The 113,910-nt window shown below is 69.6% G+C and carries 95 protein-coding genes and 5 pseudogenes (1 of these 100 only partly in view); 45 read left to right on the top strand and 55 right to left on the bottom strand.

Annotated elements, in window-relative coordinates; all coding sequences use genetic code 11:
- The 12 genes from dpdD to ACFY3J_RS30715 form a co-directional block, all read right to left on the bottom strand.
- On the bottom strand, positions 1–1,884 hold the 5' portion of the coding sequence (dpdD, locus tag ACFY3J_RS30770; protein ID WP_390842183.1) for a protein DpdD. Its footprint begins 336 nt before the window's first position; the window shows 1,884 of its 2,220 coding nt (coding positions 1–1,884); its start codon is at positions 1,882–1,884; its stop codon lies beyond the left edge, outside the window.
- Positions 1,881–2,393 (bottom strand): phospholipase D-like domain-containing protein DpdK, encoded by a 513-nt coding sequence (dpdK, locus tag ACFY3J_RS30765; RefSeq protein WP_390842182.1) that lies wholly within the window; start codon positions 2,391–2,393, stop codon positions 1,881–1,883. The genes dpdD and dpdK overlap by 4 nt, the downstream gene beginning before the upstream one ends.
- On the bottom strand, positions 2,390–6,871 hold the full coding sequence (gene dpdJ / locus ACFY3J_RS30760; protein ID WP_390842181.1) for a protein DpdJ: 4,482 nt from the start codon (positions 6,869–6,871) through the stop codon (positions 2,390–2,392). Before dpdJ ends, dpdK begins: the two co-directional genes overlap by 4 nt.
- Positions 6,868–7,578, bottom strand: a complete 711-nt coding sequence (locus ACFY3J_RS30755; RefSeq protein WP_390842180.1) for a hypothetical protein — start codon at positions 7,576–7,578, stop codon at positions 6,868–6,870. The genes dpdJ and ACFY3J_RS30755 overlap by 4 nt, the downstream gene beginning before the upstream one ends.
- The gene (dpdH, locus tag ACFY3J_RS30750; RefSeq protein WP_390842179.1) at positions 7,575–10,616 is read right to left on the bottom strand and encodes a protein DpdH; all 3,042 of its coding nucleotides are present in this window, start codon (positions 10,614–10,616) and stop codon (positions 7,575–7,577) included. The genes ACFY3J_RS30755 and dpdH overlap by 4 nt, the downstream gene beginning before the upstream one ends.
- Complete coding sequence (gene dpdG, locus ACFY3J_RS30745) at positions 10,613–11,539, bottom strand: protein DpdG (protein ID WP_390842178.1); 927 nt, start codon at positions 11,537–11,539, stop codon at positions 10,613–10,615. Before dpdG ends, dpdH begins: the two co-directional genes overlap by 4 nt.
- Positions 11,539–14,145: a protein DpdF gene (dpdF, locus tag ACFY3J_RS30740; protein ID WP_390842177.1), complete on the bottom strand. Its 2,607-nt coding sequence runs from the start codon at positions 14,143–14,145 to the stop codon at positions 11,539–11,541. The genes dpdG and dpdF overlap by 1 nt, the downstream gene beginning before the upstream one ends.
- Positions 14,142–17,594: a protein DpdE gene (gene dpdE, locus ACFY3J_RS30735; protein WP_390842176.1), complete on the bottom strand. Its 3,453-nt coding sequence runs from the start codon at positions 17,592–17,594 to the stop codon at positions 14,142–14,144. The genes dpdF and dpdE overlap by 4 nt, the downstream gene beginning before the upstream one ends.
- Before the next feature lie 1,082 nt (positions 17,595–18,676).
- Positions 18,677–19,780, bottom strand: coding sequence for a DGQHR domain-containing protein DpdB (gene dbpB, locus ACFY3J_RS30730; RefSeq protein WP_390842175.1), 1,104 nt, complete (start codon positions 19,778–19,780; stop codon positions 18,677–18,679).
- A gap of 38 nt (positions 19,781–19,818) precedes the next feature.
- Positions 19,819–21,039 (bottom strand): tRNA-guanine transglycosylase DpdA, encoded by a 1,221-nt coding sequence (dpdA, locus tag ACFY3J_RS30725; RefSeq protein ID WP_390842174.1) that lies wholly within the window; start codon positions 21,037–21,039, stop codon positions 19,819–19,821.
- Complete coding sequence (gene dbpB, locus ACFY3J_RS30720; protein ID WP_390842173.1) at positions 21,036–22,169, bottom strand: DGQHR domain-containing protein DpdB; 1,134 nt, start codon at positions 22,167–22,169, stop codon at positions 21,036–21,038. The genes dpdA and dbpB (ACFY3J_RS30720) overlap by 4 nt, the downstream gene beginning before the upstream one ends.
- Complete coding sequence (locus ACFY3J_RS30715; RefSeq protein ID WP_390842172.1) at positions 22,166–23,008, bottom strand: hypothetical protein; 843 nt, start codon at positions 23,006–23,008, stop codon at positions 22,166–22,168. The genes dbpB (ACFY3J_RS30720) and ACFY3J_RS30715 overlap by 4 nt, the downstream gene beginning before the upstream one ends.
- Positions 23,009–23,185: 177 nt before the next feature.
- On the opposite strand from ACFY3J_RS30715, the gene queC reads away from it, so the two are divergent.
- From queC to ACFY3J_RS30685, 6 genes are all read left to right on the top strand, one after another.
- Positions 23,186–23,881, top strand: coding sequence for a 7-cyano-7-deazaguanine synthase QueC (gene queC / locus ACFY3J_RS30710; protein ID WP_390842171.1), 696 nt, complete (start codon positions 23,186–23,188; stop codon positions 23,879–23,881).
- Positions 23,881–24,516 carry a 7-carboxy-7-deazaguanine synthase gene (gene queE / locus ACFY3J_RS30705; RefSeq protein ID WP_390842170.1) on the top strand — a complete coding sequence of 212 codons (636 nt, stop codon included), beginning with the start codon at positions 23,881–23,883 and terminating at the stop codon, positions 24,514–24,516. Before queC ends, queE begins: the two co-directional genes overlap by 1 nt.
- The gene (queD, locus tag ACFY3J_RS30700; RefSeq protein ID WP_365292021.1) at positions 24,516–24,872 is read left to right on the top strand and encodes a 6-carboxytetrahydropterin synthase QueD; all 357 of its coding nucleotides are present in this window, start codon (positions 24,516–24,518) and stop codon (positions 24,870–24,872) included. Before queE ends, queD begins: the two co-directional genes overlap by 1 nt.
- 4 nt (positions 24,873–24,876) lie before the next feature.
- The gene (locus ACFY3J_RS30695) at positions 24,877–25,650 is read left to right on the top strand and encodes a GTP cyclohydrolase I FolE2 (RefSeq protein WP_390842169.1); all 774 of its coding nucleotides are present in this window, start codon (positions 24,877–24,879) and stop codon (positions 25,648–25,650) included.
- A gap of 393 nt (positions 25,651–26,043) precedes the next feature.
- Complete coding sequence (locus ACFY3J_RS30690; protein ID WP_390842168.1) at positions 26,044–26,559, top strand: VUT family protein; 516 nt, start codon at positions 26,044–26,046, stop codon at positions 26,557–26,559.
- 833 nt (positions 26,560–27,392) lie between these two features.
- Entirely contained in the window at positions 27,393–28,097 is a 705-nt protein-coding gene (locus ACFY3J_RS30685; protein WP_384171295.1) for a hypothetical protein, read from the top strand.
- Positions 28,098–28,269: 172 nt separating this feature from the next.
- On the opposite strand, the gene ACFY3J_RS30680 is transcribed toward ACFY3J_RS30685, so the two are convergent.
- Complete coding sequence (locus ACFY3J_RS30680) at positions 28,270–28,785, bottom strand: hypothetical protein (RefSeq protein WP_384171298.1); 516 nt, start codon at positions 28,783–28,785, stop codon at positions 28,270–28,272.
- A complete protein-coding gene (locus ACFY3J_RS30675) occupies positions 28,782–30,017 on the bottom strand; it encodes an IS701 family transposase (protein ID WP_390842190.1) in 1,236 nt (411 codons plus the stop codon). The genes ACFY3J_RS30680 and ACFY3J_RS30675 overlap by 4 nt, the downstream gene beginning before the upstream one ends.
- 297 nt (positions 30,018–30,314) lie before the next feature.
- On the opposite strand from ACFY3J_RS30675, the gene ACFY3J_RS30670 reads away from it, so the two are divergent.
- The 4 genes and pseudogenes from ACFY3J_RS30670 to ACFY3J_RS30655 all read left to right on the top strand — a co-directional run.
- Positions 30,315–30,845, top strand: coding sequence for a hypothetical protein (locus tag ACFY3J_RS30670; protein WP_384171301.1), 531 nt, complete (start codon positions 30,315–30,317; stop codon positions 30,843–30,845).
- Positions 30,846–30,957: 112 nt separating this feature from the next.
- A complete protein-coding gene (tcmP, locus tag ACFY3J_RS30665; protein ID WP_384172573.1) occupies positions 30,958–31,821 on the top strand; it encodes a three-Cys-motif partner protein TcmP in 864 nt (287 codons plus the stop codon).
- Between the two features lie 1,254 nt (positions 31,822–33,075).
- Positions 33,076–33,441, top strand: a pseudogene (locus ACFY3J_RS30660) (hypothetical protein); the annotation flags it as partial.
- Positions 33,442–33,619: 178 nt separating this feature from the next.
- A pseudogene (locus ACFY3J_RS30655) lies at positions 33,620–33,811 on the top strand (hypothetical protein); the annotation flags it as partial.
- Positions 33,812–34,030: 219 nt separating this feature from the next.
- Here the strand turns inward: ACFY3J_RS30655 and ACFY3J_RS30650 are convergent.
- From ACFY3J_RS30650 to ACFY3J_RS30635, 4 genes are all read right to left on the bottom strand, one after another.
- Positions 34,031–35,038 carry a tyrosinase family protein gene (locus tag ACFY3J_RS30650; RefSeq protein WP_390842167.1) on the bottom strand — a complete coding sequence of 336 codons (1,008 nt, stop codon included), beginning with the start codon at positions 35,036–35,038 and terminating at the stop codon, positions 34,031–34,033.
- Between the two features lies 1 nt (position 35,039).
- Positions 35,040–35,369 (bottom strand): hypothetical protein, encoded by a 330-nt coding sequence (locus ACFY3J_RS30645; RefSeq protein WP_390842166.1) that lies wholly within the window; start codon positions 35,367–35,369, stop codon positions 35,040–35,042.
- Between the two features lie 461 nt (positions 35,370–35,830).
- Positions 35,831–36,775: a hypothetical protein gene (locus ACFY3J_RS30640; protein WP_384171309.1), complete on the bottom strand. Its 945-nt coding sequence runs from the start codon at positions 36,773–36,775 to the stop codon at positions 35,831–35,833.
- Positions 36,772–37,320 carry a SigE family RNA polymerase sigma factor gene (locus ACFY3J_RS30635; protein WP_384171312.1) on the bottom strand — a complete coding sequence of 183 codons (549 nt, stop codon included), beginning with the start codon at positions 37,318–37,320 and terminating at the stop codon, positions 36,772–36,774. The genes ACFY3J_RS30640 and ACFY3J_RS30635 overlap by 4 nt, the downstream gene beginning before the upstream one ends.
- Before the next feature lie 203 nt (positions 37,321–37,523).
- On the opposite strand from ACFY3J_RS30635, the gene ACFY3J_RS30630 reads away from it, so the two are divergent.
- Positions 37,524–38,633 (top strand): hypothetical protein, encoded by a 1,110-nt coding sequence (locus ACFY3J_RS30630; protein WP_384172576.1) that lies wholly within the window; start codon positions 37,524–37,526, stop codon positions 38,631–38,633.
- A 172-nt stretch (positions 38,634–38,805) separates the two neighbouring features.
- Here ACFY3J_RS30630 and ACFY3J_RS30625 read toward each other — a convergent pair whose 3' ends face one another.
- The 12 genes from ACFY3J_RS30625 to ACFY3J_RS30570 form a co-directional block, all read right to left on the bottom strand.
- On the bottom strand, positions 38,806–39,057 hold the full coding sequence (locus tag ACFY3J_RS30625; RefSeq protein WP_384171314.1) for a hypothetical protein: 252 nt from the start codon (positions 39,055–39,057) through the stop codon (positions 38,806–38,808).
- A complete protein-coding gene (locus ACFY3J_RS30620; protein WP_384171317.1) occupies positions 39,054–39,440 on the bottom strand; it encodes a VOC family protein in 387 nt (128 codons plus the stop codon). The genes ACFY3J_RS30625 and ACFY3J_RS30620 overlap by 4 nt, the downstream gene beginning before the upstream one ends.
- Positions 39,441–39,966: 526 nt before the next feature.
- Complete coding sequence (locus tag ACFY3J_RS30615; protein ID WP_390842165.1) at positions 39,967–40,707, bottom strand: rhomboid family intramembrane serine protease; 741 nt, start codon at positions 40,705–40,707, stop codon at positions 39,967–39,969.
- Positions 40,708–40,912: 205 nt separating this feature from the next.
- The gene (locus ACFY3J_RS30610; protein ID WP_384171323.1) at positions 40,913–42,343 is read right to left on the bottom strand and encodes an amidase; all 1,431 of its coding nucleotides are present in this window, start codon (positions 42,341–42,343) and stop codon (positions 40,913–40,915) included.
- A 3-nt stretch (positions 42,344–42,346) separates the two neighbouring features.
- Positions 42,347–43,336, bottom strand: a complete 990-nt coding sequence (locus tag ACFY3J_RS30605) for a hypothetical protein (protein ID WP_390842164.1) — start codon at positions 43,334–43,336, stop codon at positions 42,347–42,349.
- Positions 43,333–44,550: an acyl-CoA dehydrogenase family protein gene (locus tag ACFY3J_RS30600; RefSeq protein WP_390842163.1), complete on the bottom strand. Its 1,218-nt coding sequence runs from the start codon at positions 44,548–44,550 to the stop codon at positions 43,333–43,335. Before ACFY3J_RS30600 ends, ACFY3J_RS30605 begins: the two co-directional genes overlap by 4 nt.
- Before the next feature lie 39 nt (positions 44,551–44,589).
- Entirely contained in the window at positions 44,590–44,982 is a 393-nt protein-coding gene (locus tag ACFY3J_RS30595) for an SCP2 sterol-binding domain-containing protein (RefSeq protein WP_384171332.1), read from the bottom strand.
- An 82-nt stretch (positions 44,983–45,064) separates the two neighbouring features.
- Positions 45,065–45,979: a HesA/MoeB/ThiF family protein gene (locus tag ACFY3J_RS30590; protein ID WP_384171335.1), complete on the bottom strand. Its 915-nt coding sequence runs from the start codon at positions 45,977–45,979 to the stop codon at positions 45,065–45,067.
- A gap of 61 nt (positions 45,980–46,040) precedes the next feature.
- The gene (locus ACFY3J_RS30585; RefSeq protein WP_390842162.1) at positions 46,041–47,648 is read right to left on the bottom strand and encodes an MFS transporter; all 1,608 of its coding nucleotides are present in this window, start codon (positions 47,646–47,648) and stop codon (positions 46,041–46,043) included.
- Positions 47,649–47,692: 44 nt separating this feature from the next.
- Positions 47,693–48,715, bottom strand: a complete 1,023-nt coding sequence (locus ACFY3J_RS30580; protein WP_390842161.1) for a TauD/TfdA family dioxygenase — start codon at positions 48,713–48,715, stop codon at positions 47,693–47,695.
- Positions 48,716–48,877: 162 nt separating this feature from the next.
- Positions 48,878–49,570 carry a LuxR C-terminal-related transcriptional regulator gene (locus ACFY3J_RS30575; protein WP_384171344.1) on the bottom strand — a complete coding sequence of 231 codons (693 nt, stop codon included), beginning with the start codon at positions 49,568–49,570 and terminating at the stop codon, positions 48,878–48,880.
- A gap of 558 nt (positions 49,571–50,128) precedes the next feature.
- Positions 50,129–52,399 carry an MMPL family transporter gene (locus tag ACFY3J_RS30570; RefSeq protein ID WP_390842160.1) on the bottom strand — a complete coding sequence of 757 codons (2,271 nt, stop codon included), beginning with the start codon at positions 52,397–52,399 and terminating at the stop codon, positions 50,129–50,131.
- 202 nt (positions 52,400–52,601) lie between these two features.
- Here ACFY3J_RS30570 and ACFY3J_RS30565 point away from each other — a divergent pair, with 202 nt between their 5' ends.
- Positions 52,602–53,186: a TetR/AcrR family transcriptional regulator gene (locus ACFY3J_RS30565; RefSeq protein WP_384171350.1), complete on the top strand. Its 585-nt coding sequence runs from the start codon at positions 52,602–52,604 to the stop codon at positions 53,184–53,186.
- A 16-nt stretch (positions 53,187–53,202) separates the two neighbouring features.
- On the opposite strand, the gene ACFY3J_RS30560 is transcribed toward ACFY3J_RS30565, so the two are convergent.
- Positions 53,203–54,471 (bottom strand): NAD(P)/FAD-dependent oxidoreductase, encoded by a 1,269-nt coding sequence (locus ACFY3J_RS30560; protein WP_390842159.1) that lies wholly within the window; start codon positions 54,469–54,471, stop codon positions 53,203–53,205.
- 196 nt (positions 54,472–54,667) lie between these two features.
- Between ACFY3J_RS30560 and ACFY3J_RS30555 the strand changes: the two genes are divergently transcribed.
- A complete protein-coding gene (locus ACFY3J_RS30555; RefSeq protein WP_390842158.1) occupies positions 54,668–56,332 on the top strand; it encodes a PucR family transcriptional regulator in 1,665 nt (554 codons plus the stop codon).
- 10 nt (positions 56,333–56,342) lie between these two features.
- Here the strand turns inward: ACFY3J_RS30555 and ACFY3J_RS30550 are convergent.
- Positions 56,343–56,564 (bottom strand): annotated as a pseudogene (locus tag ACFY3J_RS30550) (TerD family protein); the annotation flags it as partial.
- Between the two features lie 121 nt (positions 56,565–56,685).
- Here ACFY3J_RS30550 and ACFY3J_RS30545 point away from each other — a divergent pair.
- Positions 56,686–57,555, top strand: a complete 870-nt coding sequence (locus ACFY3J_RS30545; protein WP_390842157.1) for a class II glutamine amidotransferase — start codon at positions 56,686–56,688, stop codon at positions 57,553–57,555.
- A 32-nt stretch (positions 57,556–57,587) separates the two neighbouring features.
- Here ACFY3J_RS30545 and ACFY3J_RS30540 read toward each other — a convergent pair whose 3' ends face one another.
- The gene (locus ACFY3J_RS30540) at positions 57,588–57,884 is read right to left on the bottom strand and encodes a hypothetical protein (protein ID WP_384172579.1); all 297 of its coding nucleotides are present in this window, start codon (positions 57,882–57,884) and stop codon (positions 57,588–57,590) included.
- Positions 57,885–58,104: 220 nt separating this feature from the next.
- On the opposite strand from ACFY3J_RS30540, the gene ACFY3J_RS30535 reads away from it, so the two are divergent.
- Complete coding sequence (locus ACFY3J_RS30535; RefSeq protein WP_384171361.1) at positions 58,105–58,566, top strand: hypothetical protein; 462 nt, start codon at positions 58,105–58,107, stop codon at positions 58,564–58,566.
- Positions 58,567–59,052: 486 nt separating this feature from the next.
- On the opposite strand, the gene ACFY3J_RS30530 is transcribed toward ACFY3J_RS30535, so the two are convergent.
- On the bottom strand, positions 59,053–59,784 hold the full coding sequence (locus ACFY3J_RS30530; RefSeq protein ID WP_384171364.1) for a hypothetical protein: 732 nt from the start codon (positions 59,782–59,784) through the stop codon (positions 59,053–59,055).
- Here ACFY3J_RS30530 and ACFY3J_RS30525 point away from each other — a divergent pair.
- A pseudogene (locus ACFY3J_RS30525) lies at positions 59,695–60,883 on the top strand (beta-ketoacyl synthase N-terminal-like domain-containing protein). The gene ACFY3J_RS30530 and the pseudogene ACFY3J_RS30525 sit on opposite strands and share 90 nt — an antisense overlap.
- 58 nt (positions 60,884–60,941) lie before the next feature.
- Here ACFY3J_RS30525 and ACFY3J_RS30520 read toward each other — a convergent pair.
- Positions 60,942–62,012 carry a Ku protein gene (locus ACFY3J_RS30520; RefSeq protein ID WP_390842156.1) on the bottom strand — a complete coding sequence of 357 codons (1,071 nt, stop codon included), beginning with the start codon at positions 62,010–62,012 and terminating at the stop codon, positions 60,942–60,944.
- A gap of 111 nt (positions 62,013–62,123) precedes the next feature.
- Between ACFY3J_RS30520 and ligD the strand changes: the two genes are divergently transcribed.
- Positions 62,124–63,005: a non-homologous end-joining DNA ligase gene (ligD, locus tag ACFY3J_RS30515; protein ID WP_390842155.1), complete on the top strand. Its 882-nt coding sequence runs from the start codon at positions 62,124–62,126 to the stop codon at positions 63,003–63,005.
- A 160-nt stretch (positions 63,006–63,165) separates the two neighbouring features.
- Here the strand turns inward: ligD and ACFY3J_RS30510 are convergent, their stop codons facing one another.
- Positions 63,166–63,978, bottom strand: a complete 813-nt coding sequence (locus ACFY3J_RS30510) for a nuclease-related domain-containing protein (protein ID WP_390842154.1) — start codon at positions 63,976–63,978, stop codon at positions 63,166–63,168.
- Between the two features lie 156 nt (positions 63,979–64,134).
- Between ACFY3J_RS30510 and ACFY3J_RS30505 the strand changes: the two genes are divergently transcribed.
- The 7 genes from ACFY3J_RS30505 to ACFY3J_RS30475 all read left to right on the top strand — a co-directional run bounded on the left by ACFY3J_RS30505 (position 64,135) and on the right by ACFY3J_RS30475 (position 71,014).
- The gene (locus tag ACFY3J_RS30505) at positions 64,135–64,641 is read left to right on the top strand and encodes a protein phosphatase (protein WP_390842153.1); all 507 of its coding nucleotides are present in this window, start codon (positions 64,135–64,137) and stop codon (positions 64,639–64,641) included.
- A gap of 162 nt (positions 64,642–64,803) precedes the next feature.
- Complete coding sequence (locus tag ACFY3J_RS30500) at positions 64,804–65,601, top strand: hypothetical protein (RefSeq protein ID WP_384171384.1); 798 nt, start codon at positions 64,804–64,806, stop codon at positions 65,599–65,601.
- Entirely contained in the window at positions 65,598–66,938 is a 1,341-nt protein-coding gene (locus ACFY3J_RS30495; RefSeq protein WP_384171387.1) for an ATP-binding protein, read from the top strand. Before ACFY3J_RS30500 ends, ACFY3J_RS30495 begins: the two co-directional genes overlap by 4 nt.
- Positions 66,939–67,104: 166 nt before the next feature.
- Positions 67,105–67,557, top strand: a complete 453-nt coding sequence (locus ACFY3J_RS30490; RefSeq protein ID WP_384171390.1) for an SH3 domain-containing protein — start codon at positions 67,105–67,107, stop codon at positions 67,555–67,557.
- 43 nt (positions 67,558–67,600) lie between these two features.
- Positions 67,601–68,962, top strand: coding sequence for an FtsW/RodA/SpoVE family cell cycle protein (locus ACFY3J_RS30485; RefSeq protein ID WP_384171393.1), 1,362 nt, complete (start codon positions 67,601–67,603; stop codon positions 68,960–68,962).
- Positions 68,963–68,981: 19 nt separating this feature from the next.
- Positions 68,982–70,451: a penicillin-binding transpeptidase domain-containing protein gene (locus tag ACFY3J_RS30480; RefSeq protein WP_384171396.1), complete on the top strand. Its 1,470-nt coding sequence runs from the start codon at positions 68,982–68,984 to the stop codon at positions 70,449–70,451.
- 44 nt (positions 70,452–70,495) lie between these two features.
- On the top strand, positions 70,496–71,014 hold the full coding sequence (locus ACFY3J_RS30475) for a DUF3291 domain-containing protein (protein WP_390842152.1): 519 nt from the start codon (positions 70,496–70,498) through the stop codon (positions 71,012–71,014).
- On the opposite strand, the gene ACFY3J_RS30470 is transcribed toward ACFY3J_RS30475, so the two are convergent.
- Positions 70,996–72,108 (bottom strand): ferritin-like domain-containing protein, encoded by a 1,113-nt coding sequence (locus tag ACFY3J_RS30470; protein WP_390842189.1) that lies wholly within the window; start codon positions 72,106–72,108, stop codon positions 70,996–70,998. The genes ACFY3J_RS30475 and ACFY3J_RS30470 overlap by 19 nt on opposite strands.
- 152 nt (positions 72,109–72,260) lie before the next feature.
- Here ACFY3J_RS30470 and ACFY3J_RS30465 point away from each other — a divergent pair, with 152 nt between their 5' ends.
- From ACFY3J_RS30465 to ACFY3J_RS30450, 4 genes are all read left to right on the top strand, one after another.
- Positions 72,261–73,199 (top strand): diiron oxygenase, encoded by a 939-nt coding sequence (locus ACFY3J_RS30465; RefSeq protein ID WP_390842151.1) that lies wholly within the window; start codon positions 72,261–72,263, stop codon positions 73,197–73,199.
- A gap of 808 nt (positions 73,200–74,007) precedes the next feature.
- A complete protein-coding gene (locus tag ACFY3J_RS30460; RefSeq protein ID WP_384171407.1) occupies positions 74,008–74,667 on the top strand; it encodes a TetR/AcrR family transcriptional regulator in 660 nt (219 codons plus the stop codon).
- Positions 74,660–74,980 (top strand): hypothetical protein, encoded by a 321-nt coding sequence (locus ACFY3J_RS30455; protein WP_384171410.1) that lies wholly within the window; start codon positions 74,660–74,662, stop codon positions 74,978–74,980. Before ACFY3J_RS30460 ends, ACFY3J_RS30455 begins: the two co-directional genes overlap by 8 nt.
- 103 nt (positions 74,981–75,083) lie before the next feature.
- Positions 75,084–76,205 (top strand): NlpC/P60 family protein, encoded by a 1,122-nt coding sequence (locus tag ACFY3J_RS30450; protein WP_390842150.1) that lies wholly within the window; start codon positions 75,084–75,086, stop codon positions 76,203–76,205.
- Here the strand turns inward: ACFY3J_RS30450 and ACFY3J_RS30445 are convergent.
- The 5 genes from ACFY3J_RS30445 to ACFY3J_RS30425 are packed head-to-tail and all read right to left on the bottom strand — an operon-like array spanning position 76,202 to position 81,931.
- Complete coding sequence (locus ACFY3J_RS30445; protein ID WP_384171416.1) at positions 76,202–77,464, bottom strand: styrene monooxygenase/indole monooxygenase family protein; 1,263 nt, start codon at positions 77,462–77,464, stop codon at positions 76,202–76,204. The genes ACFY3J_RS30450 and ACFY3J_RS30445 overlap by 4 nt on opposite strands.
- A 58-nt stretch (positions 77,465–77,522) precedes the next feature.
- Positions 77,523–78,161 (bottom strand): ATP/GTP-binding protein, encoded by a 639-nt coding sequence (locus ACFY3J_RS30440; RefSeq protein ID WP_384171419.1) that lies wholly within the window; start codon positions 78,159–78,161, stop codon positions 77,523–77,525.
- Positions 78,142–78,555 (bottom strand): DUF742 domain-containing protein, encoded by a 414-nt coding sequence (locus ACFY3J_RS30435; protein ID WP_384171422.1) that lies wholly within the window; start codon positions 78,553–78,555, stop codon positions 78,142–78,144. Before ACFY3J_RS30435 ends, ACFY3J_RS30440 begins: the two co-directional genes overlap by 20 nt.
- Positions 78,552–79,058, bottom strand: coding sequence for a roadblock/LC7 domain-containing protein (locus ACFY3J_RS30430; RefSeq protein ID WP_384171425.1), 507 nt, complete (start codon positions 79,056–79,058; stop codon positions 78,552–78,554). The genes ACFY3J_RS30435 and ACFY3J_RS30430 overlap by 4 nt, the downstream gene beginning before the upstream one ends.
- The gene (locus tag ACFY3J_RS30425; RefSeq protein ID WP_384171428.1) at positions 79,055–81,931 is read right to left on the bottom strand and encodes a nitrate- and nitrite sensing domain-containing protein; all 2,877 of its coding nucleotides are present in this window, start codon (positions 81,929–81,931) and stop codon (positions 79,055–79,057) included. Before ACFY3J_RS30425 ends, ACFY3J_RS30430 begins: the two co-directional genes overlap by 4 nt.
- A gap of 459 nt (positions 81,932–82,390) precedes the next feature.
- On the opposite strand from ACFY3J_RS30425, the gene ACFY3J_RS30420 reads away from it, so the two are divergent.
- A complete protein-coding gene (locus tag ACFY3J_RS30420; RefSeq protein WP_384171431.1) occupies positions 82,391–83,179 on the top strand; it encodes a protein phosphatase 2C domain-containing protein in 789 nt (262 codons plus the stop codon).
- 18 nt (positions 83,180–83,197) lie between these two features.
- Here the strand turns inward: ACFY3J_RS30420 and ACFY3J_RS30415 are convergent, their stop codons facing one another.
- Positions 83,198–83,689, bottom strand: a complete 492-nt coding sequence (locus ACFY3J_RS30415; protein WP_384171434.1) for a MarR family winged helix-turn-helix transcriptional regulator — start codon at positions 83,687–83,689, stop codon at positions 83,198–83,200.
- A gap of 297 nt (positions 83,690–83,986) precedes the next feature.
- On the opposite strand from ACFY3J_RS30415, the gene ACFY3J_RS30410 reads away from it, so the two are divergent.
- Positions 83,987–84,805 carry a lysozyme gene (locus ACFY3J_RS30410; protein ID WP_384171437.1) on the top strand — a complete coding sequence of 273 codons (819 nt, stop codon included), beginning with the start codon at positions 83,987–83,989 and terminating at the stop codon, positions 84,803–84,805.
- A 399-nt stretch (positions 84,806–85,204) separates the two neighbouring features.
- On the opposite strand, the gene lon is transcribed toward ACFY3J_RS30410, so the two are convergent.
- Together lon and ACFY3J_RS30400 are read right to left on the bottom strand one after the other, a co-directional pair.
- Complete coding sequence (lon, locus tag ACFY3J_RS30405) at positions 85,205–87,637, bottom strand: endopeptidase La (RefSeq protein ID WP_384171440.1); 2,433 nt, start codon at positions 87,635–87,637, stop codon at positions 85,205–85,207.
- Between the two features lie 234 nt (positions 87,638–87,871).
- Positions 87,872–88,762, bottom strand: coding sequence for a rhomboid-like protein (locus ACFY3J_RS30400; protein ID WP_384171443.1), 891 nt, complete (start codon positions 88,760–88,762; stop codon positions 87,872–87,874).
- Between the two features lie 263 nt (positions 88,763–89,025).
- Here ACFY3J_RS30400 and ACFY3J_RS30395 point away from each other — a divergent pair, with 263 nt between their 5' ends.
- The 7 genes from ACFY3J_RS30395 (at position 89,026) to ACFY3J_RS30365 (ending at position 98,126) form a co-directional block, all read left to right on the top strand.
- Positions 89,026–89,703: a spermidine synthase gene (locus tag ACFY3J_RS30395; protein ID WP_390842149.1), complete on the top strand. Its 678-nt coding sequence runs from the start codon at positions 89,026–89,028 to the stop codon at positions 89,701–89,703.
- Between the two features lie 122 nt (positions 89,704–89,825).
- Positions 89,826–90,563 carry a response regulator transcription factor gene (locus ACFY3J_RS30390; protein WP_384171449.1) on the top strand — a complete coding sequence of 246 codons (738 nt, stop codon included), beginning with the start codon at positions 89,826–89,828 and terminating at the stop codon, positions 90,561–90,563.
- Positions 90,560–91,666 (top strand): ATP-binding protein, encoded by a 1,107-nt coding sequence (locus ACFY3J_RS30385; RefSeq protein WP_384171452.1) that lies wholly within the window; start codon positions 90,560–90,562, stop codon positions 91,664–91,666. The genes ACFY3J_RS30390 and ACFY3J_RS30385 overlap by 4 nt, the downstream gene beginning before the upstream one ends.
- A 282-nt stretch (positions 91,667–91,948) precedes the next feature.
- A complete protein-coding gene (locus ACFY3J_RS30380) occupies positions 91,949–95,761 on the top strand; it encodes a multifunctional oxoglutarate decarboxylase/oxoglutarate dehydrogenase thiamine pyrophosphate-binding subunit/dihydrolipoyllysine-residue succinyltransferase subunit (RefSeq protein ID WP_384171455.1) in 3,813 nt (1,270 codons plus the stop codon).
- A gap of 86 nt (positions 95,762–95,847) precedes the next feature.
- On the top strand, positions 95,848–96,027 hold the full coding sequence (locus ACFY3J_RS30375; protein WP_003992906.1) for a DUF6104 family protein: 180 nt from the start codon (positions 95,848–95,850) through the stop codon (positions 96,025–96,027).
- A 172-nt stretch (positions 96,028–96,199) separates the two neighbouring features.
- Complete coding sequence (locus tag ACFY3J_RS30370; protein WP_384171458.1) at positions 96,200–97,126, top strand: DUF4097 domain-containing protein; 927 nt, start codon at positions 96,200–96,202, stop codon at positions 97,124–97,126.
- Between the two features lies 1 nt (position 97,127).
- Positions 97,128–98,126 carry a helix-turn-helix transcriptional regulator gene (locus ACFY3J_RS30365; protein ID WP_384171461.1) on the top strand — a complete coding sequence of 333 codons (999 nt, stop codon included), beginning with the start codon at positions 97,128–97,130 and terminating at the stop codon, positions 98,124–98,126.
- A 39-nt stretch (positions 98,127–98,165) separates the two neighbouring features.
- Here ACFY3J_RS30365 and ACFY3J_RS30360 read toward each other — a convergent pair whose 3' ends face one another.
- The 4 genes from ACFY3J_RS30360 to ACFY3J_RS30345 form a co-directional block, all read right to left on the bottom strand.
- Positions 98,166–98,732, bottom strand: a complete 567-nt coding sequence (locus ACFY3J_RS30360) for a Clp protease N-terminal domain-containing protein (protein ID WP_384171464.1) — start codon at positions 98,730–98,732, stop codon at positions 98,166–98,168.
- The gene (locus ACFY3J_RS30355) at positions 98,732–98,941 is read right to left on the bottom strand and encodes a helix-turn-helix domain-containing protein (protein ID WP_018571396.1); all 210 of its coding nucleotides are present in this window, start codon (positions 98,939–98,941) and stop codon (positions 98,732–98,734) included. Before ACFY3J_RS30355 ends, ACFY3J_RS30360 begins: the two co-directional genes overlap by 1 nt.
- Before the next feature lie 140 nt (positions 98,942–99,081).
- Positions 99,082–100,047 carry a zinc-binding dehydrogenase gene (locus tag ACFY3J_RS30350; RefSeq protein ID WP_384171467.1) on the bottom strand — a complete coding sequence of 322 codons (966 nt, stop codon included), beginning with the start codon at positions 100,045–100,047 and terminating at the stop codon, positions 99,082–99,084.
- Between the two features lie 142 nt (positions 100,048–100,189).
- Positions 100,190–101,413, bottom strand: coding sequence for an NADP-dependent malic enzyme (locus ACFY3J_RS30345; protein ID WP_390842148.1), 1,224 nt, complete (start codon positions 101,411–101,413; stop codon positions 100,190–100,192).
- Between the two features lie 548 nt (positions 101,414–101,961).
- Here ACFY3J_RS30345 and ACFY3J_RS30340 point away from each other — a divergent pair.
- Genes ACFY3J_RS30340 through ACFY3J_RS30330 form a run of 3 tightly spaced genes read left to right on the top strand, consistent with a single transcriptional unit; the run spans position 101,962 to position 104,693 of the window.
- Positions 101,962–102,921, top strand: a complete 960-nt coding sequence (locus ACFY3J_RS30340; RefSeq protein WP_390842147.1) for an ABC transporter substrate-binding protein — start codon at positions 101,962–101,964, stop codon at positions 102,919–102,921.
- 33 nt (positions 102,922–102,954) lie between these two features.
- A complete protein-coding gene (locus tag ACFY3J_RS30335; RefSeq protein ID WP_384171476.1) occupies positions 102,955–103,890 on the top strand; it encodes an amino acid ABC transporter permease in 936 nt (311 codons plus the stop codon).
- Between the two features lie 50 nt (positions 103,891–103,940).
- Positions 103,941–104,693: an amino acid ABC transporter ATP-binding protein gene (locus tag ACFY3J_RS30330; protein WP_384172585.1), complete on the top strand. Its 753-nt coding sequence runs from the start codon at positions 103,941–103,943 to the stop codon at positions 104,691–104,693.
- Between the two features lie 90 nt (positions 104,694–104,783).
- Here the strand turns inward: ACFY3J_RS30330 and ACFY3J_RS30325 are convergent, their stop codons facing one another.
- Positions 104,784–105,560, bottom strand: coding sequence for a class I SAM-dependent methyltransferase (locus tag ACFY3J_RS30325; protein WP_390842146.1), 777 nt, complete (start codon positions 105,558–105,560; stop codon positions 104,784–104,786).
- A gap of 98 nt (positions 105,561–105,658) precedes the next feature.
- Between ACFY3J_RS30325 and ACFY3J_RS30320 the strand changes: the two genes are divergently transcribed.
- Positions 105,659–106,288 (top strand): ABATE domain-containing protein, encoded by a 630-nt coding sequence (locus ACFY3J_RS30320; protein ID WP_225075525.1) that lies wholly within the window; start codon positions 105,659–105,661, stop codon positions 106,286–106,288.
- On the opposite strand, the gene sodX is transcribed toward ACFY3J_RS30320, so the two are convergent.
- A complete protein-coding gene (sodX, locus tag ACFY3J_RS30315; protein WP_384172587.1) occupies positions 106,192–106,626 on the bottom strand; it encodes a nickel-type superoxide dismutase maturation protease in 435 nt (144 codons plus the stop codon). The genes ACFY3J_RS30320 and sodX overlap by 97 nt on opposite strands.
- 146 nt (positions 106,627–106,772) lie before the next feature.
- Between sodX and sodN the strand changes: the two genes are divergently transcribed.
- The 3 genes from sodN (at position 106,773) to ACFY3J_RS30300 (ending at position 108,171) form a co-directional block, all read left to right on the top strand.
- Complete coding sequence (gene sodN, locus ACFY3J_RS30310) at positions 106,773–107,168, top strand: superoxide dismutase, Ni (RefSeq protein WP_020136639.1); 396 nt, start codon at positions 106,773–106,775, stop codon at positions 107,166–107,168.
- Positions 107,169–107,325: 157 nt separating this feature from the next.
- A complete protein-coding gene (locus tag ACFY3J_RS30305) occupies positions 107,326–107,736 on the top strand; it encodes a helix-turn-helix transcriptional regulator (protein ID WP_384171483.1) in 411 nt (136 codons plus the stop codon).
- A gap of 9 nt (positions 107,737–107,745) precedes the next feature.
- Positions 107,746–108,171, top strand: a complete 426-nt coding sequence (locus ACFY3J_RS30300; protein WP_384171487.1) for a VOC family protein — start codon at positions 107,746–107,748, stop codon at positions 108,169–108,171.
- Between the two features lie 19 nt (positions 108,172–108,190).
- Here ACFY3J_RS30300 and ACFY3J_RS30295 read toward each other — a convergent pair whose 3' ends face one another.
- The 3 genes from ACFY3J_RS30295 to ACFY3J_RS30285 form a co-directional block, all read right to left on the bottom strand.
- Positions 108,191–108,817 carry a GNAT family N-acetyltransferase gene (locus ACFY3J_RS30295; RefSeq protein ID WP_384171490.1) on the bottom strand — a complete coding sequence of 209 codons (627 nt, stop codon included), beginning with the start codon at positions 108,815–108,817 and terminating at the stop codon, positions 108,191–108,193.
- A gap of 174 nt (positions 108,818–108,991) precedes the next feature.
- Complete coding sequence (locus ACFY3J_RS30290; RefSeq protein WP_384171492.1) at positions 108,992–110,167, bottom strand: family 2 encapsulin nanocompartment cargo protein polyprenyl transferase; 1,176 nt, start codon at positions 110,165–110,167, stop codon at positions 108,992–108,994.
- Positions 110,168–110,294: 127 nt separating this feature from the next.
- Positions 110,295–111,701 carry a family 2B encapsulin nanocompartment shell protein gene (locus tag ACFY3J_RS30285; RefSeq protein WP_384171496.1) on the bottom strand — a complete coding sequence of 469 codons (1,407 nt, stop codon included), beginning with the start codon at positions 111,699–111,701 and terminating at the stop codon, positions 110,295–110,297.
- A 222-nt stretch (positions 111,702–111,923) separates the two neighbouring features.
- Here ACFY3J_RS30285 and ACFY3J_RS30280 point away from each other — a divergent pair, with 222 nt between their 5' ends.
- Entirely contained in the window at positions 111,924–112,841 is a 918-nt protein-coding gene (locus ACFY3J_RS30280; protein ID WP_384171499.1) for a 1-aminocyclopropane-1-carboxylate deaminase/D-cysteine desulfhydrase, read from the top strand.
- A 240-nt stretch (positions 112,842–113,081) separates the two neighbouring features.
- Here ACFY3J_RS30280 and ACFY3J_RS30275 read toward each other — a convergent pair.
- A pseudogene (locus ACFY3J_RS30275) lies at positions 113,082–113,819 on the bottom strand (cation:proton antiporter); the annotation flags it as partial.
- Between the last annotated feature and the right edge of the window lie 91 nt (positions 113,820–113,910).

Genomic DNA, 113,910 nt, shown 5'->3' with positions numbered 1-113,910 from the left:
AAGCAGGTCTTCCGGGACGCCGATTCCCAGTTCGCCGGCTATGAGTTTGATGGCCTCAAGGTCGGTTGGGTCCAGTGCCGTCTTGAACGGCCTTACCGTATTGGTGATCTTGTAGAAGAACTCGACAGTGGCGGGGCTCGTTGCCGCTGCCGATGTAGCTGTCGCCGTCTGTAGTACGTCGATCGCCCATGTCGTGGTCACGGCCGAGACGTTCGCGGAGATGATGAGATCGATCCACTCGAGTGCTGAGGCGAACACTGCGGATGTGGGGTTGGCGGACAGCAGATAGTCCAGTAGGGCTTGGGTCTGCACTCGAACGCCGGCCGAGTTCTTGCCGCTGAGCGCGAGACCGGCAAGGACACGTTCACTGAGTTCAGCCGCTCCATCTTCAGTGAAGATGTCGCGGTGCGCCGCCATGAACCGGCCTCCACTCTCACCGAGTCTGCCGAGTACCTCGTCGGAGGCATCGTGAAGCCATGTGGTCAGTGCTTTGCTGCTCAGTGGCGTCCAGGCATCCGTGATTTCGGGGCTGGCAGCCAACGCTGCGCTGCCCTGGTCTCCGTCCAGAGCGTCCAGCCAAGTGTGCCAGTCCAGGCGGGGACCGTCCTGGGTGAACTGCTCCAGCCACGCAAAATCATCGCGCAGGCGTGCACTCGCTCCGTCGATCAAGTTACGCAGGTGATGCGTGGAGATGTACTCAAGTGCCAACGCTGCTTGCTGTGGTGACTGCAGGTCGCGTGTACAGGTCAGGAGCAGGTATGCCGCGTGCAGGCTCGGTTCGAGCGTCAGTACGAGGTCGATGGCTGCCTGAAGTTCGCCCCGGGCCATCATCCCGGTCGCGCGCTCGAGGGGCGATTCGCTCGGGGAGCCGAGTTGATCCAGGGGGGCGGGCGGCTCCGACGGGGCGGTGGGCTGAGGAGTTTGTTCCCGGTGCAGGTGGAGCACATTGCGCAGGTGGGCGGGGAGGCCGGGTTCGATCGTTCCGGCTTCGTCGAGGAGTCGGTTGAGTGTGTCGTCTCCCGCGTCGTCTTCGACCGCAATGAGGAATTCCACGACGGCCTGCGCCCGACTCGTTGTCGGTGTGCCCGAGAACAGCGGCCGGAACGCCGCAGGGAGCGCGGCAACGGCACCGAGCAGTTCTTCCTCTTTGCCTGCTGCGTCGTGCCGGGCGAACCATCTGGCGTAGACCGCCTGCTGGATCACTTGAGTGACGCTCAAGGGGCGGCGCATGGCGAGGACGTGGTCGAGATCCCGGTCCCCGAGAACGGCCTTCCAATCCTCGAGCCCGGCGAAGAGCCGCAGCCGCAGGAAGGCCAGGTTCGCCTGGTCGAGATCAGCGGTGGCCTCAAGTTCGCGCAGGCAGGCCAAGGCGACAGTACGGTCGCGGGCAGCGATGGCGTGTCCGAGGTCGTCGAGGACCTCGACGGTGGTCCGGGGGGCGTCGAACTCCGAGGGCGGCCGGCCGTTGAGCAGTTTGCTGAGCACCAGCAGGGCGTCGCGTACCTGGCCTCGCGCGTGTCCCGCAGCCTTCGAACCTGCTGTCGGACGGGGCAGCACCTCAAAGCGCAGTGGCTTGACAGGTGCCTGTACCAGTGCGGCGTCGAAGGGATCAGCCGGGTTGAGGGCACCACGGTGGCGGGGCAGGTCGCTGAAGGTGGGGCCGATCCAACTGTCGAGGATGGCGAGTGTCTCGCGCCGCTGGCGCGGGGTGGGAGCGAAGCCGTACCACCACAGACGGCCGCCGGAACTTCGCGGCAGGAATCCGACCTGGCGTTGCTGGATGCCTGCCATGAAGTTCTCGAGGATGAGTTGCAGGTTCGGTTCTACCCGTGTGGGCGTGATGTCGTTGCCTGGACCGAAGAATTCCTTGAAGTCAACGCTCATGGCAATTGGTACCTGTTCTGGTATTCGACCCAAGCGCGGGCGATCTGGTCGGGGTCGGATACGACGGTGACGCCTTCCTGGTTCACTCTCTGGCCGAAGAAGGTGAAGTTCATCGAGCCGTGAACGTGGAATCTGTCGCTCACCATGCCCTTGTCGTGCAGGGTGTTCCTGATGAGCTGGGTCGGCCGTGGCCCCACCGGGGCGAGGTCGGTAAGGCGTTGTCCTGTGACGGCGTTGCGCGGCTCATCCCGCATGATCACTCGGACGTCCGAGCCACGGCGGGCGAGTTCGATGAGTACTTCCGTCAGCCGGATGGGGCGGGCCGGCAAGGCGGGGAGCACGCTCTTGAACTGTCCGGATGCATTGTCGATGACGACAATGTCGGAGATCCACGGGGACAGTACCCACAGGCGACTTGACGGGGCCAGCAACTCGGACACCAGGAGGTTCTGCAGCAGATCGGTGAGTTGCCGGGTCTCACCGGCCCCGACGGTGGTGATCCTTCTCATGCGGACACCTCGGCAAGTTCGAGGGTAGCCACGACGCTGCCCTCGGAGCGGTGGTCGATCTCGACGACTCGTGGGAACACTTGGAGGAAGTCCGTTTCGATGGCGCGAATCGACAGGTCCACCAGCATGTCTGCCAGGGCGGGTACGTCCTCGGGAGGCGCGATGAGCTGGGCGGATCCCTGTTGGGCCAGGCGCGTGCGCACCAGGTTGTCTGCGTCGGGATCTGTCACGCTGATGAGGTCGTCTGTGGACGTGAACAGCCCCCGGATGAGCTCGGGTGCGGCCGGCGGATTGTCGAAGTAGGGGTTCCACGACTGCAGTGCTCCGGCGCGTATGGCCCATCCGCGTGGCCAGAGTGCGCTTTGGATGGCGTCGATGCGCTGGCGGTCCGAGGAGTTCGCGGACAGGTTCAGTCCAGCGTCCAGGTCGTGCCTCTGACGCATCAGATAAGCCCAGGTACGCGGCGAGATTTCAAGGCCCAGGCGTTGCTCTTGGATCTCCCACTCGTCGATGAGGGTACGTATTGCCTGGTCCGTCTGTGCGGTCGATCCGGGCCGGAGCAGGCGGTTCGCCAGGCTCGAGACGACGGACTGCTCCGCGCCGTGGATGCCTGAGTCGCGCAACTGCGCCCGTATGCGGTCAAGGCTTTTCACCCGGTCCGCCTGTGTCGCCGAGCCTCGGTATTCTGCAACGAGGTCGAGCCAGTCGCTGCGCTCGGTCGTGTAGCGGACGATCCGCCGCATGTGCGCGTCGACCAGTTCGCTGGTGGAGGGCTGGACGGCTCTCATGATCAGCCGCAAGAACCGCCGCGGGTCGGGGCGTACGCGCGTCGCCAGCGCCTCGATGAAGCCGCCGCCGCCGATAGAGGCTTCAGTGAGCCAGACCTGGCCACGACGCCATGTGCCGTCGAGGGCGTAGCCGGGTTCTATGTCGACGATGACGCCTTCGGGGTCGTGCTCGGGGCAGATCTCCCGGGCAGCCCACAGGGCTGCCTGTCCAAGGGTGGCAAGGACGCGCTGGCGCAGCCAGGCTTGGAATTGTGCCGAGTCAGGGTTCCAGACCTGGTCCGTCAGGTGGTCCAAGCGGGCAATGATGTCCTTGTCGGCAAGAAGTTGGCGCAGTCGCTCACCCACTCGGCCGAGTGTGGCGCTTTCGCTCTCCTCGACGTCAGAACTGCGGAACATCGCCTTCAGGGTGTCCGTCAACCGGTCGGCGAAGCTTTCCCGCATCGCCCGGTAGGCGTGGGGAAGCGACGTGCCGTCACTCACGGCGGACATCAGCAGCATGCATTCGATCGTCTGGTGCAGCCATTCCAACTGGAACTTGTTCATCTGTTCCAGCAGTTCAGGGTCGCTTGTCAGAACGTGCTGGAACCAGGCGCTGCGCAGGGCCGGGTCGAGGTCGCCGGATGGAGCAATCACGTCCGGCACCGTCACGGTCAGGCGCAGGCCGTCGACATCGTAGGTGGCTCCAAGACCGACCCGCTCGTCATCGAGCGAGAACTGTGCTTTGACCCGGGCTTCGCCGCCGCGGGCGAAGACCAAACTGGCCTCGCTCTGAACGGCAAGACGGCGAACCTCGACGTGAGCGTTTTGAGCGTGCAGGAAGAAGCGTGCTTCGTCGATGAGGCTGCCGATGGGGACCGAGAGGGGAAGGCGGGCGACCAGGCCGAGGCCCCTCTCCAGGAACTGGGATCGCCAAACTAGGGCCGCGTTGGAAGCATCCTTAAGTTCTGGCGGTGCGAGTTGGAGTTCCACCCTGTCGGGGCGGACGATGGGGATGAGGGTAGGGACTCCGCCGACTTCGACGGTGGCAGTCTCCTCCCGATGGTGCGCCTGCAGGGCAGGGGCGAGATCCATGACGGTCTCGCGCTGGCCGTAGGGAACGGGGATCCAATGCCGGTGCTCAAGGTTGCGGGTGGCAAAGCGCCGTGACACTCGTCCGGGCGCATACTCGCGCAGCATCTGAGCCAGGCCCATCGCCTGCAGTTCAGGTTCCTTCTCCCACGGCTGCTGCGGGGGTATGACCACGTACCCTTCGGGAAGCGCGAGTTCGCTGAAGAGGTTCTCGGGGAAGAAGTCGGGCAGCGGATTCTTGCCCATCAAATCCTTGCCCTTGACGTACATGTAGTCCTCCGCAACGGCCCACTCGCTGTCCAACCGTCGGGCCAGCGTGGGCACGGCCGCCAGGATGAGCGGGCGAGGGGGGTGCCACAGGATCTCGGCGGCCAACTCCTCAGAGACCTGGAGTGCTCCTTCGATCCACAGACGGAGGCTGCGCTGGCGCCCGGGATCGCGCAGTAGATCGCGCAGAATGGTGACGGCTGTCTGCTGGACCTTGCGGTTGTCCGAGTACTCCGGATCGGCGAGCCGCTTCAAGTCACGCCACAGCTTTGCGTACTGGTGAACGGGCTGCAGTTGTGCTGCCAGCCAGTCAAGCATCGCCAGGGTGGCTTGGATGCGCAGGACTGCCCGGTTGCGGATGGGAAGTACCAGTTCGGGCAGGACGGGATCGAACAGCGCGTCCCAGGCCTCGTAGGTGGCACGGTCGCGTCCGTAGTCGGAGAGCACAACCACGGTATATGGGCGCATGCGGCGGCTTCGCCCGGCTCGGCCCTTGCGCTGCAGGAATGCGGCGACGCCGCGGGGCGCCTTGTGCTGCAGCACGGCACCGACGTCCGGATCGTCGAAACCGACCTCGAGCGAGGCAGTTGCGACGACGAGTTGGGAGGCGGTGTCGACTCCCGCGTCTTGCGAGGTGGTCCGGCTTACGTTGAGGCCTGGGCGGTCGAGTTTGTGGCCCAGTTTCACCGGCAGGTCCCAGACCTGGCCGGCGCGCCGCTGGTCGGTGACGCCGTCTTGTACGGGACGTCGCAGGGATGCCAGGGGGTCTTTGAACTGCTGGGTGCGGGGGGCGCGGTAGCGCTGGCCCTCCGCGTCGAGGAGGTAGAAGAAGAGCCGGTTGGTGACGTCGAGGTCGTCGGTGAAGACGAACGCCTTGGTGCCCAGAAGTCCCTGGGATGTGCGCTCTGCCGGGTGGTCGAGGACGCGCGGGAGGAGCATCGCTGTCTGGATGGTGGTGGACAGCACCGAGGCGCCGCTGGTGGGATCGCTGCGCACGGCGACCATGTATTCGGCGCCCTCGTACTCCATCTCGTCTGCGCCCGGTTCGATGTTGGTGACGAGTCCGTCGTCAACGCCCGTCAGATCGGCCATGTGGCGAACGGCGTTCGACAGCGTCGCGGACAAGCCGACGAAGGTGACCGGACTCCGCAGAGAGTGGTGCCAGCGTCGCAGGACGAGGGCTGCCTGGGCGCCGGTGGTGCCGCTGTAGGTATGGATCTCGTCGAGCAGCATCAAGCGGGGCTTCTTGACCGCGCCGACGCCGAAGAGTGTGCCCAGGGACAGGTCGGACAGACCGCGGTTGAGCATCTCTGTGGTGGTGAACAGCACGTCCGGAGGCCTCTGGCTCATCCGGTTCCGGGTCAGGACCAGCATGGAGTCATCGAACACGCGCTTGCAGGTACTGCAGGTCAGGCGTTCCGTTCTGGCCCTGGCGTCCTGCTCGGACCAGAAAAGTGTGCCCCCGCACACGGTGTGTCCGTCACCGGGACAGGTGAAGTGAGGGCACTGAAAGCCTTCGGCCCGTTTCGTCCATGCGGAATAGGAGGCCGTCAGGCTCTTCGTGCTGGTTGGGGTGTCCTTGTTGAGTACCCCGATGGTCATGGGCCGGCCGTTGGTCTTCGTCCACAGGTGGTCGAGTCGCCTGGCGTTCGCGAAAGCGGTGTTGAGTTGGTCCTTGAGGAGTTCGTTGCGCGGGTAGACGGCCAGCGCACGCGTCCATGCCGACTTGTCCTGGAGTCCCGTCAGGTAGGCGAAGGCTGGCAGGTAGAAGGCGAGTGTCTTGCCGCTACCGGTGCCGGCACCCACGACGGTGGCGGTGGTGATGTTGGACTGCAGGGCCGTGAAGATCTGGCGGCTGGCACGGACCTGGAACCCGCTGAGGTCGGCGTGTTGGGGTCCCCGGCGCGTCATGGCATCGATGACCTGGCGGTAGAGATCGTGGAGCGCATCGGTGCCGTCGATGACTGCGTGTCTGGACTGGTCGCGCCGAGGGTAGGCACGAGGGCGCCGCGCGTAGCGGAAGTCCGAGACGAGCGCGGCGCCTTGGCGCCACGCCGCGGGGTCGTTGGAGGGGAAGATCTGGCGCAGCCGGGCCAGCAGACGCAGCGTCTCGCCGTTGCGGGTACGCCACCGTGACGGCGAGACTGCATCATCGCGGATGATCAGGCCCTTGTCCTCGAGGGCCTCGATGGCCTCCTGGGCAGTGTCGAGTTCGCCGCGCTCCATGAGGACGTCATCGACGTGGGTGTGCAGTTCGTCTTCGGTGAATCCGCCGTCGACAACGCCCCAGGACAGCAGGGGGTCCTCATGTGCTTCGAGGACGCCGACGATTTCACTCTCGGTCTCAGGAGTCACCGCAGCCTCACCCAGAAGCGGTCCAGGATTCCCAGCCTCGACAGCCCGGCAAGGACCTCGGGGGTGAAGGAGTTCAAGGGCGCCCCGGTGGCTTCCTGGGCGCCCGTGATCACTCGGGCGAGGATCGGGTCAACGAGTACGGAGATCTGCTTGCCGCATGCCTGGAGGCTCTCCAGCGCCGCGGTCAGCCTGGCGACGTCACCCGACTCGGGGACGGCGCGGTTGTTCAGGACATTGAGGACGCCTTGCGCCTTCTCGATCTTGATGCGGATCTCTTCCACGTCGATCCCGCTCTTGCTCAGCGTAGCGACGAGATCCTCATTGATCAACGGCACTTCACGGTTGCGTTCAGCAGTCCATGCCTGCTCAACGGACTTACGAAGGCCCTTCACGAAGCCATCGGCTGCCTTGACCTGAGCCTTCAGTGCTTGCAGTGGGGCATCGGCGTCCTGGCTGGGGAGCATTTCGGCGAGCGCGTGCAGGTCTGCGGCAAGTTGGGCGGCCTGCGGACCGAGGTCCGTGTCCAAGGCAGCATGAGCTGTGCGCAGTTCGGCGACGCCCCGGCTGAGGCGCTGGATCGTCTCGATGAGGGTCTCGACGTTCTCGGCCTGTGCGGCCAACTCGCCGGTGCGGCGGTTGATCTTGTCCTCGTCGTGGGCAGCGACCGCTGCCACACGCAGACGCTGAACTTGTTCAATAAGCGTCATGCGCCCCCCTCGGGTCCAGCCACGTCCATGACCTCACGGCTCAAGGTCTCCAGTCCGGCCACGAGCCGCTGGAGGGTCTCGTCGTACTCACGCTGAGCTTCCGAGGCGGATCCGGCCTGAAGTTTTTGCTCCAGTGCGTTCACGGCTTCCCGCGCAGGGTCGAGCCAGGCTCGGATGCGTAGAGCTGGCCTTTCGTCCAGGGTCATCAGGCGCAGGCGCTGATCGGCGGTGAGGGTGGGCCAGGCGTCGAGGCCCTCAGTCAGGTCTGTCACCTTCTTCAGATCACTGGCTTTCACTGACTTCGCCGCGTCATGGAGGGCGAGCGGATTGATCGAATTGGTTGACTGGCCAAGCGCCGCCAGGTCGGAGAGCAGGGTGTTGAGGGCATGGGCCACCTCGGCGACGTCACCGCCGAGATCGCTTACGTCGGGTGCCAGCCGTCGGGTTTCGTCGAGCATCGGATCCAGCGCGGTGGTTCGCTTCTTGATGTCGTCCGCCGCTTTTCTGATCTGCTCGGGGACGTGCTCGGGCCAGGGCGCCTCAGCGGCGTCGTCGCGCATTGCGCGCACAAGGCGGGGCAGGTCAATGGCCAGCGGTTTGCCGGTGCCCTGGCGGTAGGACGTCAGGCGGAGCAGTCGCCGCTGAAGGGTGTCTCGATCCGCTTTCGGGTCGACGAAGCGGTCCTGCAGTCGTCTCATGTGGGGCCGATGCACGGGATCGGCCAACTTCGACGGGCTGGCGAAGAGCGCCTTGACCCGGCTGAGTGCGTCGTTCCTGTACGAGTCGGCGATCCCCAGGGCCTTGCTGACGGACAGAAGAGCGTGCGCGAGCCGGCCCAGTTCGGCGTCGTCGCCTTCCGACGGAAGGAGGCAAGCTGACACGCTGTCCGCCCATTCCTGGACCCTGTTCACGCACAGGCTCTGCAGCGCGTCTCCTTGCGGCACGTCCTCCCAGGACCCTTTTGCGTTCACCCAGGCGAGGGCGCGGAGAACGCGGACGTCCTCCACGTTGCGGTGGTCGATCGAGATTAGCGCGGTCTGCAGGGCACTGCCGTCCAGTGCGATCGAGGTGTTGGCATCAAAGCTCGGCGTGAATTCTGCCCTTGCCTTCGTCCAGTCTCCGCTGTCGCCTCCGTATCCGTCTTCGAGTCCCAGAAAGCCGATGACGGCGCTGTGCACGATTTTCCGGAGATCGTTGCGGTGGCTTTGAAGAAGCTTGCCGCTGCTGTGCCATTCGTCGACGGCCTGGACCAGAGTCGGCTTGAGAGCCGGCGGGGGCGGCGTCGACGGGTCCACCACAATGGGTGTTTTCGTACCGTTCAAGGGCCGGACGGGCTCTGGCACTGACGGCTGATGCGGGAGGGTCTGCTGCTCGGTGATGAGGTCAGGCAGGGGCGAGATGGCGAATGCTTCGTGAATCGTCGGGTGCAGGTTCTGCGGTCCGTGGCCCGGCCCCCAAAAACGCACCATCCGCACGCGGCGCTCGGAGAGTTCGGGGTCACCTGGCGTGCGCAGCCGGACCTGGTCCTCGACGTTGTCGAGGATGTCCAGCGCACCGGTGCGGAAGTCGCTCTCGAATCCGGTGCTGGGAAAGCGGCCTTCGTCGAGTTCGGTCTGGTCGCGTTGGAGGACGGGGCGCAGGACGCGGGTCAGCACGTCGCGGGCGACGAAGGCATCGCCCTTGGACTGGCTGCGGATGGCCCGGTCGAGTGCCCTCCTGTTGAACGGGAACAGACCGACGCCTTCAACCTCCCCGAACGCCTGGTGGCACTTGTCCCGGACGGGGCACTGCAGACAGTGGTTGGGCTCCACGCGTTTGTGCGTGCGGTGCTTGTCGATCTCCTCGGAGCCGACGCGTACCGCGTTGAGATACCGGGCGGCGAACCGTGCAGGGTCGAACGGGGCGCTTTTGTCCGAGGGGAGTTCGAGATCGAAGACCTTGTAGGTCCGCGTGTACACCGTCTCCGGCATCTGGTTGACGAAGTAACCGGTGGTGACGGCCATGACGACACGCATCGGGCACAGGGCGAGCGTCTCGGTGGGCAGCAGGGTTATTGCGTCGATGAGGCCGCCCTGGATGCCTTGGAAGATCGAGAAGTCCTCAATCAGGAGGAGGAGTTCCAGCCCCTGCCTGTGCAGGTCGAGGCGTAGTTCGACGAGGAGTTGCTTGAGGTCGTCTCCCCCGATCCCGAAGACCTCACTGACCGCTGGCCCGAGTTGCTCGTTGAGCATTTTCGCTGCCAGGTCCCGCAGGGGGGCATCACTAGCGAGTGCGCTGGCGACACTCGCGGCGTCGACGCCGGCCTTGCTGACATCGTCGACCGAGAGGTCCAGGTCTGCCGCGGTGAAACCGAACGCGTCCTCCTTGTCCTCCGAACCCTTACCGGAGAGCTTTTCCCGGACCAGACGCGCGATGGGACCGTTGTCGGCGAGCAACCGCCTGCGGAAGACGGGATCGCTCAGCAGTGCGGGCAGGCCCTCCGCGGAAGCGAGGAAGGCGCGGAGATCGTTCTCCTCGGGTGTGCCGTCTTTGTCTGCTCCGCGGGTCTCGACCAGGACAGCCAACTCGTTGCGCAGGCGGAGTTGTGCTGTGGTTTCGTCCGCGGCAGCGTCCGAAGCAGCGGCGACCTTGGAACGCAACTCTACGGCGCGTTCGCTGGTGGCGTGTTCCAGGATGAGTTCGAGGATCCCGCGCAGCGACATGCGGTGTTTGGGGACAAAGATCAGCCGGGTCGCGTCGTTGGGCTCCAGGTTGATGCGAAGCCAGCGGATCAGGTGCGATTTGCCTGTGCCCGACTTTCCGAGGATGGGGATGATGGGCTGGTCCGCCGGCAGTTCCTCGACGGTGCGCCGCAGGTTGTGTTCGTCGACGATGGTGCCGCCGACAGCGCTGTCCACCCGGTCGCGCAAGAGGATCGGGATCGAGGTGTGCGTGGCGAGGAAGACCCCGTTAGAGGTGCTCTCCGCCTCGACCGGAATGATGGTCGAGGCCTCACGGGCCTCCCAGCATGCAGCAGGAAGAGTACCCCGCCAGGTCATCGCTTTCCTCCTTGAACCAGGGTGACGTGCGTTTGGCGTTGGCTGTCGAATCGCGACAGTCGGATGCCGTCGGCGTCCGGCAGGGTGTCGAAGACGAGTCGGCCGCGGTCCTGCAGGATGCGCAGCGCCTGGCCCACCGAACTGTCGGCGCAGTCTTGTGCGATGCCCGGGTCGGGGTCTCCGTCGGGAAGGTACGCCACGAGGGAGGCACGGACGAGACCGCCGTGCAGCACAGGCAGCTTGGTCGCCAACTTGCCCAAGAAGTCGCCGATGGGCATCTGTCCCACAGGCAGTTCCTCCAAGACGTCGTTGATCGCCACGACGGGGAGGGGCACGAGTCCTGACCTGGCCTGCACGAGCGAGGGCGCCGCAAGGCCAAGTGCCTCTCCCCATCGAGCGCTGGAGCCCCAGCGTGTGTCGTTGGTGATGGCCCAGGTTTCATTGTCCTGGTCCGGGAACTGCGCGTGCTGGAGGGCCTGAACACCGTTGGTCCACGACAGGGGACGCCCGAGCGCGTCCTGCGCGAGGAACCACGACATCGCTCTCAGCAGGTCACGTGCCCCGCCGGTGAGGCTCTCTCCCGGACCGGTCTGCCACGGGTCACCGTCGCGGTCCAGATCGAGGGCATGCTTTTGAAGTGTCCGGCGGAACGCCGCCGGCGACAGGGTGCCTCCCCTGGCAGCGACCGTGTCGCTGACAGTGATCACACCGGCCGCCGTGTCGCTACAAAGCATCCCGATCGCTCGGAAGGTGGACAGGGTGTCCGCGAGACCTTCAGCGGAGGAGACGGCCTCGTTCAGACCTGGCGGTTTGAACGCCTCGATCAACTCTTCCTCGGTCCAGGCCCGTCGGGATCCGGTAAGAAAGTTGATGACGGAGCGGCCGAGCGCCGGGAGGCTTCGCGGTGGGTTCAGAACAGCCATCAGAGTCTCCTGAGAAAGTCGTCAATGGTCCAGTGAGGGCTGCGGATGCTTTTGATGAGGGCATCTGGGTAGATCGGGTCGGGCATGTCTTCGGGGACGACCACGACACGCAGCGGTCCGCTGGTGGGGGCGAGCCATGAGACGGGCGGCGTCTGCCCGTGGTCCATCAGGATCAGACTCGGTACCGAGAGACGCGCAGGTACCCCTCCGGTGCGCAAGGAGTCCACGACGACCAGGCCCTCGTCGGCGAACCGCGAGGCCGTACGGATGGCCGGGAGCCCAAGCAGTGCGGCGAGTGCGACGATGCCGCGTACGCCGTTGGTGACGCATGACTGGATGAGGTTGCTCAGGGCAGTTCTGAGGCGTCCGCTGGGGTAGGTGACCACGATGCTGCGGTGGCCGGCGGCCAGGTTCGCCAGGGCTGCGCTGGGGCTTCTGCCGAGATCGGGCATGAGCGCTTCTGCAACGAGGGGACGCGCGGTGCGCAAGGCGGGCTGGTGCGCGTGCCCCTCTGCAGGACATCCGGAGCACGCGGGCGCCACGTTCTGGCTGGCCCGCATCGCGCCTATGTCCGTGTAGGTGTATTCCTCGCTCAGTACGCGTCCCCAGCATTCTCTTCTTGCCAGCAGGCGGGTGATGCGCGCGGTTGAGGCGGCTTCGGCGGTCTTGATCTCCGTGCGGGTCCGCTGTAGGGCAGCCTCAAAAGTCTTCCGGTCCAGGTTGGCCACGTGCGGTCTGAGCCGTACCGGGACGTGGCTCACGAAGGCAGTCCACTCCTGGTCGAACCGTGCCTGCCATGCCTGCTCGGACTCGCCGGGTATGCGCTCGACCACCGGGGGGGCCAGCCTTGCGATGGTGATGAGGTTGGCGCGTTCCATGAGGACTAGCGTGTTGCGGTTCCACAGTTGGTTGGCGTCCGAGGGCTCATCGCCGTGCTCGGGTACCACCGTGGTGTCCAGGACCAGACCGCTGCCCGCCTCCTTCGGGGACCGGTCCTGATCCCGCATGGCTTGCCATCGGTTCCAGGCCTTGACGTCCCCGATCACGGTCGCGTTTTCGACTTGCTGGCCTTCGGTCTCGTCAGGCACGGCGGGAAGCCAGACCGACAGCGCCGCGTGGCCGTCGCGTCCGGCGCGGCCGACTTCCTGGTAGAAGCGGTCGACCGAGGCAGGGACGCACGCATGCACCACGGTACGGACGTCGCTCTGGTCCACTCCCAGACCAAAAGCGCTGGTGCCGACCACGATGTCGGTCGTGGTCGGCCCGTCGTCGCCGGACCATCCGCGCATGATGCCCAGACGCTCGGCAGAACCAAGGTCTCCGTGGAAGACGGCGGTGCGTGCAAACCCGGCAGCCCGCAGGCGCTCGGCGATGATCCTTGCGGGTTCCTTCTTGGTGGTGTAGATGATCGCCGGCCGCGGGAGGTGGTGCATCGCCTCGGTGAGACGGTCCATCCGGACGTCGGAGGACGTCGTAGTGCCCAGGAGGTAGCGCAGTTCGGAGCGCAGGAAGGTCGATCCGACGAACAGTGACTCGGCGCTGCCGGCGAAGAGGCGGTCGTTGAGTGTAAGGCTGGGTGCCGACAGCGTTGCGGACAAGAGGGTGACGCGTGGCGGGGGGTGCCCGGCACTCGTGGCGAGTTCTCGCAGTTCACCCACGAGTGAGGCGACGATCTGGAACTCTGGCCGAAAGCTCAGACCCCACAGGCGCACCAGGTGCGCCTCGTCGATGACCAGGCCGGTGAGCTGGCCGGTTGTCGCAAGGGTGCGCAGCGTCGCGGTGAATCCTCGTACGAGGGCTTCGGGCGAAGTGAGAAGGATCCGCTGAGTTCCCTCGCGCAGGCGTTCCTTGATGGCTCGGCGTTCCTCGCTGATGCGGTCGCTGTGATAGGCCAGTTCGCGAGGGAGCACGGAGGCCGGGAATCGCTTGCGCAGGTGGCGTTCCTGGTCGAGTGCCAGGGCGATGGTGGGCAGCACCACGATGGTGGTCCCGCGTGCGCGAAGCAGCCCCGGGGCCAGGCCGACGAGGGATTTGCCGGTGCCGGTGGGCAGGACGACGTGCAGGGTGGAGGCCGGGTCCGCCAGGGAGGCGGTGCGCACTGCGCTGGCCTGGCTGCGTGAGCGGTAGTGGTCAATGTCGGGAGCGATCGCGTGCAGGGCTGGATCGACGGGCACCGGACTGCTCGGGCGGGCGCTGGTCTCAACCGTGGTGTTGTCGGTGGCAATGAACGGACCAGGGCTTGCGCAGGCGAGATCGATCCAGCGGGTGTCGCCGTGGAGCCAGTGGGGCGTCCAGGCATCGCCGAGGCGCACGGTGTGCCGTGTGGCGCCGAACCGTTCGACACGCAGGTGTGCTCGGTCGAGCGCCTGCAGGGCGATTCCGCGTTCGTGGAGGTTGATCTCCAGTTCGTGGTGGCGCTGGCCCGTCACACCCGCTTGATGGCGAAGCATCTGAGCCAGCAGAGCGGCAATGTCGCCGCTGAGGGCGGGCCCGGCAAGGTTGGAGCGCCAGGCATCAGCGAAGCGCCGGTGGGGGCCGGTGAGCTGATCTGCCGAGGTTTCCTTCCCCAGAACTATTCGCTGAACGATGTCGAGTTGAGCGGTCACGCGCACCCGTCCTGCTCCAGGCCGCGGCCCGAGACCACGACCACACCGGTGCTGTCCAGGCGGAGCGAAGGCGTTTGGAGGGCTGCTATCAACTCCTGGCCCGCCAGCGCTTCCGTTTCCACTTCTTCCTCCAGCTCAGCGCGCTCGTTTCCCTCCGAGCGCGCGGCACGCAGTCGCAACTGCCGCAGTCGGGTGGCTATGTCGGTCTCGGCAAGGGCCAGTGCCCGCGTGCGGGTCTCGCTTACGGCATCGTCGCTGTGGGCCAGGCGCTGAGCACTGTGCTCGGCAACACGCCAGCACCGCCCCCACTGACTGGCCGGAATGAGTTCGTATGCGTGTTTGATGCGCTCAGAGTTGAGTGCGTAGTCGCCTCCAAGCTGCCCGGGTGCGGGCTTTGCATAGTGTGCCTGCAGGGCGTTGAGATGGCGCTCGTCGGTGATCGGTGTGCCGTCGGCGTCGGTCCACACGGTCACGATGAGCGGCGGGAAAAGCCCGTCGGCCCGGCGTCGCAGCGACGGCAAGTCCACCAGGTCGCTGCTCCAGGCTGCAGCCAACTGGTCCAGTAGGTCGCTTTCCGGGCTGGCCTGCAGCGGCTGCGCTTCGACGGCGTAGTCGAAGCGGTAGGCGAGGCGCTCTGCGTAGGGCCAGGTGGGGATCCACCGCCACATGCCGAAGGCTCTGCCCCGGTCGTCGTTCCACAGGAAGTCGGACACTGCATCGATAAACTGATCACCGTAGCGGTAGAGGCGGACGTCTTCGTGCTCGACGGCGACTTTGCGCACGAAGGTGCCGCGGTGTCCTGCGAGCGGCACGAAGTCGCGCTGCAGTCGTGCAGCGGACACCAGAGGCATCTGGACCTGCCCGGTTGTTGGCCGGCTGACGGGTTCGTAGCTGCCGATCGCATGGGCGGGGTCGCCGGAAGGTGCGAACCGCAGGTTCCCGGCCGCCCCTCGCGAGGACAGCAGTGCATCGGTGACGTCGGCGAACGAGGCTGCCTCGCTCTCCGATGCCATCATTCGTCCGTACACCGAGCGCTCGTCAGCGGGTGCTTCGATGCTGTCCAGGGCGTCCTGTTCCTGTACGCGTTTGACCTCGTCCTCGAGCATGGTGCGGACGGTGCGGATGGCCTCGGGTACCGCTTCGACACCGTGCTCGAACAGCATGTCCCAGGCAGCATCCGTGGCAGCGTCCACCGCATGCTGCAGGCTGGCTATGGACGTGTCGAAAACGGCGAACCCTTCGCTGAGGATCCGCATCCACGCCGCGGCAAAGGACTGCGTGTCGGTCGCCTCTGCCACCCAGTAGGAGCGCCAGGCGCCGCCTTCGCGATGCGCGTCCCAGCGGTCACACCGACCAATTCGCTGCTCAAGACGGTTCGCCCTGGGCGGCAGACCCACGTGAATGAGGAGATCGGCGAACTGGAGGTTCCGCCCCTCTTCCGCTGAGTGGTCAGCAACGAGGACCGCTGCCGTCCGGCTCTGCTCAAAAGCCCGCACAGCCTGCTCGGACACGGCAGGCAATTCGCTCGCCAGGTGCTGGTAGACAGCCTCAGGAAGCAGTTCCCGGAATGCGTCGGCCAACTCCCCTGCCAGCTGCGGTGTCGGACAGAAGACGACCACCCGCTCACCTGCTTTGAACAGATAGGTCAGGGCATCGGCCAGCGGGCGTGCCACATCGCTGCGGCGGCCGACGAACCGCAGGTCGCTCTCCATGCGGTCGAGCGCATCCTGCTCGCCTTGCGTGGCGGCCGCCCGGGACCGCGCCCACGCGCACAGAGCGTCCGGGTCCAAGGACGAAGCGACTGCCGTCGCGAAAGCGGACGCCGCCTCGCGGCGGGCCCTCCCGTCGAACTCACAGGCAGCAAGAGCCTCCTGGCGCCAGTTGTCCAACAGGGAGGCCAGGCCTGCAAAAGCGGTCGAGGGAAGAACCACCTGCTGGGGACGCAACCGCCCGGTGACCCTGTACGACTCATGCAGCGCAGCCGTACGGCGGGTACGCAGCATCCGCCGGTGGACCCGGTACACCTCTGAGACGTAGGTGCGCAGCGAGCCGATGGCGCCGACCAGTGCCTGCCGGTCCGGTCCTCCGACTACCTGCCTGACCTCACTGATCAAGGCGGCGACCTCAGCGTCTTCAGGAAACGCGGCGCCGATCTCTGTAAGGCGCTTGTTCAGCAGAACGCCGGGAAAGTGAGGCTGGAGACCGAGGAACAGTCGGCCCAGCCCCGAACGCGCCTCCATGCGCTGGCGCAGATCCTCGGCCGTCGTATCCCGGTAGACGGCCGGGTCGAGCAGTTTGAGCATGGCCAGGAAGGCGCGTTCGTTGTGCAGCGCTGGCGTCGCCGAGAGCAGCAGCAGGCGCGGGCTGGCCGTAGCAACCTCCGCCAGGCGCGCGTAGCGGCCGGCCAGTTCGGCCTGCTCACTGTCAGCAAGGCGGGCCAGATTGTGCGCCTCATCAACCACGACCAGATCAGCTGGTTCCCACGTGCCGGGTGCGTCGTCACGGGAGTACACGATGCGGGCGCCCGGGAAGTCGCCGGTACGGAACTTGCCCGACAGCTCACGGCGCCACTGCTCCACGAGAAACGGCGGGAGAATCAGTTGCACGGTGAGGTCGGGCTGATCCAGCAAGAGTTCCCGCACGACAAGGCCAGCCTCGATCGTCTTGCCAAGACCGACCTCATCGGCCAGGAGGTAGCGCTGCACCGGGTCCTGCAGCACACGCCACACGGTCTCGACCTGGTGCTCGTACAACTCGATACCGCTCGAGAGCACACCGCGCATGCCATGCGCCGCCGAACGCTGCGTCAGGGTGCTCTGCAGGAAGGGGCGCCGCATGTCGGCGAGCAGAGGCGATTCCATCAGCCCGGCGCCGGCAAAGCCAACGGGGTCGGTCAGCGGCTGGCCCCAGCGGACATATAGGTCTTCTTCGGGGACGTATCCCTCCCAGTTGCGCGAGCGGACGTAGATGTCTCGCTGGGCCGTGGTCTCGATGACGCGCCCTGAACGCCATGTGGCGCCCTTCAGCCAGAACACCCGCATCTCGGGTGACAGGGTGAGTCGCCCGAGGCCTTCCCTGGGAACGGTGTGACGAGGGCGCTCGCCCGGTTGCTGTCCGGGGGTGTCGAAGTACTCAAGGACCAGGCCGCCGCCGTCCTTGCCGACGAGTTTCCCGGCCCCGAGCGTGTTGGCGCTGGATACCAGCAGGTCGCCCCGGCGCAGCGACAGGCCGCGGGAGGTGTCACTGCTGCGCGCCGGACGGCTCACTTTCGGCGTGCGGGGCCGGGTCGACGCCTCCTTGCCGACGCCGCCATCGATGGCCCGTGAACCGCGGCATTGCGGGAACCGCGAACAGCCCCAAAAGCAGTTGCCTGCGTTGGATCCCCGCGAGGCGAACTGCAGGACCATTTTGGCGCCGCACCGAGGGCACGCGGCTGGTTCGTCCGTCATGCTGCACCCCCTTGTCGGCCGGCAGTGCAGAGCGACAGTACCGGCAGGTGAGCTCGACCCCAGAGGCTCAAGGTGCTGCCTGCGGACCGCGACGGCAGGGCCGTTGAGCACGGGCCGACCCCGCCGTGCAGCCTGCCGCCTGACGCGGCGCACAGCGGCACCTTCGGGGACAGCGGCATGTGGCAGTTCTGCATCGCCAATCCCCCATGGAGAAGCGCGCGCCGCCACCGCCTCAGATATTCCGCCATCACCTCAAAGTGGAAGAATATACCCTTCCCTCCTTCGGGCATTGCGTTGCACCCGCACGCCGAACAGCTGGCGAAACGGACGAAATCCCCCACCCTCAGCCCCGACATCGCACTTCCTTCACAAGATGCGCACATCCAGCCGGTTGAAGCGTAAACCGTGCCACCGACAACGCCCCCGCCGGGTGGGGATCTTGGGCGATCACGATTCAATGACGCTAGGTCACCGCGCCGAAGTCGTAACTCGGACCGGTTCACCGCCGCCCCGTCCAGCGCCGTCCTGCAGCCACCCCACCATCCTTTCGCGCCACCCCGCACAGACATCGGGGATGAGATCACGATAAGGATGATCATCTAGTTTCATAACCCATGCAGTCAGTCCGGTCAATACTGAGCGCAAACGATCAGCACTTGACGCTGCAGGAACATAGCGATGCCCGCGGCTTCGGGACGCTGCAGGCACTCCGGGCCGAAGAAGAGATCCAACCTGCCCCGCCTGACGGGACCGGAAGGAGAAGGTGCGGCGCAAAAGTTGCCGCACGGACGGATGCAAGTGTGGCGGACGAGACGTCACCGGCCAGCGGCTACGTTCGAGTGAGCCCGCTGCTCATCATCGCGTTGACGACTGCTACCGGGTACTGCTGCAGGTCTATCAACACCAGCGACCAGGGCCTCGGTCCCGCCAGCGGCCCGGGCCGACACGCGCTGGCAGCAGCACCGCGCAAGCGGCCGGCTACTGCGGCCCCGAAAACGGATTCGCCCGCCACCGGATGCCGGCGGCAGGCGAATTATTGTCATTTGCCGTGCCCCGGAGGCAGGGCCCGAGGAACGGTCAGATCAGCTGTGTACGGCGCGGACCAGCAGGTCGGTCAGGAGCCGAACGTCGTTGGGGGTGTTCTGCAGACCGTTCCAGCGGCGCTGCTCGCCGTCGGCGAAGCGCCACATGCCGGAGGTCCAGGCAGTGATCGGCATCAGGCCCAGGACGGCGTTGCGCACCGCGTCGCAGTCGACGTCTTCGGCAGGCATGCCATCGGTGAGGCTGTCCATGACGAAGCCCATGGCTTGGATGCCGGCGCCGTGGGTGAGGCGGGACTGGCGGGGCGGGAGTTTCCAGGCGTCGCTGAAGGTGTCCTTGACGATGGTCCAAAAAGAACGCAGGTGCAGCAGCATGCGGTCGACGTCGCCGGAGCCGTCTTCGGGGTTGCGGTACTGGTAAAGAGCGCCCTCGAAGAGGCTGTGCTCCAGCATGCGGAGAACGGCCGTGTCTTTGATGTTGCCGTCGGGCGAGGTGGGGCTGGCGATACGGCCGTAAAAGGGGCCCTGGCCGTCGGTGTTGAGGCGGGTCATCAACTGGGCGGGCAAACGCTTGCGGGCGTAGGTGGGCGGGAGGTGGCCACTGGTCTCGGGCAGGAGCTCATGGATGAGGCCCTTGGGTAGCGGCTTGGTGGAGTTGACCAGAATGAACTGGGAGCGCTGATCGTCGTGGTTGTCGGCGATGAACCCGACAGCGGCGACAGGGAATTCGACCAGGTCGGCGTCACGGATGGCGGCGCTGCGCTGCTGGCCATCGACGATCAAGGCGGGCTTGTCCTCGTCGGAAAGGGACTCGTCGACAGGGATCACCAACTCGCCGGGGATGGAGTAGTCGACGCCGGCGACCCGCCGCGCCCCGCTCTCGAACCTGACGCTTTCGTCGAAGGCCAGGACCAGGGCGTTGGGGAGCATGGCGTTGTCGGACTCGAGGTAGCGGCGGATGCCCCGGATGTGGCTGAGGACCTCGGGGCGCTGGTACCCCTGGAGGTTGCTGTCGTCGTCGCGGCGTACGCGGGAGACCGCGGCGAAGCTGTGAACCTTCTTGCCGTCGACGGCGAAGCAGTAGATCTTTCTCCCGCCCTGGCGGATCTCGAGCGCCGGGAGCCTGAGTTCGTATCGGTCGGCCATTGGATCTCCAGACATGTGAAAAGAAGAAAAGTGGGGGTTCACCCGAAGGTGAGGGAGCGCATTTTGGCCTCGAGTACGGTCAGATTGTGGAATCCTCGGCGTTTGTTCCGCTCGGTTCCCCGGAATATTGCGATCTCGATGCCATGTCTCTTGCACAGGGCGCAGGGGCAAGCGCGCCAGGGAGCGTCGCTGAGGATGCGCTCGTAGTATGCGAGGTAGCTCTTCTTCTTCGGGCCGAGGACGAGCGACTCGTAGACAGAGAGGGCGTCGAGTACTTCTTCGAGCGAGTTCTCTCCGCTGTCGAATTCCCGTAGTGCGCGCAGGCAGGCACGTTCTGCGGTGATGGCCTGGGCCTGGGAGACGCTTCCGGACAGGATGAGGCGTTTGAGTGCGGGGTTGCCGTCGACTTGGGGGACTCTGATGGCGGTATAGGCACCGGTGTCGGTGTGGTAGTTGTTGCGGTCGTCCATGAAGGCCTGGCGGAAGGCGGAGGTGCTGTCGAAGCTTGTCACGCCGTGGCGGGCGAACTGCTCCATGCTGTCGACGCGGTTGATGCCGAGCAGGTGTAGTTCGGTGTCGTGGTTGCGTACTTCGTCGATGGCCCGCAAGCAGGCCAGGATCTCGTGGGACTTGAGGGGGACCATGCCGCCGAGGGCGATACGCCGGTATCCCATTTTCTGCAGTTGCGCGACGGAGTGGGCGTAACTGTCGGGTCCCCACCCCTGGGCGGCGCCGACGGGTTCGAAGTGGGCGCCGTGCTTTTTGGTCGCGGTGAGAAAGTTCTCAGCGAGTTCCAGGGAGATCTGCTGGCGTTCCACCCACGCCGCTTCTGGTTCCGTGTCGGATTCTTGAGGGATGTAGCCGAAGATGATGTGGTCGATGCTGATGCCGGCGTCGAATCCGCATCGGCCGTAGAAGTCAAGGACTTCGTCGACTTCGTAGGGTGGGCGCTCTTCGTCGATATAGTTGAAGGCGCCGCAGTCTCCGATGGTGGAGCATTCGTCGGGGAGACGGAAGAAGTTCCTCACGCCCAGGCGGTAGAAGCGCTCGCGCTGGGGGGCAGAGTATTTACCTGCACCCTTCATGGATCCGTCGACAACCGCCTTGCTGACAAGGATCCCGTCGTAGGGGATCGGTGTCACGGCCTGGTGGGCGTAGACGTCATCGCGCTGACGGACTCGGTAGGGCGAGTACTCATCGTTGATGAAGTCGTACGTGGGGCTCACCAGGTCCTGGCTGTCAGGGAAATAGAATTTCACGCGGCCTTTGCCTTTTCCTGCACATAGATACGGAGGAGGTAGTTCGACAGGGTGCTGATGTGGCGGGGGTTGTTCTGGAGTTCGTTCCAGGGAGTGTTCAGGTCGGGCCAGCGTCCCTGGGTCCAGCGGCAGTGCGGTGCGATCAGGGCGAGCTCGTTCCGCGCCAACTCCACGGCATGGGGTGAGGCGGGGTCGATGGCCATCATGACGCGATCCATCAAGCGTCCCATGGAGCGGATGCCGACGCCGTGCATCAGCCGACTCTTAGTCGCCGGCAGCCCCCACGCGTCGGGGAAGGTGTCGCGCACCGCGGTCCAGTAGACGACGAGGATCTGGCGGATGGTGGCCGTGTCGACCGTGCCATTGGACAGATTTTTGTAGGGAAAGAAGGCGCCTGACGGGGAGTTGAGGGATTCCTGGATGGCCGTGGTGAGGCTGTTGTCCGTGACGACGGCGTCCGTCTTCTGCTCGGCCGTGGTGGACGGGCGGCGCACCAGGCCTCGAAAGGGTGAGTCCTTGTCGTGGTTGAGGGCCTCGACCAGCACGGCGGGGAGTTTGCGGGCGGAGAGCTTGGTCGGCAGCAGGGTGCCGACTTCCGGGAGGAGTTCGGTCACGAGATTGGTGGGCAGCGGGGACACCGTGTTCACGCGCAAGAACTGGTCGCGCTGGGTTTCCAGGTCTTCGGCAACGAAGCCGGCGATGGTCACAGCCAGGCGGGTGTTGCGGGTGCGAGCCAGGGCGAGGCTGCGCTGCTGACCGTCGACGATCCAGGCGGGCCGGGGGGCGTCGGGGGCATCGGGCAGGGTGATCTCCAGCGTGCCCGAGGTGCACAGGCCGTCGCTGCTGCCCGGGCCCGGGCTGGACTTGAACCGCACGCTGGAGGGCAGCGCCATGATCAGCCCGTTGGGAAACAGGACCTCCTCGCCGTCGAGGTACTCGAGAATCTGCTTCACATGCTGCTTCTTCTCGGGGCGTTGGTAGCCGATCAGTTTGCCCGCTTCGTCTCGGGAGATTCGGGCAACGTCGGCGACCTGGTGGACCTCTTCCGCCGCCAAGGTGAACACATACAGCGGGATCGTGGGGTGCTGATCGATCCGCAGAGCCCGACGCTTAAGCACAGTGGAGGTCATCGTTGGCCAATCGTTGACGAGTACAGGCCTGCGAAGCGCTTTTGTTCGCAGGCCATCCCCTTGTCTCTCAGTAGGCGTAGCAGGCGCGTGCGGGACGAGTCTGGGTAGCGGCTTTTCATGTCTTTGATGAAGTCGATCACTGCAGCGTCCGACATCGGGGTGCGGGCGTAACGTTCTGGGCAGGCCGCCTGGCCGACCCAGGCCGTCCAACGCTCTTTAGCGGCAGGGGTGATGAGGCGGCCGGGTGTGCAGTGCTGCAGCCAGGCTGCCGCCATGCGGGCGTTGAGGCTGGTGAGGGTGCCGCCCAGGGCGTTACGCAGGGCGGCGTTGGCTGGGATGCGCAGCACGCCGTCCAGGTCGCAGGCGCCTCCGATGAGCACTGTGTCGGCTCCACTGGCCGCCAGGGCTAGCAGGTCGCGGTGCATGGCTTGGGCGTACGTCTCGGACAGCACCACAAGGATTCGTCCGGCAGAAGCCGCAATCTCGGACAAGTTGCGACTTTCGTCCATGCGCTGCAGACGATCCCACCAGTCGGCCGCCTGGGAAGTGGAGGAAGCCACGGAATCTGCGTGTCGGGACATGAAAGTGGCCGCGTAAGAGGGGGCAAGACTGGAGACTGATCGCAGACCCAGTCCGGCCGAGGCCACATACAGGCGGGGCGCGAACCCGGCATGGGTAGCAACGGCAGCCAGGGCTTGAGCACGCCGCCACTGGTCCCCTTGGTAGAGATGCGCCAACTCCACCCGCGCCTCGGAGGCGGTTTGAAGGCGGCGTTCCCATTCCGCAACCCTCTCGGGCAGATCCGCGGCGGGCAGATCGCGGGCCCGCAGGGCGGTCACGGGTGGTGAAGCCTTCCGGTCCGTGCACGTGACCACGATGGGCAACTCGTTCACTGCGGATCGACCTCTGGCTTCCCTAACTCGTCCGTTGTCGTGATTACTGTAGCCGGTAGTTACCGGGGTAGGCTTCGCCTGCCTCAACTGAGGCAACTGGACATCAGACAAGGGAGTGACAGCATGCATCGTCCCGCGATCGTGTTGCTGAGCGGCGGCCTGGACTCGACCACGGTGCTGGCTATCGCCAAGGACCAGGAATTCACTCCCTACGCGCTCAGCTTCCGCTACGGTCAGCGCCACTCCATCGAGTTGGAGGCAGCCCAGCGAGTCGCCCAGGCCCAGGGGGTGGCCCGGCACGTCATCGCCGACATCGATCTGCGGGTCTTCGGCGGCTCTGCCCTGACCGCCGACATTGAGGTGCCCAAGCACGAGTCGCTCCAGGACACGCCCCAGTCCGGGGTACCGATCACGTACGTGCCGGCCCGCAACACGATCTTCCTGTCGTTCGCACTGGCCTTCGCCGAGACCGTCGGCGCCAGCGACATCTTCACCGGGGTCACGGCCGTGGACTACAGCGGCTACCCCGACTGCCGCCCCGAGTACATGGAGGCCTTTGCCACGATGGCGAACCTGGCCACCCGAGCCGGCGTCGAAGGCACCTCCAAGATCACACTGCATTCTCCCCTGATCGCACTGTCCAAGGCCGACATCGTCCGCGAGGGCCTGCGTCTGGGCGTGGACTACTCCCTGACCTCCTCCTGCTACGACCCCGACGAGCAGGGACAGGCCTGCGGCAAGTGCGAGACGTGCCTGCTGCGCCTGAAAGGCTTCGCCGAGGCCGGTGTGAAGGACCCGGTCCAGTACCAGAGCGCCTGATGACCTACCTGATCAAGGAAATTTTCTACACCCTCCAAGGGGAAGGCAGTCACGCAGGACGCCCTGCGGTCTTCTGCCGCTTCTCGCGCTGCAACCTGTGGACCGGCCGGGAGCGCGACCGGGCCCGCGCCATCTGCCAGTTCTGCGACACCGACTTTGTCGGCACCGACGGCGAAGGCGGCGGCCGCTTCACCACCGCCGACGACCTGGCCGCCGCCGTGGAGGCTGCCTGGCCCACTGTCGACCGCGCACACCGGTTCGTGGTGTGTACCGGAGGAGAACCCCTACTGCAGTTGGACGAGAAGGCCATCAACGCCCTCCACGACCGCGGCTTCGAAGTCGCAGTGGAAACCAACGGCACCCGCCCGGCACCCCGGGGTATCGACTGGCTGTGCGTAAGCCCCAAGATCGGCTCCACACTGGTCCTCACTCACGGCGACGAACTCAAACTGGTCTATCCCCAGGCCGGCGGCGACCCCGCCCAGTTCGAAGACCTCAACTTCCGCCACTTCAGACTGCAACCCCTGGACGACGCTCATCGCGAGGCCCACACTCGCGCCGCCGTCGAGTACTGCATGAAGAACCCGCGCTGGACACTTTCCCTCCAGACGCACAAGTATCTGGGAATTCAGTAATGGAAATCTTTCGCGAGTTCACCTTCGAAGCAGCCCACCGCCTGCCACGTGTCCCCGAAGGACACAAGTGCGCCCGCCTCCATGGCCACTCCTACAAGATCACCGTGCACGTCGAAGCGCCAGTGGATGCGGAAGCAGGCTGGGTAATGGACTTCGGCGACGTCAAGCGTGCATTCAAGCCCATCGACGCACAACTAGATCATTACTACCTGAACGACATCGAAGGCTTGGAAAACCCCACCAGTGAGAACCTGGCCCGCTGGATCTGGGACCGGATGATCGCCGAACTCCCCGCCCTGTCAGCCATCACCGTGCGCGAGACCTGCACCTCCGGTTGCACCTACCGAGGCGAGTAGCAGCATGCACGACATCCAAAACGAGGCCGACTCCCGCGGCATCGCCATCGACGAAGTAGGGATCAGCGGCCTGCGCTACCCCGTCACGTTCGATGACGGCCACACGCGCCAGAACGGCATCGCCGACATCAGCGTCACCGTCGGCCTGCAGGCGGACCGGCGCGGCACCCACATGAGCCGCATGATCGCCCTGGTGCACGAGGAAGTGGCCACCCTCGCCCCGCAGGAGTTGCCCATCGCCCTCAAACGAGGGCTCGAACTGCTCGAAGCCCCCACCCTGGCACTGACGCTGTCCCTGCCCATCGCCACGACCGTGACCGCACCCGCCAGTAAGCGACAGTCGTGGCAAACCCACGACGTCACCATTACCGGCCGCATCACCGCCGACACCTGCACCGTCGCCACCACGGTGACCACCGACGTCACCAGCCTGTGCCCGTGCTCCAAGGCCATCTCCGACTACGGCGCCCACAACCAGCGCAGCGAGATCACCCTCACGGTCACCGGGACCACCGACGCGCCCTACCCCCTGGCGATTCACGAAATCGTCGACCTGCTGCGCAGCGCCGGTTCCGCCCCCGTCTTCCCCCTCATCAAGCGGCCCGACGAACGCGTCGTCACCATGCAGGCATATGACCATCCCGTCTTCGTAGAAGACGTCATTCGTGACATAAGCCTCGCATGCCGCGAAAAGGGTCTGAATCACGCGATCCGGGCGAAGAACCTGGAAAGTATTCACAGCCACGACGCCATCGCCAACCTGACCTACACCAGTTGAACCCACGCACGCGGCCCCAGGCTGGGAAGGGGGATGCCATCCCCTTCCCTACGCCGTGCCTGCGGCGGCAAGGCGCATCGTTCCGCCCGAGCCCGCGCGGCGTCCACTGGCGGCTATGCACACGCCCATCGGCCAGTACAGCAGGCCGGCACCCGCGACGCTGTCTGGCGCCCGCCGTTGAGAGACCCACCCGAGTGCCTTAGCGCGGGATCGCCGCCTGACACCCCGGACCTTAAACACCCCCGAAACCGAGCACTTCCCCCAACACCACAGCACGGACTGACGCCTTATGGATGTCAGTGCCGTGCGCTGCACTGTCTGCACGTTCGTCCCACCGCCCGTCCGCCGCTGGAGCCGAGCGCAGCACCCCGCCACCGAGACAGAAAGTAGATCGTGAAGGCCCCCGCTCCTGCCGGTATCGCCACACTTATCACCTACATCGCCACTATCCCGGCCGCCAACTTGGCCGTCACCCACTTCGGCGCGGTACCCGTCGGCCTCGGTTACGTCGCGCCTGCCGGCGTCTACCTCGTCGGCCTGGCGCTCGTCCTGCGCGACCTTGCACGCGAGGCGACCGGCAGAGGCGCCATCCTTGCCGCCATAGCCATCGGCACCGTCCTCTCCTACCTCCTCGCCGACCCCAGCCTCGCCACTGCCTCAGCGGTTGCCTTCGCAGTCGCTGAGACCATGGACTTCGTCGTATACGAACCCCTGCGCCGGCGAGGACTTCTGGTTGCGATACTCGCCTCAAACGCCGTCGGGCTTCTCGTCGACAGCCTCCTGTTCCTCCACCTTGCCTTCGGCTCCCTTAATTACCTGCCTGGACAAATCCTCGGCAAAACGTGGATGACTTTCGCGGCCGTCATAGTCCTGGCGCTACTGCGCCGCCGTTACCGCGTTATCGCCTGAGGCTCCCAGCCTCAGCGCCCCTGTTCGGTGGCGAACTACCGCACCTGGCCACCCGCAAACTCCTCGCGCTGCTCGACCCGGTCTCACCGCCTCGCAGGCGTGCCTTCTGGCGGCATCTTCAGGGCCTGGAGTGACACGAATTCTGCTCTTCGCCTCCACTCCGGCACACTGGGTGGAAGCCCAGACGGCCCCGCGGAGCCCGACCGTAGTCCTTGGCCCTAGACCACGACCGGTAGACGACGGCCGGGCTACAAGGCGGTGGACGGTGTCCAACTACGGTCACCGTTTGCGCCACGTAGGTCCGGGATGCACCCGAATGGACGTGGGCACTAGCTCACAGCCTCTTTGAGCGTCTGTGGACTACCTGTGGACGGATCGCGTTCCATCGGCCGATCATCAACCCGTGACCTGCGTGAACGTAGGAGCATGAAACGCCCTCCGGAGCCGTGTGCGCAGGTTCGAATCCTGCCGGGGGCACTCGCCGAGGATCAGCAGAAATCAGGCGCTGACCAGGGCGGATGCCGACAGAAGAGGGCGGGAGTCAGTCTCACTGACTCCCGCCCTCTCTCGTTGTCTCTCATGGTTTGCGTGTGAGGGGCGTGTGAGCCCACACGTTGCCTGACCGTGCCCCATGGTTTTCGCTCTTCTGTCGCTCCCATGCCGTCGTGGACACCCGCAAGCGGTGCGCGGGATCTTCTGCAGGTCTCCCATGCGGCAGGTCTCGACGACTGGCGAGGCGCTCACCGAGTTTTCCATGGCAGATTCACCCAAGACCTGTGTGGGAGGTGACGCACTCCGCTAGCGTCCACACTCCGCATCCAAGGGGGGAACAAATGGATCCGGTGTCCCTAGTGATCACCGCCCTCGCGTCACGGGCAGGCGCCTCGCTCGCAGACCACGGAAGCGACGCATGGAAGGACGCCCTCTATCGCCTACGCGCCCGAACAAGCAGCGAAACCGAACCACCTGCTGGTGACCATCCGCCGGTCCATCCGCCCCAACCTGAGCCGGCTCCCCCCATCCCAGAGGCACCGCGCGACGGCACAGCACAGGCGGCCCTCTCCCAAGTGTTGGAGGGCTATTACAAGAAGGTCGGCCGACGTGCCGACGTCAGCTTTTTCGCCGCACTCATTGCGGCTGTAGTGGGCTATATCGTCATTGGCGGTGGTATCTGGCTGGGCGTGCACCACTCCGACGACCAGGCACTGGCAGTTGTCACGACAGCGGGCGGCATCTTTTCACAGGTCCTTTCATTCTTCTTCTTCCGTAACCGGGCCGAAGAACGAAAGATGATGATCCAAGTACTCGCAGACCTTCGGCAGGACGCTGAGGCGGACGCTAAGGTGGTGCGCGCACTCGAACTCATTGAGCAGGTGCAACAGCCTCTCCTCAGGGACAATCTAACTGCAGCGGTTGCCCTTGAGCTCAGCAATGCCACAGCAGACCTGAAGAGCATCCACAGTGCACTGAAACTTTTCGATACCAACGGTGAGCGGCAGTCGGACGGCCATCGAGTCACTCCCCTGCCCCCTGCGTAGGCTCACGAGAGCCATGTGCGCACGTTCGAATCCTGCGGGGGCACTCGCCGAGGATCAGCAGAGAACACGCGCTGATTAGGGCGGATGCCGATATGGAAGAGCGGGAGACGGTCTCACTGTCTCCCGCTCTTGCTCATTGATGCGCACTGATCGCGTGTGAGGGGCGTGTGGGTCAACCCGCAGCGTTCTTGATCACGATCCGAGCGTGCCGATAGAAGCGCTCGCGGCTGTCGTCCAAGCCTGCACGCTCGGGTCGTGCGGTGCCGTTCACAATGGCTTCCGCCGTCCTGCTGGCCCAGGTCCCATGCGCGTCGAAGACCCTGTTGGCCCTCTCTCGCAGGTCGAAGTCAGGCATGACCTCGATGACGGGCAGCGCTTCATCATGGTGCTTACGCACGAGAGCCGCGCACTCGTCGTACAACTCGATCCTTCGGACGCTGACTGCCTCAGACGCTTCCTTAGCCTTCTTACGGAAGTCACGCAGCATCTTCGAGATAGCTGTGGCTGTGGCCGCAACCTGCTCCCGCACTCGCTGCTCTTCGGCGAGTCGCGACTCGTGGCGGCGCTTGGCATCCTCCTGCTTGTCAGCGTGATCTTGCCTCGCCCTCTCCGTTCGGGCCGTGAAGTAGTGGGCCGTCCATGCGGCCAGAGCGGAACTAATACTCCAGTTGTAGATCATGATCTTCATCGTTGATGGATAGCCTGCCGTTGGTAGTGGCAGGCCCGGGAACGGGCTTGATGGCGTCGTCGCCAGACGGACCAGCCGAGGTGATGTGCGGCTGGGCGGGCGGTGGTGGTCAGTGCGGCGAACAGGTGCTGGATCTCGTTGCAGGTCAACGGAATCAGCTCGCCTGGGGCCGGGTGGTGGTCGTGTTCGTGTGCGGTGGCTGCGGCCAGGAAGGCATGGGCGAGCATCGCGAGGGTGACCCAGCGGTGCCAGGATGTCCAGCGTCTGACCTGGTGTTCGTCCAGCCCGGCCAGGCCCTTGGCGGCCTGGAACGTCTCCTCGACGGTCCACCTGCGCCCGGCCACCCGCACCAGCGTGGCCAGCGGCACCGGGGTGGCCGAGTAGCAGCGGTAGAAGGCGAGTTCGCCACTGTTGCGGTTGCGGCGAACGAGTAGATGGCGGTGACCGGGCTGGTCGTCGGCAACGTCGGCCAGGGCCCAGTCGTAGTAGCGATGCCCCTTGGCGCCGGCGCCTGCGGAGAATTTCTGCCAGGCCCGTTTCGGCAGCTTCTTGGCCAGTGCATCGGCCCGCACCTTGCCCGCCCGGGTGGCGATCTGGTGATCGCAGGCGACCGCGAGGACGTAGCCGACCTGGCGGTATTCCAGCGCGCTCCGCAACTGCGGGTTGCCTCCGTAGACCTCGTCTGCGGCCACCCAGGCTGCACGGATCCCGGCATCCAGGGTCCGGTCGATCATACGAAGGGCAAGCGCGGGCTTCGTGGCGAAGCCGATCTCCTCGGGAATCCCGGCCAACCGGCAGCGGGCCGCATCCGTGATCCACGAGCGCGGCACATACAGTTCCCGGTCGATCGCCGCGTGCCCGCGTCGGCTGGAATAGGCGAGGTAGACGGCGACCTGGCTGTTCTCGATGCGCCCGGCAGTGCCGGTGTATTGGCGCTGCACGCCGACAGTGGCGGTGCCCTTCTTCAGGTCGCCGGTCTCGTCGACCACCAACACCACGTCCTCATCATGCAGTTGCTCGAAGGCGAAGCTACGCAGATCGTCCCGGACCGCATCGGCATCCCACTTCGCCCTCGACAGCAGATGCTGCAGGCCGTACGGGGTGGCATCGCCGGCGTGCTCGGCCAGCGTCCAGCAATTCTTGCGTGGCAGGTCCGACAAGAGCCCGAGCACGAACTCCCGCGCCCGACGCCGTGGTTCCACTCGGGTGAACCGTCCCGCGATGCGGCCCATCAGAGCCTCGAACATGTCCTGCCAGCGGGCTGGATCTATGCTGTGACCTGCGGCCACCGCCTGATCTTCTGTCTTCACACACCGATGATCATCGGTGGTCGCATCCGTTTCGCATGCCGCCACTCGTTGAGCAGAAGGTGCCGGGGCATCGGTGCCGTGATCGGGCTGACTCAGCCAAGCGACTACAAGGCAACAACGAGCGCGCAACGAGTGGGTGGCGACCCTGCGGCCAGACGCCTCTCGCCCCCTACCATCCGGGGCAGGGGGCCCCACGCGCACCCCGGGCAGGGGCTAAGCATGTGGTCGACCACTTCACGTCCGGTGTTCCGGCGCTTCGTCGGTGCCGTCGCGGTCGGCGTGGCCCTGGCCGCAACCTCAGGATGCACCGTTCCCGCCGACGCCGTCGCCGGCATCTCCGTGACCGCCGACGGCCATCTGCTCGGCGTCATGATGGTCTGCGGACATCAGATCGATGGCGCGACCCTCTACGTGGACAGCGACGACGTCAACAAGCAGGTGACGGTCGGTTCATGGACTGCCGACCGCCCCCTCACGCCGGGTCTCGCCACCTGGCCCCTCGATTCTCCTGCTGCTGGCTGGACCGCAACCAGATCCCTCGCTCCGCTCACCGCCAAGACCACCTACGCGCTCTACGGGTGGACCAAGGACGGCTCATGGGCAGCGAACAGCATTTCCTTCACCCTGGCCGACCGGGACCGGCTCACCCCGGGAAAGGTTCGCTACGACAGCATCTCGGACAACGGCGATGTATCCGCAATCACCGTCTCAATAGCGGAGTTCAAAGCCAAGGCCTGCCAGAACATGTAACGCTACGGCGCCTCCTACCAGGTCGAGGCGCTCCCGTTGTCGGGAGACACGCGCTCAACCTTCGCCGCCGCAAGACACAAGATCACGATCTACAACTGGAGTACTAGCAACGCTGGTCGAAGAGGCGAGTGACCGCGGGCTCACTGCGCAGGCACTCAACGGACAAGTTCAGAAGCACCTCGACTACGTAGTCAAACAGGCGCAGGGAGCACCACTCCTCGCATTCATCGATCCCTTCGGCCTCGGCCTGAGCTTCGAAGCGCTGACTGAGCAACTCTTCGGGTCTCGTCGACCTGCAGGCGCCACAGGACGAGACGCCACTGAAGTCCTCCTGAACTTCAACGCCAACGCGGTACGGCGGATCGGAGGGGTTCTCCGTAGCACCAAGGAGACCAAGAGCAAGGAAGCAACGCTGGTCGCTATGGACTCCGCCTGTGGCGGCGGATGGTGGCGCGACGAGTTCATGCAGGCAGCCGACAACCGTGAAGCTGTGCAGCGCATAGCGGAAGGCTACGCCGAGCGCGTAGGTGCAGTTGTGCGAGCCCACTCATGGATGCTCCCCGTACGCAACCGCGCACACCATCAGCCTGCGTATCATCTGGTCCTCTTCAGCCGCCACAAGGACGGGCTTTGGCTCTTTGGGGAAGCCATCAGCCTTGCCCAAAGCCGTTGGCGCCGAGAGATTCTGCCGCCTAGAACTGAAGAAACGCTTTTCGACAGCGCCGATATGTTCGAGGAGGATGAGAAGCAGCGTGAGCGGGAGTGGATCGCAACGATTAAGAGCAACATTGAACGCTTGCTCAGAACTCACGGTGCCTTCCTCATTGATCGCTATCACGCCGAGGTCATGGGTGACGTCCTCGGCGAGGCGCGACAGAAGCACATCAAGGCTGCAGTGAAGCAGTTGCATCGCGAAAGTAAAACCGGATGCAACGGAGTTGGGGACGTGCCTTCTCTGAGGATCACACCGCCATAGGCACACGTACCGTCTCGGGTGACTGCCCGGGGTGTTACAGCCGTCGGCGATGCCGACCCCTCAATGGACGTAGGAGCCGGAGGCGACTTCCGATCTACCTTTGCCTGACGAGGGGTGCACAGCAGATCCGGGACTGCGAGGCAGCAGTCCGGGCCACGTCCACATGGTGACGTGAAGCGACTCTAACCGATAGCAAAAGGGGCATAAGCGCACAATGCTGACTGCGCTGCGAAAAACCTGCCGCCAAGACGCCTCACGTGCCATACTCCCCGCACCGACGCTGTAATGGACACGACAGGGGAGAGAAGCGTGCAGAAAAAGCGCTCCGTAATGGGGGCAGTGGTTGCGGGCCTCACAGGTTTGTTCCTGTTGGCCTCCGCCCCTTACGCATCAGCGCATGACCGCAGTGTAGATCTATCCTGTGGTATATGGGGTTACTGCGGCTGGGGCAGTGTCCTGAACAACCACACAACCGTACGCGCATGCGACAGCGTTGCAGACGGGTATGGAGTACGCACTCATTACTGGCTGAAGTCAGGTGCTAGTGGGCTAGTTGGTGATGCGAACGGCTCTGAAAGCGGCTGTGGCATCCGAGACGTGGGTACCACAAGCAACCCAGTCGTCTCATTCCAGGTCTGCGCCGGCAAGAATGGCATCGACACCTGGTGCACCAGCAAGTATAGCTCGTGACGCTCGCGAAAGCGTCAAGCGCACGGGAAAGGGAAAGGAATCGCTGCAAGTTCGGGGTTAGTTAGGGGCAACCCGCTAACACTGGCCTTCATTTTGCTGCAGAGTCCTCGCCAGCTTCCTGGCGAGGACTCTGCAGCGGCGGACAACCCTGCACATCTGCGGATTACCGGAGCAGGTGAGGGGCAACAGCGGCTCAAGGTCAGCGCCTACCCAAGTTGCTTCGGTACGAAGGTGTCTCTGACCCATGGCGCCGTCCTCCGTGAGCACTGCCGCTCGCTGGCCATCCTGGAAGCAGTCTTGAGCCCCTGAGTGGGAGGACCGCTACCACTCCTTGCGCCGGCCGCTCTCCTCGTGCGGGCGAAGATGAACTAGACCCCGCACACAGCGTCTCCGCTGGCCACGGGGTCTTTGGGCACCTCTGAGCGTCGCCGACAGCAGGTGAGTCAGGCTTTCCGGTAGTTCTCGGGTCGGTGCGACCGCCACCAGCCAGGCAGGGACCCGACGTGTCAGAGGCGTGCGCTTGGATGAGCGGGTGACCGTTCATGACGTTGCTCGGCAACTGCCCGAGATAGCAGTTTCGACGACCACTGGTCCGAGAAGGAGTCGATGGCCTCGATGCGGAACGGATCGGGCGACGAGTACTCGATCGTTTTCTCGCCCGCCGGCGCCTACGTCCGGGGATTCGATCACGAATCGCCTATGAGCCCCTACGCAGCGGACGGGCCATGGCCCGGAGTGCTCGATGAGGTTCCTGACGTCTTCCGGCCGTGCGTCGAGGAGCCGGCGTTCTCGGATGAGGACGGGATGCCTCTCGTCACCGCGTGTATGTGGCGATGGACGGGCGATGCCGGCTGGCGAGCGGGGACGATCGACTTTCCCGACGAGGGAGCAGAAGATCCGGACGGCGCCGGGCACCTCTTCCACCTGTTGGTCAGAAGGGGTGCCCCCGGCAGGATTCGAACCTGCGCACACGGCTCCGGAGTGATTGCGCCGATTGAACCTCGCATCCCGTCTGACCTGCGCTGGAGCCAGTCCGTTGTGGTACGGGGACGCGCATTGTGTCGGAGCTGTGTCGCAGGAGCCCCCCAGTTTGCTGCGGCCGGGCACTGTGGATCGCTCACCGGAAGCGTTTCAGCGGTGGGCCGAGGACTACTACGAAGTCCCGGTCGACCTGGAGGCCGTTCGCCACGTCTTCGCTTCGCGTCCTCTGACCGAAGAAGTGGTCCGCGCGTTGAACTCCGAGATCTTCCTGGCAGACCTCGTAGAGGACATTGCGGAGATCGGCTATCCGATGAACTGAGGCATGGAGCAACGACGAGGCCCCTGGACGCGAGGCGGATTCCAGGGGTCTCGGATGCCAAACCTCGCAGCCGGCTACGCAGTTGACGATCCGGCCGCAAGTGATCGCAGCTTCCCAAGCTGAGATTGCGGAAGGTCTCGGCAGGCAGCGCGGGCCACTTCACGCCGTTGTCGACGATGTAGCGGAGCGCATGCGGCATGGTGCGCCGCGCTGCTGGTTTCAGGGCAGTTGGTCGTAGCTGCACCAGCTGCTCTGGTCCAGCATGTCTCCCGGCGTGAAGGGGTAGCTCGCGGGGAGGGCGAGGGTGTCGCCGATCCGTTCACCCGCATACGTGTCCGGTGCTGCCATGTCTGGGGTGTAGATGCGGCCGTAGCGTCGCAGCCAGCTCTCCCAGGTCCGGTCCACATTGCAGTGGTGCAGGAAGAACACCGGGTCGTTGGGGGAGCTCAGCGGCAGCATGTCTCCGCCTGTCCACATGTGAACCTGATTGTGCGTCCAGGGCCGTGTCGCTGGGCGCCAGCCTTCGAGTCGACTGCGGAAGCCGTCCGAGTTGACGCTGTAGTCGACGACGTCGTACCGGTCTTCCGGTTTGGGATTGGGGCTGTCTGGTGCGAAGTCGAGGGCCGCTTTCACATCCGCGCCGGTCGGCAGGGTCTCCCAGCCTCCCGGCCAGGGCCGGGCAAACTCCCGGATCAGACCCCGTCCCCGGCCGTTCCCGGCCTGCGACGGCCGTCCGTCGGGGCCGCTTTCGATGCGGACGGTGAAATTGTCCGGGTCGTTCGGGAAGAAGCCGAACGGCCCGTCGGAGACGGGGTTCCCTTGCCCGCCCATGTACGAGGACGTCCAGATCGGGGCATCGGTCGGCGAGCCGTCGTCGCCGTCGGCCGACCAGTCCCAGTACGGCAGCGCGAAGCTGCTGTCTCCGAGTATCCGTTGAATGTTGTACTCCACGAGGATGAGCAGCAACCGGTGCCACGGCAGAAAGACCGGCCCTCGGTGGGCGTAATTGCGAAGCAACGGGTCGCCGTTCCGCGGAATGGGGTAAGTTCCCGCCTGAATGTGCCAGATCACAAACAGGTCGTAGGTGTACACCGGGTTTTCCGGGCCAGGGATGCCGAAGCTGTTGGTGGTGCGCCCTGTCTTCTCCTTCTTGAGCAGATCGACGCCCGCTATGTATTTCTTCCGCGAGTTCTCGTCGTGCAGGATGTTTCTCCGGACCAAGGCCATCTCAGGCGCCTCCTCCGAAGTGGTCGGGATAGGTGGACATCAGTGCCCGGACGGCGTCAAGCGCCGAGGTGAACTGGTGATAGGGCAGGCCGGGGCTGTACAGCATGCCGCTGTCAGCCACGTGCAGCCGGGCCGTCACCGGTGTCCCGTCCACGACGACGTCGTAGGTGGTGGTGACCGTGATCCGGTGCCCCTCGTGCTCCGTCGTGCGGACGGAAGGTGCTGGGCCCGGCGTGTGCTCTCCAGTCGGCCGGGCCGACTCGGCCAGGTATCTTCCGAGTGTGTCGGGCGCGGCGGCGGCAGCGACTGCTTCCGGGTCGATGGCTGTCATGACGGACTCCCTGATAATGGTGGTTCGCAGGGGTCAGGGGAGTGTGGACATCCCTCTGTTTCCACCATCCCCGGCCCGACCCTGGCTGTCCAATCGGCCATTTGGTCAAGAGTCTTGCCAGCCTGTAAGCGGCTTCCCTCCGCGGGCCCGAGCGTCCTTGTCACCTTCCTCGGACAACGGCCGGTCCTGCCGGTACCGTGCTCCGCGCCGATCGCGCGAGTCTGGGAGCCACGAGGTGAAATCGCTGCGGGCGGACGCTACGCACACCGTCTCCCCCGTCGGCGCCGGCGGCGTCAGCGGCGCGCACGTCACCGGATGTTGTTCCGCAGAGGTGAGTGAGGGCCTTCCGGCTAGGTGTGGATCGCCACATCCGCACCGGCGACCAGAAAGGCCCTCATGCCGCACCTCTGCCCGAGAGCCGGGGGCGCCGCCCCCTGTGTGGCGCCCCCGGCCAGGTGGCGCTACGGCAGCTGCTTCTCGTGGTTCTTGTCCTCGTCGGAGTCGTAGACCAGCTTGCCGTCGCTGTCATAACCCTTGATGCGCGGGGCCACGGAGACCTGTTGGTTCAGGACGCCGGAGGCGACGAACCAGCCGTGGTCCAGGGCGGCCTGGCTGGTGGCGCCGCCGTAGGAGACGGTCACCCGGGCCACTGACGGCTCGACGGTGCCGATGACACCCCACCGGAACGGCAGCTTCCAGTTGCCGCGGTCGAGGAACGACTGCTGGTAGAGCTTGCCGCCGTTGATGTCGGCCATCACGGGGCCGGCGCCCGGCACGTCGTCGGAGCCTACGCCGGCGTTGATGCCGCTTGCCTGGCCGTCCTTCAGGTTGCAGATCAGCCGGGTCTGCTTCGGTTGCTCCTTCACCGCGACGACGTACATGCCGTCGCCGGGCGCGTTGGAGTCGCCGGTGCTGTTCATCGCCAGGATGATCCGGTAGTCCTCGGCCGCGCCCAGGTCCATGCGGAAGCCGGACGGGCCGGGTGTGCGCAAATGGTCGTCTGCGAGGCACTTCTTCAGCCCGTCGGCGGCCTGCCCGAAGGTGATCCCGTCGAGGAGCTGGCCCTCCGTCGCCGGCCGCGCGGGCCCCGCCGGCGACGCGGACGGCGTCGGTGTCACCGGCGTCCGCGGTGCCGCGCTGACCGGCGGTTTCGATGCCACCGTATTCCCGCCCGCGTCCCCGTCGGTCAGCGCGTACGCCCCCACGGGCACCGCCGCCAGCGTCACCAGGGCCGCTCCGGCCGCCGCCACCCGGCGCCGCCGCTCGACCGTGCCCCGGCGACGGATCGCCGGATACGGCACCGGAGCGGGCCGGATGGTGTTCGCGTCCTCGGCGAGCAGCTCGCGCAGTTGCTCCTCGAAGTCCCCGCCTGTTCCCATTCCCTGCCGCTTCTTCTCCTCGTTCACTTGCCGGCTCCCTGCCCGGACGACACTCGGCTGCGGACAGGTGCGTCCACGACCTGTGCGAGTCCCGGATGCGTACGCAATTTCGCCAGCGCCTTGGACGCCTGGCTCTTGACCGTGCCGGGCGAGCAACCGAGGATCTCGGCGACCTCGGCCTCGGGCAGGTCCTCCCAGTAGCGCATGACGATCACCGCCCGCTGCTTCGGCGGCAGTCCGGCCAGCGCCGCGAGCAGGGCGCTGCGCTCATCGGCCCACGAGACGGCCTCGTCCCGGCCGGCCGCCTCCGGCGGCGCGGCGGTGAGAGCCTCCTTGACCCGCCGCTTGCGGAAGCGGTCGCTGTTGCAGCTGACCAGTATCCGCCGGACGTACGCCTCCGGGCTGTCGCTGCGCGAAACGCGCCGCCATGATCGGTACGCCTTGGCCAGCGCCGTCTGAGTCAGGTCTTCGGCGTGGTGCACGTCGCCCGTGAGCAGATACGCGGTCCGTACGAGATGGGACCACCGCGCTCTCACGAATTCTTGGAACTCGGCCTCTTGTTTGGCCTGCATCAAGCACCCTCCCTCGCCCTCCAGACCACAGTTTCGGCGGATTCGGTTGCCCGGGATCCGGCCCCTTGTCGGTCAGGTGCGCGGGGCCACTGACGAGCGTCGGCTGGGACCGAAGTGTCAAGTGGTCGAGCCGTGTGATGATGCACGAAGGGTGACCCGTCCTGGGGTGGGGCCGGGTGCGTGAGAAGAAGCGGGGGCCCGTCGTGGGCAAGGGTGGGGAGTCCATACCGGACGAGGAGTGGGAGCGCTTCCTTCGTGAAGCCGAGGCGGGGACCAAGGGCGCGCCCGAGGAGCCGTCGGCGCGGGCCCGGATGGTGACGCGGCGGCTGCGGGAGGACACCGGCCGACCGGAGCCGTGGCGGAGTCACCAACCGGCCCGCCGGCAGGGAAGCAAGGTCTGGTACGCGGTCGGTCTGCTGGTTGCGGCCGCCTTGGTGGTCGTGGCGCTTGATCCAGGGCGAGTGGCTGGATGGTTCGGGGGCGGAGGCGGAGGCGGAGGCGGCGAGAGTGCGCCGCCGGCCGCGGAGTCGCAACGTCCGGATCAACCGCCGCCGACCGAGGCGGCAGCCCAACTGCCGACCATGAAGCAGCCGTTCAGGGGGTCGCCCGCGGCGCTGTGGGGCGACGGTGCGGCTGGGATCGGCATGCCTGAGGCACGGGCGACCGGCTGGATGAGCAAGGAGCAGGTCGCGCGGGCGCTCGAGAAGACGCGGGGCTTCCTCGCGGCGTCCAGTCTGGATCCTGGAGTGCTGCGTGGGGAGCGGCCGGGGAAGGCGATCGCGGTGATCAATCCTCATCAGCGGGATGTCCAGGACTTCCTGGCGACCGCGTTCCGCGCGCCCAGTCGGGAGAACGACCCTCTGCTGCTGTTCAGCCGGTTCGACAGGACGGAGGTCCGGCTTGTCGGGGATGTGGTCAAGACACGAGGACGGATCACGTACCGGGAAGGCGAGCGCGGTGCCGTCGAGGTGACCACCGATGTCACGTACGTGTATCCGGTCGCACCCGCCGCAGCGGGAATCGACGAAGTCGCGCGCACCATCGTGCGCCGCGAGGTCGTGATGAGCTGGGACGACCCGGCCAAGGTCGTCGTCGAGCCGGGTACGTTCTCCCTCGTCTCCTACAAGGTGGACACCACCAACGGTGGCTGCGACACCTTCACCGGCTATCTGACCCCCAAGTTCAGCGCGGAGCGTGCGACCACGCGCCCGGGAGACGGCCCCGAGGTCGACCCGTACGACCGGAGCACGTCGATGGAGACGCGGATGCGGGAGGCCGGCGATGCGGGGTGCGGGACCGCCACACGGTCGTGAGCGGCGGCTGTAGGGAGATCGGGGCCGCTCGCGGGGAGTGACGAAGGGCCTGCCGCAAGGGGCTACGGGGTGCGTACGGGTCCCGGTACGGGTGGTACGTGGGCAGGTGCCCGTTCCGGCTGCTGTGACCCGGGTGTGGCGGGGACGAAGAGCCGGCCGGTGGAGGGCCGGGTCAGTGGGCGGACCAGGTGGCGTACCCGTGGGGAGCCGAGCACCACGGTCGGCAGGATCGCGCACAGCACCAGGCCGACGACCTCGGCAGGGACGCGGCCGAGGCCGGCACCAGCAGCCGGATGATCAAGGCCCACTCCAGGCTCAGTGGGTCGGCGGCCGAGTAAGGGGGGCGCATGGAGAGCCAGTTGCCCTGGTGGGCGTCGCGCGTGTCGCCCTTCTCGGAGCTGTCCACCCCCGTGGTCGTGCTCACTCGCCGCTGCCGTACGGGCGGGTGAGGATCTCCATCGCGTGGCCCACCGGGTCCTGGAAGTACAGGCCGCGGCCGCCGTCGCGGTGGTTGATCTCGCCGGGGTGCTCCAGGTGCGGGTCGGCGTAGTACGTCACGTGGGCCTGCTGGATCCGGTCGAACGCCGCGTCGAAGTCCTCGTCGGACACGAGGAAGGCGTAGTGCTGGGAGGCGATCGGTCCCTCCGGGTCGGCCATGTAGTCGAGGGTGACGCCGTTGCCGGTGGCGACGGGAACGAACGGGCCCCAGGGCGCGCCGACCTCCAGGCCCAGGATGTCCGCGAGGAACTCGGCGGACTCCTGCTTGTCCCGGGCGTGGACGATGGTGTGGTTCAGCTCCACGTTCATGGTGTGCCTCCCTGCGGCACCTCTTGTCGGCGCCTCCGTGCCCCACCGAACCGATGTCCGGCACGCGGTGCCGTAATTCCGACCCTAGCCGGGGCGGTCCGCGGACGGTAGCCGGATCCGTATCACCCGAGCCGTCACCCGACCAGTCACCCGACTCGGGGCGGACGGGAACATGACGCGACCAGTCGTAACCCCGCGCCTCCATGAGTGAACCGAGACAACTGAGCGTACTCACGAACGCACGTCGCGCTCATCCCGACCGCTTCGTCGTGCACGGCCTTGCGGGCATACGGCTCTCCCGGCCAGTGCTGTGACCGGAAAGGTTTGCCGGGAAGCTCGCGGCGTCCGGTGCTGAGGGCACCTCCCACGCCGTTCAGGCAGTGGGGGAACATCGCAAGGCGGAGCATGACCCGCGTACTGGATGTACTCGGGTGATGCGACAACGCGGCTGGGGGTCCCCCTGCTCGAAGAGCTTGGGGGAGCCGTGCCGGGCGTCACGAGCCGGTGAACCTCTCCGGTCACAGCACTAGAGGAGCCCCAGGTCGCCGAGTTCCTTGTGCAGGTCGGCTCGCGGGTTGTCGGCTCGCACCGGGAGGTCGCCGCCGGTGGTTGTCCCGGTGCCGCCGTCGGGACGGCCGGCTCCGGTGGGCCGTGCGCGCCGGTCCCGGAAGAGCCAGGCTCCGGCCAGGCCGCCGATCAGGCCTCCGAGGTGTCCGAGCCAGCTCACCCCCGGTGTCCCGGGCACGGCGACGGTGAGCATGTAGGCGAAGGAGGCCGCCATGACGATGCCGATCAGCGTGTCGATCAGGTGCCGGTCGAAGAGGCCGCGGACCACGACGTAGCCGAAGTAGCCGAAGATCAGGCCGCTGGCGCCCACGGTCTCCACGCCGCCCCGTTCGAGGAACCAGACGGTGAGTCCGCTCGTCACCGCGACGAGCAGGCTCAGTCCCAGGAAGCGGGCCACCCCCCGGTAGGCGGCGAGGAAGCCGAAGATGAACAGCGGACCGGAGTTGCTCTCGATGTGCGCCCAACTCCAGTGCAGGAAGGGCGCGGTGAGGATGTCGGGCAGCGTGCCGAGGTCGCCGGACGCCACCCCGAACTGCCGTGAGAGGGCGTAGCCGCCGGTGTAGTTGGCCAGTTGCACCAGCCAGACCACCGCGAGGAACCCGAACATCGTGAAGAACGCCTTCCGCGCCTCCGCGATCATCTGCTCCGGACCGGCCGGCCCGGGCCCCGCCCCTGCCCGCTCCTGATTCGATCTGCCCATGGCGCGTTCCCCCTCCCCCTGCGGATCCGTGTCCGCGTCACCACGGACTTCCAGTATTCCCGGCGGCGGGCGTGCGGGGGGAGGGGGAGAACATGTGCGCGGGGAGCGGGATGGGGGCGCCGGCCGCTTCCACAGGTCGTGGAAGGGCGGGGACCTCCCGGTGCCGGCCTTGCGGGCGGCGTGCGGTGCGTGCTTCCGGTCGGCGTCACCACAGTCCGGGGCGTGGCCGGGGCTCGCGGGTGGCGGTCTCCAGTTGGGCCGCCAGGGAGAGCAGTGTCGCCTCGTCGCCGTAGCGGCCGCCGAGCATCACCCCGATGGGCAGTCCGTCCGTGTTCCAGTGGAGCGGAAGCGAGACCGCGGGCAGGCCCGTGATGTTGTAGAGCGGTGTGTAGGGCATGAACGCCGCCATGGCGTCGAAGTCGGCGGCGGGGTCCTTCCCGTAGAACTCCCCCGTCAGGGCGGGCGGGCGCGCCAGCGTCGGGGTGAGGACCACGTCGTACGAGGCGAAGAAGACGTCCGCGAAGAGCTGTCCGAGGCCGCGGAAGGTCGCCAGTCCCGCCGCGAACTCCAGCCCGGTCACCTGCCGTCCCCTCTCCCGCAGCCAACGGGTGAACGGGGTCAGGAGCGGCTCGTCCTCCTCGTCGACCCGCCGTCCGGCGGCGGCCACCGCCCAGACCCGCTGGAACGCCTCGACGACGTCCGGGTCGGGCGGCATCTCCAGTTCGTCCACCTGGTGACCGGCGCCTTCGAGGAGTTGGACCGTCTTGCGGTACGCCGCCTCGCAGTCCGGATGCACCACGGCGTCCGGGACCATCGGGCCGGGGAGCCCCGCGACCCTCAGGCGTGCGGGCTCCCTGTCCACGCAGGCCAGGAAGGTCCCTCCCGCGGCCAGGGGCGGCGCCGTGTAGACGTCGCCCGGCATCGGCCCGGCCATCGCGTCCAGCAGCATCGCCGTGTCCGCGACGGTCCTCGCGAGGGGCCCGTGCACCGACAGACCCGTCACGTCATGGTCGACGGGACCGTTGCTGACCCGTCCCCGGCTGGGTTTGAGGCCGACCAGTCCGCAGGCCGAGGCGGGGATGCGGATGGACCCGCCGGCGTCGGTGCCGTGCCCGAGGGCGGAGAGTCCCGCGGCCACCGCGGCCGCCGAACCGCCGCTCGAACCTCCGGGGGAACGGTCCAGGTCCCATGGGTTGCGGGTGGGCGGGCCGAGTTCGTTCTCGGTGTAGCAGGGCAGCGCGAGTTCGGGGGTGTTGGTCTTGCCCAGCAGCACCGTGCCCGCCTGGCGCAGGCGGGTGACCACATGGTCGTCCATGTCGGCGACCTGGTCGGTGAACGCCGCCGAGCCCAGGGTCCAGCGCACGTCCTCGACCTGGACCAGGTCCTTGACGGCGATCGTCACACCGTGCAGGGGAGGCAGCACGGCACCCGTCCGGGACGCGGCGGCCACTTCCTTCTCGGCCTGCCGGGCCCGGTCGAGCGCCTGCTCCGCCATGACGGTGGTGAAGGCCCCGACACTCGGGTTCAGGACGTCGACGCGCTCCAGGTAGTGCGCGGTGAACTCGACGGGCGACACAGCGCCCGCCCGGATCGCCGCGGCCTGTTCGGCCGCGGTCAGCTCGTGCAACTCGGACACTGCTCAGGTCTCCTTGGCTGTCTGCTGCGAGCCGCGGCCGCCCTGTTCCCGGGCCCGCCGCAGGGCCGACAACCGGGCGGCGAGTTCCCGCTCGGACCGGCCGCTGCCCGCGGCCAGCCCGGCGCGGATCACGCGCATATGGGCGTCGAGATCGTCGGGAACGCGGGCCACGAACGGCTTCGCGTTGACCTCTTGCGTGTAACTCGGCCACATGAGCTCCGTGGGAGGCAGCCTCGGCTCGGTGTTCTCGATCACCACCGGGTCGAAGCCGATGAGCCGGAAGTGCCGCAGTGCTCCGTGTTCCTTCGAGTCCCCCAGCAGCAGCCGGAACTCGTCGCCTCCGGCCAGGACGGCGCTGCCCAGACCGAGGATGAGGTGCCAGGGCACCCGCCACCGCTGCTCGCCCCGATCCATGTCCGCGTCGCGTACGAAGCGTTTGATCTCGTAGACCTGGTGGCTGGAGATGTCCGGGGCGGCGAACCGGGACACCAGGTCGACGTGGTGTGCGGACTCGGACGGGAACCGGCTGCGGCGCGGCGAGTCCAGCGGCATCGTCTTCTCGTCCAGGGAGCAGACGAGGCCGATGTAGCCGACGATGCGCCCGCCGGAGGCGTCGAGGGTCACGGTGTGCAGGTTCTCGACCGTGTGCGGTTTGGTGGCCGGCTCGTGGAACAGGGCCTCCTGGTAGACGAGTTCGTCGGAGATCAGCCCGAGCTTGAGGTACTGGGCCAGCCGGAAGCCGAGAATGCCGTTCATATAGCGGGCGGGCACCTGGCTCTCGCGCATGGTGACGGTGAGCAGGCCGTCTCCGGTGTCGCCGGAGAGGTACAGCGGCGGGCCGTCGAGGGCCTGCGGCAGCCGGCCGAAGCTGAGGCGGCTGTGCAGGCCGACGATGTCGTCGGTGAAGCGCCGTATCTCGGGGCCGAACGGGCAGGTGTCACTGGCGCGTTCGTCCGCCGGCCGCTGCCTCGTCCGCTCCTCGGCCGTGGTCACAGCTCGTCCTCCTCCCGATACAGGCTGGCGGTGACGGTGAGCGCGAGGGCCTCCTGGGTGCCCTCGAAGATGCGGGTGCCGTAGGAGTCGCGCAGGATCTTCTCCGCGCCGTACTCCCGGCAGTAGCCGCGGGCGCCCATGAGGGAGACGGCGGCGCCGGCGGTCTCGATGGCGATCCGGTCGGCGAACAGCTTGGCGACCGCCGGCTCGTACTCGGGCGCCGGGAGTTCGTTGTCGACCTTGTTGGCGGCGCGCTGGTAGAGCAGGCGCGCCGCGTCCACGTTCGCGGACATCTCGGCGAGCTTGCCGGCGCTGAACTGGTGCTCGTGCAGCGGCTTGCCGCCCTGTACGCGCTTGCCGCACCAGTCGACGGCGTGTTCGAGGGCGTTGCGTGCGATGCCGGTGGAGATGGCGGCGACGGAGGAGCGGGCCATGTTGCCCTGTGCGACGTCGATCTCGGTGCCGGTGCCCTCACCGCCGATCATGTACTCGGCCGGGACGCGTACGTCGTCGAAGTGCAGGGTGGTGCCGAGACACGCCCGGTAGCCCATCTTGTCGGCGACCTCGCCGCGGGTGACGCCGGGTTCGTCGAGGGGCACGATGAAGCAGGTCAGGCCGGTGGCGCCGGGCCGGCCCTCCATGTTGGCGAAGATCGAGGCGAAGGCGGCGACCTTGCCGTTGGTGCAGAACTTCTTGTGGCCGTTGATGACGTAGAAGTCGCCGTCCCTGCGGGCGGTGGTGGCCATGCGCGCGTGGACGAAGTTCTCCGGGATGACCAGGTCGGATCCGGCTTCCTCCTCGGCGATGCCGTTGGCCGCGAGGACGGCCTCGTCCCCGGCGAACAGGGGCAGGAAGCGGGCCTGGAGGCGGGGGTCGCCGGAGAGCAGGATCGGGGTCTGTCCGAGCATCGTGGCCCCGAAGATCAGGGCCACCGCCGGGCAGGCCGCCGCGAGTTCCTCCATGGCGACGGCCACGCCGAGCACGCCGACGCCGAGGCCGCCGTACTCCTTGGGCATCAGGGCCCGGGTGAGGCCGAGTTCGTGGCCCTTCTGCACGACGTCCCAGTCGAAGTCGGCGGCGTCCGCGAGGTCGAGTTCCAGGGCCCGGGGGGCGAGTTCGTCGCGCGCGTACTCCCTGACCTGCTGCTGGAAGCGCCGGACCTCGGCGGGCAGGACGTCGAAGTTCAGGTCGGGGCCCGCGATGGCGGTGGTCATGGTGTTCGGTCTCCTGGTTGCGTGTAGGGGTGGACGGGGTCAGGCGCCGATGCCGTGGGCGGCGGCGATCTCGGGGTAGCGGTCGAAGGCGGGCCGCAGGATCGGCACCAGCTCCAGGACCTTGGCGACCTTGCCGCGGATGCGGACCTTCCCGGTGGCCACGGCGGCGGGCATCATCAGCTTGCCCAGCCACAGGGCGTGCGCGGTGTCGCAGGACATCTTGATCGTGACGGTCGCCTCGTCCGGGGCGCCGTCGCCCACGGCGACCTCGTCCGCCGAGACGAAGACCGTGCACTCCGGCCTGGTGTGGATCAGCCGTACGGAGAGGTCGCTCTCGCGCAGCTTGGAGGTGAACTCCTCGTCGGCGGCGAGGATGGTGAACAGCTCGCCGAAGACCTTGGCGGCGGTCTCCTCGTTCGGGAATGCGGGCATGGCGAAGCCTCCGGATGTGGTGGTGTGTCTCTCGTGTGGAATGGCGGCCGCGGTCAGCGGCCGGCGGCGGTGCGTGCCGCGGTCACTTCCGGCCGGCGAGCGAGCGCAGGTCGGCGAGCAGGGAAGCGGCCTGGAGCGGCCACTTCAGACGTGTGAGCAGCCGGGCCGAGGTGGGACGCACGCGCTGGTGGACGTCGACGTAGATGTGTGTGCGCACGGGGTGGTTGTTGAGGAGCTGGGCCACGGCGTGGGCGCTGATGGCGCCGAACATCACGGCGGAGTGGACGACTTGCGGGAACGCGAAGCCGGGGTTGCGGAGATTGGCCCGGGCGGTCTGCAGCATCTCGCCGGGGACGAAGCGCACCGGCAGCAGGCGGCGCAGCAGCTCCCATGTGCCGAGCCGGTCGAGGTCGGTGGGGACGAGCGCGCCGTCGAGGACGCGTCGCAGCGTGCGGTAGTCGTAGCAGCGCACGTACTGGGCGCCTGCCATGTCCCAGCCGGTGACCAGCGGGAGGCGGGCTTCGGCGACCTGGTGGTGCAGTTGCAGTTTGGCGCGCCAGCCGCTCATGGTCGTGACGTCGACGCCGTCGACGACCGCGTCGCAGCCGGCCGTGAGTTTTCCGACGTTGTCGGCGGTGACGCCTTCGGGGAAGACGAGCACCTCGGCGTGCGGGTTGATCGCGCGGATGTGTTCCGCGGCGACCTCGGCCTTGTTGCGGCCGAGGTCGGCCACGGTGGCGTTCTGCCGGTTGAGGTTGTTCAGCTCGTAGGTTCCGGGGTCGGCCAGAACGAAGCGCTGCACGCCGAGGCGGGCCAGCGGTTCGATCGCGGAGCCGCCGATGGATCCGCAGCCGGCGACGAGCACGGTGGCCCGGCGCAGGACGTCCTGGTCGGCCGCGGGCACGACCCCGGTGTTGCGGATGGTGAACTCGTCGTAGAACTGCGCGCCCGTCAGGTCCGACGCGTCGGCGGCGATGCCATGGGCGGGTGCCGTCATTCGGCGCTCCTGGTCAGTGGATGGTGGTGGATGAAGGGTCCGTTCGAGGGCGTCGTGCGGTTCACTGCCCGCTCTTCGCCGGTGTCTCCAGGTCGTCGGCGGCCGGGGCCGGGCTCGTCCCGGGCAGGCGTCCGGGCAGCCAGCGCAGGACGGCCAGCGCGGCGACCAGGAGCAGGGCGGCGGCGACGTACACGGTGAGGTGCATCGCCGAGATGTACGCCTCCTGTGCGCGGGAGACGAGCCCCGGGACCTGGTCCTTGATCGGACCGATGACGGACGGGTCCTGCCGCGCCTTGGCCAGTGCGCCGAGTGTGCCGCCGAGTGAGTCGCCGGCCTCCTCGCGCAGGCCGGGGGGCAGGATGCCGGCCGCGCCGCCCAGTTCGTCGCGGTACTTCAGGGAGAGGACCGATCCGAGGACGGCGACGCCGAGGGCCGCGCCCACCTGGCGGAGCGTGTTGTTGACCGCGGCGCCGACGGCCGACTTGTCGGCGGGGACCACGGACATGATGGCCGTCGTGGTGGTGCCCATCACCAGGCCCAGGCCGAGCCCGGACAGGCCGAGGGCGAGCTCCAGCTGCCACAGCGCGCTGTCCTTCTCGATCACGCCCAGCCAGAGGAAGGACAGCGTCATGAGGACCAGGCCGGAGGCGACGACCGCCTTCGGTCCGTATGTGCGGGCCAGCGAGCCGCTCAGGGTGGCCGTGACGACCGTGCCCACCGCCACCGGCAGCAGTACCAGGCCGAGTTCGAGCGGGGTGAGACCCCGGACGCCCTGCACGTAGAACACGAGCAGGAAGGTGCCGCCGGTGAGCGCGAAGAACGCGAGCGCGATACCCGCGGTACCGGCGGCGAAGGCCGGCTTGCGCAGCAGGCTCACGTCGAGGGCGGGAGCGGTGGCCCGCCGCTCGACCGCCACCAGCAGGGCGAGCAGCACGAGCCCCGCGAGGATGGCGCCGCCCGCTTCCGGGCTCAGCCACTCGTCGGTCTCACCGCCCCGGATGACGCCGTAGACGAGTGCGGCCGTGCCCAGGATGGACAGCAGTACGCCGGTCGTGTCGAGCCTGGGCCGGTTGCCGGCGCGGGACTCGGGGACGTAGCGGAGCATGAGCGCGGCGCAGATCACCACGACGGGGACGTTGATGAGGAAGACGGAACCCCACCAGTAGTGCTCGAGGAGGAAGCCTCCGACGATGGGGCCGAGGGCGATGGACAGGCCGCCGATCGCGGACCAGATGCCGATGGCCTTTCCGCGCTGCTCGGGAGTGGACGTGTCGTTGATGACGGCGAGGGTGGCGGGGGGTACCACGGCGCCGCCCAGGCCCATGACGGCACGCCAGAGGACGAGTTGTTCGGGGCTGGTCGCGAAGGCGGAGAGCGCGGACGCGACTCCGAACACCAGCATGCCGACGAGGAGGACGCGGCGGCGTCCGAAGGAGTCGGCGAGGACGCCGGCGGAGAACATCAGGGCGGCGTAGACGAGGATGTAGGAGTCCACCGACCACTGGAGTTCCGAGTTGGTGGCGTCAAGGTCCTGCTGGATGGTCTGCAGGGCCACGTTGAGGATGGTGTTGTCCATCATCACGACGAGGAAGCAGCAGCCCAGAACCGCCATCATGATGCCGCGGTGGTGTGTTCTGCCGGTGACGGCACCGGTGGGAACAGCGTTCACTTCGTCCTCTTCCGTCTCATGGGCATGGCCGGCATGCCCTGGTGTCAGAGCGGCTCGTGCACTCGTGACCCGGGCGGACGTGATCCGCGCGAAGCACGGATGTCCGTCACCGCGAAGCACCGCCGCAGCCATCTGTCTCGTCCGTCGTGCCGGGGCACGAATCCGGTCCGGCCGTGTACGGCCAGCCGGTTGTCCACGATGAGCAGGTCTCCCGGCTCCATGGCCACGCCGATCAGGGCCTGGAGCAGGTGGTCCCGCAGAAGGTTCAGGGCACGGGTCCCGCGCTCGTCGAAGGAGTCCATGGCGTGGAAGTCGACGCACATGTCCGGGTCGTCCCGCGGTCCGGAGAGCACGGGCATCAGTGACGAGTAGCGGGAGACGCCGTCGCCGGTGAAGGAACTCGACAGCCGGATCCGGAAGAGCGGCCGGCGCAGCACCTCCACGGTCTCGGCGGGCAGGACGGGCAGGACGGCCCGGATGCTGCCGGCGACGGTCAGCGCGCTGCCTTCGTGGTCCTGGCGCAGGCAGGACAGCCCGATGAAGGCGGGCTTGTGCGGGTGGAAGCCGTCTTCGGTGTGGAGTTCCAGCAGTCGGCTTCCGGTGTTCTCCTGCCGGGTCTCGGCCCCGCGCACCGGGCAGACGTCCTGCACGAGTCGCCCGGCCTTCTCGTCCGCGTAGGCGATGACCGCTCCCAGGCGGCTCATCACCATCAGTTCGGTGACCGTGCTGATCGCGAGGTCGGTCCAGTCACCCGGGTGGGCGCCGTCGTCCGGCGTGGGCGGCAGCGGCTCGTCGACCGGCAGGCCCTTGAGCAGCAGTACGCCGCTTCCCGTTCCGTGCTCCCGGTACCGGGCCAGACCGCCCGCGACCGCGGCGGGCAGGCGGCCGGCCTCCACCTCGACCGCCCCGATCAGGTCGGGGTGGTGCAGAGGCAGGTGGCCGCGGCAGTCCGAGATCCGCCGGGCGAGGATCTCGATTTCCTTGGCCTCACCGGGAGCGAGTTCGACCGTGTCCGTCGCGAGATCGTCCGACGGGTCGATCGCGTCGAAGTCCGCCGCGTGTTTCATCGGTTCGGGTGAGCGAAATTCGTCGGCCAGCAATGAAGACCCCCCGAATGGCGTCTGAATGGTCAACAGGTCCAACGGGACCGAGTCAATCAGCGGTCCGGAATCCGCACAGTCCTCACCCGCCACCCTCCTGTGGGCCGGTTGAACGGGGTGCCCGATCGGCTACTCGTCGAGGAGTCCCTCGCTGACCGCCTTCGCCGCCGCGAGTGTGCGATTGGGGCTGTTGAGCTTGGCGAGCACATTCCCGACATGGCGTTTCGCGCCGTGCTCGGTGATGTTCATCCGGGTGGCTATCTGCCTGTTGCTCAGTCCCTCGACGAGCAGTTTCAGGGTCTGCTTCTCGCGCCGGGTCAGATACACCCGCTGCCGGGATATGCGGACGGCCGAGTGAGCCCTGGCGAGCAGCTCGCGGGCTAACTCGGGCGGCACCGGCACGTCGCCCGACTTCAGTCGCCGCAGCGCCTCTTCCAGGGCCGAACTGGTCAGCGCCGCCTCCAGCATGAAGCCGTCGGCCACCTGGGCGGCGGCGGGAGACAGCGCCTCTCGCGCCGCGCTCGGGAGCAGGAGCATGAGCTTGGCGCCGCTGCGCTGCGCCAGGTCGTTGAGCCTGGCCAGCGTGTCGTCGTCCAGCAGGGCCGAGGCGATGACGACGTCGCAGTCCGTCGTCTGCAGGGACTGGAGTGCCACGTCCAGCGGGCCGTGGCCTTCCGCCTGGCGGGCTGAGGGAAGAGTGTCGAGCATGGAGCACAGACCGAGTCGCACCACATCGCTGTCGACCGCGACCAGCACGCGGAGCCGTCGGTCGGCTCCGGTGTCCGTGCCGGCGCGTTCCACTGTTGTCAATTCCGTTGTCACGCAATACCCCTGTGGTCATGGTCCAGGAACACGCGCCGCTCGTTGTGCGCGGGCGGCGTACTGAGCCGGATTGAGCGGCAACGGGGCACTGTTCGGACACCCGACGGCGCAAGGCCGTCCCCCGTGGGTGTCCGCCGCACGTGCTTCTCTTCCGAATGGCCGGTTTCCGGCGCTCGTCACTATGAATCGATGGCGTTCACGGCATGCCGACGTCTTTGGGGCATACCGAGTTGTGGCGCCGGGGCCCGGAAACCGTGCCGTCGAAGAATCCGTGCGGCCTCGGGAGCGAGGGTGCGGTGCGGGCATCGACGCCGCACTTGGAGGGAAGTCCTGGACTTGCCGATTCGGGTCGGCAGGACGAACGTCCTCTCTCTGACCTCTCGCGCAGCCATGCCCCCGCCTGCCCCGCTCCCATGATGCTCAAAAGGTACCTACAACCGTTCCACGGACGAAAGCGTTCCATGTATTGCCTCGACCGAGGGGCACACTTGAAGCCATGTCGTGAGCCCCGCACCGCGGGGGTCCGGTGCGGGGCCACACGCGGTCATCCGCCGAGGGCTACTCCGCCCCGGAGGGGACGACCGTCCTTGGGTGCTCGGCGGCCGGGACACCGCCGGAGGTTCCCTCCTCGCTCAGGCCGATCCGTGCGTGCAGCCTGCGCAGCGGCCCGGGCGCCCACCAGGTGGCCCGGCCGGTCAGCCGCATCACCGCGGGAACGAGCAGGCTGCGGACCACCATGGCGTCCATGAGCACGGCCAGGGCGATCCCCAGACCGAGCATCTTGGTGTTGGTGACGCGCGAGGCGCCGATCGCGACCATGACGACCGCGAGGATCGCCGCCGCGGCGGTGATGAGCCCGCCCGTGCGCTGCAACCCGAAGACCACCGCGCTCCGGTGGTCCCCCGTGCGGTCGTACTCCTCTTTGATACGGGAGAGCAGGAAGACGCCGTAGTCCATCGAAAGCCCGAAGGCGACACAGAACATCAGCACGGGCAGTGTCGTCTCGATGTCCCCGGTGCTGGTGAAGCCGAGCAGGCCGGAGAGGTGCCCGTCCTGGAACACCCAGACGACGGCGCCGTACATGGCGGTCAGGCTCAGCGCGTTGAGCACCACCGCCTGGACCGGGACGAGGAGACTTCCGGTGAGCAGGAAGACCAGTACCAGAGTCACGGCCGCGATCATGCCGAGGGCCCACGGGAGCCGGTCCGCGATGACCGCCTTGGAGTCCACCAGTGCCGCCCCCGGCCCGGCGACCGAAGTCGGGAAGGAGGCCGGTTCCGTGCGCACCGCACGCACCAGGTCCTGGCCGGCCGCGTCGCCCGCCGCTCCCTCGCGGAGCACCGTGATGTAAGCCGCCTCGCCGTCGGCCCGGGCCGCCTCGGCCGGCCCCGGCTCCTGTGTGAGCCTGCCCTGCGCGTATGCGCCCCGGGGGCCTTCCACCCTTACGACACCGGGCAGTTCGGACAGCCGCCGGCTGTAGTCGGCCAGCGCCGAGGGCTGGGCGGCGGCACCTTCGGCCAGAACCTCGACGGCGGCGCCGGGGCTTCCGGAGAACTTGTCGCGGATGTGCTGCTGGACGGTACGGGACTCGGCGCTCGCGGGCAGCTGCCGGTCGTCGGCGTTGCCGAACTTCACGCTCAGGAACGGCAGACCGAGGAGAACCAGCCCGGCGGTCGCGGCGATCGCGAAGACCGGGGCCCGCCGCATCACCAGCCGCGCGGCCCTGGCCCACCCGTCCTTCGTGTCGCCGCTCCCCGGGCGGTGGCGTCGCAGGGCGCGTCGGAGGTCCCAGGCGTTGATCCGCTCCCCGAGCAGCACCAGCGCGGCAGGAAGGATCACCAGGGCGGCGATCGCCGCGAGTGCCACGACCGCGATGCCGGCGTACGCGAAGGACCTCAGGAAGTACTGCGGGAAGACCAGCATCGCGGCCAGGGAGACCGCGACCGTGAGCGCGGAGAACAGGACCGTCCGCCCGGCGGTGCGCAGGGTGGTCCCCACGGCCGTCAGCGGTTCGGCTCCGCGGGACAGCTCCTCACGGAAGCGGCGGACGATGAACAAGGCGTAGTCGATGGCCAGTCCGAGACCGAGCGCGGTCGTGAGGTTCTGGGCGAAGACGGAGACGTCGGTGAACTCGGTGATGCCGCGCAGCACCGCGTTCGTGCCGAGGATCGCCACCACACCCACACCGAGCGGCAGCAGTGCCGCGACCGCGCTGCCGAAGACCAGGACGAGCAGCAGCAGGGTGACCGGCAGAGCGATCATCTCGGCGCGCAGCAGGTCCTCCTTGACCAGTTCCTGCATGTCGTGGCGGACCGCGACCGGACCGCCGAAGGAGACCTTCACCGGGCCGTGGCTGCCGCGGTATTCGGGGGCGATGCGGTCGAAGACCTTGGCGGCGACGGTCTCGTCGCCTGCGATCCGTGCGGTGATCATGGCTTCGTGACCGTCTTCCGCCCGCAGGGCGGCCGCGCCGGTGGCCCAGTAGGAGACGACTCCCTCGACGGACTTCTCCCGCTCCAGCCGCTCGGCGAGCCGCCGCGCCTCGGCGGCGACGGCCGGGGTGTCCACGGTGGCCTCGCCGCTGTTCACCAGGAGGATCAGGTTCGGCTGGGAGGCGGGGAAGTGCTCCTCGAGGGCCTTGGCCGCGTAGGAGGACTCCGCGCCCGGATCCTGCCAGCCGCCGCTGCCCATGCGGTCGGCCACGCCGCTGCCCGCCACCACCGCCAGTGCCGTGAACAGCAGGGTCAGCAACAGAGCGAGCCTGGGCCTGGCCGTGATCACCCGCCCCCACCCGGAGAGCCCGCCGCCGGGGCGATTCACGTCTGTCATCGGGCAGGTTTCCCCTCTGAAGGACCAAAACACGAGCGACCACTCGCACTCGAAGAACACGGATAGAATGCGAGCACCTTCTCGTGTTTGTCAATCACAACTTGCGGCTTGGGGGTTACTCGGAGTGGAATCCGTTCCGGCGACTTCGGCGACTTCGGCGACTTCGGCAGCTCGACGCAGGCAGGCGCGCGGCAAGCGCCGCATGGAGCAACTGCTCGACGCCGCGGCCGTCGTGTTCGGCGAGTACGGCTACACCAAGGCCAGCACGAACGCCATCGCCCGCGAAGCGGGTGTCTCGCCGGGCACGCTGTACCAGTTCTTCCCCAACAAGGAAGCCATCGCGGTGCAGCTCGGCGAGCGGCTGATGCGGCAGATGCTGGAGGCACACGGCCAGGTCTTCACCGACGCCAACGTGTCCCTGCCGCTGGACGGGATGCTGGACGCGATCCTCGATCCGATCATCGAGTTCAACCTCAGGAATCCGGCGTTCCTCGCCCTGATCCACGGCCCCGACGCGCCGGGAGAGATCGCGTCCGACAAGGAGGTCCTCCACGCGATCCTGCAACGGCAGGTCGAGGAGACCGTCGCGCTCCGTGCCCCCGACCTGCCCCACGACGAGTGTGTGCGCGTGGCGACCACGGCGTTCGCCGTCTTCCGGGCGGGGCTGTGCCTGGCGATGCAGCACCAGGAGCCCGAAAGGGCCGCCTACACGGTCGAGTTGAAGGCGGCCCTGGCCCGGTACCTGGCCCCGGTGATCGGCACGGAAGCCCGCGCGGTACGTCGCTGAGACAGCGGCGTGGGCGTCAGCGCAGCGGGTCGAACGGGGCCAGTTGCGCGGGGCGTTCGCCGGTGACGATCGTCTCGGCGAGGAGGCGTCCGGTGGCCGGGCCGAGGGTGATGCCCCACATCCCGTGGCCGCCCGCGGCGAAGACCCGCGGGGAGCGGGTGGCGCCGATCAGGGGCAGGCCGTCGGTGGTGCACGGGCGGGAGCCGACCCACTCGTCCTGGCGGGCGTCCAGGTCGGCGCCGCGCAGCAGCGGGCGCGCGGCCTCGGCGATGGCGTGGACGCGGCGGGCGTCCAGGGGCGCCTCCGGCTTGCGGAACTCCATCATTCCGGCGACCCGCAGACGGTCGCCGAGAGGCGTGCAGGCGACGCGCTGGGCGGGGAAGTAGACGGGACCGGACGGCACATGCTCGACCGGGACGCTGAAGCTGTAACCGCGGCCGGCCTGCACGAGGGAACGTACGCCGAACTTCCGGGCGAGGCGGCCGAGCCAGGCGCCCGTGGCCAGGACCACCGCGTCGAAGCGCTCGCCGTCTCCGCCGCCGACGACCGTGACACCGGCCGTCTCGTCCCGCACCTCGGTCACCTCCGTGCCCTCGTGGATCACCCCGCCCCGGGCACGGACCGCGTCGGCCAGGGCGTGCACGTAGTGTCCCGGGTCGATGTAGCGCTGACCGTGCAGCCGGATCGCCGCGCCGATCTCGTCCGACAGGGACGGCTCGACCCCCCGGGCCTCGTTCCCGTCGAGGACGTCGAACTCCATGGTCTGGCCCGCGGAGTGGATCTGCTCCAGCTCCTCCAGCAGGACCTTGCGCTCCGCGGCCGTGCGGTAGGCGGCGATGAAGGACTTGGCCTCCGGCGTCCGCGCCCCGACACCGCCCTCGGCCAGCGTGTCGAAGCTCGGCAGCGCCAGGCTGTTGATGGGTACGAGGGCACGCATCGACCGCAGCCACTGGGACGCGGTGCTGTTGCGGGCGAACCCCGCCAGGAACCTGAGCAGCCTCGGGTCGGCGCTCGGCGGGACGTAGACCGGCGAGGACGGGCTCAGTACCGCGCGCACCCCGTAGGTGAGGACCGCCGGCTCGGGCAGCGGCGTCGCCAGGCCGGGGGTGAGCCATCCGGCGTTGCCCCAGGACGATCCGGCGGCGACCCCCTCGCGGTCGTACACGGTGACACCGACGCCCCGCTCCTGGAGGAACCAGGCGGTGGACAGTCCGACCATGCCCGCGCCGACGACGGCGACACGGCTGGGGGCGGAGGGTGCGGGCGAGGGAGGGCGGGCGGCCATGCGGAACCTCTTCATCCGGAGCGGTGTCCGGGGTGGTGACGCCTCCGGACGCCTCCGATGGTGATGCCGGTGGGCTCCATTGTCTTTGTGGCGGGCGGACAATGAGGGCGGTGCCGATGATGCGGTGAGCACTATCCGCGTGGGACACAATGGGGCTCATGAGCAGTCCCCGATGCCGCGCTGCGGGGTGCCGTCCGTGATCACCGTGTCCGACCTCGTGGATTCCCTGGGAGCCGGGCTTCTGCGTACGGTCGTCCCGGCCGGGAACGCCGAGGTGCACGACGTCGCACTGGCCGAGCCCGGTGACGCCACGGGCCAGCCGGGCGAACTCGTCCTGGGGGTGGGTGTGACCGACCGGTCCGGAGCCCTCGCCCTGCTGGAACGGACCGCGGCGGCAGGGGCCGCGGGCCTCGTGCTCAAGCGCCCCGCCGCGCGCGACCCTCAGGTGGCCCGCGCGGCCCGGAGACTGGCGGGCCCCGCACTGGTCGAACTGCGACCGCACACCTCGTGGGCACACGTCGTCTGGCTGCTGCGCGGTGTCATCGACCGGGCCTCCGCGCCCGCCGCCGGCGCGCTCGGCACGCCCGGTCCGCACAGCGACCTGTTCGCACTGGCCGACGCGGCGGCCGAGATCATCGACGCGCCCGTGACGGTGGAGGACGCGCAGTCCCGCGTCCTCGCCTACTCCGCGCGGCAGGACAGCACCGACCCGGCACGGGTCTCCACCATCGTGGGGCGGCGCGTCCCCGCGGAAACCCTGACGCATTTCCGGGCGAGCGGCGTCTTCCGCCGGCTGGCACGCTCCAGCGACCCCATCTGGACCCCCGCCGGGCCCGATGGCATCCTGCCCAGGCTGATCATCCCCGTGCGGGCAGGCGGGGAGTGGCTCGGCTCGATCTGGGCCGTGGTCAAGTCGCCGGTTCCCCCGGAACGCATCCGCGACCTCGGCGACGTGGCCTCCGTCCTGGCCCTGCATCTGCTGCGGCTGCGCGCCGAGGCCGGCATCGCACGGCGGGTGTCGGCCGGGCAGCTGCGGGCCGCCCTGCGTGAAGGCGCCGTCCCGGACCAAGGACCGGGAGCGGCCGCCGCGCTGCCGGCCGGCCCCTGGCGGGTGGTGGCCTTCGGGTCGTCGCCCGGCGGGACGGAGGACGTCCGCAGGCAGCTGGACCTGTGGGAATCGGTCGCGCACCGGTTCGGCTGGCACCAGCCGCTGCTCGCCGACCTCGACGGGCTGCTGTTCGGTGTGGTCACCGACCGGGGGCGGGGCGGGCGGCGGGGTACGCCCGGTGTCCGCGCCGACGCCGGCACCGTCGACTGGCTGCGGCACGTGCTCACCGAAACACGCGCGCACGACCCCGGCCTGTACGCCGTGGCGGGCTGCCCCGCCCGCTCCCCCGACGAACTGCCGCGCTCCACGGCGGAAGCCGTCGAACTCCACCGGCTGATCGGCGCCGGACGGCTCCCTCTCGCCCCTCTCGCCGGCGGGAGGGGGATCGTGCTGATGGAGGACGCCTGGGACGCCGTCGTCGTGGAGCGCGCCAGGGCCGTCGTCGGGACCGACACGTGGCGGCTCGGCGGGCCGCTCGCCGCGCTGCGCGCACACGACGAGGAGCACGGCACGCCGTACCTCACCACCCTCGCGGCCTGGCTCGACCACTTCGGCGACCCGCAGAGCGCCGCACGGCACCTGCGGGTCCATCCCAACACGCTGCGCTACCGGCTGCGCAAGCTCGAAGAGGTGGTCCCGCTCGACCTCTCCTCACCCCGTCTGCGGCTGGCTCTGCGGCTCCAGCTCATGGCGATGGACGAGAACCCCGCGCACGGCGAGCAGCCGAGGCCGAACGATCCGCCGCCGAGGTGACCGCCGGCTCTCAGCCTCTCGCCGCCCCTTCCCCGGACGCCGCCCGGCGGGGTGCCGGGCTGTCCAGATGAACCACCACGGTCCGGTGGAAGCGGTGCACGGCGTCGTCGACGCTGCGGATGAAGCCGGACTGGGCGTTGCCGCGGGTGCTCCCCATGCTCTTGAGCAGGGACAGGCGGAAACCGGTGATCCGGGTGTCGCCGTCCTTCGGAAGCATGTCCGCGGGCTCCGGGGACCCGGTTCACGGCCCGGCGGCGGGGAACACGGAGAAGGTTTCGGCCGGAGGGGCTGCCGGTCACCGGTCACGGACCTTCGCCCGGCCTGAGCCGTCCGACAACCCGCGGAGGAACCCGATGTGCCGTCTGTTCGGACTCAGCAGCGCGCCGCGGCGCACCCGCGCCACCTTCTGGCTGCTGGACGCCCCTGACAGTCTCAGCCGGCAGAGTCACCGCGATCCGGACGGCACCGGGCTGGGGTACTTCGACGCGGACGGCACCCCGCGGGTCGACAAGGCGCCGATCGCCGCCTACCGGGACCGCGCGTTCGCCGAGGACGCCCGGCAGGTGGAGTCCGCCACCTTCCTCGCCCATGTGCGGTTCGCCTCGACCGGCATCCTGGACGCCCGCAACACGCACCCCTTCGAACAGGAAGGTCGGCTGTTCGCGCACAACGGGGTCGTCGAGGGCCTCGACGCGCTCGACGACCACCTGGGCGAGGACCGGTCACTGGTCAGGGGCGACACCGACTCGGAGCGGTTCTTCGCCCTCGTCACCCGGGAGACCCGCGCGCACGGCGGCGACGTCACCACCGGCATCGCGCGGGCCGCGCGCTGGATCGCCGAGCACCTGCCCCTCTACGCCCTCAACCTGGTCCTCGTCACCCCCGACCGGCTGTGGGCGCTGCGTTACCCCGGTACCCACGAGCTGTACGTCCTCGAGCGCGCGGCGGGCGGCCAGCACGGCATCCGGCACCTCGACCACAGCGGCAGTCACGGGCGGATGCGCGTCCACTCCGAGGCCCTGGCCGGGCATCCGGCCGTCGTCGTCGCCAGCGAGCGCATGGACGACAACCCCCGCTGGCGCCTGCTGGAGGCGGGCGAACTGCTCCACGTCGGCTCCGACCTGCGCACCGCCCGCCACCGCGTCCTGCCCGAGCCGCCGGCACACCCGCTCACCCTCGACGACCTGCGCCCCGACGCCGCCGCCTCACAGAAGGCCGCATAGGCCACGCCCAGGCCTCTCTGCGGAGCGCGTTCCTACGACGTGCTCCGGGCCTCCACGAACCGGCGCTGCACGTCCAGCACGAGGCTCCGGAGGCGTCCGGGCCGCACACCCTCGTAGTCCATCCACGCGTCGAGGCGGGGGCGCAGGTACCACACCATGAACAGCCCCTGGCGGCGCAGCACCGAGCGATTGACCGAGATCTCCGCCTGCACCTCTCGCCGGAGATCGTCGGTCCAGCCCTGCGCGCGGTCCGCCTCTCCCAGAGGAGCCCTGAGAGCGGCGACCGCCTCGTCGAGGGCCACGAGCAAGGTGGCGTCGGGACCCGCCATCGTCACGTCAACTCCCTTTGACGAGGGGCGTGATTGCCCCAACTGAACGATCTCACAGGCCGGTTGACGCCCTGCTGCGACACTGCTGTGACGGGCGGAGTGGCCCGCCTCACAGCCGGAGTGATCCAGGGCCTGGTGGGGTGGTCGGACACACGTCGTCGGGTGCGTGTCGCGCGTCGTCGGACACGTGCGACGCCCCTCGTGCAAGGAGGTGAAGGGCGTGCTGCTCGTGGGTATCGCCGTCTTCCTCATCTGCGCAGTCGGTGCGCTGATCGCGCTGGCCGGGACGCTCGTGATGGCGCTGCCGGGGCGGCCCCTGCCGTGGCCGGTGCACCTGATGCGCCGTGCCGCGTCGGCGGCCGGCCTCGCGGCCGCGGCCGTCTATTCACTGGGGTTCTTCGACATCGCGGTGTCCGAGCACGAGTTCGGCAACGGCGCGGACTCGGTACCGGCTCCGGCCTGTCGCGACGGTTTCGGCGGCGAGGTCCGCCGACACCTCACCCACCATCAGTCCTCCTATCTGCCGCTGCGTTTCGACTGCTTCCTCGACGACGGCACCTTCTATCCGAGCAACCCCCACTACGACTGGATGAACTGGGCGAGCCTGTCCCTCGCGCTGTCCGGTGTGCTGCTCACCGTCGGCGCGCGCTGTGCGACCGATTTCCGGCGGGCCACGGCATGAGGCTGTTCGTGGTCTTCGCCGTCGCACTGCGGCATGCCCTACGGGATCCGATGCCGCTCCTTCAACGGTTTCGGCGACGGTGCCGGGCGTAAGCGTGGCGGGGCCCGGGAGTCGTATCCAGCTCCCGGGCCCCTGGGGATGCCACCCAGTTCGCACGCCGGTGGTGCTCAAGAGTGCGGATCAGTCGTCAGGCCGTCGTGTTCTTCCTTTGAACTACCGCACCGTGCGAGAGGTGCAGGCGAGAGTCGAACTCGCATCCGGCGGCGGTCGTCCGCACTCGGTCGTCCGGCGATCGGTGGCGAATGCTGAAGCTGGAGCGAGAGTCTGAGATTGATCACGGCTTCCCGGAGGAAACCGGCTGATTCAGGCTGAGCCTCAGTTTCAGCTTGCGCCCAGGGCGCGAACCGGTCCTCGATCCGGCCCGCACCGCTCGCGCACCCCCGCGCTCGCACGCGGGGGCGATCAGGGGGCTGCCCTGGTCCGGCCTCAGCCGAACAGGTAGCCGAACACCGCGTCACCGACCCGCTGGTCGGTGACCTCGGCGCCATTGGCCTCCTCGCGGGCGAACTTCACCGCCTGCTGGAGCTTCTCCACCCGCTCCAGCAGTTCGTTCACCCGCCGCGCGGGGAAGGCTCCGGAGAACTTCACCGTGGACCAGTAACCGATCGGCACGTCCTCGTAGTACACCTCGACCTGGGCCGGGTGCTTCTCGGTCGCCTCCGCCTTGACGTGGTTGCGCGGGACCTTCTTCGTGCGGATCGTGCGCACCGGGTCCGTCTTCCACCAGTCCGTCGACGGGTCCAGCGACCACGACTCGGCCGCGTCCAGGACGGGGAGCTTCTTGACGAAGGAATGCAGGTCCGTGAGCTGCTTCTCCAGGAACAGCAGGTAGGAGACCGGGACTTCGGCGAGGATCGTCCGGCCGTCGACCGTGACGTCCGCGCAAGCCGTGCGGTTGGCCCAGTCCTTCGTCGCGGTCACGTCGAACAGGCGCGTCAGCGACCCGGACATCTCGCGCAGGATCTCCTCGGCCTTGACCTGCACCCGCGTCGACTCGGGCGGCAGCTGCTCGCCCTCCTCGTCCTTCGGCTGGTACGTGCGCGAGATGCCGGCGAGCAGCGCGGGCTTCTGCACCTTGTGGTGAGCCGCGTTGACGTCCTGGAGCGACTTGCTCTTGACGCCCTTCTCCACGGCGATGATCTGGTTGAGCTTCGTCACATCTCCCCCTTCGAGCAGCAGCAACATAGCCCAGCGGGGGTTCGGAGTTCGCGCGCTTTTTCGCCCGCCGCGCGGGCCGGGCGCCACCGGTCGACGTGCCGCGCGCAGCAGGTGGTCGTCGCCGGTGCGCGGGTGGACGTCGCGACCGTCCCGGCCGTGTCGTCGCCCCGGCTGGACGGTGACGCCTTCCGGGACGGCGACACCCTGACCCGGCTGCGGGCCGTCGACCCGCGGGGCGTCGAGGAGACGTACCGGCGCCGGTGGGGGGTCTGGCACCGCGATCTCGACACCAGGACCTCGCGGACCGTCACCGACGACGAGGTGCGGGAGTGGGCCGCCGCCGCCGATCAGGAGGGGTACGTCGTACGGCACCACGAGCGGCCGGAGCGCGAGCCCTCGGCGGCCGGGCCGCGGCGCGTCGTCGTGACCGGGCTCGGGGCCGCCACCCCGCTCGGCGTGGGCGTCGGCGAACTGTGGCAGGGGCTGCTCGACGGCGGCACGGGATACGGGAGTTGGAGGGCGAGCAGTTCGCGGAGCTGCCCGTGCGGGTGGCCGGGGTCGTGCCGGTGGACCCCGCCACGCTGCTGCCCCGGGCCGCGGCGCGGCGGATGAACCGGGCCGCGCAGTTCGCGGTGCTCGCGGCCCGGGAGGCGTGGGCCGACGTCGGGTTCGCGGAAGGCGGGACCGGGGAGAGCGGGCTCGATCCGGAGCGTGTCGGCGTCAGCCTCGGGGCCATCCTCGGCGACGCCTCCGTCCGTCAACGCGCACGCCACGGCCACCGCGGAGACCGGCCTCGCCGAGGCGGGTGCCCTGGCGGGCCGTGCTCGGTCGGCCCGGCGTGCCCGTGACCGCGCTCAAGGGGCACCTCGGGCATCTTCAGGGGGCCGTCGGCGGTGTCGAGGCCGTCGCCGCGGTGCTGACCCCGCACCACGGGGTCGTACCGCCGACCGTGGGGTGCGCGGAGGTCGACGAGGAGATCGGACTCGACGTGGTGACGGGCGCCGCCCGCGCGCTGCCGCCGGACGGCGACCTGGTGCTCAGCAACTCCTTCGGGTTCGGGGGGCACAACGCCGTGCGGGCACTGGGGCGCGTGCGGTGACCGACGGCCGGTGACGGGACGGGCCTCGTGTGCGGCGGGAGCCGGGCGGGGCCCGTCCTCACGCGGTGCGCTTGCGGGAGGCCGTCTTCTTCGCCGGGGTCTTCTTCGCCGTGCTCTTGGCGGTCGACGCGGTCTTCTTCGCGGACCGCGACGACTGCGCCGCCTTGGACGTGGACTTCTTCGTGGCGGCCGTCGTCTTCTTCGCCGCGGTCTTCTTCGCCGCGGGAGCCGGCTTCCCGGCGGTGGTCTTCTTGGTCGCGGCGCCGGCCCGCTTGCCACGCGGGAGATGCCTGACCTCGGCCTCCTCGGCCTCTTCCGCCGGCTCCCCGGCCGCCTCCTCCTCCACTTCCTCCCCCCTGGACTGCTTGGCCGCCCGCACGCTCTTCTCCAGGGCGGCCATCAGGTCGAGGACCTTCCCGCCGGGGGCGGGCCCGGGGGCCGCGGGGGGCGCCTCGCCCGCGGCCTTGGCGGCGATGACCTCCTCCAGCGCCTCGCGGTACTCGTCGTGGAGGTCCTGGATGTCGACCTCGCCCAGGGTGTCCATGAGGGCGTCGGCGAGGTCCAGTTCCTTGTCGCGGACGGTGACGTCGACGTCCGGGGCCACGCCCTGGGGGACGCGGATCTCGTCGGGCCAGAGCAGGCCGTGCATGGCGATGACGTCGTCCACCACGCGGAGCATGCCCAGCCGCTCGCGGCCGCGCAGGGCGAACTTCGCGATCGCCACCTTCTGGCTGCGCTTGAGAGCCTCGCGCAGCAGGGTGTACGGCTTGGCGGCGGGGGCGCCGCTCGCGGCCAGGTAGTACGCGTTCTCCATCTGGAGCGGGTCGATCCGGTCGGCCGGGACGAAGGCCACGATGTCGATCGTCTTCGCGGTGGGCAGCGGCAGGTGGGCCAGGTCCTCGTCGGTGATCGGGACGATGCTGCCGTCCGCGTCCTCGTAGGCCTTGCCGATCTCCGCCTGGGTGACCTCGCGATCCTCCAGTTCGCACACCTTGCGGTAGCGGATGCGGCCGCCGTCCTCGGTGTGGATCTGGCGGAAGGAGATGGTGTGGCTCTCGGTCGCGTTCACGAGCTTGATCGGGATGCTGACCAGGCCGAACGAGATGGCGCCGTTCCAAATGGATCGCACGTGCAGAGCCTTCCGGATCGGATCGGTACGAACTGCGTGATCTCTCTGAGCTGTCTGTTCCGCTTGGCCCGTTTCTCATGATTCAAGCAGTTTCCATGGTTTTCTTATCGTATGGCGCCGATCACGGAGGTGGAGGGGCGACGGCTCGCGCTCAGCAACCTGGACAAGGTGCTGTATCCCGCGACCGGGTTCACCAAGGGGGAGGTGCTGCACTACTACGCGACGGCCGCCGACGCGCTGCTGCCCCATCTGCGGGACCGGCCGGTGTCCTTCCTGCGGTACCCGGACGGGCCGGACGGGCAGGTGTTCTTCGCCAAGAACGTGCCGCCTGGTACGCCCGAGTGGGTGACGACGGCCGAGGTGCCGAGGTCGGCGGGGGCTACGCGGATGGTCCTCGTGCAGGATCTGCCGAGTCTGATGTGGGCGGCCAACCTGGTGACCGAGTTCCACACCCCGCAGTGGCTGGCCGAGGCACCCGAGGAGGCCGACCGGCTGGTGTTCGACCTGGATCCAGGGGCGCCGGCGAGCGTCGTGGACTGCTGCCGGGTGGCGTTGTGGCTGCGGGAGCGGCTGGCCGGGGACGGGATCGAGGCGCACGCGAAGACGTCCGGATCGAAGGGGCTGCATCTGCTGGCCGCGGTACGGGGGGCTTCGAGCGCGCGGACGTCCGAGTACGCGAAGGGGCTCGCCGTGGAGGCGGAGCGTGCCATGCCCGATCTGGTGCTGCACCGGATGACGCGGAGTCTGCGCCCGGGGAAGGTGTTCGTCGACTGGAGTCAGAACGCGGCGCGGAAGACCACGGCGGCGCCCTACACGCTGCGGGCCCGCCGGGAGCCGACGGTCTCGGCGCCGGTCACGTGGGAGGAGGTGGCGGGGTGCCGGGCGCCGGGGCGGCTGGAGTTCCGGGCACCGGACATCGTGCCCCGGCTGCGGGACCACGGTGACCTGCTGGCCCCCCTGCTGGACCCTCGGCGTGCGGCCGCGCTGCCGTGAGAGGAACCCGCCGTCCGGTCACGCCCGCTCGGGCGGAACCAGGTCATCCGGTCACGCTGTCACGCCCGCTCGGGCGGAACCAGGTCATCCGGTCACGCTGTCACGCCCGCTCGGGGGGAACCAGGTCATCCGGTCACGCCCGCTCGGCCCGGCCGACGGGTCACACCCGCTCCCACGTCCTGCGGTCCCTCGCCATCGCGTGGAGTGCTTCCACGTCCGCCGGTTTCAGCAGGGCGCCCAGGCGGGTCAGGTTCCCCAGGTCGGCGGGTTCCAGGACGCGTACGCCCCTGGGCTGGACGGTGACGCGGAGGGCGGCCGGGTCCGTCAGGACCAGGACGGGGTGCACCTCGGCCGTCAGGGCGTAGGAGGCCCGGTCGGCCCGGCTGCGGAGGTCGCGCAGGAGGGGGGCGGGGTCGTGCCGGCCGAGGGCGACCATCGGGTCGTCGATGCGGACGCGCTGCTTGCGGGCGTACAGGGCGTGGACGGCGAAGAGGCCGCCGGGGCCGATGACCAGGTGGTGGATGCGGTCGCCGCCGGGCAGCGGGACGGAATGGAGGGCGTGCCAGCCGGCGCCGTCGAGGTGGTCCAGGGCCTCGCCCACCGTCTGCTCGGCGGTCAGGGCGCGGCGGCGCGGGTCCGGGCGGATGCGGTGAGCGGGGGCGGGCTCCCGGTCCAGCGCGATCAGCAGCGCCTCACCGGGGCGGTTGGGAGCCAGGTCGTCGTCCGGGTGCAGGCTCAGGCGGGCGAGTTCGGCGGGAGTGGGCACAGGGGGCGGCCCCACCGCCACCGGGCCGGTGAGGAAGGGGCCCAGGGCCTGGAGCACGTCCTCCTGCTCGCCCTCGCTGAGGAGGTTGACCCGGGCGGCCTCACGGTCGTACCAGGCGATGTTCCTGCCGTCGGGCCGGCAGACGTACAGCCGTTCCTGTCCGTGGCGCCAGGTCGGTATGACGCGCAGTCCGCGGTGTCCGCTCATGCACCATCACCCCCACGACCATGGGAACAGGCGGGGTGCTCCCGGGGCAAGAACTTGGCTACCTTGAGAGAGCCTGCCGTCGGACGTCCGACGCCGCCAGGCAGGCGGGAGCCCGAGGACGGGCTCCGGTTCGGAGGGGGAGTTGGGGAGGCGCCGTTGCGGACCCGCGGGAAGCAGCCCGACGTACCGGCTCCGGACAGCCCGTGGAGCGAGATCGTGACCGGCCTGTGGATGGGCGGGCACGAGTTCAGGACGCACTCCGGGCAACTGGAACTCGCCGTCGTGCGCGATGAGTTCGATCTTGTGCAGACTCTGCTCAGGCTGCCGGGGCACGGACCCGACCCGGGTGTCGAACACCATGTGTGGCCGATACCCGACGGGCCGCTGGACGGGACGCAGCTCGCGGGGGTGATGCGGCTGGCCCGGGCCGCCTGTGACGCACTGGACCAGGACCGCCGGGTCCTCGTGCGCTGCTACTCCGGATACAACCGCTCGGGGCTGGTGGTCGCGCACGCGCTGGTCCGCCAGGGACGCACCGCCGAGGAGGCGATCCGGCTGATCCGCGCCCGCCGCTCCCCCTGGGCGCTGCACAACGAGCTGTTCGTCGACTATCTGCGGACGGGTCTGTCGACGGCACGGTTGCTGGAGGAGCTGACCGAGTAACCGTTTCACCGGGGGTGCGCTCCGACCGGTGGCGGCCCGCGGCCCCCAAGGGAAACGAAAGCCCGTGAGCAAAAGGGACTTCCATACGAAACGAATAGGGTGTACGAGGCTGTTACCCGCGCCGTTCCCTCTCTCCAGCTCTCCTCCAGCCACCGGAGAAACGTGTACCGCAGACGCTCCGCCCTGGTCGCCGCCCTCGCCACCCTGCTGACGGCGACGACGGCTGCCTGCGGCGACGCGGGCGGGCTGCGCGGCGCGGGGCCCACGCCGACCGCGGTCAGCCCGGCCCGGCTGTGGCCCTCACTGCGCCCGGCGGCCAGCCCCGCCTGGCCCTACGACGAGATACAGATCGAGACGGTCAAGGGCGTCACCGCTCCCGGTGACGACATCCACGAGGTCGACCCGGTGGCCGTCGTACGGGCCGAGGTGGCCGCGCATCCGGACGCCTACACGAGCGCCAAGGCGCCGTACCAGGACACGGCCGACCGGCTCGCCGAGTGCGGCCGGGGGGAGGACCCGTCGCGGTGTCCCCTCATGCGGCCGTACTACCGGGATCTCACCGGTGACGGGCACGACGACATGGCACTGGGCTTCCGGCTGTACCCGACCAACCAGACCGCCGTGCGCGTCTACACCTTCGAGGGCCACCGGCTGCTGCAGGTGTTCGCCAACGACGACGCGGTGATCGGTGTGGAGCTGGCCGGACGGGCCGTGATCATCCGCTCGCCGGCCGGGATCGCCGGGTACGAGTACCGCACCACGTGGTCCTGGGACCCGGAGCAGCGGGCGATGGTGTTCTCGCGCGACGAGTTCCTGCGCACCGGCCGGCACCGGCCCACGCACGCGCGTACCCAATCGCCCCTCGCCACCTCCCCGCTCCCGTCCACCCGCGCGCCCTCCCCCGCCCCCTCTCCCGTCCCCTCCTCCCCCGCCCCCTCCTCCTCCGTGAGCGTGCGATGAGGGTCGCGCTGCCCCGGTGGGCCGGGACGCTCGCGGCGAAGGCCGCGGCCTTCATCACGGTGATGTGCTGCGCGCTCGCCGCGCTGCTCGGCGTTCTCGTGCACGTCTCGGTGACCGACCAGACCGTCGGACAGGCACGCACCCTCGCCCTGTCCCGGCTGAAGGACGCCACCACCGCGTTCGAGTCGGGCGACACGCTGCTGCCGGGCGCCGGCGTCGACCCGGAGGGGCTGCCGGAGCGACTGCGGCGGCTGGCGGCGAGCGGACAGCGCGGCACGATGGTCGACGTGCACCACGGTCGCCCCACGATGTGGGCGGCCGGGCCCGCCGACCGGGGGCGGACGCTGGCCGTGGCGGTCGACTACTCGCAGCAGGCCCGCACCATCGACGCGCTGGACCAGTCCATCCTGTGGTCGTCGTTGCTGGCGATCGGGGCGACCCTGCTGGTCGGCGCGTTCGCGGTGACCCGGGTGACCCGGCGGCTGCACGCCACCGCGCGCGTGGCCCGGCGGATCAGCGCGGGCGACCTGGACGCGCGCGTGCACGACCCGCTGGCGCGGGACGCGTCCCGCCCGCACGACGAGGTGGCCGCGGTCGCCGCGGCGCTGGACTCCATGGCGTCGTCGCTCCAGGGCAAGCTGCTGGCCGAGCAGCGGTTCACCGCGGACGTGGCGCACGAGCTGCGCACCCCGCTGACCGGGCTGCACGCGGCGGCCGAGCTGCTGCCGCCGGGCCGCCCCACCGAACTGGTGCGCGACCGGGTGGCCGCGCTGCGCACGCTCACCGAGGACCTGCTGGAGATCTCCCGGCTGGACACCGGGCGGGAGCGGCCGGCCCTGGACGCAGGGCACCTCAGCTCGGTGGCCGAGCGAGCGGTGCGGGCGGCGCGCGCGGCGGGGGCCGCCGCCGGGACGGACACGCGGGTCAGGGTCGTACGGGACGTGTACGTGGAGACCGACCGGCGGCGGCTGGAGCGGGTGCTGGGCAACCTCGTGGCCAACGCGCACAGCCACGGCCGGCCGCCGGTGGTGCTGACCGTGGACGGGCCGGTGGTCACCGTGCGGGACCACGGCGACGGCTACCCGGAGTACCTCGTGGCGCACGGCCCCCAGCGCTTCCGTACGGAGGGCGGCGCGACCGGGCACGGGCTCGGGCTGACCATCGCCCTGGGTCAGGCGGAGGTGCTGGGCGCCCGGCTGGAGTTCGCCAACGCGCCGGAGGGCGGGGCGGTGGCGACACTGACGCTTCCTCAGGAGCCGCCCGCGCCTTCGGGGCCGGACGCGGTCGACGGCACCGTGCGGGATGACGCGGGACCGGCTGACACCACGTCCAGGTGACCCGTCCCAGGACGAGCCCGGCCCGGCGCCGGGGTGACGCCCCCTCAGACGGCGGCGCCCTGATGGCGCAGCGTGACGGGCCTCCGGGATGCGGCACTCCTAATGTGGCGGTTAGTCAGACTCGCCCGTCTCCGAAGGGCTTCGCCACCTCAGGTGGAGGTACTCCATGTCCCCGCGCTCCCCCCTCACCCGACTGGCCATGGCGGCCACCACCGGCGCCCTCCTCCCCACGGTCGCCGTGGCGCCCGCCGCCGCCGACGACGGCGGCCGGAGCGGTCACCGGACGGCGGCCGCCCGGCACGGCACGACACCCGAGCACGGCACGCCGCACCGGCCTGGCACGGCCGGACAGGACGGCGGCGCCCCCGACCACCGCCACCCGCGCTTCTACCGGGGCGTCGTCACGGCCCGCGGCGGGCTCGCCCTGCGTACCCACCCCGACCGCGACAGCCGGGTGCTCCAGGCGGCCCGGCCGGGCCGGGTCGTGTGGATCCACTGCAAGACGCTGGGCCGGCAGGTGAACGGCAACCGCGTGTGGTACCTGCTCTCGGACGGCATCTGGGCGTGGGGCTCGGCGCGCCACATCGCCAACATCGGGCCCTCGCCGCGCTGGTGCTGACACACAGGGCGGACAAGCCTCTCCTTTTGGGTAGGTTCCGGACATGACCCAGGCCGGAACCACCGTGGCAGCGGCTGCCCCGTCCGCGCCCGCCGACCGCCTCGCCCGGCGCCGCGGCGTCGAACTCTTCCTCACCGTCCTCGCCGTCCTGCTGCCGGTGTGCGGCTACTGCGCCGTCGGCCTGGCGAGGAACGGTACCGTCCCGCCCGGCGCCGCCGGATACGGCGCCGGGCTCGGCGTACTCGCGCTGGTCGCGCACATCGCGGTGCGCCTGCGCGCGCCGTACGCCGACCCGCTGCTGCTGCCCATCGCCGTACTGCTCAACGGGCTGGGCCTGGTGCTGATCTACCGGCTCGACCTGGAGACACCGGGCGACGAGGCCGCGCCCGCCCAACTGGTGTGGTCCACGCTCGGCGTGGGGCTGTTCATCCTGGTGGTGCTGGTGCTGCGCGACCACCGGTGGCTCCAGCGCTACGCCTACCTCGGTGTCGCCAGCGCGCTCGCCCTGCTCACGATGCCGATCCTCTTCCCCGCCGTCAACGGCGCCCGCATCTGGATCCGGGTGGGTGAGTTCTCCATCCAGCCGGGCGAGTTCGCGAAGGTGCTGCTCGCGGTGTTCTTCGCCGCGTACCTGGCCGCCAACCGCGGGGCGCTGGCGTACAGCGGCCGCCAGGTGTGGCGGCTGCAACTGCCCACCGGCCGGGTGCTGGGGCCGGTGGTCACGGTCTGGCTGCTGAGCGTCTGCGTGCTGATTCTGGAACGCGACCTCGGCACCTCGCTGCTGTTCTTCGGGTTGTTCGTCGTCATGCTGTACGTGGCCACGGGCCGCATCGGGTGGATCGCGGTCGGGGTGCTCCTCGCGGCGGCCGGCGCGGTCGCCGTCGGCTCGCTGGAGCCGCACGTGCACAGCCGGTTCGGGGAGTGGCTGCACCCGTTCGCGTCCATCGAGGCCGGTCAGGGGCCCGGCCAGGTGGCCCAGTCGCTGTTCTCCTTCGCGGCGGGCGGGGTGACCGGCACCGGTCTGGGCCTCGGCCACTCCATCCTCGTCGGCTTCGCCGTCAAGTCGGACTTCATCCTGGCCACCGCCGGGGAGGAACTGGGTCTGGCCGGGCTGTCCGCGGTCTTCCTGCTGTACGCGCTGCTCGTCGAGCGTGGCTACCGGGCGGGCCTCGCCCTGCGCGACCCCTTCGGCCGGCTGCTCGCGATCGGGCTCGCCTCGCTCATGGCGCTCCAGGCGTTCGTGATCGCGGGCGGGGTGACCGGCCTGATCCCGCTGACCGGACTGGCGATGCCGTTCCTGGCACAGGGCGGCTCGTCGGTCGTGACCAACTGGACGATCGTCGCGCTGCTGATCCGGGTGAGCCATGTGGCGCGCCGGGAGTACGACGGGACGGTGGCCCCGTGACCCCTGAGGAGGCCGTCCGTTGACCCGGTGCATCCGGCATGCCGCGGCCTTCTGCGTGCTGCTGCTGGTGGCGCTCCTGGTGAACATCGCCTGGTTGCAGGTGCTCCAGAGCCCGAAGTACGGCGGCAATCCGGCCAACCGCCGCCCCGCCATCGCCCGTTACCAGCAACCGCGCGGCGAGATCCTGGTCGGCGGACGGCCGGTCACCGGCTCCAAGGACACCCGGGAGCAATTGCGCTTCGAACGGACCTACACGGACGGGCCGTTGTACGCGCCGGTGACCGGCTTCGCCTCGCAGCTGTACGGGACGACGCTCCTGGAGTACTCCGAGGACGCGGTGCTGTCGGGCTCCGATCCGATGCTCGCGGGGTTCGGGCTGTGGCGGGGCTTCGCGGGCGGGCAGAGCCCGGGCGGCAATGTGGTGACGACGATCGACCCGGCCGCCCAGCGGGCCGCGTTCGAGGGGCTGGGCGGACGCAAGGGGGCGGTCGCGGCGATCGATCCGGTGTCGGGGCGGATCCTGGCGCTGGTCTCCACACCCTCGTACGACCCCTCGCTGCTGTCCGGGAACAGGCCGGCGGTGTCGGCGGTGTGGGCGCGGCTGAACGAGGACCCGGAGCGGCCGATGCTGAACCGGGCGGTGCGGCAGACGTATCCACCGGGGTCGACGTTCAAGGTGGTCACCGCGGCGGCCGCGCTGGACGCGGGCGTGGTGCGGGATCTGGACGAACCGACCGACTCCCCCGACCCGTATCTGCTGCCGGGCACGAGGACGTGGCTGTACAACGAGGCCGACGACTGCGAGAACGCGTCCCTGCGGCATGCGTTCGAGTGGTCGTGCAACACGGTGTTCGCGAAGCTGGGCGTGGACGTGGGGGTGCGGGGCATGCGGGCCGCGGCGGAGGGGTTCGGCTTCAACGACAAGAAGGTGAGGATTCCCTTCTCGGTCTCGCCGAGCACCTTCGACACCCGGGTGGACCGGGCGCAGCTCGCGCTGTCGTCGATCGGGCAGTACAACACGCGGGCGACTCCGCTTCAGATGGCGATGGTGGCGGCCGCGGTCGCGAACGGCGGGCAGGCGCGGCCGCCGTACCTCGTGGAGCGGACCACCCGCCGGAACGGGGGCACGGTCTCCACGGCCGGCTCCCGGCCCGCGCGGCAGGTGATGCGTCCGACGACCGCGGCGCGGCTGCGGGAGCTGATGGCCGACGTGGTCACCGAGGGCACCGGCGGGAACGCGGCGATCCCCGGGGCCACGGTGGGCGGCAAGACCGGCACCGCCCAGCACGGCCTGGGCAACGCCGGTACGCCGTATGCCTGGTTCGTCTCCTGGGCGCAGGGCGACGACGACGTGGAGCCGAGGGTCGCGGTCGCCGTGGTGGTGGAGGACGCGTCCGCGCGGCGGGGCGACATCAGTGGGGGCGGTACGGCGGCGCCGATCGCCAGGGCGGTGATGGAGACGGTGCTGCACGCGCCGCCCGCTGGGTGAGACGGGGGTGCCGGGGGCCGCCGTGGCCGCCCTACCGTTCGGGCATGACGATTCCGGCATCGGTGCACGAACTCGCCCAGGTCAACATTGCCCGACTCAACGCCCCATTGGATTCACCGCAGTTGAAGGACTTCGTGGACGCGCTCGACCCGGTGAACGCCGACGCGGACGCCGCGGACGGTTTCGTCTGGCGACTGAAGAGCGACTCCGGCAACGCGACGGACGTGGCGGTGTTCGGCGACGCGTGGCTGATCGTCAACATGTCGGTGTGGCGGGACGCGAACGCCCTGACGGCCTACATGTACCGGGGCCGGCACCGGGAGATGCTCGCCCGCCGCCGGGAGTTCTTCGAGCGGCCGACGGAGGCGGTCACCGCGCTGTGGTGGGTTCCGGCCGGTCACCGTCCCACGGTGGCGGAGGCGGAGGAACGGCTCCTCCACCTCCGTGACCACGGTCCGACCGAGTACGCGTTCACCCTGCGCGCGACGTTCCCGCCCCGGCGGGCGGTGCCGGTGACCGGCGGGGCGCCCGAGCAGCCGGGTGATCAGCCGGTGGGGCGCTGACCCTCCTCGATCGCCTCCTCCACCTCCGCCACCCGCTCCCGTTCCTCGATCGCGAAGCGTTCCGCGTCCAGTTTCTCGGCGATCTCCTCGTCCTGGGCCATGAGCCGGTCCAGGTTGGAGTCGCCCATCTCGAAGACGCCCATGTCGACGTAGGCCTGCTGGAGGCGCTTGCCCCACAGGCCGATGTCCTTGACGCAGGGGACGATGCGGCTGAAGAGCAACTGGCGGAAGAGCTGGAGGAATTCGGAGTGCTCGCTGAGTTCTTCGGCCTCCCCCCCGGGGATGCCGAAGTTCTCCAGGACCTCCACACCGCGCAGCCGGTCGCGCATCAAGTAGCAGCCCTCGATGACGAACTCCTCACGTTCGCGCAGTTCGGCGTCGGTGAGCTGCCGGTAGTAGTCGCGCAGGGCCATGCGGCCGAAGGCCACGTGGCGGGCCTCGTCCTGCATGACGTAGGCGAGGATCTGTTTCGGCAGAGGCTTGTCCGTGGTGTCGCGGATCATGCCGAAGGCCGCCAGGGCGAGGCCCTCGATCAGCACCTGCATGCCCAGGTACGGCATGTCCCAGCGGCTGTCGCGGAGGGTGTCGCCGAGGAGGGACTGGAGGTTGTCGTTGATCGGGTACAGCATCCCGATCTTCTCGTGCAGGAATCGGCCGTAGATCTCGGCGTGCCGGGCCTCGTCCATGGTCTGGGTCGCCGAGTAGAACTTGGCGTCCAGGTCGGGGACGGACTCCACGATCCGCGCGGCGCAGATCATCGCGCCCTGCTCGCCGTGCAGGAACTGGCTGAACTGCCAGGACGCGAAGTGGCGGCGCAGCTCGCCCTTGTCACGGTCGGACATCTTCGCCCAGTGCGGGGTGCCGTAGAGGGTCATCGCCTCCTCGGGGGTGCCGAGCGGATCGTACGGGTCCACCTCCAGATCCCAGTCGATCCGCTTCTGCCCGTCCCACTGCTTGTCCTTGCCCTTCTGGTAGAGGGCGAGGAGGCGGTCGCGGCCGTCGTCGTACTCCCAGCTGAAGCGAGCCGCGCCGGTCGCGGGGACCTGCCAGCGCGAGTCCCCCGGATTCCTGGCGTACAGGTCGTAGGTCGGCATACTTCGCAGGTTCACACGTAGACGTTGAGTCAACAAGTCGTGCGCAAGGCATTGACGGGCTTGCTGACAGGCAGTCTCATAAGAGGCGGAGAACCTGACCCGTGGGTAACCAGCCGACCCAGCCACATCCCGTACGACGAGGTGGGACAGCCATGACGACCGTGACGGAAGACGGCGCCCTCGCAGGCGTGCGCGACGCGCTCGGCCTGCTCAAGGACCGGGAGCAGGTGGCCGAGCGGCTGCTCGACTCTTCCGCCAGGCACTCCTTCGACCCGGACAAGGAGCTGGACTGGGACGCGCCCTTCGAGGAGGGCAAGTGGTTCTGGCCGCCGGAGCTGGTGTCGCTGTACGACACGCCACTGTGGAAGCGGATGGGCGAGGAGCAGCGGATCCTGCTCTCCCGGCACGAGGCCGCGGCGCTCGCCTCGCTCGGCATCTGGTTCGAGCTGATCCTCATGCAGCTGCTCGTACGGCACATCTACGACAAGGCGGCCACGAGCGCGCACGTGCGGTACGCGCTGACCGAGATCGAGGACGAGTGCCGGCACTCGAAGATGTTCGCCCGCGTCATATCGCGGGGCGAGACGCCCTGGTACCCGGTGAGCCGGGCGCACCAGAACCTCGGCCGGCTCTTCAAGACGATCTCCACGACCCCCGGGTCCTTCACCGCGACCCTGCTCGGTGAGGAGGTCCTGGACTGGATGCAGCGGCTGACGTTCCCGGACGAGCGGGTGCAGCCGCTGATCCGGGGCGTCACGCGGATCCACGTCGTGGAGGAGGCGCGCCATGTCCGTTACGCCCGTGAGGAGTTGCGTCGGCAGATGATGACGGCGCCGAAGTGGTCGCAGGAGTTCACCCGGATCACCTCGGGCGAGTTCGCCCGGGTCTTCTCGGTAGCCTTCGTCAACCCCGAGGTGTACACGAACGTGGGCCTCGACAAGCGGGAGGCGATGGCCCAGGTGAAGGCGAGCGGGCACCGGCGGGAGGTCATGCAGACGGGCGCGAAGCGCCTGACGGACTTCCTGGACGACATCGGCGTCCTCCGCGGAGTCGGCCGCCGCCTCTGGCAATCCTCAGGCCTCCTGGCCTGACCCGGCCGGGCCCCGCCCGAGCGGCCCCGCGATGCCCGGGGCCGCCGGCCTCGACAGGGGGCCGGCCCCTGACAGCGGCTCCCCCACGTCCGGCACCGCCGACCCGATACGGATCCGGCCGGCCCACCGCCGGACCGGCAGCGCCGCCCGCCGCAGGGACGAACCCACGGCGCGAACGCACCCCGCAACACCCCGGGCACCCCAGCAGACCCACACCGGGCCGCACGACCCGCGAGCCGCACCCCACACGAAACCGCCCGACCGGCGAAAGCCACCGCCGCAGGGACGAACCCACGGCGTGAACGCACCCCGCAACACCCCGGGCACCCCAGCAGACCCACACCAGGCCACACGACCCGCGACCCGCACCGCACACGAAACCGCCCGACCGGCGAAAACCGCCGTCGCGGGGGGCCACGGGCCGCGCAGGCCGGGCGCCGGGCCGGGAAGCCGGCAGGGACCGCACGACCACCAGACGTCGCAAGGTCCAGCCCTCCCGCCTGCGGGCACGGGCCACGGGGGGCGCGGAGGCCACGCGGCACTGCGGTGCGCGTCACTGCGGTGGCTCCAGGGCCCCCGTACCTCCACTGCGCCGCGCCCGGTCCGCCGTCCCGGCTCGCGCCCCCGGTCAGTCCTCGTTCGCACGCCCAGTCCGCCGGCCCCGGTCGCGCGCCGATCCGCCACGCCCAATCCGTCGCGCCCAATCCGTCGCGCCCGCTCCGGCGGCAGCAGGGCCGGGCCGGAGTGGGCGGGCTTGGTGGCGTGGGCGTAGGTCCGTGGGCCGCGGAGGCCGATTACGCTGCTGGTCATGAGCCCTGCCGCGTCCAGTCCCGCGTACCGTCGCCTCAGTGTCGAGGAGCGGCGGGCCCAGTTGCTCGACGCGGCTCTGTCCCTCTTCGCGCACCGGGCGCCCGAGGAGGTGTCGCTCGACGACGTGGCGGAGGCGGCGGGGGTGTCGCGTCCACTGGTGTACCGGTACTTCCCGGGCGGCAAGCAGCAGCTGTACGAGGCCGCCCTGCGGTCCGCCGCCGATGAGCTGAGGCACTGCTTCGACGAGCCGCAACAGGGCCCGCTGCTGCCCCGCCTCGCCCGCGCCCTGGACCGGTACCTGGCCTTCGTCGACCAGCACGACGCCGGGTTCACCGCCCTGCTCCAGGGCGGCAGCGTGGTGGAGACCTCCCGCACGACGGCCATCGTGGACGGCGTGCGCCGGGCCGCCGCCGAGCGGATCCTGAGCCATCTGGAGGTCACGGACCCCGGCCCCCGCCTGCGCATGACCGTGCGGATGTGGATCACGGCCGTGGAGGCCGCCTCCCTGATCTGGCTGGACGAGGACAAGCAGCCGCCCGCCGAGGAGCTGCGGGACTGGCTGGTCGAGCAGTTCGCGGCCGTGCTCACCGTGACCGCCGCCCGGGACCCGCAGACCGCCGAGCTGGTGGGGCGCGCCCTGGCCTCGGCGGATGGCTGACACTGGTGCCGTGAAGAGCGAAGACACCCCCTTCGAGGGCGGCCCCATGGACGGGCGGGTGCTGCCCGTGCTGGTGGGACCCACCGGGAACCCGCCGAAGACCTACCGCATCCCGGTGCCGGACGCCGCGGGCGGCCCGCCGACCGTGCTCGTCTACCGGCGGGTGCCGCGCGGGCACAGCAAGCGCCTGGGACTGCCCAGGGGCTGGAAGTACGAGTTCGACCCCGAGGGCAGGAGCGGCGGCCGGCTGAAATGGCCGTGGTCCAAGCCGGAGAACCGGGCCGGCGGCAAGCCGGACGCCACCGACGGGTGACCTCGTTGCGCCGTACGGCGCACCATCGGCACAGAAAGTCCGTTCATACGTCGAATCCTCACGGTGCGGAGCGGAAATACCGCCCCGCACGGGAGGTGATGACGTGTCAGGAAGGTTGCCTCGTCTGGTGTGTACGGCGGCGGTGGCGGCACATGCCGCCTTCGTACCGGTGGTCGCCGTGGCCGTGCCGGAACCACAGCAGCCCGGACAGCGGTCCGTCGCCCAGCTGCTGACGGACCTTCACCAGCTGTACCGGCAGGCCGAACAGGCCACCGAGACCTACAACTCCACCGCCGCGCAGCTGAAGCGGCAGCTCACCGACGCCGACCGCCTCGGCGCCGACCTCGGCGCAGCCCGGCGCGCCCTGAGCGACAGCCGCGCGAAGGCGGCACGGCTGGCCCTTCAGCAGTACCAGGGCAGCAGCACCGGACTCTCCCCGTACCTGCGGCTGCTGCTGGCGCCCGACCCGCAGCACGCGCTGGCGGAGGGGGAGTTGATCGGGCAACTGGCGCGGGAGCGGGCCGAGACGGTCAACCGGCTCACCGGCAACGAGAAGAAGGCCGCCGTCCTCGCCCGCGAGGCCCGCAAGGCGGTCGACACCCGGCTGGTGCTCGCCCGGCGCCAGCAGCAGGCGCGGGACGACGTCCAGGGACGGCTGCGCGACGTGGAGAAGCTGCTGGCCTCGCTCAGCGCCGAGCAGGTGACGGCGCTCGCCCGGAGGGAGACGAACGGGATCACCGCGGCGCAGAGCTCGTTCCTGGCCTCCGGGGCGCTCCGCGGTGCCCGCACGCCGTCACAGGAGGGCGACGAGGCCGTGCGCTACGCCGTGCGCCAGCTCGGCAAGCCCTACCAGTGGGGCGCCGAGGGCCCGCAGGCGTACGACTGCTCGGGGCTGACCTCACAGGCCTGGAAGCACGCCGGGACGCCCATCCCGCGCACCAGTCAGGAGCAGTGGGCCCGGCTGAAGCGCATCCCGCTCCGCGATCTCAGGCCCGGCGACCTGGTCGTCTACTTCCCGCGGGCCACGCATGTCGCCCTCTACCTCGGCGACGGGATGGTGGTGCAGGCCCCGCGGCCCGGAACCAGGGTGAAGGTGTCACCGGTCACGGCCAACCCGGTGCTGGGCGCCGTACGGCCCGATCCGGGCGGGGAGCCCCTGCGGCGGTACACACCGCCGCAGGGGCTCCCCGAGGGCGCCCTGGCCGGGCCGGACGCGAGTCTCTAGACGGTGGAGGCCTCGGAGACCTCGGCGAGGTAGGCCTGGGCCTTGTCCGGGTCGAAGAAGAAGTTCTCCAGGTCGGACGGGTCGTCGAAGCAGTTCACGAAGCGGTCGGCGACCGGCTGGAGTTGGCCCGCCGCCCCGAGGACGTTCAGGACGTGCTCCGGCGGCGGGGCCAGCATGGCGTTGGTCCACTTGGTGACGTGCCGGGCGGTGGCCCAGTAGCGGTCGAACGTCTGCCGCATCCACTCCTCGTCGAACGGCTTGTCGCCGTGCTCGACGATGGCGGCCAGGTATGCGGCGGCGCACTTGGAGGCCGAGTTGGAGCCCTGGCCCGTGATCGGGTCGTTGGCGACGACGACGTCCGCGACACCGAGGACCAGGCCGCCGCCGGGCAGCCGGCCGATCGGCTGGCGCACGGTCGGGGCGTAACGGCCGGCGAGCGTGCCGCCCGCGTCCGTGAGTTCGACGCCGGCGGTCCGGGCGTGCTCCCAGGGCAGGAACGTCTTCATCAGGTCCAGCGTCAGGGCGAGGTGCTCGGACGGGTCCTTGACACCGCGGAAGGCGTCGAGCGGGCCGCCGGGTATGCCCTCCCAGAAGAGGATGTCGGCACGGCCGGAGAGGGTGTAGGTCGGCATGATGAACATCTCGCCGACGCCGGGCACCAGGTTGCAGCGGACCGCGTCGAACTCCGGGTGCTCCGGGCGCGGTCCCAGGCCGTGCACGTACGCCACCGCCAGCGCGCGCTGCGGCTCGCTGTACGGGGAGCGGGAGGCGTCCCGCTCGAACATCTTCACCAGCTCGCCCTTGCCCGCCGAGACGAGGACGAGGTCGTACGTGCGGGAGAAGTAGTCCAGGTCGCCGACCGCGGCGCCGTGGATGACGAGCTGGCCGCCGCGCTGGGCGAACGTCTCCATCCAGCCGGCCATCTTCACCCGCTGGTCGACCGACTGCGCGTAGCCGTCGAGCCTGCCCACCCAGTCGATCGCGCGCTGCGAGGGACCGGGGTCGAAGGAACCGGGGGCGGCGACCGAGACGCCGAGGCCCTCGATGTTCGGGGCCTGGGACTCCCAGAAGTTCAGCTTCAGGTCGCGCTCGTGCTGGAGGGCCGTATGGAACATGCACTGCGTCGACATGACCCGGCCGGTGCGGATCTCGTCCGAGGTCCGGTTCGACATCAGGGTGACCTCGTACCCGTGGGACTGGAGTCCGAGGGCCAGCTGGAGACCGGACTGCCCGGCCCCCACGACGAGTATCTTCCGCATACGGGTGCTGCCTCCTACGACTTCGGGACTGCTCGCTGGACTGCTCGGGGAGCGGGTACTACTCCGGGGTCTCCTCGAGTGCGTGGGCCACGAGGGCCAGCAGGGTCTCGATGGCCGAGATCCGGCGCCGCGCGTCCATGATCATGACAGGTATGTGTGCGGGTATCGTCAACGCGTCCCGCACGTCCTCCGGGTCGAACTGCTCGCTGCCCTCGAAGTGGTTGACGGCGACGACGTACGGCAGCCCGCAGCTCTCGAAGTAGTCCAGCGCCGGGAAGCAGTCCTTCAGACGGCGGGTGTCGGCCAGGACCACGGCACCGATCGCGCCGCGCACCAGGTCGTCCCACATGAACCAGAACCGCTGCTGGCCCGGCGTGCCGAACACGTAGAGCACGAGGTCGTCGTCGAGCGTGATCCGGCCGTAGTCCATGGCGACGGTGGTCGTCACCTTGTCCGGCGTGTCGGTGAGGTCGTCGGTCTCCTCGCTCGCCTCGGTCATCAGCGCCTCGGTCTGCAGCGGCGTGATCTCCGAGACGGCGGTGACCAGCGTGGTCTTGCCGACACCGAAGCCGCCGGCCACCACGATCTTCGTGGCGACCGGGGCCCGGGTACGGTCCGTCTGCCAGGGCTGCAGGGCCTCGTCGGCCTCGACGAGCGGGGGGACGCCCACGGCGGCGTCAGAGACGGCGGAGTCCACTCAGCACCCTTTCCAGCAGCGCGCGGTCCGGCCGGCCCGTGCCATGACCGGTTCCGGTTCCGTACACACGGATCTTTCCCTGGTCCGCGAGGTCGCTCAGGAGCACGCGGACCACGCCGAGCGGCATCTTCAGCAGCGCGGCGATCTCCGCCACCGTCCGCATGCGGCGGCACAGTTCGACGATGGCCCGCACCTCGGGCATGCCCTGGTTGGCGAGCGAGCCGTTGGTCAGCTCCTTGCGCTCCTCCGGGGCCTCCAGCGCGGCCACGAACGTCTCCACCAGGAGGACGTGGCCGAAGCGGGTACGGCCGCCGGTGAGCGAATAGGGGCGTACGCGGGAGGCCTTGCGGTCGCCGCCGCGTACCGGGAGCTGCCGTTTGGACGTATCGCTCATCGGCCCGCTCCTTGGGTACTCCCGTCGGTTTCCAGGGACTTGCGCAGCTCACTGCGGAGTTCCGGCGTCAGGACGTGTCCGGCACGGCCGACGAAGAGCGCCATGTGGTAGGCCACGACGCTCATGTCGCACTCCGCGGAGCCGTGCACGCCGAGCAGCGACCCGTCGCTGATCGACATGACGAACAGGCTGCCCTCGTCCATCGCGACCATCGTGTGCTTGACCCCACCGGAGTCCATCAGCTTGGCGGCGCCGAGGGTGAGGCTGCCGATGCCGGAGACGATGGTGGCGAGGTCGGCGGCGGAGCCGCGGGGACCGGTGCGCGTCTCGCGGGCCTGGCGGGCCTCGTCGTTGCGGCCGGGGTCCGAGGAGAGGAGCAGGAGCCCGTCGGAGGAGACCACGGCCACGGATTCGATGCCGGGGACCTCCTCGACGAGGTTGGTCAGCAGCCAGTGCAGGTTGCGGGCCTCACTGCTCAGTCCGAAGGTACTGGGCGCGGTCAACTGCTTGCCTCCTCGACTGTGCCCCCCGTGTTCTGGTCGGTGATCTCCGCCTCCGCCTCGCGGTAGCCCTCCCGTGCTCCCCGGTGGAAGCCACCCAGGCGGCGACGGAGTGCCTCGGCGTCCACGGAAGCGCTGCGCTGGCGCGGGGCCGGGGCGGGGGCGGATATCTTCGGGGTCCGCTTGGGCAGGCCCTTGGCGGTGACCTCGTCCTCCGACGCATCGGGGGTCCGGTGGTGTTCCGCCTCGGCTTCGCCGTCGGCGGGGGTGTTCTGCTGCGGGGGCAGTGTGGTGCGGACGGCCTCGGCGCCGCCTTCGGCCGGTTCGCTCCCCTCGGCACGGGCTTCCCGCCGGAGCGGGGCCGCGGCCTCGTCCTCGGCCGGTTCGCTCCCGGCCGCGGTGCCCGTGGGGGCTTCCCGGTCGGGTGCGGACGGCCCCTGCGGGGCCTGCTCGACGTCGGTGGGGCCGGGGTGCGGGCGCGCCGGATCCGGCTCCCCCGCGGGCGACGGGATCAGGAGTTCCATCGTCGTCTCGGACGGCGATGCCGGTTCCTCGTCCGCCGAGCCCTCGTCCGCCGGGTCCTCGGTGGACGGTCCCTCGTTCACCGGCTCCTCGTGCGCCGCATCCCCGGTGGCCGGTTGTTCGTTCGCCGCCTCCGCCTCGCGCACGGCCTTCTCGGCCAGCGCGACCAGGGGGTCGGTGCCCTCGGCGCGGGCGGGCAGGACGTTGGAGTTGGCCTCGGCGTCGGCGCCGGGCAGGGAGACCGCGGGGGCCTCTCCCGGGGCCTGGGCGGAGTCCGCGACGGCGGAGGCGGGCGCGGTCGCCAGCACGGACTTGGGGACGACCACGACGGCCGCGATGCCGCCCTGCTTCTGCTCGCGCAGCTGCACACGCACGCCGTGCCGGTGGGCGAGGCGGGCCACGACGTACAGGCCGAGGCCCAGACCCTGGTCGCCCTCCTTGTCGTAGGCGGACTTCGGGTCGAACTCGGTGAGGCGGGCGTTGAGCCGGGCCAGTCGCTCCTCGGGCACGCCGATGCCCTCGTCCTGGACGGAGAGCATGACCTCGCCGTTCTCCAGGAGCCAGCCGGAGACCTCGACGGGCTGGTCGGGCGGGGAGAACGAGGTGGCGTTCTCCATGAGTTCGGCCAGCAGGTGGGACAGGTCGTCCGCCGCGAAGCCCGCCACGTGCGCGTGCGGCGGCAGCGCGGCGATGCGGACACGCTCGTAGCGCTCGATCTCGCTGACCGCGGCGCGCACGACGTCGACCAGCGGGACCGGTCCGGCGTGCTGCTGGACGTGCTCGGAGCCGGCCAGCACGAGGAGGTTCTCGCTGTGCCGGCGCATGACCGTGGCGAAGTGGTCGAGCTTGAAGAGGGTGGACAGCCGGTCCGGGTCCTGCTCGCGGTCCTCCAGGCCCTCGATGACGGTGAGTTGCCGTTCCACCAGGCCGAGCGTGCGCAGCGCCAGATTGACGAAGCTGCCGCCTATGCCGCTGCGCAGCCGCTCCAGCTGGGCGGCGGAGTCGGCGAGTTCGGCGCGCAGTTCCTCGCGGGCGTCGGCCATCTTCTGGCGCTGGCCGACCAGGTGCTTGCGGTCGGTCTCCAGGGTGGCGATCCGCTCGGCGAGCGCGACGGCCTGCGCGTGCAGGGTGTTGACGGAACGGACGACCTGCGCGAACTCGTCGTTGCGACCGGTGAACTTGACGGGTTCCTCGGTGGCCGGGTCCTGCGCGCCGGCCAGCCGGGCCGAGCCCAGGCGCAGCACCGCGAGCGGCCGGGTCAGGGTGCGGGCGAGCCCGGTGGCGATGCCGATGGTGACCAGCAGCAGGGCGCCGAGCAGGGCGATACGGATCTCCAGCGCGGTGACGTCGTCGTCACGGAGCTGCGCCAGGTCCTTGGTGCGGCGGTCGTACAGGGAGGACTCCGCGCCGCGCATCAGGTCGAGGCGGGCGCTGAGCGCGGCGTCGGCCTTCTTGACGCTGGTGTCCAGGTCGCTGTCGGAGAGCGTCGGCTGCTGGGTGAGCGAGGCGAGGTACTTCTCCGCGCTGTCGACCTCGGCCCCGCTCACCGTGGAGTCGTACGACGTGCGGGCCGCCTGCGGCGCGTTGTCGCGGAAGCCGGCGAGGGCGGCGTCGGAGCGCAGCCGGGCCTGCTGGGCGGCGGCGCTCAGGGCGTCGCGCTGCTTGGTCTCGGCCTCCGAGGAGGTGTTGGCCTGCGTGGGCAGGCCGGTGACCGGGCTGTAGACGGTCTGCGTGGTGTACGGCACGTTCAGCGCCGCGAGCAGCAGCCCGCGGGCCGCGGCGGCCTGCTGGACGGCGGTGTCGAGCTCGGCGAGCGCGTGGGCGCCGGAGCCGGCCCGCGTGGGCATCCGCTCGGCCAGTTGCTGGGCCAGCTTGTGCAGGTCGGTGATGGCGGTGGAGTACGCCTGGTGGACCTGGAGGGCGGTGCTCTGCCCGGTGAGCGCGGAGCGGCGTACGGCAGCGATGCCGTCGAGGTCCTTGCGCAGCCAGGCCGGCATGTCCTGGTCGGCGCGCAGCTCGTCGACCTGGCGGTCCACGCGGGTGCTGCGCTGCTCGGAGGGCGCCTTGGACCCGGGGCGGCCGGCGGCGACGTAGGAGGTGACCTCGTCGCGCTCGTCGGCCAGCGAGTGGGCGAGGGTGAGCGCGTCCTGGGTCTGCCCGGCGAGCGTCACCAGGTTCTGGGAGTCGCTCACCTGCCCGGAGGCGGCTATCAGGGAGGGCGCGCCCGCGCCCGCCACCGCGGCGGCCACGACGGCGACGGCGGCGATCAGACGGTTGCGCACATGCGTGGGACGGCCCTTGCCGACGGGGGTGACGGGGGGCGTGCCGGGCATCTGCGCCGGGTCTCCTGCCATGGCCGTCTGCTTGCCTGCGCGCCGAGGCCGCTTCTTCTGCACCGGTGCTCGCATTCCTGTACTCGTGTACTCATGGGCCCGGGTGGTGCCCCGTCAGCTGGCGCGGACAGGTGCGTACACCCTCCCCACGCTCTCGACTCCGCTCGAGCAGGGGGGACCTGCATCGGTTCCCGACCCTCCCAGTGCCGGTGGGCAGTGGTCCTGCATCGTCCGACCGGCCACCCGAAGGAGTGAACCCCGGAGGGGAGTTGGCGGGCAAGTTCCTCCGGCGCGTGCACGGGGACGGTGCGGTGGGCCGGTTGGACGTCTGCGGCAGGCTTTGGCAATATTCGCCGCCACGCCTTGCCGGAGTGATCCAATTGCACCCAAAACAGGCGGCTGACCTGCGTCGCCGCGTCGATTCCCGGATGGTTGCCACCCTTTCGCAGGGCTTGTGAAGGGCTCGTGCAGACTGGCCGGATGCGCACTGAGGTTGTTTCGGAGCCCGGCCGTCCCGACTGCCCCAACGAGGACTTCGCGAGTATCGGACTACCCGCGTCTGGACAGGGTGGTTGCCTTGTCGTCCTGGACGGGGTGACACCGCCGCGGACCGGCACGGGGTGTTCGCATTCGGTCTCCTGGTTCACCGCCCGGCTGGGCGGCGCACTGACCGAACTGACGGTTTCCGGCCGAGATCTGACACTGCCGGAGATTCTTTCGCGCGCGATCCTCCGTACCGCCGAGTCACACGCTCCGACCTGTGACCTTTCTCACCCGCGTACGCCTCAGGCGACCGTCGTCCTGGCCCGCTGGTCGGCGGAGACGGTCGAGTACCTGGTGCTGTCCGACTCGGTCCTGCTGCTGGAGTCTCCCGACGGCTCGGTCACCCCGGTCCTGGACGACCGGCTGGCCCGGCTGCCCCGGGCCTCGCTCGCCACGGACGCGCTCATCGACGCCGTCGTGCGCAACAAGGAGGGCGGCTTCTTCACCGCGGCGGCGGATCCCTCGGTGGCCGCCCGTGCCGTGACGGGCGGCGTGCCGCGCGCCGAGGTCCGCGCGCTGGCCGCGCTGACCGACGGCGCCGCGCGGTGGGTGGAGAAGTTCCACGCGGGCGACTGGGCGCGGTGCCTCGGTCTCGTGCGCGAGGAGGGGGCGGGCTCGCTCGTGGGCCGGGTGCGGGCCCTGGAGGCGGCCGACAAGGAGGAGCGGACGTATCTGCGCCGCAGCAAGACGCACGACGACGCGACGGTGGTGTTCGTGGAACCGTGAGGCCGGGCCGCAGGCCGGCTACTTCTCCGTGACCTCGTTCAACTCGTGCAGCAGTCGGGCCAGTTCGGCCACCTCGCGGCGGTCCCAGTGGGCGAGCTGGCTGACGTAGCGGGCGCGGCGGGCCTCGCGCACCTGGCCGACCCGGCGGCGGCCGTCGTCGGTGAGGGCCACCAGCCAGGCCCGGCCGTCGGCGGGGTCCGGTTCCCGGGCGACCAGGCCGAGTTCCTCCAGGGCGTGCAGCTGGCGTGACATGGTCGCCTTGCCGACGCCGATGTAGCCGGCCAGCTCCGTGGCGCGCTGGCGGCCGCACTCCTCCAGGCGGACCAGCAGTCCGTAGGCGGCGGGCTCCAGGTGGGGGTGGACCTCTCGGGCCATCTCGCCCTGGTTGGCCCGTGCACGCCGCAGCAGCACCGTCAGTTCCCGTTCGAGGGACAGGAACTCCCGGTCCGCACCGCTCGGTGCCGCGCCGGACGCGACCTCACGTCCGCCGCCGTTTGCGTCTTCGTGCACGTCAGCCCCTGCCTGAAGGTTTCCCGTTCCTGAAAGTTTCCGCCAGTCGGCGCCATCACCGCAGCTCCGTCAGTATTTCGCAGGCGTAGACCATCGGCAGACTCCGGGCCCCCTTCCCAGGCGCCGGTCTACGTGCGTAGCTTCTTTGCCAGGCAATTACCGGCATGCTCACGCCATTGCTGTAGCCCGCGGTCGCGGGCCGGCGTGGCCCTGCTCGTCAGCGCGACCGGGACATGCCCGTGACCGGGACATGCCCGTATCCCCCCACCGAGCACCACCGAGCTTCGGAGGCACGTCATGTCCGTGCACAGATCCGGAACGGCCCGCGTACGGCGGCTCACCGCCGCGGGAATCCTGCTCGCCGCGTTCTCCCTGCTCTTCACCCTCCCCTCCGCCGCCGCCACCGTGCCCGCGCGCGGCTCCGCCCACATGGGCATGGGCGTCGTGCCGCACGACGGCCAGGGCGGCACGCCGGCCGGCGGGGACGCCACCCAGACCGAGGGCGTCGACGTGGCCGGCTACCAGGGCAACGTCGCCTGGTCCACGCTGTGGAGCAGCGGCGTCAAGTGGGCGTACACGAAGGCCAGCGAGGGGACGTACTACACGAATCCCTACTTCGCCCAGCAGTACAACGGCTCGTACAACGTCGGCATGATCCGCGGCGCGTACCACTTCGCCACCCCGGACACCACCAGCGGCGCCGTCCAGGCCAACTACTTCGTCGACCACGGCGGCGGCTGGTCCCGCGACGGCAAGACCCTGCCGGGCGTCCTCGACATCGAGTGGAACCCGTACGGGGCTTCCTGCTACGGCAAGACGGCGAGCGCGATGGTCGGCTGGATCGCCGACTTCCTGAACACCTACAAGGCCCGCACGGGCCGGGACGCCGTGATCTACACGGCCACGAGCTGGTGGACCCAGTGCACCGGCAACTACGGCGGCTTCGCCGCCAACAACCCGCTGTGGATCGCCCGTTACGCCTCGGACCCGGGCACCCTGCCGGCCGGCTGGGGCTACTACACCATGTGGCAGTACACGTCGTCCGGCCCGACGGTCGGCGACCACGACAAGTTCAACGGCGCGCTCGACCGCGTACAGGCACTCGCCAACGGCTAGTGCCCCGACTCCCCGATCGCGGGCAGGGGGTCGCCCCCGACCGGGGCCCGGGGCGCACCCGGCGCAAGCGCGGCGGCCCGCACCGGGCGCGCCCCGGAACACACGAAACCCCCACCGCCCCGGGGCGCAACGGCTCGACCGGAGCCCCGGGGTGGCGGCGACACCGCAGCCGGAGCCCCCGGGGTGGCGATGGAGCCGGAGACCCGAGGCACGGCCACACAGCCACAGGCTCGCCGCGCTCGCCGGCCGGGCCTCCCGCGTCGGCTGTGGTGGCCCGCCGTCGGGCGAGGGCGGCGGGCGGGGCGAGGTGGGCCGTACTTGCGCCCCGGGTGTGGGGTTCGGCCGGGGACGACCCGGCCGAACCCCACACCCCGATGAGCCGCTCACCGCGCGGCAGCGCTACGCGGCGGCCTGGATCTCCGATGACGCGCCGTTCGTCGCGGGGGTGAGGGCCAGTTCCAGGACCTGGCGGACGTCGGTGACGGTGTGGACGTCGAGCTTGTCCAGCACCTCTGCCGGGACGTCGTCCAGATCGGGCTCGTTCCGCTTGGGGATGACCACCGTCGTCACACCCGCGCGATGGGCGGCGAGCAGCTTCTGCTTGACGCCGCCGATGGGCAGGACACGCCCGGTCAGCGAGACCTCGCCGGTCATCGCCACGTCCGTGCGGACCAGTCGGCCGGACAGGAGCGAGGCGAGCGCGGTCGTCATCGTGATGCCCGCGCTCGGACCGTCCTTCGGCACCGCGCCCGCCGGGAAGTGGATGTGCACACCCCGGTCCTTCAGATCGCCCACGGGCAGCTCCAGTTCGGCGCCGTGGCTGCGCAGGAAGCTCAGCGCGATCTGCGCGGACTCCTTCATCACGTCGCCCAGCTGACCGGTCAGGGTCAGCCCGGCCGCGCCCGTCTCCGGGTCCGCCAGGGACGCCTCGACGAAGAGGACGTCGCCGCCGGCCCCGGTGACCGCGAGGCCCGTCGCCACGCCCGGGACGGCCGTACGCCGCTCGGCCGGGTCCTGGGCGGACTCCGGAACGTGGTGCGGGCGGCCGATCAGCCCCCGCAGCTCACCGTCCGTGACGGTGAACGGCAGCTGCCGCTCCCCCAGTTCGTGCTGTGCCGCGATCTTGCGCAGCAGCCGTGCGATGGACCGCTCCAGGGTGCGCACGCCCGCCTCGCGCGTGTACTCGCCGGCGAGCCTGCGCAGCGCGCCCTCCTCGATCGTCACCTCGTCCCGGCGCAGGCCGGCCCGCTCCAGCTGGCGCGGAAGCAGGTGGTCGCGCGCGATGACGACCTTCTCGTCCTCGGTGTAGCCGTCCAGCCGCACGATCTCCATCCGGTCGGCCAGCGCCTCCGGGATCGCCTCCAGGACGTTGGCCGTGGCCAGGAAGACGACGTCGGACAGGTCCAGCTCCACTTCCAGGTAGTGGTCCCGGAAGGTGTGGTTCTGCGCCGGGTCCAGGACTTCGAGCAGGGCCGCGGCCGGGTCGCCGCGGAAGTCGGAGCCCACCTTGTCGATCTCGTCCAGCAGGACCACCGGGTTCATCGACCCGGCCTCCTTGACGGCGCGCACGATCCGCCCGGGCAGCGCGCCGACGTACGTACGCCGGTGACCACGGATCTCGGCCTCGTCGCGGACGCCGCCCAGGGCGACGCGCACGAACTTCCGTCCCATCGCGTGGGCGACGGACTCGCCGAGACTGGTCTTTCCCACACCGGGCGGCCCGACGAGCGCGAGCACGGCACCGCCGCGCCGCCCGCCGATCACGCCCAGGCCCCGGTCGCCGCGCCGCTTGCGCACCGCCAGGTACTCGGTGATCCGCTCCTTCACGTCCTCCAGGCCCGCGTGCTCGGCGTCCAGGACCGCCTTGGCGCCCTGGATGTCGTAGGCGGAGGCGCTGTCGTCGGTTCGCTCGTTCCACGGCATGTCGAGGATCGTGTCGAGCCACGTGCGGATCCAGGAGCCCTCGGGAGAGGCGTCGGAAGCGCGCTCCAGCTTGTCGACCTCCTTGAGCGCGGCCTCCCGGACCTTCTCGGGCAGGTCGGCGGCCTCGACGCGGGCGCGGTAGTCGTCGGACTCCTCGCCGTCGCTCTCGCCGTTCAGCTCGCGCAGCTCCTTGCGGACGGCCTCCAGCTGGCGCCGCAGCAGGAACTCGCGCTGCTGCTTGTCGACGCCCTCCTGGACGTCCTTGGCGATGGACTCGGCCACGTCCTGCTCGGCGAGGTGGTCGCGCAACTGCTGGGTGGCGAGCTTGAGACGGGCCACCGGGTCGGCGGTCTCCAGCAGCTCGACCTTCTGCTCGGTGGTGAGGAAGGGCGAGTAGCCGGAGTTGTCGGCGAGCGCGGAGACGTCGTCGATGGCCTGCACGCGGTCGACCACCTGCCAGGCGCCGCGCTTGCGCAGCCAGGCCGTGGCGAGCGCCTTGTACTCCTTCACCAGCTCGGCAACCTGGCCGGGCAGAGGCTCGGGCAGGTTCTCCTCGATCCGGCTCCCCTCGACCCACAGCGCCGCGCCGGGACCGGTGGTCCCGGCACCGATCCGCACACGTCCGCGGCCACGGATGAGCGCGCCCGGGTCACCGTCGGCCAGCCGGCCCACCTGCTCGACCGTGCCCAGCACACCGGTCCTGGCGTACGTCCCCTCGACCCTCGGCACCAGCAGCACCCTGGGCTTGCCGGGCTCGTCCCGCGCGGCGGCCTGCGCGGCCTCCACCGCGGCCCGTACCTCGGCGTCGCTCAGGTCCAGCGGAACCACCATCCCGGGCAGCACGACCTCGTCGTCGAGCGGCAGCACGGGCAGGGTGAGCGGTGTGAAGGAAGCGGACTCAGCAGCCATGATCTCCCCTTCGGCAGTCAAGTTGAGTTATGCCGACTCAATGCACGACGCCGGTCGATTGTTCCCCGACATCTGTTCGCTCTGAGCGATCGGGCATCCACAACCAGCACACAGGGAGAGAGGTACGAGAAAGAAAGGGGAGAGGAAGGGGAGAGGAAAGAGAGGAAGGGGAGAAGAGGGAGAAGAGGGAGAAGGAGGAGAGGGACGGAGGAGGGGCCGGGAGCCGGAAGAGGCTCAGACCGTCCCGGGCGCGGCACCCGCCTCCCCGAGGCGCGCCCGCCGCCAGCGCCGTATCACCGGCCACGTCGCCACGCCGAGCCCCACCGCGATCAGATGGCCGCAGCTCGTCATCGGATCGTCGAACGCGGCCAGGTCCTGGGCCAGCATGCCCACGAACACCGTGAGCAGGGGCCAGCGCAGCCAGGGCGTGAGCAGACCGGCCAGGGCGCCGAGACTGGCCGCGACGCCGAAGCTGATGCCGTAGTCGAGGCGGTGCGCCGCGCTGCCCGGCAGACGGCCCGCGAGCACCGCGAGCCCGATGGGGACCTCGGTGGCGAGGGTGGCCAGCACGTGCCCGAACAGGAACACACCGGCGGTGCGCAGACCGCCTATCCGGCGTTCCAGCGCGGTGAGCACCAGCAGGAAGCACAGGGAGTACGCCGACACGACGCCGCCCGCGATCCACAGCGCGCTGGCCGGCAGCACCAGCAGGGGCGCCCGCACCAGGTGGACGACATCCGTGCTGGAGCTCTGGCGCAGGGCGTCCACCACCGCGGGATCGGCGTACCGGGCGACGAGCGAGGTGACGGCGAGCAGGGCCGCGTACCCGAAGGTGAAGGGGGCGCCCGCGGGGGTGGGCAGCAGCCGCCAGGGGCGCGGACCGCGCAGCCCCCGGAGTCCCGCGGCAGACCGCGCCGGGCGGGCCGGTTCCGCGCCCACGCCTCCCGGGACAGTGCCGCGCGCCCGCTGCTGCGGCATCCCGGCCGGCGCCCGCGACGCCTCCACCGGAACACCGACCGCGACCGCGCCCCTGTCCGCACCCTCGTCCACGACGGCGTCCGGAGGCAGGGGCCGACCCGAGGGCACCGGCGGGCCCGAGGGGCCGGCCGTCGCGGTCCGTTCCACGGTGCGGCACTCCTTCCGTCGCGCCCCACACTTCGCATCCCGGGCGCCCCTGTCCATGACCGACGCCACCCACGCAACAATTCTCAGCAACCTATTAGGTTCCCGGCCACCCCAGCGACCCCAGCTAGCGCAGCGACCCCACCGATCTCAGCGATCCCAGCGACCCTGGCACCCCCGCCCGCGCGTGGCCCGGGGCGCGCTCGCACACGGGTGTCACCCCTAATTCATGTGGCCGTACGGGTCCGTTGGGGCAGGATGACCCCATGACCGGCTCGTACGACGCCCCCGAGGTGCTGGACCGCCGCGAGGGCCCCCACGGCGAGGTCGTGCTGCGCCGGCACGGGGCGCTGCTGCAGATCATCGCCAACGGCTGCTTCCTGATGGACACCTCCGACGGGCGCTCCGAGCGCCTCCTGGTCGACGCGGCGCTCGCCGCGCTGCCGGAGCGGCGGGCACCGAGCGTGCTGATCGGCGGCCTCGGCGTCGGTTTCTCACTCGCGCACGCCGCGGCGGACCCGCACTGGGGCCGGATCACCGTTGTCGAACGCGAACGCGCGATCATCGACTGGCACCGCGGCGGCCCCCTCGCCGAACTGACCGCCGGCGCGCTGGCCGACCCGCGCACCGCGGTCGTCGAAGGAGACATGATCGCCTACGTCAATGAGACATCCGACACGTTCGACGCGCTGTGCCTGGACATCGACAACGGCCCCGACTGGACGGTCACCGAGGGCAACCAGGAGCTGTACGGGCAGGCCGGACTGGCAAGCTGCGCAAGGGTGTTGAAGCCGGGCGGGGTACTCGCCGTATGGTCCGCGAAGCCATCTGCGGAATTTGAAGGAACCTTGCGGAATGTCGGATTCCGACAGGTGCGCACCGAAGAGGTCCCCGTTGCCCGGGGCGTTCCGGACGTCGTGCACCTCGCGGTCCGACCTGGATAGCAAAGGCGTGGGGAGTCCCCGTACGCTGCTCCCTTGGCGCCGATCATTCAAGCGTCAATCGCAACTACGCGCAGTCAAGGAATCACCCCACGGATTCCGGAAAGCACACTCAGGGGCGGGCGATGGAGCAGACACACACCGCGCACAACGGCACGACGGCCACCCCGGGCGCCCAGCGCCGGGTCCTGGTGGTCGAGGACGACCAGACCATCATGGATGCCATCGCCACCCGCCTGCGCGCCGAGGGATTCCTCGTGCAGACCGCGGGCGACGGCCCGGCCGCCGTGGACACCGCCGAGGCCTGGCAGCCCGACCTGCTGATCCTCGACATCATGCTGCCCGGCTTCGACGGCCTGGAGGTCTGCCGCCGCGTGCAGGCCCAGCGCCCGGTGCCGGTGCTGATGCTCACCGCGCGCGACGACGAGACCGACATGCTGGTCGGCCTCGGGGTCGGCGCCGACGACTACATGACCAAGCCGTTCTCGATGCGGGAGCTGGCCGCACGCGTGCACGTGCTGCTGCGCCGCATGGAGCGGGCCGCGCTGGCCGCGGCGACCCCGCGCAGCGGCATCCTGCGCCTGGGCGAGCTGGAGATCGACCACGCCCAGCGCCGGGTGCGCGTGCGCAGCGAGGACGTCCACCTCACGCCGACGGAGTTCGACCTCCTGGTCTGCCTGGCGAACACCCCGCGTGCGGTGCTCTCGCGCGAGCAGCTGCTGGCCGAGGTGTGGGACTGGGCGGACGCCTCCGGCACCCGGACCGTGGACAGCCACATCAAGGCGCTGCGCCGGAAGATCGGCGCCGAGCGGATCCGCACGGTGCACGGCGTGGGCTACGCGCTGGAGACACCCACACCGTGAGCGACGGGCCGGGCGCACGCAGGGACCAGGGCGAGCCCTGGGGTGGCGTTCGCCCGTTCTCGATCAAGACCAAGCTGGGCGCGCTGGTCGTCATATCGGTGCTGATCACCACCGGTCTGCTGATGATCGCGGTGCGCACGGCGACCGAACTGCGCTTCATCACGGTCTTCTCGATGATCGCCACGCTGCTCATCACGCAGTTCGTGGCGCACTCGCTCACCGCGCCGCTGGACGAGATGAACACGGTGGCCCGCTCCATCTCGCACGGCGACTACACGCGCCGGGTGCGCGAGAGCCGCCGGGACGAGCTGGGCGACCTGGCCCAGACGATCAACCGCATGGCCGACGAGCTGGCGGCCCAGGACCGCCAGCGCAGGGAGCTGGTGGCGAACGTCTCGCACGAGCTGCGCACGCCCATCGCGGGCCTGCGCGCGGTGCTGGAGAACATCGTCGACGGGGTCACCGAGGCCGATCCCGAGACCATGCGTACGGCGCTGAGGCAGACCGAGCGGCTCGGCCGGCTGGTGGAGACGCTGCTGGACCTGTCCCGCCTGGACAACGGCGTGGTGCCGCTGAAGCTGCGCCGCTTCGAGGTGTGGCCCTACCTGTCGGGCGTGCTGAAGGAGGCCAACATGGTCGCCTCGGCCCGCGCGGGCATCGCCTCCGGCTCCGGCAGCCACACCCGTACGGACGTCCATCTGCACCTGGACGTCTTTCCACCCGAGCTGACCGCGCACGCCGACCCCGAGCGCATCCACCAGGTGGTCGCCAACCTGATCGACAACGCGGTCAAGCACAGCCCGCCGCACGGGCGTGTGACGGTGAAGGCGCGGCGCGGCCCGCAGCCGCAGTCGCTGGAGCTGGAGGTCCTGGACGAGGGGCCCGGCATCCCGCGCTCGGAGTGGCACCGTGTCTTCGAGCGTTTCAACCGGGGCGCGGTGAACCGGCCGCACGGCCCGGGCAGCGACGGCGGCACCGGACTCGGCCTGGCGATCGCCCGCTGGGCGGTGGATCTGCACGGCGGCCGGATCGGGGTGGCCGAATCCGAGCGGGGCTGCCGGATCCTCGTCACCCTTCCGGGCCTGCCCTCTTTGCCAAGTTGACGTAAAGTTCGATCACGAACCCCAAGATCCACGAGCATCCGCGCAGGCGGGCACGTGTGATCGGGCCGGGGCCTGCATCCCACAGGGGTCAGGCCCGGGTCCCCCCATCCCTGGCGCAGCGGAACTACGCTTGTTTCCCGCCATTTCAACCCCCGAAACCCGGGTTTTGATGTGACTTACATGACGAAGGAGTGGCCCGACCTGACCTTCCCCCTCTCAGGGGCGTAGCCTTTATTCCCGCTGTCCATCATTCTTGTGAAGCGGAAGAGGGCGGTTGCCGCCGTGTCGCCACAGTCCCCCAGTAACTCGAGCATCTCGACCGACACCGACCAAGCCGGGAAGAACCCCGCGGCTGCGTTCGGTGCCAACGAGTGGCTCGTCGACGAGATCTATCAGCAGTACCTCCAGGACCCGAACTCCGTAGACCGCGCCTGGTGGGACTTCTTCGCCGACTACAGGCCGGGGGCCGCCGCCCCGCAGGCTCCGGCGGGTACCGCGGCCGCGGGGGCCGCGGAGACCACCACCACGGCTCAGGCGGCGCCCGCCGCCGCTCCGGCCGTCCCGGCCCGGCCCGCTCCCCAGGCCGCCGCCGCGCCGGCCGCTCCCGCGCAGGCCCCGGCCGCGCCGCGGCCCGCGGCAGCCGCTCCGGCTCCCGCGAAGCCCGCGGCTCAGGCCCCGGCGCCGGCGAAGCCCGCCGCCAAGGCCGAGCCCGCCGCCGAGGCACCCGCGGGTCCGGAGTTCGTCACGCTGCGTGGTCCCTCCGCCGCGGTCGCGAAGAACATGAACGCCTCGCTGGAACTGCCCACGGCCACGTCCGTGCGCGCCGTCCCGGTGAAGCTGCTGTTCGACAACCGCATCGTCATCAACAACCACCTCAAGCGTGCCCGCGGCGGGAAGATCTCCTTCACGCACATCATCGGCTACGCGATGGTCCAGGCCATCAAGCAGATGCCCTCGATGAACTGGTCCTTCGCCGAGAAGGACGGCAAGCCCACCCTGGTCAAGCCGGACCACGTCAACCTCGGCCTGGCCATCGACCTGGTCAAGCCCAACGGCGACCGCCAGCTCGTCGTGGCCGCCATCAAGAAGGCCGAGACGCTGAACTTCTTCGAGTTCTGGCAGGCCTACGAGGACATCGTCCGTCGCGCCCGCGACAACAAGCTGACGATGGACGACTTCACCGGCGTCACCGTCTCCCTCACCAACCCCGGCGGTCTCGGCACGGTCCACTCCGTGCCGCGCCTGATGCCCGGCCAGTCGGTGATCATGGGCGTCGGCTCCATGGACTACCCGGCGGAGTTCCAGGGCACCTCCCAGGACACCCTGAACAAGCTCGGCATCTCCAAGGTCATGACGCTCACGTCGACCTACGACCACCGGGTGATCCAGGGCGCCGCCTCCGGCGAGTTCCTGCGCGCCGTCGCCAACCTGCTGCTCGGCGAGCACGACTTCTACGACGACATCTTCAAGTCGCTGCGCATCCCCTACGAGCCGGTCCGCTGGCTCAAGGACATCGACGCCTCGCACGACGACGACGTCACGAAGGCCGCCCGCGTCTTCGAGCTGATCCACTCCTACCGGGTCCGCGGCCACGTCATGGCCGACACCGACCCGCTGGAGTACCAGCAGCGCAAGCACCCCGACCTGGACATCACCGAGCACGGGCTCACCCTGTGGGACCTGGAGCGCGACTTCGCGGTCGGCGGCTTCGCCGGCAAGACGCTGATGAAGCTGCGCGACATCCTCGGCGTGCTGCGCGACTCGTACTGCCGCACGGTCGGCATCGAGTTCATGCACATCCAGGACCCCAGGCAGCGCAAGTGGATCCAGGACCGTGTGGAGCGCCCGCACTCCAAGCCGGAGCGCGAGGAGCAGCTGCGCATCCTGCGCCGGCTGAACGCGGCCGAGGCCTTCGAGACCTTCCTGCAGACGAAGTACGTCGGCCAGAAGCGGTTCTCCCTGGAGGGCGGCGAGTCCGTCATCCCGCTGCTGGACGCGGTCATCGACTCGGCGGCCGAGTCCCGCCTGGACGAGGTCGTCATCGGCATGGCCCACCGCGGCCGCCTCAACGTCCTGGCCAACATCGTCGGCAAGTCGTACGCGCAGATCTTCCGCGAGTTCGAGGGCAACCTCGACCCGAAGTCGATGCACGGCTCCGGCGACGTGAAGTACCACCTGGGCGCCGAGGGCACCTTCACCGGCCTGGACGGCGAGCAGATCAACGTCTCGCTGGTGGCCAACCCCTCCCACCTGGAGGCGGTGGACCCGGTCCTGGAGGGCGTCTCCCGCGCCAAGCAGGACATCATCAACAAGGGCGGCACGGACTTCACGGTCCTGCCGGTGGCCATCCACGGCGACGCGGCCTTCGCGGGCCAGGGCGTGGTGGCCGAGACCCTGAACATGTCGCAGCTGCGCGGCTACCGCACCGGCGGCACGGTCCACATCGTCATCAACAACCAGGTCGGCTTCACGGCCGCCCCGGAGTCCTCGCGTTCCTCCATGTACGCGACGGACGTGGCGAGGATGATCGAGGCCCCGATCTTCCACGTGAACGGCGACGACCCGGAGGCCGTGGTCCGCGTGGCGCGGCTGGCCTTCGAGTTCCGCCAGGCGTTCAACAAGGACGTGGTGATCGACCTCATCTGCTACCGCCGCCGCGGTCACAACGAGTCGGACAACCCGGCCTTCACCCAGCCGCTGATGTACGACCTGATCGACAAGAAGCGCTCGGTGCGCAAGCTCTACACCGAGTCGCTGATCGGCCGGGGCGACATCACCCTGGAAGAGGCCGAGCAGGCGCTCCAGGACTACCAGGGCCAGCTGGAGAAGGTCTTCACCGAGGTCCGCGAGGCCACCTCCCAGCCGGCCTCCGGGGACGTCCAGGCGCCGCAGGACGGCTTCCCGGTCGCGGTGCCCACGGCCGTCTCCGCCGAGGTCGTCAAGCGCATCGCCGAGTCCCAGGTCAACATCCCCGACCACATCACCGTCCACCCGCGGCTGCTGCCGCAGCTCCAGCGCCGGGCGGCGATGGTCGAGGACGGCACGATCGACTGGGGCATGGGCGAGACCCTCGCCATCGGCTCGCTGCTCCTGGAGGGCGTCCCGGTCCGGCTGTCCGGCCAGGACTCCCGCCGCGGCACCTTCGGCCAGCGGCACGCGGTGATCATCGACCGTGAGACGGGCGAGGACTTCACCCCGCTGCTGTACCTGTCCGAGGACCAGGCCCGCTACAACGTCTACGACTCCCTGCTGTCCGAGTACGCGGCGATGGGCTTCGAGTACGGCTACTCGCTGGCCCGCCCGGACGCGCTGGTGATGTGGGAGGCCCAGTTCGGCGACTTCACCAACGGCGCCCAGACGGTGGTGGACGAGTTCATCTCCTCCGCCGAGCAGAAGTGGGGCCAGACCTCCGGCGTCACCCTGCTCCTGCCGCACGGCTACGAGGGCCAGGGCCCGGACCACTCCTCCGCCCGCCCGGAGCGGTTCCTCCAGCTGTGCGCGCAGAACAACATGACGGTCGCGATGCCGACCCTGCCGTCGAACTACTTCCACCTCCTGCGGTGGCAGGTGCACAACCCGCACCACAAGCCGCTGGTCGTCTTCACCCCGAAGTCGATGCTGCGCCTGAAGGCCGCGGCGTCGAAGGCGGAGGAGTTCACCACGGGTCAGTTCCGTCCGGTCATCGGTGACGCGTCGGTGGACCCGACGGCGGTGAAGAAGGTCGTCTTCACCGCGGGCAAGGTCTACTACGACCTGGACGCCGAGCGCCGCAAGCGGGGCGTGACGGACACGGCGATCATCCGCCTCGAACGGCTGTACCCGCTGCCGGGTGCCGAGCTCCAGGCGGAGATCGCCAAGTACCCGAACGCGGAGAAGTACCTGTGGGCCCAGGAGGAGCCGGCGAACCAGGGCGCGTGGCCGTTCATCGCCCTGAACCTCATCGACCACCTGGACCTGGCGGTCGGCGCGGACATCCCGGCCGGCGAGCGCCTGCGCCGCATCTCCCGTCCGCACGGCTCCTCTCCGGCCGTCGGTTCCGCGAAGCGGCACCAGGCGGAGCAGGAGCAGCTGGTGCGCGAGGTGTTCGAGGCGTAACCGCTCCCGCGCGTCGTACCTGACCGGGCCGCACCCCCTGAACGGGGGTGCGGCCCGGTCGTTTCGGCGCACCTATCCTTGACCACATGTACTTCACAGACCGTGGCATCGAAGAGCTGGAGAAGCGGCGGGGCGAGGAGGAGGTCACCTTCGAGTGGCTGGCCGAGCAGCTGCGGACCTTCGTCGACCTGAATCCGGACTTCGAGGTGCCGGTGGAGCGGCTGGCGACCTGGCTGGCCCGGCTGGACGACGAGGACGACGAGTAGAGACCGACCTCCGTTCGGTGCGGGGCGCCCCCTTGGGGGCGCCCTGTTCGCTTTTCGGGGGCCTGCCATCGCCTCACCGGAACGAGTGTCTTGACTTCCCGCGAACGCGATATATCGTGGATGCAGGCGACGCGATATGGCGTGTCGCGTCCCGTCCGGGGAGGTCTGCACCATGTCCGAGTGGTCCGTCGGTGAGCCCAGGAAACTCACCTTCGACGAGCCGGTGACCGCACTCAACGTCCGCATCGTGCACGGAACGGTGAACGTCGTGGGTGCCGACGAGGGTCCGGCCCGCCTGGAGGTCTCGGAGATCGAGGGGCCGCCCCTGGTCGTCACCCAGCAGGGCGGGACGCTGACGGTGGCGTACGAGGACCTGCCCTGGAAGGGCTTCCTCAAGTGGCTGGACAACAAGGGCTGGCGGCGCAGCGCCGTGGTCTCCGTGGCCGTTCCGGCGAGCGCGCGCGTGGAGCTGGGCGTGGTCGGTGCCGGAGCGATGGTCTCGGGGATCGACGGACGCGCCGAGGTCAAGGGCGTCTCCGGGGACACCACCCTGGTCGGCCTGACGGGCCCGGTGCGCGCGGACACCGTGTCGGGGAACGTGGAGGCGCAGGCCCTCTCCGGTGATCTGCGGTTCAACTCGGTCTCCGGCGACCTGACGGTGGTCGACGGTGCCGGTCCCTCGGTCAGGGCGGACTCGGTGAGCGGGTCGATGGTCGTCGACCTCGACCCGGCGGGCGGCCCCACCGACGTCAGCCTGACCAGCGTCTCCGGTGAGATCGCCATCCGGCTCCCCCACCCGGCGGACGCACGGGTGGACGCGAACACCGCGAGCGGGACGGTGTCCAACGCCTTCGAGGACCTCAAGGTCGGCGGCCAGTGGGGCGCCAAGCGGATCACCGGCCGCCTCGGCGCGGGCAACGGCCGGCTGAAGGCGACCACCGTCTCCGGTTCCATCGCGCTGCTGCGGCGCCCGCCTGCGGAGGACGGACCGTGGGAGGCGGAGCCGCGGGACGTCCGCCCGGGCGAGGATTCCAGCGGCGGCACCGCCGGCGACACGACCGGCAAGGCCGATGGCACGACCGACAAGAAGGTGCTCTGACATGCCTCCCGTCTTCGCCCACGGCCGTCTGCGCCTCTACCTGCTCAAGCTGCTCGACGAGGCCCCGCGCCACGGCTACGAGGTGATCAGGCTGCTGGAGGAGCGCTTCCAGGGCCTGTACGCCCCCTCGGCGGGCACGGTGTATCCGCGGCTGGCCAAGCTCGAGGCCGAGGGCCTGGTCACGCACACCACCGAGGGCGGCCGCAAGGTGTACGCGATCACGGACGCGGGCCGCGCCGAACTGGCCGACCGCAGTGGTGAACTGGCCGACCTGGAGCTGGAGATCCGCGAGTCCGTCGCCGAGCTCGCCGCGGAGATCCGCGCCGATGTGCGCGGCGCCGCCGGCGATCTGCGGCGCGAGATGCGCGCGGCGGCGTCCCAGGCCCGGGAGGGCACCGGGGAACACGGAGAGCACGGCGAGCACGGCAAGGCCGACGACAAGGAGGCCTGGCAGGCCGCCAAGGAGGAGATGCGGCGCGTCAAGCAGGAGTGGAAGGAGCAGGCACGGCGCGCGAAGGAGGAGAGCCGCAGGGCGCGCGACGAGGCCCAGCGGGCCCGGCGGCAGGCCAAGGAGGCTCAGGAGCGGGCGCGGACCCAGGCGCAGGAGGAGTTGCAGCGCATCGCCAAGCGGGTCCAGGAGCAGGTGCAGGACCACTTCAACCGGGGCGACTGGCCCACGGGGGTACGCGAGGGCCTGACCGAACTCGCCAAGGAGTTCGGCGACTTCGGCAAGGACTACGTCGGCCGCACCACGGCCCGCCCCGAGTACTCCACGACCCCGGAGGACTTCCCGGCCGACTACGAACCGGCCTGGGCGCACGAGGACCTCACCGGCGACCCGGCCCGCGACCTGGACCGTCTCCTGGACCGCTTCCGCGACGACATCCGCGACACGGCCCGGGACAACGGCATCACCGCCGACCAGCTCCGTGAGGCCCGCCGTCATCTGTCCACGGCGGCGGCCCACATCGCCTCGCTCCTGCACCGCCCGAAGGTCTGACGGCCGCCCGCCGGCCCACTCGGGCGGCCGCCCCTCGACTCAACCGGCCGCCCGCGCCTGTCCCCCGCCGTACAGCACGCGGGTCACCGACTCGTAGGTCACGCCGTGGTCGGCGAGGGCCTCGGCGGGCACGCCCGAGCGGACGGTCAGGGCGAGGAGGATGTGCTCGTCGCCGATGTGCCGGTCACGGTGGGCCACCGCCGAGCGCAGGGCCTTCTCAAGGGTGTCCTTGGCGCTCCGGCCGAAGGTGCGGCGGCCCGGCCAGGCACCGTTGCCCTGCCGATCGCCGGACATCGCCCCGACGCCGTGCGCCTCCTCCACCCGGGAGACGATCTCGGAGACGTCGATGCCCAGGCCCGCGAGGGCGTCGGTGTCGGCCCGGGACAGGCCGGCGCGCCGCCGCGCGTCGTGCAGTGCCTGCCGCACGGGCTCGCCGCGCTCGTCGAGCCCCAGCGCCGCCAGCGCGAAGGACCCACGGCTGCCCTCGCGGTCGAGAAGGGCGAGCAGCAGGTGCTCGGCGTCCACGGTCTGCGCTCCCGCGTCCTCGGCGTACTCCACCGCACCCCGCACCACGGCCCGGGCGTCCTTCGTGAACCGTTCGAACATCACTGCCTCCCGTACTTCTTGTGCACGGCCTGCCTGCTCACTCCGAGCTCGGCGGCGATCTCCTGCCACGACCAGCCCTGGTTGCGCGCACTGCGCACCTGTACCGCCTCCAGCTGCTCGAGCAGCCGACGCAGCGCGGCGACGGCCCGCAGCCCGACTCGGGGATCGCGGTCGCCTGCGCGCTCGGCGAGATCCGTTGCTTCGGTCATGCTGTCAACCTACATTGACACCTCGAGGGTCGTCAACCATGGTTGACACATCCGGGGGGCGGAGACGCCCGGGTGCAGGCAGACGAACGGCGGGCCCGGAAGATGCCCGGACCCGCCGTTCGGAGAACAGGTGGCGGGAGTCAGGAGTTGGTGAGCACGACCTTGCCGAAGTGGCCGCCCGACTCCAGCCGTTCGAAGCCCTCGCGGGCCCGGTCGAGCGGCAGCACCTCGTCGATGACGGGACGGACCCCGGTGGCGGCGCAGAAGGACAGCAGGTCCTCCAGTTCGTCCTTGGTGCCCATGGTCGAGCCGACGACCTTCAGCTCCAGGAAGAAGATGCGCGTCAGCTCGGCGTGGGACGGCCGGTCGCCGCTCGTGGCCCCGGAGATGACGATCGTGCCGCCGGGCCGCAGCGACTTGACCGAGTGCGACCAGGTGGCCGCGCCGACGGTCTCGATCACCGCGTCCACCCGCTGCGGCAGCCGCGCCCCCGGCTCCAGCGCCTCCACGGCGCCCAGCTCCACCGCGCGCCTGCGCTTGGCCTCGTCCCGGCTGGTGGCGAACACCCGCAGCCCGGCCGCCTTGCCGAGCACGATCGCGGCCGTGGCGACACCGCCGCCGGCGCCCTGGACGAGTACGGAGTCGCCGGGACGCACGCCGGCGTTGGTGAAGAGCATGCGGTACGCCGTGAGCCAGGCCGTGGGCAGGCAGGCGGCCTCCTCGAAGGAGAGCTCCTTGGGCTTGGGCAGGACGTTCCAGGTCGGCACGGCCACCTGTTCGGCGAAGGTGCCCTGGTAGCGCTCGGTGAGGATGGACCGGGGCTCCCCGGGCCCGACCCCGTACCCGCTCTGTCCGATCACGGAGTGCAGGACGACCTCGTTGCCGTCCGCGTCGACGCCGGCGGCGTCGCAGCCGAGGATCATGGGGAGCTTGTCCTCGGACAGCCCCACCCCCCTCAGCGACCAGAGGTCGTGGTGGTTCAGTGAGGCGGCCCTGACGTTGACCGTGCTCCAGCCGGGTCGGGTCTCGGGGGCGGGGCGCTCCCCCGACTCCAGGCCGCTCAGCGGCTGGTCGCGGTCGATTCGGGCGGCGTAGACAGCGAACATGACCTTGACCCTAGGGGTGCGCCCCGGCCGGCGGAACCACGCACCTCTGTGACCCTCACCCTCTTGCCAGGCAGGAGAGCGCCGGGCAGGAGGACAAGAGAAAACGGCCCCGCCCTCGGGGGACGGGGCCGTTCGGGCCTGCTCAGCGACGCGCCACACCCTCGGCACGCGCCGCGGCGGCCACCGCCGCGGTCACGGCCGGGGCCACCCGCTCGTCGAACGGCGAGGGGATCACGTAGTCCGCGGCGAGGTCGTCCCCGACGACCCCGGCCAGCGCCTCGGCCGCCGCGATCTTCATTCCCTCGGTGATCCGGGACGCCCGCACCTGGAGCGCGCCCGCGAAGATGCCGGGGAAGGCCAGAACGTTGTTGATCTGGTTGGGGAAGTCCGAGCGCCCGGTCGCCACGACCGCCGCGTACTTGTGCGCGACCTCGGGGTGCACCTCGGGGGTCGGGTTGGCCATGGCGAACACGAAGGCGCCCTCGGCCATCGACGCCACGGCCTCCTCCGGCACCGTGCCGCCGGAGACGCCGATGAAGACGTCGGCGCCGGCCAGCGCGTCCTCCAGGGAACCGCTGATCCCGGCCTTGTTGGTGAACTCGGCCACCTCGCGCTTGACCTGCGTCAGGTCCGTACGGTCGGCCGACACCACGCCCTTGCGGTCGGCGACCGCGACATCGCCGATACCGGCCTCGATCAGCATCTTGGCGATGGCCACACCGGCCGCGCCCGCGCCCGAGATGACGGCCCGCAGGTCCCCGATCGCCCGCCCGCTCAGCCGGGCCGCGTTGCGCAGCGCCGCGAGGGTCACGACCGCCGTGCCGTGCTGGTCGTCGTGGAAGACCGGGATGTCCAGACGCTCCTGGAGCCTGCGCTCGATCTCGAAGCACCGGGGGGCCGAGATGTCCTCCAGGTTCACGCCGCCGAAGGACGGCGCGAGGCGCACCACGGTCTCGACGATCTCGTCGACCTCGGTGCAGTTCAGCGCGATCGGCACCGCGTCCACGCCGCCGAACTGCTTGAACAGGATCGCCTTGCCCTCCATCACCGGGAGGGAGGCTTCGGGGCCGATGTCACCGAGCCCCAGTACGGCCGTGCCGTCGGTCACGACGGCGACCACGGACGACTTCCACGTGTAGTCGTGGACCAGCTCGGGCTGCTCCGCGATGGCCGAGCACACGCGCGCGACGCCGGGCGTGTACGCCAGGGACAGGTCGTCCTTGTCGCGGACGGGCACGGTGGCCTGCACGGCCATCTTGCCGCCGCGGTGCAGCGCGAAGGCCGGATCGAAGGAATCGAGCGGCTCTGCCCCGCCGTCCTGATCCGTACCGCTGTCGCTGCGAGGATTGACGATCTCCGCTGCCACTTCGTTTTACCCCTTAAGTGTTCATGGTTTGAGGGTTGCCGCTCCTGGTGAGGAGCGGGCGGGACCGCGCACGGACCGTGAGTGATGCCTTCGGTCCCCTGCGCGACGAGCGCGCCGCACACGCGCTCTGAGCCCCGGATGAGGGGTGTAAAGAACCTTCTTACCGGACGACCGGCGTCAACGACGAGTCCATAACGCCAAGGTCACATGACGGAGGCGCGGCACTTGGCCCAATATGGGGACAACTCGCCGTCGAATGCCCGACAAAGCCGCAACCGCACTCAAACATCATGCCCCAGCAGACCGCATCCTGAGACGGGCCGGAGATCTTCCGGCCGAAAGAAGGCATTCCCGCAGATGGTCCGGCTTTGCCGAAGCCGCTCCGCGCGGTTCGGGGGTCACCCGTTATCCGATTTTGACATGGCGACTCCCCTGAATGGCGCAGCCCGAATGGCAAGATGCGGTCAATCACACGAGGTCGCAACACCCGAAGGTGTGTGTTCTCGTCGCCCCGTCGGCAGCTCCATCCATCAGCCGGAGGAACCACAATGACCGCACGCTCCACCCGTCGTACGACCGCCGCGCACTCCCGGCTAGCTGCGGTCGGTGCGATCGTGGTCACCGGCGCCCTGATCCTCACCGGCTGCGGTGACCAGACGAAGGACAAGAAGGAGTCCTCGGGCAGCGGCTCGGCGAACGCGGCCCCGCTGGCCGACAAGCTCCCGGCCCAGATCCGCGACAAGGGCGTCATCAGGGTCGGCTCCGACATCGCCTACGCACCGGTCGAGTTCAAGGACAACACGGGCAAGGTCGTCGGCATCGACCCGGACCTCGCGGCCGCGATGAGCAAGCAGCTCGGCGTGACCTTCAAGTTCGAGAACGGCACCTTCGACGCCCTGCTCACCGGTCTGCGGTCCGACCGCTACGACATCGCGATGTCGGCGATGACGGACAACAAGAGCCGTCAGGAGGGCATCGACCCCACCACGAACAAGAAGGTCGGCGAGGGCGTCGACTTCGTCGACTACCTGACCGCCGGTGTCTCGATCTACACCCGCAAGGGCGACACCAGGGGCATCACCACCTGGGCCGACCTGTGCGGCAAGAAGCTCGCCGTGCAGCGCGGCACCGTCTCCGAGGACCTCGCCAAGGCCGAGGCGAAGAAGTGCCCGGGCGGCAAGACGATCTCCATGCAGGCCTTCGACGACAACCAGCAGGCCGAGACCCGCCTGCGCTCCGGTGGCGCCGACGCGGTCTCCGCCGACTTCCCGGTCGCCGCGTACGCGGTCAAGACCTCCGGCGGCGGCAAGGACTTCGAGCTGGTCGGCGAGCAGGTCGATGCGGCCCCGTACGGCATCGCGGTCGGCAAGAGCAGCACCCAGCTGCGCGACGCGCTGCAGGCCGCACTGAACGCGATCATCCAGAACGGCGAGTACCAGAAGATCCTGGAGAAGTGGGGCGCTCAGGACGGTGCCGTCAAGGAGTCCGTCATCAACGGCGGCAAGTGACCGCCTCCGAGCGGCCGCTGAGAGGCAATACCCGTGACTGCTGACATCGACAAGACGGCGGGGCCCAAGGACACACCCCCGGCCGGATCACAGGCCATCAGGGCCATCCCGGTCCGGCACTACGGGCGGTACGTCACCGCCGTCGTCGCCATCGCCATCCTCGTCGCGATCATCTACGCGTTCGGCCAGGGCAAGATCAACTGGCACGCGATTCCGGACTACTTCTTCGACGACCGGATCATGACCGGCGTCGGCAAGACCCTCCTGCTGACGGTCCTGTCGATGCTGATCGGCATCGTCGGCGGCATCATCCTGGCGGTGATGCGCCTGTCGAAGAACCCGGTGACCTCGGCCATCGCCTGGTTCTACATCTGGTTCTTCCGCGGCACGCCGGTCCTGGTCCAGCTGTTCCTGTGGTTCAACCTGGGGCTGGTGTTCGACTACATCAACCTCATGCCGCTCTACAAGGACTCCTGGTCGAACTTCATGACGCCGATGCTGACGGCGCTGCTCGGCCTCGGTCTGAACGAGGCGGCGTACATGGCGGAGATCTGCCGCGCCGGTCTGCTCGCCGTCGACGAGGGCCAGACCGAGGCCGCCCACGCGCTGGGCATGAGCCACGGCAAGACCCTGCGCCGGATCGTCATTCCGCAGGCCATGCGGGTGATCGTGCCGCCGACCGGCAACGAGGTCATCAACATGCTCAAGACGACGTCGCTCGTGGCGGCCGTCCAGTATCCGGAGCTGTTCCGCTACGCCCAGGACATCGGCCAGGTCTCCGGCGCCCCGGTGGAGATGTACTTCCTCGCCGCCGCCTGGTACCTGATCATGACCTCGGTGCTGAGCGTGGGCCAGTACTACATCGAGCGGTACTACGCCCGCGGCTCCAGCCGCAGCCTGCCGGCGACGCCGTGGCAGAAGGTCAGGGCGCACCTGACGTCCTTCTCCAGCAGGAAGGTCACGGCATGACCGACAAGCTCACCGAGCAGGACACCACCGTGCGCGACTCCGGCGTCGCGATGGTGAAGGCCGAGGGCGTCCACAAGTCCTTCGGCCAGCTGGAGGTGCTCAAGGGCATCGACCTGGAGGTCAGGCCCGGCGAGGTGTTCTGCCTCATCGGCCCCTCCGGCTCCGGCAAGTCGACGTTCCTGCGCTGCATCAACCACCTGGAGAAGATCAACGCGGGGCGGCTGTACGTCGACGGCGAGCTCGTCGGCTACCGCCAGCAGGGCGACAAGCTGTACGAGCTGCGCGACCGCGAGGTCGCCCTGAAGCGCCGGGACATCGGCATGGTCTTCCAGCGCTTCAACCTGTTCCCGCACATGACCGCGCTGGAGAACGTCATCGAGGCGCCGGTCCAGGTCAAGGGCGTGAACAAGGGCGAGGCCAGGGACCGCGCCGTGCAGCTGCTGGAGCGCGTGGGCCTGGCCGACCGTGCGGGGCACTACCCCTCGCAGCTCTCCGGCGGCCAGCAGCAGCGGGTGGCGATCGCCCGCGCCCTGGCCATGGACCCCAAGCTCATGCTGTTCGACGAGCCGACCTCGGCGCTCGACCCGGAGCTGGTCGGTGACGTCCTCGACGTCATGCGCGACCTCGCCGAGTCCGGCATGACGATGGTCGTCGTCACCCACGAGATGGGCTTCGCCCGCGAGGTGGGCGACAGCCTGGTCTTCATGGACGAGGGCGTGGTGGTGGAATCCGGCCATCCGCGCGAGGTCCTGACGAACCCGCAGCACGAGCGCACGCAGTCGTTCCTGTCGAAGGTGCTGTAGCAGGACGCGAACGACGGCGGACGAGGACGGACGAGGGGCGGTACGGGAGGGATCCCGTACCGCCCCTCCCGTGTGCGGTGCGCGCGAGTCCTACTTGAGGGCGAGCAGCAGCGTGTCCGACGGCGAGCACCACACCGGGCGGGCCTCCGTGAAGCCCTGGTCGCGCAGTACGCGCGCGTGCCAGGCGGCGGACGGCATGTCCCCGTCGGCGTGCTCGCCGTAGATCTCGTAGCGGCGGGCCGTCGGTTCGGCCAGCACCGGGTCCTTGGCGGCCAACTGCCACCACTCGGCCCAGTCCAGGGCGCCGGCCCGCTTGGCCTGTTCCATGCGCGCGTGCCGCTGGGCGCGTTCGGCCGCGTTGATCCTGGGGGTGGTCTCGTCGATCATGTGGTCCGCGTTCATGAAGACACCACCGTCGCGGACGAGTTCCGCGACCCGGCCGTAGAGGGCGGCGAGAGGTTCGCTGTGCAGCCAGTGCAGGGCCGTGGCGGTCAGGACGGCGTCGTAGGAGTCGTACGGCAGCTTCGCCGGCCAGTCGGGGGCCTTGAGGTCCGCGGTCACGAAGGAGACCCGCTCGTCGCCGTCGAAGGTGCCGCGCGCGATGGCGAGCAGCGCCGGGTCGAGGTCGACGCCGGTGCTGGTGGCCCCGGGGAAGCGGGCGAGCAGCCGGGCGGTGATGCTGCCGGTGCCGCAGGCGAGGTCCAGGACACGCGGAGCGGTGCCGACGAGCGCCTCGACCATGTCGAGCATGATGCGGAAGCGTTCCTCGCGGTCGGGCATGTACCACTCCTGCTGGCGGTCCCAGCTCTCCTGCCAGGCGGCCCAGTCGGCCCCCTCCGCGGTGATGCCCGTCCTCGTGTCCGTCATCGCAGCCCTCCCTGCCCACGTCACGTAATACCCTTGAAGGCCAGCCGTCTGTTACCCGACCGTCCCCCGACCATAGAGCGCCTCCGTAAGGACTACAAGTGGAACTGGCCTATTACTCGGATTACGCCGTACGGCTCGTCAACAGCGAGGAACCGGCCCGGGGCAAGGACACTCTGACCTCGGTCGACGCGGTCCGGGACCTGTTCGGCGCCAACGCCTCCGCGGCCCGTCGGGCCACCGACGCCGATGTCACGCGCTTCCGCTCGGTGCGGGCCCGGCTGCGCTCGGTCTTCGAAGCGGCCGACCAGGGCGACGAGACGCTCGCGGTGGCCCTGCTGAACTCCCTGCTGCTGGAGTTCCCCGTGAGCCCGCAGATCTCGGGACACGACCACCGCGACGACGACGGCCGCCCGCTGTGGCACATGCACCTGGCGGACCACCCGTCCAACGCGACCGCCGGCTACGCGGCGATAGCGGCGATGGGGCTGGCCTTCCACCTCACGGAGTACGGCGTCGACCGCCTCGGCCTGTGCGAGGCCGCGCCGTGCCGCAACGCCTACCTGGACACCTCCACCAACCGTTCGCGCCGCTACTGCTCCGACCGCTGCGCGACCCGCGCGAACGTCGCCGCCTACCGGGCCCGCAAGCGCCTGGAGGCCGACCGGTCGGTGAACACGGGCCGGGCCGCCGACAGCGCCCAGCGCACCAGCGCCAGCGGCGAGCGCTGAGCGCGTCCGCGCGGCCGGTAGCGGAACCGCACCTTGCCCAGAACCAGGTCCTCGGGCACGGTCCCGTAGTCGGTGCTGTCCCCGCCCGCGTACGCGTTGTCGCCCAGCACCCACCAGCCGCTGTCGCGCCGCTCCGAGGCGCGCTTGACGACCAGCAGGTCCTGCTGGAACGGATGCCGCAGGACCACCACGTCACCGGGCCGGATCAGGGCGCCGTACTGCACCACGAGCCGGTCCCCGTGGTGCAGCGTGGGCACCATGGACGGCCCGGTCACCTCGGCCAGCCCGAAGGGCAGTACGGCGCCCCTGCGCTCGGTCTCCTGCGACAGCTCCGGCATCCCCGGCACCTCCCCGGTCACGTTCCTCCACCAGTCTCAGTCTCACCCCGGACTTTTGTCCTAAGCCCTAGGGGGCACTCGCGAAAACACGCCTGGCAGGGAGTAATGTCCCACCTGAGAAGACGATCACGAGGAAGGATGGCTCCATGCTTTCCCGCCTGTTTGCCCCCAAGGTCAAGGTCAGCGCGCACTGTGACCTTCCCTGCGGTGTGTACGACCCGGCCCAGGCCCGCATCGAGGCGGAGTCGGTGAAGGCCGTCCAGGAGAAGATGGCCGCGAACGACGACCCGCACTTCCAGGCGCGCGCCACCGTCATCAAGGAGCAGCGCGCCGAGCTGGCCAAGCACCACGTCTCCGTGCTGTGGAGCGACTACTTCAAGCCCCCGCACTTCGAGAAGTACCCGGAGCTCCACCAGCTGGTCAACGACACGCTGAAGGCCCTCTCCGCCGCCAAGGCCTCGACCGACCCGGCCACGGGCCAGAAGGCGCTGGACTACATCGCCCAGATCGACAAGATCTTCTGGGAGACCAAGAAGGCCTGACCTTCGATCACGTTTTCCGACCCGCGGTCTCCTTGACCGCACGGTCCCCAGGCCCGCACCCGGCCCGCAGAAACGCCGCACACGGCGTCCACGCGGCCCGGGTGCGGTCTTTTTCTCCCGCCCACGTGGCCGGTGGCCGGCGTGGCATGCTGGCAAAGTGACGCCCGAGGACCTGGTGCGGCTGCGGCGGGCCCGTGACCGTATGGACCGTGAGTATGCCGAGCCGCTGGACGTGGCCGCGCTCGCGCGGACCGCGCTGATGTCGCCGGGACACTTCCAGCGCAGTTTCCGGGCCGAGTACGGGGAGACGCCGTACGGGTATCTGATGACGCGGCGCATCGAGCGGGCGAAGGCGCTGCTCAGGCGGGGGGACATGAGCGTGACGGAGGTGTGCCTGGCGGTGGGCTGTACGTCGCTGGGATCCTTCAGCTCGCGGTTCACCGAACTCGTCGGCGAGACCCCGAGCGCCTACCGGGCGCGGTCGCACGACGACAGCGCCGTGATCCCGGCCTGCGTGGCCCGGACCTTCACCCGGCCCAGGAGGGCGGGACCGCCGCCCGCGCCCTAGCGTGAAGGCATGGACCTCAAACTGCGCCAGTGCTTCATCGCCGTCGACGACCACGACAAGGCGCTCACCTTCTACCGCGACGTGCTGGGGCTGGAAGTCCGCAACGACGTCGGTTTCGAGGGGATGCGGTGGGTCACCGTGGGGTCGCCGCTGCAACCGGACGTGGAGATCGTCCTGGAGCCGCCCGCGGCGAATCCGGACGCCTCCCCCGCCGACCGGGAGGCCATTGCCCGGCTGCTGGCCAAGGGCATGCTGCGCGGGGTCATCTTCACCACCGCCGACTGCGACGCCCTCTTCGCCCGCGTCCAGGAGTACGGCGCCGACGTCGTCCAGGAGCCGATGGACCAGCCGTACGGGGTGCGCGACTGCGCCTTCCGCGATCCGGCCGGGAACATGCTGCGCTTCCTGGAGCGGTCGGAGGGCGAGCGGTCCTGAGTCCGGCGGGTCCGCGGGGTCAGGGCCTGTCCCGGCCGGTGACGGGTTCGCGCCACATCGGCCACATCCGGGGACCGTCCGGGATGTCGAGGGTGCGGTCGGCGTAGGTGAAGCCCAGGCGTTCGTAGAGCTTCGTGCTGCGCTCGCTGCTGGCCTCCAGATAGGCGGGCAGGCCCTCGCGGTCGCAGCGGTCGAGGACGTGCCGGACGAGGGCGCTGCCCAGGCCCTCCCCCTGGCGGGCCGGTGCGACGCCGATCATCCACAGGTACTCGTGGGCACGGTCCGCCGGATGCGACTCGGCCATCAGCCGGGCGATCTCCTCGACCCGCGCGTTCGCCGGGTCGACGCTCTCGCGCAGCCGCACGGCGTCGGCGGCCTCCTCCCCGCCGTCCCCACCGTCCGGACCGTCGGCCGCCGGCATCGACAGCCACAGCGCGCACGCCGTGCCGTCCTCGGTCACGTCGATCCGGCCCTCGGCGAGCACGATGTCGGTGAAGGCGGCCATCAGCCGGTGGTGGGTCGTCCGGCGGTACTCCCGCTCCGGAAAGACCCAGCCGCTCACCGGGTCGTCCTGGAAGGCCTCGTCCAGCAGCCGCACGACCAGTTCCCGGTCGTCTTCCCCCGCCGCCCGGATCCCCACGCCCATCTTCCGCCCTCTCGGATCAAGTCCCGTTTGATTCACGGGAGTTGAGCCTAAGCGAATGCGGCGGGCCCCGCACACCGTGGGGCAGTACGGGACCCGACGCACCGGAGCCGCCGGCGGCCGTACGGGGTCAGGAGCCGTACGGCCCCGGTGGCTCCGGGGTCTTTCCCGGCAAGGTCAGCTGGTGCGTCTGGTCACGAACTCCGCCAGGGCCAGCAGGCCGCCCGCGTTCGCCGGATCCGGTACGGCGCGGGCCAGGTCGTCCACGGCCCGGGCCATCCGGTCGGCCGCCTGGGCCTGCGCCCAGTCCCGGCCACCGGCCCGCTCCACCACCAGCGTCATACGCTCCTCCTCCCCCTCCTGGTGGGGCCGGGCGTACAGCTCGGCCAGTTCGGCCGCGGCCGGGGTGCCGGAGGTCAGCGCCGCGACCACCGGCAGGGACTTCTTGCGGGCGGCGAGGTCGGCGCCGGCCGGTTTCCCGGTGCGGGCCGGATCGCCCCATATGCCGATCACGTCGTCGATCAGCTGGAAGGCGAGCCCCGCCTGCCGGCCGAAGGCGTCCAGCGCCCCGACCTCCTCCTCGCCCGCTCCCGCGTACAGGGCACCCACGGCACAGGCGCAGCCGAGCAGCGCGCCCGTCTTGGCCTCGGCCATGACGAGCACCTCGGCGAGCGTGACCTCGCCGGGGGCACGCCGTTCCAGGGCGGTGTCCGCCCGCTGGCCCTCGCACAGTTCGACGACGCAGGCCGCGAGCCGGGCGGCGGCGGCCGGTGACGCCGGATGCGGGTTCTCGGCGAGCAGCCCCAGGGCCAGCGCCTGGAGCGCGTCCCCGGCGAGGATCGCGTCGTTCTCGCCGAACACCGTCCACGCCGTGGGCCGGTGCCGTCGGGTGGCGTCCCGGTCCATCACGTCGTCGTGCAGCAACGTGAAGTTGTGGACCAGCTCCACCGCTGCCGCGGCCCGCGCCGCCACCGCCCGCGCGTACGGCCCGCCGAGCGCGGTGGCCGCCGTGAGGACCAGTGCCGGACGGATGGCCTTGCCCCCGTTGCCCGCGGCCGGGCTGCCGTCCGCGTGCTCCCAGCCGAAGTGGTAGCGCGCGATCCGGCGCATCGAGGCGGGCAGGGAGGCGACGGCCGCCCGCAGTTCGGGCTCGACCGACGCCCGGGACCGTTCGAGGATCACCGCCGCGTCGTACCCGTCGTGCCCGTCGAGCGCTGCCGGTCCGCCCGTGCCACCGCCGGCGGCGGGTCGGGGAAGGGTCTCGGCGGAGCCGGGTCCCGTCGGCCACTTGGCCCCGGCGGGCCGGGGCACGCCGGTCGGGCGCCGCGTCGTCTCCGTCATGAACTCAACCATCCGATCCACATCCGATCCCCCGCGAAGAGACCGCGGACGGTGGCGCTTCCCGCAGCCGGAACTGGGCACGTACCCCCCGGGTGTACCCGGCCCGGCGGGCCGGGACACCGGGAGCCGGCGCGCGTGGTCAGCGCCAACGGCCGACCTCGATGTCCTCCAGGACGCCCAGCGCGTCCGGCACCAGCACCGCCGCCGAGTAGTAGGCCGTCACCAGGTACTTGATGACCGCCTGCTCGTTGATGCCCATGAACCGCACGGACAGGCTCGGCTCGATCTCGTCGGGGATGCCCTTCGCGCGCAGCCCGATGACACCCTGGTCGTCCTCGCCGGTCCGCAGGGCGATGATCGAGCTGGTCCGCGCCTCGGTGACCGGGATCTTGTTGCACGGGAAGATCGGCACGCCGCGCCAGGTGGGGATGCGGTTGCCGCCCATGTCGATGGTCTCCGGGACCAGGCCCCGCTTGTTCAGCTCGCGGCCGAACGCGGCGATCGCGCGCGGATGGGCGAGGAACAGCTTGGTGCCGCGCCGCCGGCTGAGCAGCTCGTCCATGTCATCGGGGCTCGGCACGCCGTCGTGCGGGTGGATCCGCTGGTCGTACTCGCAGTTGTGGAGCAGGCCGAAGTCGCGGTTGTTGATCAGCTCGTGCTCCTGGCGCTCCTTCAACGCCTCGACGGTCAGCCGGAGTTGCTGCTCCGTCTGGTTCATCGGCTGGTTGTAGAGGTCGGCCACGCGCGAGTGCATGCGCAGAACGGTCTGCGCGATGCTCAGTTCGTACTCGCGGGGGCTGGCCTCGTAGTCGACGAAGGTGTGCGGGATGTCCGGCTCACCGCTGTGTCCGGCGGCGAGTTCGACCGCCTTCTCCCCGTACTTGTTGGCGCCCTGCTCGGGGATCGAGACCCGCTGCCGGAGGTGGGCGCGCAGCGATTCGGCGCGGTCGGCGACCTGTTCGAAGTCGTGGCGGGAGAGCACGAGGACGGTGCACGCGGTGTCCGCGCGGGCCGTGTACTCCCAGATGGCGTCCGGGTCGAGGAGCGACTGCTCACCGAAGTACGCGCCGTTGGCGAGGACGCCGAGGACCTGGTCGTCGCCGTAGGGGCCGGTGCCGACCTTCTGGACCCTGCCGTGCGCCAGCAGGTACACCTCCTCGGTCTGGTTGCCGAAGGAGGCGATCACCTGGCCCGCCTCGATCTCGCGCTGGCGGCAGCGCCGGGCGAGCTCCGAGAGCACTTCGTCGTCCTCGTAGCCCCGCAGCGCCGGCAGTTCGCCGAGTTCGGCCGGGATGACCTCGACGCGGTCGCCGGTCTTCACGAAGGTGATGCGGCCGTCGCCGACGGCGTAGGTGAGCCGCCGGTTCACCCGGTACGTGCCACCCTGCACGTCGACCCAGGGCAGCATGCGCAGCAGCCAGCGCGAGCTGATCTCCTGCATCTGGGGAACCGACTTGGTGGTGGTGGCCAGGTTCCGCGCGGCCGCGGTGCCGAGGCTCTGCTGCGGCCGGTCCTGCTCCGTGCGGACCTCTTCGCCTACCGACATAGAGAATTGCCTTCCCGCTCATGCCCGGCGCGCTCGGCGCCGTGCATCGATTTGCGTGCGTCAGCCTTCCAGCACGGAGCGTGGTCGTGCTATTACCCGAAAGAGCGGGAATGGATCACCGCCGCCCCGGGCAGAAATGGCGGATTCCCCTTCCGTGACCAGCGGATTCGCGGCTCCCCGGCGGCCGTGCCACCGCCCGGACCGGGCGGGGACAATGGCCGGGTGACCCGCTCCGCCGCCCCCGGCCTCGCCGCGCTGTCCCCCCGGCTGCCCTCGCCCCTCCAGGAGGTCGCCGACGACCGCTTCACCCGTCGCGGCCTTCGGCTGCTCCTCAAGCGCGACGACCTGATCCACCCGGAGCTGACCGGCAACAAGTGGCGCAAACTCGCCCCGAACCTGCGGGCCGCGGCCGGCCGGACGGTCGTGACCTTCGGCGGCGCCTACTCCAACCACCTGCGCGCGACGGCCGCCGCGGGCCGTCTGCTGGACCTGCCGACGGTCGGCGTGGTCCGCGGCCAGGAGCTGGCCGAGCGCCCGCTGAACCCCTCCCTGGCGCGTTGCGTGGCCGACGGGATGCGGCTGCACTTCGTCGACCGGTCGACGTACCGCCGCAAGGCCGAACCCGAGACGCTGGCGGCCCTGCTGCGCGCCGCGGGTGCCGAGGAGGCCCATGTGGTCCCCGAGGGCGGGAGCAACACCCTGGCGGTACACGGCTGCCGGGCCCTGGGCGAGGAACTGGGCGAGCACGCGGACGTCGTCGCCCTGGCCTGCGGCACCGGCGGCACCCTGGCCGGCCTGGCCGCCGGGCTCGCACCCGGCCGGCGCGCCCTGGGCATACCGGTCCTCAGGGGCGGCTTCCTGGCCGCGGATGTCGAGGCCCTCCAGGAGCGGGCCTTCGGCGCCCGCCAGGGCACGTGGTCGCTCGACGAGCGCTTCCACTTCGGCGGCTACGCCCGCGTCCCGGCCGAACTCGATGCGTTCGCCGAGGACTTCACCGTCCGGCACGGCGTACCCGTCGAGCGCCTCTACGTCGCCAAGATGCTGTACGGCCTGGTCACCCTGGCCGGCGAGGGCGCCTTCCCGCACGGGACGACGATCGCCGCGGTCGTCACGGGCAGGCCCTTCCCGGCGCCCGCCTGAGCCGCCCGTCAACCGGGCGCCGCTGCCCGTCCGTCACATCCGCACCCGCCCGAACCACCCCGCCATCACACCCGCACCCGGCACCGGGCACCCGCCTGAGCCGCCCGGGACCCTCGCGCCCCGACCCGGCACCCGGACCACCACCCGGCCTCTGGGAGGCCGCACCCCGTCCTCACCACACCCCCGGCGAGCCGGACGCCCCCCACGCGGCCTCTCGTCCCGGAGGCCCCGCCCGCCCCCTCACGCCGCCTCCCGGTAGGCGGCCGCCTCCTCCAGGTCCAGCCTGCGCAGCAGGATGCGCAGCATCTCGTCGTCGATGTAGCGGCCGTCCCGCAGGCGTACGAAGACCTCGCGCTCGGCGCTGATCACGTCCCGGGACAGCCGGCGGTAGGTGTCGTCGACCGACTCGCCGGTGACCGGGTTGACCTGGCCGAGCCGCTCCCAGACGGAGTTGCGGCGGCGCTCCAGGACCGCGCGGAGCCGGTCGGCGAGCGGCGGGGGCAGGGCGTTGCGCTCGTCGGCCAGGAGTTCGTCCAGGCGCCGCTCGGCGGCCAGGGACGCCTGCGCCTGCGCGTTCGCCTCGGCCAGGGTCTCCGCCCGTACGTCACGGCCGGGGAACTTCAGCACGCGGATCAGCGGCGGCAGCGTCAGTCCCTGCACGACCAGGGTCCCGATGACCGTCGTGAAGGTCAGGAACAGCAGCAGGTTGCGCTTCGGGAAGGGCGTGCCGTCGTGCAGCGTGACCGGGATCGAGAAGGCGATGGCCAGGGACACCACGCCCCGCATCCCGGCCCACGCGGTGACCATCGCGCCCCTCCAGGTGGGGTTCTCCTCGCGCTCCCGGACGCGCCGGGACAGCAGCCGGGGCAGGAACGCCGCCGGGTACACCCATACGAACCGGGCGACGACGACCACCAGGAAGACGGCGACCGCGTACCAGGCGGCCTCGAGCCCGGAGTACGCCCCGAGGCCCTTGAGCTTGAAATTAAACCTTCGGTGATCGTTCGGGGATCGAGTGGTTCACCCACATGGGAATCTGCCGGACATGACGACGACCTCCCTTTCACGC

This window comes from Streptomyces sp. NPDC001231 (assembly GCF_042896885.1).
Lineage (GTDB): Bacteria > Actinomycetota > Actinomycetes > Streptomycetales > Streptomycetaceae > Streptomyces.
This window is presented reverse-complemented; position numbering and strand designations above follow the sequence as displayed.

What these genes read in the sequence shown, in the direction of transcription:
- ACFY3J_RS30350 (WP_384171467.1), bottom strand. Translation starts at nt 100,047, where the DNA reads ATGTTCGCTGTCTACGCCGCCCGAATCGACCGCGACCAGCCGCTGAGC.
- ACFY3J_RS30455 (WP_384171410.1), top strand. Translation starts at nt 74,660, where the DNA reads ATGGCTGACACTGGTGCCGTGAAGAGCGAAGACACCCCCTTCGAGGGC.
- ACFY3J_RS30540 (WP_384172579.1), bottom strand. Translation starts at nt 57,884, where the DNA reads ATGGCGGGTCCCGACGCCACCTTGCTCGTGGCCCTCGACGAGGCGGTC.
- ACFY3J_RS30620 (WP_384171317.1), bottom strand. Translation starts at nt 39,440, where the DNA reads ATGAACGTGGAGCTGAACCACACCATCGTCCACGCCCGGGACAAGCAG.
- ACFY3J_RS30295 (WP_384171490.1), bottom strand. Translation starts at nt 108,817, where the DNA reads ATGGGCGTGGGGATCCGGGCGGCGGGGGAAGACGACCGGGAACTGGTC.
- ACFY3J_RS30755 (WP_390842180.1), bottom strand. Translation starts at nt 7,578, where the DNA reads ATGACGCTTATTGAACAAGTTCAGCGTCTGCGTGTGGCAGCGGTCGCT.
- dpdH (WP_390842179.1), bottom strand. Translation starts at nt 10,616, where the DNA reads ATGACCTGGCGGGGTACTCTTCCTGCTGCATGCTGGGAGGCCCGTGAG.
- ACFY3J_RS30685 (WP_384171295.1), top strand. Translation starts at nt 27,393, where the DNA reads ATGGATCCGGTGTCCCTAGTGATCACCGCCCTCGCGTCACGGGCAGGC.
- ACFY3J_RS30560 (WP_390842159.1), bottom strand. Translation starts at nt 54,471, where the DNA reads ATGGCCGCCCGCCCTCCCTCGCCCGCACCCTCCGCCCCCAGCCGTGTC.
- ACFY3J_RS30600 (WP_390842163.1), bottom strand. Translation starts at nt 44,550, where the DNA reads ATGACCACCGCCATCGCGGGCCCCGACCTGAACTTCGACGTCCTGCCC.
- ACFY3J_RS30645 (WP_390842166.1), bottom strand. Translation starts at nt 35,369, where the DNA reads ATGACAGCCATCGACCCGGAAGCAGTCGCTGCCGCCGCCGCGCCCGAC.
- ACFY3J_RS30425 (WP_384171428.1), bottom strand. Translation starts at nt 81,931, where the DNA reads ATGGCAGGAGACCCGGCGCAGATGCCCGGCACGCCCCCCGTCACCCCC.
- sodX (WP_384172587.1), bottom strand. Translation starts at nt 106,626, where the DNA reads ATGCCGGAGCTGTCGCAGGAGACCGAGCGCAGGGGCGCCGTACTGCCC.
- ACFY3J_RS30495 (WP_384171387.1), top strand. Translation starts at nt 65,598, where the DNA reads ATGAGGGTCGCGCTGCCCCGGTGGGCCGGGACGCTCGCGGCGAAGGCC.
- ACFY3J_RS30675 (WP_390842190.1), bottom strand. Translation starts at nt 30,017, where the DNA reads ATGGGCCGCATCGCGGGACGGTTCACCCGAGTGGAACCACGGCGTCGG.
- ACFY3J_RS30635 (WP_384171312.1), bottom strand. Translation starts at nt 37,320, where the DNA reads ATGCAGGCCAAACAAGAGGCCGAGTTCCAAGAATTCGTGAGAGCGCGG.
- ACFY3J_RS30360 (WP_384171464.1), bottom strand. Translation starts at nt 98,732, where the DNA reads ATGTTCGAACGGTTCACGAAGGACGCCCGGGCCGTGGTGCGGGGTGCG.
- ACFY3J_RS30330 (WP_384172585.1), top strand. Translation starts at nt 103,941, where the DNA reads ATGGTGAAGGCCGAGGGCGTCCACAAGTCCTTCGGCCAGCTGGAGGTG.
- ACFY3J_RS30340 (WP_390842147.1), top strand. Translation starts at nt 101,962, where the DNA reads ATGACCGCACGCTCCACCCGTCGTACGACCGCCGCGCACTCCCGGCTA.
- ACFY3J_RS30490 (WP_384171390.1), top strand. Translation starts at nt 67,105, where the DNA reads ATGTCCCCGCGCTCCCCCCTCACCCGACTGGCCATGGCGGCCACCACC.
- ACFY3J_RS30460 (WP_384171407.1), top strand. Translation starts at nt 74,008, where the DNA reads ATGAGCCCTGCCGCGTCCAGTCCCGCGTACCGTCGCCTCAGTGTCGAG.
- ACFY3J_RS30670 (WP_384171301.1), top strand. Translation starts at nt 30,315, where the DNA reads ATGTGGTCGACCACTTCACGTCCGGTGTTCCGGCGCTTCGTCGGTGCC.
- ACFY3J_RS30590 (WP_384171335.1), bottom strand. Translation starts at nt 45,979, where the DNA reads ATGACGGCACCCGCCCATGGCATCGCCGCCGACGCGTCGGACCTGACG.
- ACFY3J_RS30410 (WP_384171437.1), top strand. Translation starts at nt 83,987, where the DNA reads ATGTCCGTGCACAGATCCGGAACGGCCCGCGTACGGCGGCTCACCGCC.
- ACFY3J_RS30395 (WP_390842149.1), top strand. Translation starts at nt 89,026, where the DNA reads ATGACCGGCTCGTACGACGCCCCCGAGGTGCTGGACCGCCGCGAGGGC.
- queC (WP_390842171.1), top strand. Translation starts at nt 23,186, where the DNA reads ATGCATCGTCCCGCGATCGTGTTGCTGAGCGGCGGCCTGGACTCGACC.
- ACFY3J_RS30680 (WP_384171298.1), bottom strand. Translation starts at nt 28,785, where the DNA reads ATGAAGATCATGATCTACAACTGGAGTATTAGTTCCGCTCTGGCCGCA.
- ACFY3J_RS30595 (WP_384171332.1), bottom strand. Translation starts at nt 44,982, where the DNA reads ATGCCCGCATTCCCGAACGAGGAGACCGCCGCCAAGGTCTTCGGCGAG.
- ACFY3J_RS30695 (WP_390842169.1), top strand. Translation starts at nt 24,877, where the DNA reads ATGCACGACATCCAAAACGAGGCCGACTCCCGCGGCATCGCCATCGAC.
- ACFY3J_RS30650 (WP_390842167.1), bottom strand. Translation starts at nt 35,038, where the DNA reads ATGGCCTTGGTCCGGAGAAACATCCTGCACGACGAGAACTCGCGGAAG.
- ACFY3J_RS30435 (WP_384171422.1), bottom strand. Translation starts at nt 78,555, where the DNA reads ATGAGCGATACGTCCAAACGGCAGCTCCCGGTACGCGGCGGCGACCGC.
- ACFY3J_RS30355 (WP_018571396.1), bottom strand. Translation starts at nt 98,941, where the DNA reads ATGACCGAAGCAACGGATCTCGCCGAGCGCGCAGGCGACCGCGATCCC.
- ACFY3J_RS30565 (WP_384171350.1), top strand. Translation starts at nt 52,602, where the DNA reads ATGGAGCAACTGCTCGACGCCGCGGCCGTCGTGTTCGGCGAGTACGGC.
- queD (WP_365292021.1), top strand. Translation starts at nt 24,516, where the DNA reads ATGGAAATCTTTCGCGAGTTCACCTTCGAAGCAGCCCACCGCCTGCCA.
- ACFY3J_RS30325 (WP_390842146.1), bottom strand. Translation starts at nt 105,560, where the DNA reads ATGACGGACACGAGGACGGGCATCACCGCGGAGGGGGCCGACTGGGCC.
- ACFY3J_RS30485 (WP_384171393.1), top strand. Translation starts at nt 67,601, where the DNA reads ATGACCCAGGCCGGAACCACCGTGGCAGCGGCTGCCCCGTCCGCGCCC.
- ACFY3J_RS30445 (WP_384171416.1), bottom strand. Translation starts at nt 77,464, where the DNA reads ATGCGGAAGATACTCGTCGTGGGGGCCGGGCAGTCCGGTCTCCAGCTG.
- ACFY3J_RS30375 (WP_003992906.1), top strand. Translation starts at nt 95,848, where the DNA reads ATGTACTTCACAGACCGTGGCATCGAAGAGCTGGAGAAGCGGCGGGGC.
- ACFY3J_RS30465 (WP_390842151.1), top strand. Translation starts at nt 72,261, where the DNA reads ATGACGACCGTGACGGAAGACGGCGCCCTCGCAGGCGTGCGCGACGCG.
- dpdG (WP_390842178.1), bottom strand. Translation starts at nt 11,539, where the DNA reads ATGGCTGTTCTGAACCCACCGCGAAGCCTCCCGGCGCTCGGCCGCTCC.
- ACFY3J_RS30615 (WP_390842165.1), bottom strand. Translation starts at nt 40,707, where the DNA reads ATGGGCAGATCGAATCAGGAGCGGGCAGGGGCGGGGCCCGGGCCGGCC.
- ligD (WP_390842155.1), top strand. Translation starts at nt 62,124, where the DNA reads ATGGCGCCGATCACGGAGGTGGAGGGGCGACGGCTCGCGCTCAGCAAC.
- ACFY3J_RS30580 (WP_390842161.1), bottom strand. Translation starts at nt 48,715, where the DNA reads ATGAAACACGCGGCGGACTTCGACGCGATCGACCCGTCGGACGATCTC.
- dpdK (WP_390842182.1), bottom strand. Translation starts at nt 2,393, where the DNA reads ATGAGAAGGATCACCACCGTCGGGGCCGGTGAGACCCGGCAACTCACC.
- dbpB (WP_390842173.1), bottom strand. Translation starts at nt 22,169, where the DNA reads ATGACCTCCACTGTGCTTAAGCGTCGGGCTCTGCGGATCGATCAGCAC.
- ACFY3J_RS30510 (WP_390842154.1), bottom strand. Translation starts at nt 63,978, where the DNA reads ATGAGCGGACACCGCGGACTGCGCGTCATACCGACCTGGCGCCACGGA.
- dpdE (WP_390842176.1), bottom strand. Translation starts at nt 17,594, where the DNA reads ATGACGGACGAACCAGCCGCGTGCCCTCGGTGCGGCGCCAAAATGGTC.
- dbpB (WP_390842175.1), bottom strand. Translation starts at nt 19,780, where the DNA reads ATGGCCGACCGATACGAACTCAGGCTCCCGGCGCTCGAGATCCGCCAG.
- ACFY3J_RS30390 (WP_384171449.1), top strand. Translation starts at nt 89,826, where the DNA reads ATGGAGCAGACACACACCGCGCACAACGGCACGACGGCCACCCCGGGC.
- ACFY3J_RS30370 (WP_384171458.1), top strand. Translation starts at nt 96,200, where the DNA reads ATGTCCGAGTGGTCCGTCGGTGAGCCCAGGAAACTCACCTTCGACGAG.
- ACFY3J_RS30300 (WP_384171487.1), top strand. Translation starts at nt 107,746, where the DNA reads ATGGACCTCAAACTGCGCCAGTGCTTCATCGCCGTCGACGACCACGAC.
- ACFY3J_RS30470 (WP_390842189.1), bottom strand. Translation starts at nt 72,108, where the DNA reads ATGCCGACCTACGACCTGTACGCCAGGAATCCGGGGGACTCGCGCTGG.
- ACFY3J_RS30285 (WP_384171496.1), bottom strand. Translation starts at nt 111,701, where the DNA reads ATGTCGGTAGGCGAAGAGGTCCGCACGGAGCAGGACCGGCCGCAGCAG.
- ACFY3J_RS30365 (WP_384171461.1), top strand. Translation starts at nt 97,128, where the DNA reads ATGCCTCCCGTCTTCGCCCACGGCCGTCTGCGCCTCTACCTGCTCAAG.
- queE (WP_390842170.1), top strand. Translation starts at nt 23,881, where the DNA reads ATGACCTACCTGATCAAGGAAATTTTCTACACCCTCCAAGGGGAAGGC.
- sodN (WP_020136639.1), top strand. Translation starts at nt 106,773, where the DNA reads ATGCTTTCCCGCCTGTTTGCCCCCAAGGTCAAGGTCAGCGCGCACTGT.
- ACFY3J_RS30570 (WP_390842160.1), bottom strand. Translation starts at nt 52,399, where the DNA reads ATGACAGACGTGAATCGCCCCGGCGGCGGGCTCTCCGGGTGGGGGCGG.
- ACFY3J_RS30475 (WP_390842152.1), top strand. Translation starts at nt 70,496, where the DNA reads ATGACGATTCCGGCATCGGTGCACGAACTCGCCCAGGTCAACATTGCC.
- ACFY3J_RS30420 (WP_384171431.1), top strand. Translation starts at nt 82,391, where the DNA reads ATGCGCACTGAGGTTGTTTCGGAGCCCGGCCGTCCCGACTGCCCCAAC.
- ACFY3J_RS30290 (WP_384171492.1), bottom strand. Translation starts at nt 110,167, where the DNA reads ATGGTTGAGTTCATGACGGAGACGACGCGGCGCCCGACCGGCGTGCCC.
- lon (WP_384171440.1), bottom strand. Translation starts at nt 87,637, where the DNA reads ATGGCTGCTGAGTCCGCTTCCTTCACACCGCTCACCCTGCCCGTGCTG.
- ACFY3J_RS30545 (WP_390842157.1), top strand. Translation starts at nt 56,686, where the DNA reads ATGTGCCGTCTGTTCGGACTCAGCAGCGCGCCGCGGCGCACCCGCGCC.